Raw genomic sequence first — 115,343 nt, 5'->3', positions numbered from 1 at the left:
CAGATAGATGTGCTGAATATGCAGCCTCTGGTGCATGTCAGCTCTAAGATCAGCGCCCTTAATGGCTGTACCACGCTGATCGCCCCTGTGGCTCACCATAGCACCAATAAGAATGCCATCATCTGTGTCAACCTGGCCATGGATGTCACTCCGCTGATTGAACTGAGTAGCGATGAGATCCGCGAGCGCATGTATACCCCAAGGGCTGATCTCGCCAGTGATGAACTGCCTATCGGCCTAAAACAGCTCCACATCAACAAGTGTCCCTTCATTGCAACCGCCAAGACACTCACCGACGGCAATGCCCAGCGTTTAGACATAGACAAGGAGTTTGCCCGCGCCCAATACAAACGCCTGCGGCAACATCCGGAGATCAGAGAGAAGCTGGTCGCGGTATTCGATACCGAGCATGGCAATGAGATTAGCGATCCGGATCTGCAACTATACAGCGGCAGCTTCTTCAGCCACGCCGACAAGAGCAAGATGGAGATCATACGTCATACGGCGCCGCAGCACTTGGCCGCGCTGGAGCTAGACTTTGATGACGAGCGTCTGCCCGAAATGCTGTTTCGCTACCGCGCCCGTAACTATCCAGAGACACTGGATGACACAGAACAGCAACGTTGGCGCACTTTCTGCCAGGCACGTCTGAATGATCCAGACTATATGATCAAGCTCGAAACCTTGGTCAATGACACCGAGGCTGACGAAGAAAAACAGAAGTTATTGACGGCATTGTGTCATTATCTTAGCAACCTGTAGTCGAAAAGCGGTAATTTAGTCGAAACAGCCATCAAAATGGGCGTCAGATCCCGTTTTCATGGTAACTTAGTTACTAAAATGATTTTCCAATAGCTTAACAATTAAGGATCAAGCTCATGCAAGATAGATTTGTTCACTGCATAGCTCAACTGCCACAACCTTTGGCAGATCAATTAGTCCCTTTATTGAACCAGGACTTTGCCGGGCATATGGACGCCCAGCAGGTGGCCGACCTCGCCCAGGCCACCCAGATGAGCCAGGATGAGTTACTGCTCGCCATGCTGCCGATAGCTGCGGCACTCGCCAAGCCTCCCATTAGTGAGTTTTATGTAGGCGCTATCGCCAAGGGCGCCAGCGGCGACATCTACATGGGAGCCAACCTGGAGCTCGACGGCGAGGCGCTTTTCCATAGCGTGCACGCCGAGCAGAGCGCCATCAGCCACGCCTGGTTAAGCGGTGAGACGGGTATCGAAGATATCATAGTCAACGCCTCTCCCTGTGGTCACTGCCGTCAATTTATGAATGAATTGGTCGAGGGGCAAGCCATCCGCATTCACCTGCCTGAGCAGGCGACTCAGCCCTTGTCTCACTATCTGCCCTACGCCTTCGGCCCGGCCGATCTGAATATCAAGACGCCACTGCTGTCCAAACAGCAGCACGAGTTTGCCCTGGAAAGCGCCGATCCCATGATCATCGAGGCTCTGGACCATCTGAGCCTGAGCTACGCGCCATACAGTGAAGGCTATGCCGCCGTAGTGTTAGAGACACGCGATGGCGCGACCTTCTGCGGCCGCTATGCGGAAAATGCAGCGTTTAACCCATCCATGCTGCCGATGCAGATGGCCTTGTCGGCAATGGCCAGACATAACCGCGATTTTAGCGAGATCAACCGCGCCGTGTTGATCGAATCGAGCCAAGGTAAGATCTCACTAGTGGGAGCCACCATGGATGCGCTACACGCGGTAGCGGCAGTCGAACTTGAGCACATCATGGTCGATCCGGTGTAAAGACACTAGTCAAAATCATTGACGATCAAAAAAGGACTGCTTGGCAGTCCTTTTTTAATATTTGGCAACTGCGGTTTTAGCAGTAACCAGGGTACGTGATATTATACCAATCACGGTAAACATGTGATCAGAAATAGCGCAGGAAAAACGCTTGAGAACAAAGCAGGATTTTTAGATAAGTAGTTATTCTACAATTAAAAATACTAATACAGTTATCGAGCGTTTTAACAAGCTAGAATGATCAATTATTTATTACGATTGGTATTAGCCGCGGCTCTTCTCCAAGCGCGCTAACAGGCTTGAGGTATCCCAGCGCTGACCGCCCTGAGCCTGAACCTCGCTATAGAATTGGTCGACCAATGCCGTCAACGGCAGGTGCGAGCCATTACGGCGCGCTTCATCCAGGGCGATGCCTAGATCTTTACGCATCCAGTCGACGGCAAAACCAAAGTCATATTGTCCCTGCCACATGGTCTGATAACGGTTCTCCATCTGCCAAGATTGCGCGGCGCCTTTACTGATCACCTCGACCACTCTCTCACCATCGAGTCCGGCGCTACGGGCAAAGTGTAAGCCCTCGGCCAAGCCCTGTACCACGCCTGCGATACAGATCTGGTTTACCATCTTAGTAAGTTGACCACTGCCCACCTCACCTAGCAGCTCTGAACAGCGAGCATAAGCCTGCATCACAGGTTTGGCAGCCTCAAAGTCGGCGGCTTCGCCACCCACCATAACGGTCAGCACGCCATTCTCGGCGCCGGCTTGTCCACCGGAGACTGGCGCATCGATAAAGCCAATACCTTTCGCTTTTGCCGCACCGCCAAGCTCACGCGCCACATCCGCAGATGCCGTGGTGTGGTCGACCAGAATGCTGCCCTCTTCCATGGCCGCCAGGGCACCGGTATCTCCCAGCACCACAGAGCGCAAATCGTCATCGTTGCCGACGCAGACAAATACAAAGTCTTGTCCTTTAGCCGCCTCGAAAGGCGTCGGGCACCAGTTCCCGCCATAGGTATCACACCAGGCCTGTGCCTTGGCCTGCGTACGGTTATAGACAGTTACCTCATGACCATGCTTCACCAGATGCCCCGCCATTGGGTATCCCATCACGCCTAATCCTAAAAATGCTACCTTTGCCATCTTCTGTCCTATCTCTTTATTGATTAATACTGCTTATTCACCTTCTTAAAGAAAGGTTTTATTTGGGGGTACAAGGCCTCATAGGCTTTAAACACGCTGGCATATTGTGCCACATGCTCGGCCTGGGGTTCGAACTTTTCACCCAGACGGCGCATCTGGCGTCTGGCGCTGGCGAGATCAGGATAGATCCCCGCGCCTACGGCGCAGCACATGGCGGCGCCCAGCCCCGAGGCTTCATGCAATGATAAACGCTCCACCGGACGGTTAAAAATGTCGGCGCACATCTGCATCACCAGATCGCTTTGTGCGCCACCGCCTGTCACCCGAACCCGCCTAAAGGGTGATCCCTTGAGCCGCTCCAAACGAAGCAAACCCTGCTTGAGGGTCATCAAGATCCCCTCGATGGCGGCGCGGTAAAGGTGCAGCCGGCCATGCTCTGGCGTAAAACCGATAATGCTGCCTCTCGCCTCTGGCCCTGGGTAGATGACGCCTTGCGCCCACAGCGGGCTCAGCAGGAGGCCATCCGCGCCTATGGGCACCTTGGCGATGGCCTGGGTGATATATTGCTCTGGGCTAATGCCGAGCGCCGTGGAGTCTTTAACCTCCTGCGCGCCAAACTGCTCGATGAGCCAACTGAGCAGCCAAAAGCCTCTCTCTAGCTGGATCTCAGTGATATAATCTGTCGCCTCAATCGAGGGAAAGGCTGGAAGATAACGATAGGCCTCGCGGTATCTGTGACCGCCCCAGGCGAGTATGGCCGCGCTGCCCAGACTGATACAGGCAATATCCTGCTCGCCGCAGCCAGCCGCGTACACCTCACAGGCCTTATCGGCTCCGGCGCCATAAACGGCAAGGCCAGTTGCTAACCCGGTATCCTTGGCAAAATGCTCACTCACCTTCCCAATGGCCTGAGTCGGCGCGGCCAAAGGCACCATCTGTGATGGACTGCACGCCAGCGACTGCCAACGCCAGCTGCGGCGATTCGCCCAGGTTTTGCGGCGGTAATCGAAGGGCAGATAAGCCACCTGAGATGCCTCGCTGTCGATGAGACGTCCGGTGATCTTTCCGGTGAGATAGCCGCTGAGCAGCGCCACCTTGTCGGCGGCAACCAGCTTGTCTTTATGATGCTCAAACAGATAGTTCACCTTAGCAGCGCGTCGCAGGTATTGAATTCGCCGCCTAAGGCCTATGCAGAGAAAGCCCAGGCGGTAGTACCAGGCCATAGGTGGCAACTCGTTGCTCGCCAACCGTCTATCGGACCACATGTAGACAGGCGATATTGCCTCCCCTGCATCGTCGAGCAGCACAGTGCAGGCTCTTTGGGTCGTCAGCGCCATTCCCTTGATCTGACCAGGTAACACCTGGGTGTGCTCGAAGAGGCCGCGCACCACATCCACCAACTGGCGATAACAATAGTCGGCCGACTGCTCACTCACGCCGGGCGCACCATCACGATAGGGCTGCACTGCGTGCTGTCGTTTTGCGATGAGCTGCCCTTGGCGGTCGAACACTAAGGCTCTAACGCTCTGGGTACCATAGTCCAGAGCGAGGAAATAAGGATTATCGCCCGCGGTACTGGCTCGGGCGCTAGATTCAGCTGAAGGTAGAGTCATAGACGATAATGAGCAGCCAAGCCCTAAGATTTCCGAGTTAGGGTTTATGAGTTAAGGTTTAAGGTGTGCTTCCATCTCGGCACCAATCTTCTTACGCATCTCCATCAGACGAATGGCAGATTCGCGCATCAGCTTATCAGACTCGGTGACAGGCACCCACTCAGGCACGGATGACGGCTGACCGGAATCATCCACGGCCACCATGATCACGATACAGTGGGTGGTAAGGTGGCGCTCAGGATGTTTAGGATCGCCCGCTTTCACGTCTATTCCGATATGCATCGAGGTCCGGCCGGTGTAGATAACCTTTGCCCCGACCTCGACTATGTTGCCCACATGAATGGGTTTAACGAAACGTATGCCCCCTGCATAGGCGGTGATGCAGTACTTTCCGCTCCAGCCCGCCGCACAGGCGTAGGCGGCTAAATCGATCCACTTCATGACCGCACCACCATGCACCTTACCGCCAAAGTTAACATCGGCCGGTTCGGCCAAAAATCGCAGGGTGCTTTCTCTATCTTGTCCCGCCATCACAGCCACCTCATCAGAGCTAATAAAACTAAAGTGTACTGCAAATAAGTCCGAGATAGTAACTAAGAATCATGCTTTTAGCGCAGTTATCCCCAACGGACTACCGCAAGACAGGCCGCGAGGATCAATGGCAGACTCAGGCGAAACACCCAAAGCAGGGCGCGTTGGCCCAAGATAGCCGGGATCTTGATAAATCGAGAGAGGCCAATCCCCAGCAGGAAGAGCACGAGCACCTCGACGCCGGCGGCCAGATTGGTATCACCACCGCTATAGATGGCGGTGACCAATAAGGCGAACCAAACGGTGGCAAACGCGGCCGAGGCGAGAATGAAGGTCTTTAGCCCCACAGGCAGACGAAATGAATGCTCACCACGAATGAGTCCATTGAGGTTAGCGGTGAGCAGACCAACCATGGGCATTAACGGAACAACGACTGGATTTAACACGATGACACCATCAGAGTGAAGTTAACAGAGCCAGATTATCTGCCTGCTTTTTGTCGCTGCCAATAGAGATGAACTAAGCTTAATTCAGGCACCATTCCAACTTAACTCAAACATAAAAAAAGCACCATTAAGGTGCTTTTTCGCTTTAAAACTGATACTTATTCGCCACGTTTAAACAACAATGACCCGTTAGTACCGCCGAAACCGAAGGAGTTACACAGGGCGTAATCAAACGCGTGAGCACGCGCCGTGTGCGGTACGAAATCAAGATCGCAGCCTTCGTCTGGATTATCCAGATTAATGGTCGGTGGGATCATCTGGTCGCGCAGCGCCAGCAGGGTAATAATGGCTTCGACTGCACCGGCCGCGCCAAGCAGATGGCCCGTCATCGATTTGGTCGAGCTCACCAACAAGTTGTAGGCATGATCGCCAAACACATTCTTCACCGCAGAGGCCTCGGCCTTATCGCCTGCAGGTGTTGAGGTGCCGTGAGCATTGATGTAACCCACTAGCTGCTTGTCGATAGCTGCATCCTTGATGGCATTTTCCATCGCCAATGCAGCGCCTGCACCATCCGCCGGTGGCGAGGTCATATGGAAGGCGTCACCGCTCATACCAAAGCCAACCAGCTCACCATAGATGGTTGCACCGCGCGCCTTAGCGTGCTCATACTCTTCCATCACCATGATGCCGGCACCGTCACCGATGACGAAACCATCTCTGTCCTTATCCCAGGGACGGCTGGCCGCAACGGGATCGTCGTTGCGGGTCGAGAGCGCCTTAGCCGAACCGAAGCCGCCAACGGCTAGCGGACAGGTCACATCCTCTGCGCCGCCGGCAATCATCACATCGGCATCGCCATAGGCGATGGTACGTGCAGCAAAGCCGATGTTGTGCACGCCTGTGGTACAGGCGGTGGTGACCGCAAAGTTAGGGCCTGTCATGCCATACTTGATCGACAGATGACCGGCGATCATGTTGATGATGGTGCTGGGCACGAAAAATGGCGAGATCTTGCGTGGACCGCCCTTTAACAGGGCCGAATGTGCCGCTTCGATCAGTGGCATACCGCCCATACCGGCGCCGATGGCGGTACCGACACGAGTGGGATCTTCCACTTCCATATTCAAACCGGCGTCTTCAATCGCCTGGATACCCGCCGCCATACCGTATTGGATAAAGAGATCCATCTTACGGGCTTCTTTCTTAGGCAGGTACTGCTCTACGTCAAAATCTTTGACCGAGCCGCTGAAACGAGTTGAGAACTCGCTGGCATCAAATTTGGTTATCGGTGCAATACCGCTCTGTCCCGCAAGCAGGGCTTTCCAGGAGGTCTCTACGGTATTGCCGACTGGTGTGACAAGACCAATACCTGTGATGACTACACGACGTTTAGACACGTTTTCACCTTTCACTAGAATGAGATGGGAGGCCTCGAAGGAGGCCGGAAAAACAAGGCTTATTAGGTTATAGCACAGGAAACTCAGACGGGCATCCGCCCTCACCTGCGCCTAGCCCTCAAACAAAAACAGGCGGCAAAATTGCCGCCTGTTTTAGAGAATTCAGTATTACTGATTCTTAGAAACGTAATCGATCGCTGCCTGAACAGTAGTGATCTTTTCAGCTTCTTCATCAGGGATCTCAGTGTCAAACTCTTCTTCTAGAGCCATTACCAACTCAACGGTGTCCAGAGAATCTGCACCTAGGTCGTCAACGAAAGATGCTGCTGGTTTTACGTCTTCTTCTTTAACGCCCAGTTGCTCGATAATGATTTTCTTTACACGTTCTTCGATGTTGCTCATTAGTTTTCTTTCCTATTCAAATTACGCACTTGCGTAAGATTGCGAGTAGTTTATTCAATTTGGCACACAATGCAAGCTTAACTTTTGTGGTCTAACCACAAAACCTACGTAAGTCTACGCCAAAAATCAATCAAAATCAGTCAGTTGTTATAACCGACGTTTAAACCATGTACATGCCGCCGTTTACATGCAGAGTTTCCCCTGTGATGTAAGCCGCTGAATCCGATGCTAAAAACAGTACAGCATTTGCAATCTCTTGCGGCTGTCCCAGTCTTTCCATAGGAACTTGTGACATAATACCTTTTTGCTGCTCTTCCGTCAGCTCATCCGTCATATCGGTCTGGATAAACCCAGGAGCAATAGCATTCACTGTTATTTGACGAGATGCAACCTCTCTTGCAAGAGATTTTGTAAATCCAATCAAACCAGCTTTAGCTGCGCAATAGTTTGTCTGACCTGCATTGCCCATTGTGCCTACAACAGAGCCAATATTAATAATACGGCCACTGCGCTTCTTCATCATTGTACGTAACACCGGCTTAGAGGTGCGATAGAGAGAGGTCAGGTTGGTATCTATGATATCCGTCCACTCATCTTCCTTCATACGCATCAAGAGATTATCGCGCGTGATACCCGCATTGTTTACCAGAATATCAACTTCACCGACTTTTTCTTTGATCGAGGCAAATAATTGGTCAACTGATTCACTATCGGTAACATTTAATACTAATCCATGACCCTTATCACCCAAGTATTCCTGGATAGCGGCTGCGCCACGTTCGCTGGTCGCAGTGCCGATCACTAAGGCGCCGGCCTCAACCAATGTTTCGGCGACCGCGCGGCCAATACCGCGGCTAGCACCGGTTACCAAGGCAACCTTGCCTGTTAAATCGAGATTGAAACTCATCTATTACTCCTTATTCACCGAGCGCCGCAACAGAGGCGCTATCATTCGCCACTTTCGCGCTCAGTGATTTATTGATTCTTTTCGCTAAACCGGTTAGCACCTTGCCTGGGCCCACTTCAACCAGCTGACTGATGCCCTCTGCGGCCATCTTCTCAACGGTCTCAGACCATCTAACCGGGCAGTAAAGCTGACGTACTAGCGCATCTTTAATGGCATCAACCGCCTCAGGCATAGCCACATCGACGTTGTTGATCACAGGAATGCTAGGAGCATTAAAGCTCAATGCGTCCAACGCCTTTGCCAACTCATCCGCCGCAGGCTTCATCAACTGGCAGTGAGATGGCACACTCACAGGCAAGGCAACGGCCATCTTGGCACCGGCCGCCTTACAGGCATCCGCCGCACGCTCTACCGCCGCCTTCTCACCGGCGATAACCACTTGGCCAGGGCTGTTATAGTTAACCGGAGCAACGACTTGACCTTGCGCCGCCTCTTCACATGCCTTAGCGATACCGTCGTTATCCAGACCGATAATCGCAAACATGGCGCCAGTGCCGGCAGGCACAGCCTGCTGCATCAGTTGACCACGTAGCTCAACCAATTTCACCGCGTCTTTAAAATCGATCACGCCTGCGCATACCAATGCCGAGTATTCACCCAGGCTGTGGCCTGCAAGCAAGGCTGGCTGAGGCGCTGATGTGGCCTGAATAGCACGCCAAATGGCGACACTTGCAGTAAGCAAAGCTGGCTGGGTCTTGTCGGTCTGATTCAACGACTCCGCAGGTCCCTCTTGTACCAGTTGCCACAAGTCATAGCCTAATACCTCGCTGGCCTCAGCGAAGGTTTGTCCGACGACCTCATGTTCCGCCGCCAATTCGGCCAACATGCCTACGGCCTGAGAACCCTGCCCAGGGAAGACATAAGCAATCTTTTCCATTTTTATATACCTTTACTAAATCAATGTATTCTAGTACTAAAATCGACTAAAAACGAACCAGCGCGCTGCCCCAGGCAAATCCGGCACCAAAGGCCTCGAGGAGCAAGAGTTGGCCACGCTGAATACGTCCGTCACGCACCGCCTCATCCAAGGCGATCGGCACAGAGGCTGCCGAGGTATTACCATGTTTGGCCAGGGTCAAGACCACCTTATCCAGACTCATGTCGAGCTTCTTGGCGGTCGCCTTAATGATGCGGAAGTTGGCCTGATGAGGCACCAGCCAGTCGATCTCTGATTTATCGATCTGGTTGATGCGTAGCGTCTCAGTGACCACATGGGAAAGCTGAGTCACGGCGACCTTGAAGACATCGTTGCCCTTCATCGTCATATAGCCAACGGCTTGAGACGACTCACCGGCTCTTGGCGGGAAGGAACACTTAAGCAGATCGCCTTGACGGCCATCGGCGTAAATATGGGTCGAGATGATGCCTGGCTCTTCTGAAGCGCCTACAACCGCGGCGCCGGCGCCATCACCAAATAAGATGATGGTGGTGCGATCTTCTGGCTCACACAGACGCGACAAGACATCGGCGCCAATCACCAAGACTTTCTTGGCCGCGCCCGTCTTTACAAACTGATCGGCAACCGATAAGGCATAGACAAAGCCTGAGCAGGCAGCTGCGACATCGAAGGCCGGAATGGTGTGCACGCCCAGCATCGCCTGAATTTCACAGGCAGCAGCAGGAAAGGCGTTATTAGCACTGGTGGTGCCACATACGATCATATCCAGCTCGCTAGGGTCTACCCCTGCCATTTCCAGGGCGCGTACGGCGGCGGCATAACCCATGGTCGATACTGATTCGTCTTCGGCGGCTATTCTGCGCTCTGAAATACCGGTACGTTCAACAATCCACTGGTCACTGGTGTCCACCATCTTTTCCAGATCTTGATTGCTACGGACTTGCGCTGGCAAATAACTACCAGTTCCGAGAATTTTTGTATGCATAAGGAGATATCAGTTATTTATGTCTAAAAGGATCGACTCAAGACGCTCTTCGATCATCTTGGGGAGTCGACGTTGTGCTTCGGTCACTGCCAAACTAATTGCTTGTAAATAGGCAGATTCATCCGCACTTCCATGACTTTTTACTACAATTCCGCGCAATCCTATCAGACTTGCTCCGTTATAGTGGTCGGGGTTCATCTGATTTAAAACACTATTAATGCGCGGTGCGATTAACTTGGCCAGTAATCGTACAAAAAAGCCTTGAGTTAAGCCTTTCTTCAACTGATGGACGAGGAGCCTTGCGATCCCCTCAGAGGTTTTCAGGGTAATGTTACCGACGAAACCGTCACAGACGATGACATCGACGTTACCCGAATAGATAGCATCGCCTTCAATAAAGCCGGCGTAATTGAGTTGTGGGCTCTGTTGCAGTAACTGCCCCGCCTGTTGTACCTGATCGTTACCCTTGATCTCTTCGATGCCCACATTGAGCAGGGCTACCTTAGGGGCGGGATTCTTATCCACGGCCTCACATAACACCGAGCCCATCACCGCAAACTGAAACAGGGTTTCACTGCAGCAGGAGACGTTAGCACCGAGATCCAGCAGGTACACGGGTTTATGATTGACCGCCGGCAGGCAACTGACCAGGGCGGGTCTGTCTATGCCCGGCAGTGTCTTGAGTAACACCTTGGAGATGGCCATCAAGGCCCCGGTATTACCCGCGCTCAAACAGGCCTGCGCCTTCTTATCCCGTACCAGTTCGATTGCCAGACGCATTGAGCTTTGCTTGCAGTTACGCAGCGCATGCACGGGTCTGTCGCACATCTTCACCACTTCTGTGGTATGCACGAGTTCGATACGCGAAAGTATGTCTGACTCAAGGTGGCTTAGCAGAGGTTCGATTTGCGACCTATCACCCACCATGATGACGTGTAAGAAGGGATATAAGCGAAGTGCCTGCAGGGTTGCAGGCACTGTGATGCGGGGACCAAAATCGCCCCCCATCGCATCTAACGCAAGCGTCAGATTAGTCATCGGCAATCAACAGATTACTTGTTGATAACCTTTTGACCACGGTAGTAACCGTCTGCAGTCACGTTGTGACGACGGTGTAGTTCACCACTCGTTGCATCAACTGACAGTTGAGCAGTGCTCAACGCGTCGTGTGAACGGCGCATACCGCGCTTTGAACGAGATTTTTTATTCTGTTGTACAGCCATTTGACCTGTCTCCTAGATTACTTGCTCTTCAGTTTTTCTAACACTGCAAACGGATTTGGACGCTCCTCTTGAGCGGGTTCAATCTCGCCTACTACTACATCTTGATCGCCTTTGCTGCAGCTTTCTTCTGCATGCATCGGGATCAAAGGCATAGCTACTATCAATTCATCTTCAATCAATTGATGCAGACGAATCTCACCTATCTCATTGCACTCAATAGGGTCATACGCATCCGGGAGCTCATCGATTTCTGCCTCAGACCCGCAAGGGCTAAAACAAAAGTCGACCGTAACCTCAGTGGTAAAAAGCGTCATGCAACGTTGACATATCAGAGTGAGCTCCGTCACAGCCTTCCCTTTCAGGTAGACTATCCCCTGTATATCTACACCACATTCAAGCGACACTGCCACATCGGAACAGTCGCCGGCACATAATTCATTTAATCGCTTTAACTGCACACCGGGAACAACGCCTTCATAAGAAAGCTTGCTGGCCGCTGCGCGTATAGGATCAATTGAAACCGGTATCTTTACTGTTTGCATAAGGCGCGCATATTATAGTTTGAATTACCTTGAGTCAAAGGAAAATTTATCTCCTTTATCGATCCCGTTAACGAAAGCGATAAAACCCATCAATAATTCAAAAATTGTTGGAGCGAAAATTTTACCCAAGGGCCAATGGATACTCAAGCCCCGCACGCTTAAAATAAAAGCATTCGCACGGGGTTAGCCTGTTCTTTTCATTACCCTTGTCTAAATATAGCCCGCGGCACCTATATCGGTCTCTTTCTTGGGTCATTTGAGGGTTTATTTATAACCTCATTTTTGTCTAACCTCAGCCACTATTGACCCCAAAGCCATGACGCAAACACCTAGCTCACCACGACTGGCCCACTGCACTAAGAAAACAGCCCTAGGCAACGGTTCAGCCTCTTTCTCAACGCAAACGGCAAATGTTCACGCGCCGCTTTGGTTGTTCTCAGCTTAGCTCTGTCTTTTGAAGCCAGATGAATTATGATGGTCGCCACGCAGAGCTAGTTTACGGCGCGCCTCAATTTAGATGCCATAAATGTCATAGAGGCATATAAAGGCAGAAGAATCGGCTATTGCTTCAGGCGCAACAAATACCAGAGAAACAACAAGGTTAAACCATGACCCCAAGCATCATACTCGCATCCACCTCAGTCTTTCGTCAGTCATTACTGCAAAAGCTGGCCATCAAGTTTGACACCTGCGCCCCTGAGGTCGACGAGACGCCCATTGCCGGTGAACCGGCTCAGGAACTGGTCACACGTCTGGCACTCGCCAAAGCCAGGGCGGGCGCCCAAGGTCGCCAGAGCGGACTGATTATCGGCTCAGATCAAGTGGCGGTGGTCGATGGCGACATCATAGGTAAGCCGCTGACGCGAGCCAACGCGATCGCACAGCTTGAACGTGTCTCAGGCAAATCGATCACCTTCTATACCGGACTCGCACTCTTTAATGCGGCTAACGAATCCCATAAAGTAATCTGCGAGCCCTTCGTCGTGCACTTCAAGACGCTGACCAGCAAGCAGATCCAATACTATGTTGATACTGAGCAGCCGCTCTACTGCGCCGGTAGCTTTAAGTCAGAAGGCCTCGGCATCGCCCTGTTCGAGCGTCTGGAGGGACGGGATCCTAACACACTAGTAGGTTTACCCCTGATCGCGCTCACTGAAATGCTACTCAAGCAAGGCGTCGACATTCTTGCCCCGGCAGCTAGTTAATAACTGCCACCAAAGACACAGCAATTAATACCACCGCATGAATCCAATTCAGGACTAATCACTAGATAACCACTTCACAACCGATCAAAAACTCGCTATGTTGAAATGACTGGTTGTTACATGCCAATAACAATGTTAGCGACAAGGAAGTCAGTTTACTTGGGGTGGTTATACTATGACCGATCTTGAAGAAGCCCTTGCCTTGCTTGCCGCGCCCTGTATTGATGAGCGCTTTTTTCAGCGGGCACTGAAGGCGCTAGCACTTGTCACTCAGTGTCGCTGGGCGGCCTTCGCCCGGCCTTCGACTCTGCAAGGGAAAATTGAAGTGGTCGCATTTTGCGACCTTAAACAAACCATTCCCGGATTTGAGTTTGATCTCAAAGGCTCCCCCTGTGAAGCCATCTATCAGATGCGTTACCCCAATACTCATCTCTTGTACGCAAGCGATCTACAACAACGCTTCCCCGACTTTAAGCTGATTAAAGATCTGGGGGCGGTCAGTTATCAGGGCGAGTTGATCCTGGACGATGAGGGCTACCCAATTGGGCACATCTTAGTCATGGATCCCCTGCCCCAGAGGGAGAACACCAAGTCACGGGAGTTTTTCCGCCTATTGGCCCAGCGAATTGGCGTCGAATATAAGCGCCTGCTACTGTCGAGGGAGCTATCGGTGCACAAGCAGATGATCGCATCGACCCACCACATGATGTCCTTCGTCGATCTGGACTATCGCTACCACGTGGTATCTAAAGGCTACGAACACCTACTCAACTGCAACTCAAGTGAGATTGTTGGCAAGCATGCCAGTGAAATCCACGGAAAAGCGGTTTTCGATAACTATCTAAAGCCACTGCTAGACAGATCCTTTGCGGGAGAGTCGATCAACACCCAGACCCGCATCCATCCCCCTTCGGTGTCCGAGCCGCAATACCTCAACGTCCATCACAATCCGCACCAAGATGAGAATGGTCGAATCAATGGTGTCATCGTCTCGGCCCATAACATCACCGAGCTGCACAAGGCAAAAGAGGAGAGCGAATATCTGGCATTTCATGACTCTCTGACTCAGTTGCCTAACAGGCTCGCCCTATTTAATCACTTTGCCGACTTACTGCCAAACCTGTCCGACACCCAAGCTGAGCTGGCGGTACTATATTTGGATCTTGATGATTTCAAACAGATCAACGACAACTACAACCATCTGGTGGGCGACCAGGTTTTACAAAGAGTGGCGCAGATCTTACGGGAGGCATGCGCCGAGGCGGAGATGGTAGCGCGAATAGGCGGCGACGAATTTATCATTTTGCATAGATTCGACGCACAAGATGAGGATGACAAGCGACAGGCGCTCACCAGACTCTGCCTCAACCTAGATCAGATGCTCGATGAAGGCATTAGGCACGAAGGGGAGCATCTGCGACTCGCCGCCAGTATTGGTTACCATTGGGTCGAGCCTGCTCAAAAAGATGTCTCGGCGCTGATCTGCCTGGCAGACAAAGCCATGTACCGCAACAAGCGCCGTAAGCGGCTTAATGAGGCTCGCCAGTGATGAGTGGTAGCAGCGCCAGCGGATGCTCGGCGATGGCGACAGGGTTGGCTTCTTGCAGCTTCAACGCCGAATGGGCGCCATAACTCACGCCAATGCCATCTATGCCCGCATTGCTCGCCATGTTGAGATCGTGCACCGAGTCGCCGATCATCACCGCCTTCTCGGGAGCAACATCGAGCAGTGAGAGTAGCTCATGCAGCATCTGCGGGTGAGGCTTACTCATGGCCTCATCGGCGCAGCGACTGGCCACAAAATGCTGATGAAAACCTGTCTCATTGAGCACCCTGTCTAGCCCGGCGCGGGCCTTGCCGGTAGCTACCGCCAGTTGATGCCCAGATGCCTTAAGGGACAAGAGTAACTGCTCGGCGCCATCAAACAGAGGGCTCGGCGTTTGATTGAGCTGCAGATACTGCTTGCGATACACATTAACCATATTCTGGCGAGTCTGCTCACAGGCACTGGGGTGCAGGACATTTAGTGCCTCGTCCATTGACAGGCCTATGATGTCACGTATCGCCTGCTCACTCGGCACCATCATACTCAGCTCTCTGGCGGTCTGCTGCATGCAGGCCACTATCTTGCTGACCGAGTCCATCAGGGTACCATCCCAATCGAAGATCACTAAATCGTATCGTTTCATGCCTTATCCAATTTATTCAACAAGTCTTGTAGTGCCGCATCCAGTGGCGCCTTAACCTGCATCACCTCTTCGGTGACCGGATGGGTAAATTTCAGTTGGGCCGCATGGAGAAAGAGACGGTTAAGCCCCAACGCGCGCATGGAGTCATCGAACTTCTGCTCGCTGTATTTCTCATCGCAAGCTATGGGGTGACCGGCATACTGGCAATGCACACGGATCTGATGGGTGCGTCCGGTAACAGGACTGGCCTGCACCAGCGTGGCCCCTTGGTAGCGCTGCATAATCTTAAAACGGGTTTCTGAGGGCTTACCCTCTTGATTGACCCGCACGATGCGCTCGCCCGATTTAAGGGTGAGTTTCAATAGTGGCGCATTGACCACCTTGTCATGACGCTGCCATTCACCGCGTACCAGGGCAAGATAATCCTTCTGCATCTTCTTGTAACGCAGTTGATCGTGGAGATGTTTAAGGGCGCTACGCTTCTTGGCAATCAACAAGACCCCTGAGGTCTCCTTGTCCAGTCGGTGAACCAGTTCAAGAAACTTTTGCTGCGGCCTGAGTGAACGCATCGCCTCAATGACGCCAAAATCGACGCCACTGCCGCCGTGCACCGCGATGCCTGCCGGCTTGTTGAGCACTATGATGGCCTTGTCTTCAAACAGGATACGTCCCTCGAGTTGAGACACCTTAGTCAACTTGGCACTCGGCCCTGGCTTATCTTCATTGCTTGAGACACGAACAGGCGGAATACGCACCACGTCCCCGTCTTGCAGCTTATATTCGGGCTTGATCCGCTTCTTGTTGACCCGCACCTCGCCCTTGCGCACGATACGATAGATCATGCTCTTGGGAACGCCCTTCAATTTAGTCACCAGAAAGTTATCGATTCGCTGGCCGAGGTGATCTTCGTCGATCGTCACCAGTTCGACTTTATTTAATGCTTGTTGATTGTTCATGCTACGCCTTGTCTCTTTCAAGCTGCACATTGTACATCAGATAACAAGTTTTGTGCCTTTCCATTTGCTGATTTTCAGGATTGTTGCTATATTTGCCACGCCAATGGGGATAAATAGTGAATAAAGTGTTCACAAATCCCCCAACGCAGGCGCGAAGAGCGGAGACTAAAAGCCATTTTTACTGAGTAGTAAGTCATTGACTTACAAGTCGTTGGATAAAAATAAACCGAGAAAACGAGTTTAAACGACTAAACACAGTATCAATGCCACATTTCAACGTGGTTTCTCTAAGAATAGCGCCCCCAATTTCGAAGTTTACTATTAACTTGTCGTCAGACGAGCACTTATCGATTTTGGCATTACCGGAAAGTACATTAGAATTTATGGGGTTGGTTGACGTTTAACAACGAATTCCTTGTTTTTAGCGATTTTAAAAAATAAGCCATAAATAGGATGCGACACGCAGCGATTGCGTCTTACAGAGATTGCGCACCCTAGCCCAGACCCAAGCCGTGAGGCTCCACTTACCGATTCTGGGCCCGTAATGCATCGAAAAAGCGTCGTTTGATGACCTTATTTTAAGAAGAAATACGTCATCATGAAACGGATGTTAATTAATGCGACTCAGTCTGAAGAGTTGCGCGTTGCCCTCGTTGATGGGCAACAACTGTACGATCTCGATATCGAGAGTCCTGGTCACGAGCAGAAGAAAGCCAACATCTACAAGGGTAAAATCACTCGCGTAGAACCCTCACTCGAAGCGGCTTTCGTCGACTATGGCGCGGAGCGTCATGGTTTCCTTCCCCTCAAAGAAATTGCACGCGAATACTTCCCTAAAGGTTACTCTTTCCAAGGCCGTCCTAACATCAAAGAGGTGGTTAAAGAGGGTCAGGAAGTCATAGTACAGATTGACAAAGAAGAGCGTGGCAACAAGGGCGCGGCCCTGACCACCTTCATCAGTCTGGCGGGCTCTTACCTTGTGCTTATGCCAAACAACCCTCGTGCCGGCGGTATCTCTCGCCGAATCGAAGGCGATGAGCGTACCGAGCTAAAAGCGGCCATGTCTGAGCTGGAAGTACCGCAAGGCATGGGTCTTATCGTACGCACCGCAGGTGTTGGTAAAGATGCCACCGAGCTGAAATGGGACCTTAAGGTACTCCAGCATCACTGGGCAGCCATCGAAGAAGCGGCGCAAAACCGCCCTGCACCTTTCCTGATCCATCAGGAGAGTAACGTTATCGTACGCGCCATCCGTGACTACCTGCGCCGCGACGTGGGTGAAGTCCTGATCGACCATCAGCGTATCTATGAACAGGCCAAACAACACGTTGCTTTGGTGCGTCCTGACTTCGTCGATCGTATCAAGCGCTACGAGGCGGAAGTCCCGCTGTTTACCCATTTCCAGATTGAAACCCAGATCGAATCGGCCTTCCAGCGTGAAGTGCGCCTGCCTTCTGGTGGTTCTATCGTTATCGATCCAACCGAAGCTCTGACCTCAATCGATATCAACTCGGCCCGGGCGACTAAGGGCGGCGATATCGAAGAAACCGCACTCAATACGAACCTTGAAGCGGCCGACGAGATTGCCCGTCAGCTACGTCTGCGCGACTTGGGTGGTCTGGTTGTTATCGATTTCATCGACATGACACCGGTCAGACACCAACGCGAAGTCGAAAACAGAATGCGCGACGCCGTGCATCACGACAGAGCCCGTGTCCAACTGGGACGCATCTCTCGTTTCGGTCTGATGGAGATGTCACGTCAGCGTCTGCGTCCATCTTTGGAAGAGTCTGCCGCGCACCTGTGTCCACGCTGTCATGGTCAAGGCACTATTCGTGGTACTGAGTCGCTGGCCCTCTCGATTCTGCGTCTGATGGAAGAGGAAGCGATTAAAGAGAACACCTCTCAAATTGAGGCCGTCGTACCGGTCGATGTCGCCGCCTTCCTGCTGAACGAGAAGCGTAAAGCCATACGCATCACGGAGCAGCGTCATGGCGTAGAAGTCTATGTGATCCCAGATCCTAACATGACGACACCGGACTACCGCGTGACCCGCCATCGCAAGGACGATCAGATCAGCGAATCGAGCTACAAGCTACTCGAGCAGCCTGAATCTAAGCTCTATGAGCCACGCAAGCTAGAGCGTGCCGCCGCACCAGAGCCAGCCCTCAAAGGCTTCTCGACGCCGGTTAAGGATACCCCAACCCAGAAGGCACCCGCAGCGCCCAAGCAGGCCGAAAAGCCACAAGAGCCAGGCCTGATTGCTAAGCTATTTGCCGCTATCGGTAAGCTATTTGGCGGTGAGCCAGAGCAGCCGAAAGAAGAGGTTAAGAAAGAGCAGCCTCGTCGCAACGCACAAAATCGTAACAGCCGTCGCAACAATCGTCGCAACGATACACGTAAGAGTCGCGAAGAAGGTAAAGAGACTGACAACAAGCGCAGCCGTGGTGCCAAGTCTGACGACACGGACAACCGCAATGCTAAGAGCCGTAACGAGAAGCGCCAAAAGCGCGACCGTGACGACAAGCCTCAGAGCCAGAGTAAAGACACTGAGAGCAAGGCACAGCAGCCAAAGCAAGAGGCCGCTCGCGAGCGTCGTCAACGTCGTAACATGCGCCGCAAGGTGCGCGTACAGTCTGAGCAGCAGTTAGCCGATGAAGCTGCACTGGCCGTCGACGTTGCCGAAAAGGCCAACGACGAGCAGGTACAAGTGCCCGCCGCAGAAGCCAAAGCAGAAGACAAGCCGCAGCGCCAGAAGCGTCAGCCTCGTAAGAGCAAGCCTAAGCAGGAAAAAGTCGACAAGGTAGAGGAAGAGACTCAAGCCGAGCAAGTCGCGCAAAGCGCCGCCGAAGAAACGGCCGCCGAGCAACCAGCTACAGAGACTCAGGCCAAGAGCGAGCCTCAAGCCCCAGTTGATGCCGACAAGGCGACTCAAGACGAAGCGCAAGTCGACGATACTGCGGCTCAGGCCCAGGAAGCAGAGACAGAAGGCAAGCGCGAGCCAAGAGAAGGTCAGCGTCGCAGTCGTCGTAGCCCACGTCATCTACGCGCCGCCGGTCAGCGTCGTCGTCGCGATGAGGAAAACAATGGCGAAGCGAGCAATGGCGAACCCGCATTTATCCCAAATGAGGTGGAGACCGCTCCTCTGCTGGACGAGCAGCTGCAAACCGGCAGCGGTGCTGAAGTGGTTAGCGAAGCCCAGGCGGAAGTAACTCAACAAGCAGCTAGTCAACAAGAAGCTGGTGACCAAAGCAAAGCTGAAACGACCTCGGCAGAAGCTAATGAAGCGGCCAGTGCCGCTGCAGAAGAAGCACCTGCTAAAGAAGGGGCTGAAGAAACTGCTCAAGAAGAGAGCAAGCCTAAGCCAAAGCGTCGTGCGCCGAAGGCCAAAGTCGTAGCTCAAGAGGAAACCTCTGTAGAAGACGCTCAGCAAAGTCTGCCACTAGCGGGTGAAGCAGAGGCCAGTCTGAAAGAGGAAGTTCAGGCGGAACTGGATCTAACCAGCACACCTGAAGAGGTTAAGGCTAGCCAGGAAGCTGCGCCACAGGCGAATGACGATGCAGCGCAGACGCAAGAGTCAGTTGTCGCTGCCGAAGTGGTGGAGGCTGCACAGGTCGAAACCTCTGAAGTCGAAGCGCAAGAAGCCAAGGCTGAAACACAGGCGTCGGCGGCTCAGGAGCCTGCAGCGAAAGAGAGCAGCGCTGCCTCTGCGCCAATGGCAAAGCCAGCAGCCATACAGGCACCTAACACTCAGGTAAAACCTGCCGCTAAGGTACAGGAAAAGCCTGTAAAGACTGAGTCGTCAGAAGAGGCGGCTAGCATTAAGGCCGAGAAGCCTGCAGCTAAGGCTACCAGCCGCTTTGGTTCCATGGTGAGCTCGACCATGACCAAGCCAGAGGTAGAAGCCAGGGCGCTAGTCGATACCCCATCGGGACGTCAATATGAGCCTACGGCAAAAGAAGCCTCGGCCGAGCCGGCGAAACGCGCCAACAGCGCAAACTCGGAAATGGCCCGTCCCTAAGGTATACTAAGCCTTAAGTCAAAAAAGCCATGCAACAATGCATGGCTTTTTATTTTATTAGCGCCGCTATTTTGCTAGTATGCGCGGCCGAAAATCAATCAACCAACATATTAATAACAGAGGCTAAATGTTCGATCTTATTCGTCACAAAACCAGCAGCCATAGAGCCGACCTGTTGTCGGGACTCACGGTTGCACTGGCATTGGTGCCCGAAGCCGTTGCTTTTGCTTTCGTCGCCGGTGTCGAGCCCATGGTTGGCCTATACGCCGCCTTCATCATGGGACTGGTCACCGCCCTCATCGGGGGTCGTCCAGGCATGATCTCCGGCGCAACCGGCGCCATGGCCGTCGTCATGGTGGCACTGGTCAGCGAACATGGGGTGCAATACCTCTTTGCCGCCGTGGTACTCGCAGGCCTGATACAGGTGGCATGCGGCTTGTTCAAGCTGGGGAAATTTATTCGAATTGTGCCCTATCCTGTGATGATAGGTTTCGTCAACGGCCTCGCCATAGTGATCTTTCTGGCGCAACTGGGCCAATTTAAGGTGCCAGATGCCAACGGTGTATTAACCTGGCTGCCACAGGAACAATTGCTCCTCATGCTGGGGCTGGTAGCTCTCACCATGGCAATCATCCACTTCTTGCCTAAGCTCACCACGGCGTTTCCTTCTTCGTTAGCGGCGATCCTGACGGTCACCGCCATCGTAGTCTTCTTGGATCTCGATACCCGTAACGTACTGGACTTCTTGAAATCCATGTCAGGCGATGAGAGCGCGACCATAGCGGGTAACCTGCCGACCTTCGCCATTCCATCGGTGCCCTTTAACCTGGAGACACTGTCGATCATCCTGCCCTACTCCTTTATTCTGGCGGCGGTTGGCCTTATCGAATCGCTACTGACCCTGACGGTGATCGATGAGATGACCAGTACCCGAGGCAAAGGCAACAAAGAGTGTGTCGGCCAGGGCATTGGCAACATCACCAGTGGTTTCTTCGGTGCCATGGGTGGCTGCGCCATGATCGGCCAGTCGATGATTAACATTAATTCAGGCGGACGCGGTAGACTCTCAGGGATCACGGCAGCCATCGCCCTGCTCACCTTTATCCTGTTCGGCTCGGCGCTAATCGAGATGATCCCGCTGGCGGCGCTGGTCGGTGTGATGTTCATGGTAGTGCTGGGCACGTTTGAGTGGGCAAGCTTCAAGGTGATGCGCAAGGTGCCTAAGCACGATGCCTTCGTTATCGTCCTGGTGACTGTGGTGACCGTATTTACCGATCTCGCCTTTGCTGTGTTTGTCGGTGTTATCGTCTCTGCGCTGGTATTTGCCTGGGAGCACGCCAAGCACATCAACGTCGATGTCAGCGAAGATGCCAATGGCTGGAAGGTATATAAACTCAACGGCCCGCTGTTTTTCGGCTCGGTCGCCGAGTTCTTAGAGCTGTTTCATGCCAAGACAGATCCCCAAGACGTGATTGTGGATTTCCAAAACTCCCGCGTATGCGACCACTCTGCGCTCGAAGCCATAGATACATTGGCTGAACGCTATGTCAGCTCGGGTAAGCGACTGCACCTGCGTCACCTCAGCCACGACTGTAAGCAGCTGCTGCATAAGGCGGGCGATCTGGTGGAAGTTAACCTGATAGAAGATCCCCACTACAAGGTGGCCGACGACAAGCTCGACTCTTAACGCTCACCTCCTAGGAGCTAGCTTAAAGTTAGCAACAAAAAAGGCGCATGATGCGCCTTTTTTTATGCTCCCCCACCCGACTTGAGCCGTTCCTTAAACAGGGCCTTTATCTTATCCACCTTTGGTTTAACCACCATCTGGCAATAGGGCTGCTGACCATTATGCTCGAAGTAGGCATCATGATAGGGCTCCGCGGGATAGAAGTTTTCCAGTGCCACCAGCTCGGTGACGATGGGCTTGTCGAAAACCTTCGCCTCGGTCAATCTGGCGATCATCTGGCTGGCAGTCTTAATCTGCTCATCGTCATGGGCGAAAATCACCGAGCGATATTGGGTGCCGACATCGTTGCCCTGGCGATTGAGCGTAGTGGGATCATGGCTCCGCCAAAAGACCTCTAACAGCTCATCAAAGCTGATGATATGGCTATCGAACTCTATCTGTACCACCTCGGCATGACCCGTATCACCGGCGCACACCGCACGATAGTTAGCGCTCGATGCATCGCCCCCGGAATAGCCAGACTTCACGGCGATCACCCCTCTGAGCTGGCTAAATACCGCCTCTAGGCACCAGAAACAACCGCCACCCAGGGTGGCCCAGCGAATATGGCTGTCATCACTCATTTGCTTCGTCTCACCCTTAAATACCATGGAGACAGAATTGACACAGTGGCGCAAATTCTTATCTGTCAGATACTCGCCTTCAAACACATGACCTAGGTGAGCGCCACACTGGTGACACACTATCTCAACCCTGTGACCATCGGCATCGGGCAGGCGCTTGACCGCCCCCGGGATCTCGTCGTCGAAGGCGGGCCATCCACAATGGGCATTAAACTTATGTTCGGACAGATAGAGAGGCGCATCACAGCGCTTACAATGATAGACCCCTGGCGCATCGTGCTGGTTATACTCGCCACTAAAGGGCCGCTCCGTGCCCTTACTCTCAATCACAAACCGCTCAAATTCCGTTAGCTCACGCATAGTTAAAGGCTTTGCACTCCTGTACCGCTAAGACGACCCATCAGGCCAATAAGATCTCACTACTCTCACAATAGCAGATAAAAGACCCAGTAAAAAGGTAGGTTATTACGTGTTGACACTAATAATCTGTTGTTTGTTAGCTAGCCAATGATTTTAATAACGAAAACACCTGAGGCAAACCATCCCCTTCTTGTACTAAAACAATGAAAACGTGATTTTTGTCACACCTAATTGCTCAAAGCCTATCCCAGGGGTACACTGCCTGCGGGGTTCAATAACAAGAAAACAAAATATGAAATTAGAAACAATAGATTACCGTGCACAAGACAGCGCCAAGCGATTCGTTGAATCTTTGCGCGAAACAGGATTTGGCGTACTCTCAAATCACCCAATCGACAAGGCCTTAGTCGATACCATTTATGAAGAATGGCAGGCCTTCTTCAATAGCGACGAGAAACAGAACTATCTGTTTAAGCCGGAAACCCATGATGGTTTCTTCCCGGCTGAGGTGTCTGAAACAGCTAAGGGTCATACGGTTAAAGATATTAAAGAGTATTACCATGTTTACCCTTGGGGACGCATTCCCGATTCGCTCAGGGAAAACATACTGCGTTACTACCAAGAGGCCAACGCCCTGGCCGAGGAGCTGCTTGGCTGGGTGGAAGCCCATACGCCGGCGGAAGTGGCGGTTAACTACTCTATCGCCCTGCCGAAAATGATCGAAAACAGCCAAAAGACACTATTGCGTATTCTTCACTACCCGCCAATGTCGGGCGATGAGGAGCTAGGTGCCATTCGCGCCGCCGCCCACGAAGATATCAACCTGCTCACCGTACTGCCGGCCGCTAATGAACCAGGCCTTCAGGTGAAAGCCAAATCGGGCGAGTGGTTAGACGTACCAAGCGATTTCGGCAACCTGATCATCAACATAGGTGACATGCTGCAGGAAGCCTCAGGCGGCTACTTCCCATCGACTACCCATAGAGTGGTCAACCCAGAGGGCGCCGATAAGACGCGTTCGCGTATCTCCCTGCCCCTCTTCCTACATCCTAAGCCAGAGGTGGTCCTATCGGAGCGCTACACTGCCGACAGCTATCTGATGGAGCGTCTGAGAGAATTAGGGGTTATCTAACCGCTTCGACTAAGATAAAAAGCGCCCGTGGGCGCTTTTTATTTATGATTTTTAAGCCATATCAGGGTAAAATCCCTCCCCAAATTTGCACAGAGACAGAGTACAGAGATGGCAATTCAGTGGTTTCCAGGCCATATGCACAAGGCGCGCAAAGAGATAGCAGAGGTGATGCCTCAGGTCGATCTGGTGATCGAGGTGCTCGATGCCCGCATCCCCTACAGCAGCGAAAACCCTATGGTCACCAGTTTGCGCGGTGACAGGCCCTGTATCAAACTGCTCAACAAGTCAGATCTGGCCGATCCTGAAGTAACCCAGCGCTGGATTGAGTATCTGGAGCAGGAGCAAGGGGTAAAGGCGATGGCCATCACCACGCTGCAGGCCGCGCAGGTGCGTAAGGTCCCCGAACTCTGCCGTAAGCTGGTACCTGCCCGTGACAAGATAGAGAAAGATATCCGCACCATGATCATGGGCATTCCTAACGTAGGAAAATCAACCATTATCAACACCTTAGCTGGCAGAGTCATCGCCAAGACGGGTAATGAGCCCGCCGTCACCAAGACCCAGCAACGTATCAACCTCAAGAATGGCATAGTGCTGTCCGACACCCCAGGTATTCTCTGGCCAAAGGTGGACAACGAGGCCAGTGGCTATCGCCTGGCGGTTACGGGCGCCATTAAAGACACGGCGATGGAGTATGAAGATGTAGCCATGTTTGCCGCCGAATATTTCCTCAAGGCCTATCCCGATGCCATGCTAGAGCGTTATAAGCTGAAAGAGCTACCGAATGATGATATCGGCCTGCTAGAGGCGATTGGCCGTAAACGCGGCGCCCTACGACCAGGTGGCAGAATCGATCTGCACAAGGCCTCTGAACTACTGCTGCACGAGTTCCGCTCGGGTAAGATAGGCCAGTTATCACTGGAGACACCAGAGATGGCCGCAGCCGAGAAGGCGGAAGTGGCGCGTATCCTGGCCGAGAAAGAGGCTGAGAAACAAGCGAAGATCGAGGCAGAGCGCCTCAAACGTTCGGGCGTTCGTCATAACGACTAAGCCCGTCATAACTACTCAGCGCTTCATCATTAACCATAGCTATTTGGCGTAACTATCTGGCATAGCTATCTGACATGGCTAACGGATTAAGATAAGCGGTTAGCACTTCGCCGCTTGCAACATGACACTTAGATAACGGTCAGTTGCAAGCGGTTTAACCAAGCCCCCTATTTCGCAATCTGCGCCAATAGCTTGTCACAGTTCTGTTGCAGTAGATCCAACACCTGCTCGAAACCTTCATCGCCACCGTAATAAGGATCTGGCACCTCCCGCTCCCCCTCTCCTAGAAAAGAGAGCATCAAGGTCAGCTTAGACTGATGCTGAGCCGGACAACGCGCTCGCAACTCACGCAAGTTAGCCCTGTCGGCCGCCAGGATCAGATCGAAACGTTCAAAGTCTTCATCTCTAACCCCTCTGGCACGAATGCCGCTAAAGTCCAACCCGCGGCGCTCGCCCGCCAAGCGTGCACGCCTGTCAGGCTCCTCCCCCTCATGGTAGCCAGAGGTGCCCGCCGAATCGCAGTCCATCGACAAACCGCGCTCGCTGAGCAGCCCTCTAAACACCGCCTCGGCCGTCGGTGAGCGGCAGATATTTCCAAGGCAGACAAACAGGACTGAGTTGATCTTCGACGAGTTGATCTTCGACATAGTTATCCTTTTCGTACATGTTTTATTCGCTTTTTAAAGCGGCTCTCGTTGCCGTAAGAAGCTGGCAAATCTGGGCACGCCATTATGGGTCAGACCATAATACTTGTAGGTTACCATGCTGCCAATGGCCGGAGGATGGCGACGCTGCTCATCTGTAAAACCTGTCCCCAGCTTAAAACGTATGCCTTCTGGTGTCTCGACCTCCAACGCGCCCATCATCCCCTGATATTTTCCTTTGCCCGCAAGATAGGCGATCACCTTGGCTTCGGCATCTTGATAGCGCTTGAGCTTCACCAAATCACTATTACGCCCGGCGTAGTAATGGGCATCTTGGTGATGTAGCATCAAACCCTCGGCGCCCTGGGCCACCCACTCGCCCAACGCGGCATTCAACCTCTGCCTATCTTGAATGTGCCACTGGGGAATAATTTGCAAAAACGGCGACAGGTTAGCATAACGCTTGACGGCTAAGGCGTAACGCTCGCCAAAGGGGCTATCTATGGCAGGATAGTCGAAGACCATAAACTGAACGGCGCGCCAACGCGCCGGGTCGGCATCTTTATCACGCACCAAGGCTGAGATGGCTTCAAACTGCTGACGGCCGATCCACAGCTCACCATCTAAGGGGTCCGTAGGAAAGCCTTTGGTAAACCAAGCAGGCAAGTTAATAGGCTGACCGGAGCGGGTAAGCATACGTGTGCCGGTCCAGCGTCCCCTGACGCCATCGAACTTTTCGCTCACCAGATACTCAGATATAGGCCGGTCGGCCTCTAGGCTACCGGCCAATTGCAGGTCGGGCAGTTGCCGGCGCGTCAGCTTCGGACGTTTTGAGCTCAGCTGGTTGGCCTCGACAACTAAGGAGCCTACCGTGCCGGGGGACTTAGCCGGGTTAGTCGGGCTAGTTGGGCTCGCTGACTTATCGGGTTTATCGATATTAGGCAACTCGCTGATTTCGGCGGCCACCGCCATTGACGATAGCCAACTCAGGAACAAGACGATACTGCCGACCGCTATAGACCTGTTGTGACACAACATAGGCTCCTCCTTGAGCAACATGATGATAGCTAAGCGGTAAGTTTAGCTCAAAGCCCTTCATGCAGATGTTATGGTGGTAACTAGAGTGTTATACTGGCGCGCAATTTGTAGCTAGCCTGCCGGCGCCCGAGCAAGGCAAGCAGAGAGACTAAAACGATACTAATGCATTACAAATGCAATACTAATGCGATTCTATCGCGATACTAACGAAAGAAATGGACACCTATGAAACCGGAAAATAACCACGGTATTAAACGCATCTTCAGAGCGACAGGTTTCTCTATGCAGGGCCTTAAGCTCGCCTGGCAATCTGAGGCCGCCTTTCGCCAAGAGTTAATCTTGGTCCTCTTCATGCTACCAATAGCCCTGTTGGTAGACGTGCCTATGGTTGAACGCATCCTGCTCATCATGACGCTGATGATAGTGTTAATCGTCGAGCTACTTAACTCGGCCATCGAGGCTGTGGTCGATCGTATTGGCCACGAGATCCACCCCCTCAGCGGACAGGCAAAAGATATCGCCTCGGCGGCGGTCTTTATCGCGTTAGCCCTATGTGGCATCACCTGGCTACTTATCCTCTGGCCACTGTTTTTCTAACCAGCCAAAGACTGAATGATAAGGCTCTGGATAGACTATCGGGAGCCTTTTTATTTGTGTAATTCAGCTCTCAATATCAACAAAAATGCCGCAACCCTGACATTTTTTGATACAAATCATTCACAATTTTAAATATCCTGCTAGAATGGTAGCGTAGTAAAAACGTCTTACTAAATAAATCAATAACTTATAATAATTATTAATTGATAGAGGTTGTAGTTAGTGATTAAGTCGGTCGCCATATTTAGCTTGGGTCTCTTAAGTTCTTCGGTTTTTGCCGCAGGAGCTGCCAATTCCTATTCGGTATCAGCACCGGTAGAGCCCAGCGAGATCGTTCTAAAGCTCGGCGGTTTCTACTCAAACTCTAACTCCAGCATGGATGTCACCAATCCGGTTCTGGGTAATAATTTCAAGCTTGATTTCGAAGAAGACTTAGCATTGGAAGAGTCGCAGTTTCTGCCATTCTTCGAGGCTAGCTACCATTTCAACTCGCGCCACAGCATCTATTTCGACTGGAAACAGCTGCACCGTAATGCGGAAGTACAGAAACTTACCGTACCGTTTCAGGTCACCCTAGACGATCAGGTTTACGACATTCAGTCCGGTGCCCGTCTGGAGACCACGCTTAATATCGATATTGCACGCCTTGGCTATGGTTATAACTTCTATCAGGGGAATAACTTCAACCTAGGACTGTCTCTGGGCATCCATGCCATGTTTATCAAGACAGCATTTGACGGTGACATAGGTGTCTGTGCCAAGGGCGAAACGCTGCAACAGTGCGCTCAAACCGCCACGCCTAGAATTGTCGATGAAGAGGTTACTGCGCCTTTGCCGGATGTTGGCCTGTATGGCGACTATGAGTTCAGCCCTGGTTTCAAGTTCAACGCCCACGCACAGTATTTCTACATCAAACTCGATGATATCAGGGGCAGCCTGGTCGATATTCGCGCCGGTGTCGAAGCCGAGATCACCAAGAACTGGCACATGTCAGCGGCCTTTAACTACTACAAGGTCGACGTTGACTTTAAACACGGTATTGCCGATGAACTCAATGTGGCTGACTACAACCTGTACTACAGCTTTATCGGCCCTATGCTGTCGGTAAGCTATCGCTTCTGATTTTCTCAATATCGCCTTTATACGACGCTTAGTGCTTCTCGCCCTAAGCGAACGCTTACGTGACTTCTTAATCGCTCGAACTAACGTTTGGCTACCTGTATAGCAGCTTGCCTATCAATGGCTTTCCTACCCATGGCTTACCTCTCCATGCTCGCCTATCCATGCTTGTCTATGTACGAGTCCTTATCGGCACCAATCAACCATAAAACTGATAGCAGACCCAGATTGCGGCGCAGATCCCAGCAAGATCCGCAGTCAAACCACATACCAGGGCATGACGGCCGTTACGGATCCCCACGGCGCCGAAATAGACGGCCAGTACATAGAAGGTAGTCTCAGTACTTCCCTGCACCACCGCCGCCAAGCGGCCGGCAAATGAATCGACCCCGTAGTGTTGCATCGTCTCCAACATCATGGCGCGAGCGCCTGAGCCGCTAAAGGGTTTCATCAAGGCGGTTGGCAAAGCATCGACAAACCGAGTATCTCCGCCAAGCAGATTCACCAAGGCAGCGATGACGCCGAGTAGATAATCGAGCGCGCCCGAGGCTCGCAGCAAGGCGATGGCCAGCAACATGGCAAGTAAATAGGGGATCAGCTGCACCGCCTGGGTAAAGCCATCTTTGGCGCCGCCGACAAACTCATCATAGACAGCCACCTTACGCAGTCCAGCCACCAGGATAAAGCTGAAGATCAACAGCACCAAGATGCCGTTACCCAGGGCAGTGGAAAACTCGCCGATGGCTGTTACCGTCAAGGTCCCCAGATAAAATACTAGGGCCGATACCGCCGCCAGCATCAGGGCGCCATAACCGAGTAGGACGCTATTGAGTAAGGATATACGCTGGTAGATGGCCACGACCAATACCCCCACCAGCGTCGAGGCCGTGGTAGCCAACAAGATAGGCAGAAAGATATCCGCCGGTGATTCTGCGCCTTGTTGGGCGCGGTAGAGGAAGACGGTCACCGGTACTAAGGTGACCGAGGAGGTATTCAGCACCAAGAAGAGGATCTGGGCATTAGTGGCCACACTCTTCACCGGGTTCAGGCTCTGTAAATCTTGCATCGCCTTAAGCCCCAGCGGCGTCGCGGCGTTATCGAGCCCGAGCACATTGGCCGTCAGGTTCATGGTCACGCTGCCAAAGGCGGGATGGCCCCGGGGCACCTCGGGCATCAAACGGCTGAGCAGAGGCTCGAACAGACGAGCAAAGACGCCGACAACGCCAGCCTTCTCACCCACTCTCATCAGCCCCATCCATAGCGAAAGCACGCCGATCAGCCCCAAGGCTATTTCGGCGGCCAACTTAGCGCTGGTAAACAGGGCATCGACCACGGCAGATAAAATCTGCCACTGCCCCTGAAACAGACTAATGCTAATAGCGACTAAGGCGGCGACAAAAAAGGCAAACCAAACGCGATTTAACACCCGAGACTCCTTTCACCCCAAGCTTTGCTCAAGGCCCGATAATGGATGTGATATACTGGCGACTAACGATATCTCTATTCTGTTACCTATGGTTCAACTAAATCAAAATTTTATCAATAGCATAGCGAAAGATATGCCGGATCATCTCTCGATGGACGAATTTATAAGCTATTGTGCCAAGCCTTTACGCCCCTCCATTCGAGTCAATACCCTCAAGATAACGACCTCTGACTTTATCGCCATGATGAGCGCCAAAGGCTGGCAGTTTGAACCTATCCCCTGGTGTGAGGAAGGCTTCTGGGTCAAGGTGGATGACTCGATTCAGCTGGGTAACACGGTAGAGCATATTCAGGGGCTGTTTTATATTCAGGAGGCCAGCTCCATGCTGCCACCTAAAGCCTTATTTCCTGCCCCAATCGAGGATGCAGTCTCCCTGAGTCTGCTGGATATGGCCTCGGCGCCGGGGTCTAAGACCACCCAACTCGCCGCCATGATGAACAACCAAGGCTTGTTGGTTGCTAACGAGTACTCCTCCAGTCGGGTCAAGGTGCTACACGCCAATGTGCAGCGCATGGGTGCCAGTAATCTCGCCCTCACCCACTTCGATGCCAGGGTGTTTGGCGAGTATCTATTCGAGAGCTTCGATGCCATACTGCTCGACGCCCCCTGCGGCGGTGAAGGCACGGTGCGCAAAGACCCCGATGCCCTTAAACATTGGGATGCCGAGGAGATAGAGGCCATTGCCAGCGTGCAGCGCGACCTGATCGAGTCGGCCTTTCTCGCCCTCAAGCCGGGCGGCAGCCTGGTCTATTCCACCTGCACCCTCAATCGCCGCGAGAATCAGGATGTCTGCCTGCACCTCAAGGCCACCTATGGCGACGCGGTGCAGTTTGAATCCCTTGCCGACCTCTTCCCGGGTGCCGACAAAGCCTGTACCGACGAAGGCTTCCTCCATATCTGGCCACAGATCTTCGACAGCGAAGGCTTCTTCATCGCCAAGCTGACCAAGCTTGCAGAGGTTCCCAGAAATACAGAAGAGCCGCGCAAACAGAAAAACTTTCCCTTTACCCCGATCGATAGGAAGTCTCGCCAGGCCCTTTGCGACTATTTCGAGACGAGTTTCGGCATCAAACTCGACGGCCAGGGAATCTTGATGCAGAGGGACGATGAGTACTGGTTGTTCCCCAGTAATGTCGAGCCGCTCATCGGCAAGATTCGCTTTCAGCGCATCGGCGTCAAGCTAGCCGACGCTCTGAAGAAAGGCTTCAAACCTAGACACGAGGCGGTGATGGCACTGGCCGACAGGTCACGAGGGATCCGGCTTGATGAAGCTCAGGCGATTCAATACCTGATGGGACGGGACATAGGATTAACCACAAAAGAGAAGCCTCAGGGCGAGCAGCTGGTCAGCTACCAGGGGGCTCACTTAGGCCTAGTGAAACACCTGGGCAATAAACTCAAGAACAGCCTGCCTCGTGACTTGGTACGGGATAAAATCTGCTCATCCTCTACCATTGCAGTGGATTAAGCGGGCATTGATGAAGATCTAAGCAAAAGCCACCCATTTAGAGCGAGTGGCTTTTATTAACATTTTGTTACATTTTAATTTAAGATTTGCCTAGACGAACCCGGCAGTGAGGTGGAGTTTGACTACACTATAAGCCTGAGACAAATTCGAGGCAATCTCAAACAGTAGCGCACGGCTCTGCAAAGAGCCATTCCCCTAGACCCAGAACAATTGGAATAGTTTTGGGTCTTTTTTTGTCTGTTTCTCTTAGCTTTTTAACTCTTCTTTTAAATACTACCAAAGCGGCAAGGCATTAAGCTTAGGCCAGTTTGATCGCGTCTTTAAACAGCCTAAAGAAGTTGTCGCCTGTATATTGAGCTAGTTCTTCATACTTCTCGCCACGCAGCTCGGCAACAAATTCCGCCACATCCCTCACAAAGGCAGGTTGATTCTCTTCGCCGCGATGAGGCACAGGCGCAAGATAAGGCGCATCGGTTTCCACTAAGAGTCTGTCTCTTGGCACCTTGCGGATCACCGAGCGTAACTCTCCGGCATTCTTAAAAGTTACTATGCCTGATACTGAAATATAGAAACCCAAGTCTATGGCGGCCTTCGCCATCTCCCAGTTTTCGGTGAAGCAATGCAGCACGCCCCCCACCTTATCGGCTTGACCGGCCTTAAGCATGGCGATGGTATCTTCTCGGGCATCTCGGGTATGAACGATCAGTGGCTTATCCACCTCAACCGCCAGGGCGATCTGCTGCTCGAAGCATTGCTGTTGCAGCGCCTTAGTCTCGCCCGAATAGTAATAATCCAGGCCAGTCTCACCGATGGCGATCACCTTAGGGTCTCGCAGATAGCTGTGCAGCTGCTTTGTATCCAGCCCCTCCTGCACATCCAGCGGATGCACGCCCGCCGACAGAAATACCTGGTCGAACGCCGCCATTTTCGCCTGCATAGACGCAAAACCTTGCTGGCGCACGTTGACGCACAGGAAATACTCCACGCCGCGATCCTTGGCTTGGGCTAGCAATGTTTTCAACGAATCTTGATCGGGCGCCGCTTTAAGGCGATCGAGATGGCAATGGGAATCGATAAGCACGCAAAAATCCTAAGTCACTACAAAAGGAGGCAAAGGATAGCTATCTACATGGTGCAGGTCAAATCGCCTGAGGCGAGTTCACGGGAAAGTAGGTTTTCAATATGATGTTTATGGGTTGAGGCATCGGTAATGATCTTCACCCCGATACCTGCCGGTCGCCCACCCGATGCCCCCAGGGGGTTGATCCACACCACTAGGCCTTGAAACTCATGACGCACGGTCGAACCCGGCAGTTGATAGGCGATGGTAAGCTCTTGTCCTAGATAGTGGCTTTCGGTGGTCGCCACAAACAGGCCCGCGGGCTGAATAAATGGCATGTAGGCTCTATATAGCTGATGTAATGTATCAAAATTAACCACGAGATCGACCATATTATTTTAACTTGTTGTTAGCGACTGATACTCTAAGATAAACGACTGAAAAACAGCCATAAAATTCACATTAGGCATCATACTCAGGCTATGATACGTGTCCATGACCTTGGCTGCAAATTTTGTTATCTTGATGTTAATTAATGCATCAGCATTTTTCTGCTTCACCAGTTTTTGTCGCAAGACAACATACAAAACTTTAAGTGCATCAGAAACTTGCTTTTCATCTATATTAGTTAAGTTAGCACACAGGTGCCCAGACGACAAACTTTGCACCCAGGCTTTTCTCAGACCGATCAAGGCCTCGTATCGTCCATCATTTAAGGCAATAAGCAGATCCACAGGCCCACCGACAACCGGCAGACACCAGGTCACATCGCTGCTCAAAGTAAACTGTGCAGCCAGCCAGTCTTGCACCGCTTCGCGGCTCGGTAGCTGGCAATGCAGGCGCTGACAACGACTGCTGATGGTGGCCATCAAACGGCTTGGGGTATCACTCTGCAGCAACAGCAGCGTCCCCTTGCCCGGCTCCTCCAGGGTTTTGAGTAGCGCATTGGCCGCCGCGGTATTGAGTCGCTCACAGTTCTTAATCACGGCGACCCGCCTGCCCCCCTGCTGGGCGGTGGCTGTCAATTTCTGGCACAGTTCCCTGACTTGGTCCACCTTGATCTGATTGCCGTCGGCCTCGACGAAATAACAATCTGGATGGTTACCTGCGATAAACAGCTGACAGCTCTTACAGACACCGCAGCCACCACTTTGGGTCGGCGACATACACAGACTGGCCTGGGCCAAGGTTTCAGCCAGCTGCATGCCGCCATAGCCCTGGTGGATCCCCAAGAGGTAGGCATGTCCCTGCTGACCAGTCATCAACTGACCACAGAAAGATTCACGAACTGGCGTTAACCAAGGTAGCTCCATCATCAAATCCGCCGTTGTTATGACCAATCTTGTTGCTGCAACACGGCCAGAATCTCTTTATGCACCTCGGCCATGGTCTGACTGGCATCGATCACTTTGATAGTGTCGTCTTGCTCGGCCAGTTGCAGGTAAGTTGCCCTGGCGCGCTCGAAAAAGCTCAGTGCCTGCTGCTCGATTCTATCCAGTTCGCCTCTGTCTCGGGCGCGCTGCAAGCCAAGTTGAGGATCGATATCTAAGTACAGGGTCAGATCGGGTTTAAAGTCTTTTAGTGTCGCCTGACTCACCGCCTCGACCAGAGGCATGAGTTGACGTCCGCCACCTTGATAAGCCAGAGAAGAGAGGTTGTGACGATCGCCTAACACCCAGTTGCCCTGAGCCAATGCTGGTTTAATCACGTTAGCCACCAGCTGCGCCCTGGCCGCATAGATGAGCAAACACTCAGACTCATCACACAGGGGATCGCTAGGGTCGGCAATCTTTACCAGATCCCTAATTCGCTCGGCGAGAGGCGTGCCTCCGGGCTCACGGGTACACACGGGCGCCTGACCGGTATGCTTCTCGATAAAATCTCTTACCAGGGCAATGGCACTCGACTTGCCCGCCCCTTCCAATCCTTCGATAACGATAAATTTCGCGCTGTTTTGCTTCATCGATTTCTCTGATACTTGTCTACAGCACGATTGTGCTCGGTTAATGTTTTAGAAAAAATATGGCTGCCGTCATTCTTCGACACGAAATAGAGGTAGTCGACATCGGCCGGACGCGCCGCCGCCATCAAGGATGCTCCGCTCGGGGCCGCAATGGGGGTCGGCGTCAGGCCATGAATGCGATAGGTGTTATAGGGGGTCTGCTCGCGCAGATCTTTACGGGTAATGTTGCCCTGATAACGCTCTCCCATGCCATAGATCACAGTAGGATCTGTCTGCAGACGCATCCCCTTACGTAACCTATTGGTAAAGACCGCCGAGATCCAGGGGCGCTCGCTGGCCTTGCCTGTCTCTTTCTCGATGATCGAGGCCATGGTCAGCAACTCATAGGGGCTCTTGAGCGGGATGCTCTGATCGCGCTCTTGCCAGGCCCTATCTAGCTCCTGCTGCATTTTCTGATAGCTCTGCTGCAGGATCACCTTAACCGAATCACCATTGCCATAGTGGTAAGTGTCGGGATAAAACTTGCCCTCGGGCAGCTTAGACTCATCGCCATTATCCTCCAGCACCTGCATAAAGGCCTCATCCTGCCATTTCAGGCGCGGTAACTGTTTGAGCTGCTCGCGCCACTCTTTAATGCTCTGGCCTTCAACGAGCGTCACGGTAAAGACCATCTCCTTGCCCTGACGAAGCTTTTCGAGTAGCTCCACCACAGTGTCGTTGGGGGAGAGTTGATATAGTCCGCTGCGGATCTTGGCAAGCTCAGGGCGCAGCCTAACCAGCAACTTAAGTTTCCAAAGCTCATCCACAGCGCCGGTTTGCGCCAAGGCGGTGGCCATCTGTGAAAAGGAGGTGCCGCGTGCCAACTCAAACTCGACGGGCGCATCCAGCTTGAGTTGTGCCTGGCCGTAGCTCACCACGCTCTGATAGACCCAATAGAGGCCAATCGCACTCACGGTAAGTAAGGTAAAGAGTGTGGCAAGCACACCTATGATCATTTTTTTCATAAAGTTAGTTTTAGATCGTGCAGCAATTGGGCTAGCAGTGGGCTGTGGCTAAAGCTATGCTCTGCGATGCCCGTCACGGCGACCGCACCAAACAGGCTATTACTGGCCAAGAGGTGGTCAAAATGAGCTAGCTCGCGAGGTAAGACGCTGCGCACTTCAAGATTAAAGCCTGCCTCAACAAACCACAGCATCAACTGCTCGCGCATCACACCAGCCACCCCGGCCTGATCCAGACTCGGCGTAACTATGGTGCGGCCCTTTATAAAGAAGAGGTTGGCCATGGAGGCCTCTATGATGTTACCGGCCGTGTCGCAGACCAACCAGTCATCATAGCCCTCACTCAGTGATTGACGGCGAATCAACACCTGCTCGAGACGGTTAAGATGTTTGATGCCGGCAAGCAGCGGCTGCCGGGCCAGGCTTACCTGACTCATCTGTAGCCTGATCCCCTGAGTCTGCCAATCACTATAGTGACTTGGGAGCTCGTGAAGTGAGATCACCTCAGTCAGCGTTGGCGCAGCAGGCGGTAGGTATCCACGTCCACCACAGCCTCTACTAATGAGTAACTTGAGGCAATAATCCTGTGAAAAGGCACTGGCACCTTGCGCGCAAGCCTCGGCTAGCCGTTGGCGCAGCGAGTCGTCATCTAGCGTTGGCAAGCCTAACCTGGCGGCGCCTTGGGCTAAACGCGACAGCTGACTGTCAAGGAAGCGCACCTCATTGCCACTGCAACGCATGGTGGCAAACAGGCCGTCGCCATAGGCGAGTCCCCTATCGAACGCCGAAACACTGTCCTCTTGCTGACCGTTTACCCAGATAGCCTTCGACATCACTTGTCCTGGCTAATGCGGCTGGCAAGGGCTTCTTGCTGATCCCTATATTTAGCGCTCTCGCGCTGATTATAGGGGCGCGCCACGGGCGAACTTAGGCGCTCGAAGTTGAGGGCACCTATGGTCATCATGGGCTTCAAGGCCAGGGGGAGCTTGCCGCTGTTGTAGAACTCAAGCACTATCTTTCCCTGCCAGCCTGGGTCGATACGATGAGCCGTGACATGCACCATGAGCCCGAGCCTTGCCAGGGAGGAGCGACCATCCAACCAGCCAACGATGTCGGCAGGCAGGGTCAGGCTCTCATGGGTCACCGCCAACGCCAGCTCACCCGGGTGGAGGAAAAACGCCTCCCCTTCCGGGATCACTATCTTGTCGCTCATCACCCTGTCTAGCGCCGCCTGTACCTCGGCCTTAGGACCGCTGAGATCGATATAGGGCGCCGTATGGTCTTGAAAGACGCGGAACTGATCGCCGAGTTTAATATCGACGCTGACACCGTTGATGGCATCATTGCTCGGACGAGGCTCAAGGATAATAGACCCATCGTCCAGACATGCTTCAATCTCTAAATCAGTTAAACGCATCTCAGCCAAACTCCCCGTAAACAGCGATTATTTTGCTAAAAGGTGCTGAATTCTCGCCTTTAATATATCGGTTGCGATGCGGTTTTTACCACCCCGCGGCACGATAATATCGGCGTATTGCTTTGAAGGATCAATAAATTGCAGGAACATAGGACGCACCGTCTGAGTGTACTGCTGCATCACAGACTCCATGGTACGGCCACGTTCGGCCACATCGCGGGTCAGGCGGCGCATGAAACAGATATCCAGTGGCGTATCCATGAAGACGCTCGCATCCATCTGCTCGCGCAGATTAGGATCTGTCAGTAGCAAGATCCCCTCGAGAATGATCACCTTCTTTGGCGTCATGGTGACTGTCTCGGCCATACGGGTATGCTCGGTGTAACTGTATTGCGGGATCTCCACCGACTCACCATTCTTTAGGGCGCTAAGGTGTTCACACAGTAGCTGATGATCCAGTGCCTTAGGGTGATCGTAATTCGTCAGGACACGCTGGTCCATCGACAAGTGGCTCTGATCCTTATAGTAGGCATCCTCGGCGATAACCCCTATCTGATCTGTGCCTAGATCACGACATAGCTCCTCGAAAATCGTCTTCGCGATTAGGCTCTTACCCGATGCCGATGCCCCTGCGATACCAATTATGACACATTGCGAATTCATGCTTTGTAAACCTTACTCATCATCTGAAATTGAAATAGATACGACACTCTGTGTCTGGCTCAGGGCAAGTTGTGCCCCCACCTTTCTGGCGATCTCCTTATACAACAAGGCCACCTGGCTCTCACCATCCGCCACTACGCTCGGCGTGCCTCTATCCACATCCTCGCGGATATTAAGTTGCAGCGGTAACTGCCCCAATAGTGGTACATTATAACGCGCTGCCATCTTAAGGCCGCCATCCTCACCGAAGAGGTGCTCCTTATGACCACAGTCGCTACAAATATGGAAACTCATGTTCTCGACAATCCCTAATACGGGAATGTTGACCTTTTGGAACATGCTGATCCCCTTCTTGGCATCGGCCAGGGCGATATCTTGCGGGGTGGTCACTACCACGGCGCCGCTTACAGGCACCTTCTGTGACAGGGTCAGCTGAATGTCGCCAGTGCCCGGTGGCATGTCGATCACCAGGTAATCCAGCTCGGGCCACAAGGTCTCATTAAGCAGCTGCGCCAGTGCGCCCGCCGCCATTGGGCCGCGCCATACGGCGGCCTCATCACCACTGACGATAAAACCGATAGACTGGGCGGCGATACCATGGGCCTCAGCCGCGGTCATCATCTTGCCGTCTGGTGAAACAGGGTTAAAATTGGGGACACCCAGCATTAAAGGAATAGAGGGGCCATAGATATCGGCATCGAGAATGCCAACCTTGGCGCCTTCTGCCGCGAGCGCCAGCGCCAGGTTAACCGAGGTGGTCGATTTGCCCACACCGCCCTTGCCCGAGGCAACGGCAATCACTTGCTTCACATTGGGTAGCGGCTCGACGGCGCCGGCCGAGATCACCGCGGGTTGGAAATCGATTTCACACTCGACCTCATCGATGGCATCGAGTACCGCCAGCTTGTTGGTGATTGCCATTACCGTATCGCGATACTGGCTCTGACAGGGATAGGGGTAACACAGCCCGAGTTGCAATCGCTTGCCTTCAATATCCAGCTTGGTGACACAACCTGCGCTGACGAGACCTTGCATTAAATAGGGGTCTTGATGGGCATCTAAAATGGCCAAAACCGGACCGAGCAGATCATCATGAAGATGATAATTCTGAGACGCTGAAGACAAAACGACTACCTCCAAAAATAAATTTGGCTAAGTGTATCAGAAAAACTCCTCATATTCGGATAGATTTAGTTCACTTAAAGCAGGTTTTGATGAAACTTTAGCGATGATCGGTTAGTATCTATGCCATTCTTTTTGGGCACTTACTGATTTAGAGACAAGATGGCAACTTCACAACGTAAAATTCTCGTGACCAGCGCACTTCCGTACGCTAATGGCCCCATTCATTTAGGTCACATGCTTGAATATATTCAAACCGATATCTGGGCGCGTTTTCAAAAGCTACGCGGCCACGAGTGTCACTATATCTGTGCAGACGATGCCCACGGCACGCCCATCATGCTTAAGGCACAGCAACTCGGCATGGCGCCAGAGGAGATGATCGCTCAGGTACAGAAAGAGCATCAGCAGGATTTTGCCGACTTTAATATTCAGTTCGATAATTTCCACAGCACCCACAGCGACGAGAACCGTGAGCTGGCGAGCGAGATCTATCTCAAGCTTCGCGATGGCGGCTATATCAAGTCTAAGACCATCTCTCAGCTGTTCGACCCAGAAAAGTCTATGTTCCTGCCGGATCGCTTCGTTAAGGGCACCTGCCCTAAGTGTAAGTCTGTGGATCAATATGGCGACAACTGTGACAGCTGCGGCGCAACCTACAGCCCGACGGATCTGATCGATCCTAAGTCGGCGGTATCCGGTGCCACACCTGTGATGAAGGAGACAGAACACTTCTTCTTCGACCTGCCTGCCTTCGAAGAGATGTTGAAAGAGTGGACCCGTTCAGGTTCCCTGCAACAAGAGATGGCGAACAAGCTGGGCGAATGGTTCGAACAAGGCCTGCAGCAGTGGGACATCACCCGTGATGCACCTTACTTTGGTTTCGAGATCCCCGATGCACCGGGTAAGTTCTTCTACGTCTGGCTGGACGCCCCTATCGGTTACATGGGCTCGTTCAAGAACCTGTGTAACAAGCGCGGCGACCTTAACTTCGACGAGTTCTGGGCCAAAGACTCTACCGCCGAGGTATACCACTTCATCGGAAAAGATATCGTCTACTTCCACAGCCTCTTCTGGCCAGCCATGCTCGAAGGCGCGGGTTTCCGTAAGCCAAACAGCGTGTATGCCCACGGCTATGTGACGGTAAATGGCGCCAAGATGTCAAAGTCTAAGGGTACCTTCATCAAGGCCAGAACCTATCTGGATAACTTAAATCCTGAGTACCTGCGTTACTACTACGCCGCCAAGCTCAGCAGCCGCATCGACGATCTCGACCTGAACCTGGAAGACTTCGCCCAGCGCGTCAACTCAGATCTCGTCGGTAAACTGGTTAACCTCGCCTCTCGCACTGCTGGCTTTATCAGCAAGCGCTTCGATGGCAAGCTGGCCAAGGTAGCCGATAATAGCCTGAGCGAGACCTTCCTCGCCAAGGCTGATGCTATTGCCGAGTTTTACGAGACTCGCGAATTTGGCAAGGCGATGCGTGAGATCATGGCCCTAGCCGATATCGCCAACGCCTATGTGGCCGATGCCGCGCCATGGCAGCTGGTGAAGCAGGAAGATAAGCAAGAAGAAGCCCATCAGGTATGTAGCAATGCACTGAATCTGTTCCGTATTCTGGTGACCTACCTCAAGCCTGTGCTGCCAAAACTGGCCCAGGATGTTGAAGCCTTCCTACAACTTGAGCTGACCTGGAATGATCTGGCCAAGGATCTGAGCGGCCATGAAATCGCGCCGTTCAAGGCCTTGATGCAACGTGTCGAGATGAAAAACATCGAAGCCATCATCGAAGCGTCTACCGAAAACCTGCAGGTCGCCGAGGCGCCAAAGAGCCAGCTGGCTCTCGACCCGATCAGCGAAGAGATCGGCTTCGATGACTTTGCCAAGTTAGATCTGCGTATTGCCCGCATCGCCAAGGCGGAACATGTGCCAGAAGCCAACAAGCTACTCAAGCTTCAGCTGGATCTGGGCGGCGAGACTAAACAGGTGTTTGCCGGTATCAAGTCTGCCTACGCACCAGAAGATCTGGAAGGCAAGCTGACCGTGATGGTGGCCAACCTGGCGCCACGTAAGATGCGTTTCGGCATGTCTGAAGGCATGGTGCTGGCCGCGGGGCCGGGTAAGAAAGATCTATGGATCCTGGAGCCCCATGAAGGCGCGCAGCCTGGCATGCGCGTTAAATAAGTCGCTATCCAGGTAATCGGTTGTGTACCGATATGACAAAAAAGGCCGCTACTAGCGGCCTTTTCTTTTAGCGACTCAACTAAAAGATGCGTTACACAGGATTGTCGATATCCACAAAATGGTGAGTCAGGCCAAACTCGTTAGCCAGGTGTTCACCCAATGCCCTGATGCCGAACCTTTCCGTGGCGTGATGGCCTGCGGCATAATAGTGAATATCCTGTTCAACTGCACTGTGGAAGGTACGCTCAGACACCTCGCCACTGATAAAGGCATCAACGCCCAGTTCGACGGCGATATCGATATAATCTTGTGCTCCGCCGCTACACCAGGCCAGGCGATGAATCGGCTTGTTGCTCTCACCCAGGTGTAATGCCTGACGGCCCAGAACGCCCGCCAAGTGCTCGGCAAACGCACTCGGCGCCATAGGCTCATCGAGACGTCCCTGCCAGACCAGCCCCTGGGCGACCCCTTCAACCGATTCGGCATCTATGATCCCAAGCTCGCGAGCCAACTCCGCGTTGTTACCCAGCATAGGGTGACCATCTAACGGCAGATGGTAACCAAAGAGGTTAATATCATTGGTGATCAGCGACTTGATTCGGCGATACTTCATGCCGGTAATGGGTTCAGGCTCTCCCTTCCAGAAGAAACCATGGTGCACCAGCAAGGCATCGGCTTTTAGCTCAACCGCCCTATCGATCAATGCCTGACAGGCGGTCACCCCAGTGACAATCGTCTTGATCCGCTCTTTACCCTCGACCTGGAGCCCGTTGGGGGCATAGTCCTTATAGTTGCCTACCTGCAGAAATTCCGTGAGGTATCGAGTCAATGCTGTGCGATTCATCTAAGCTCCTCATATGAATCAGATAACTTTGGCCGATTCCCCGTTCAAAAACGAAAAAAATGGCCGTGGCGATAGCGCCTAGTTTAGCCATATCTGGGCCTCAGTTCATAGAAATACGTTGAATTTCTGTGAAAATTGGACAATTCAGGCCTTTGGACTATAAAATTAGGCCAAACCTTCAATTACACATTAAAAGAAATAGGTTAATACTATGTCAAAGTTGACCAAAGAAGAGGTGATCAGCGCACTCGAGTCTGCATTGAGCAAGGCGCAGGGTAAGAGTGTTACTATCGAGCAGAAAGGAAGCTGGTATAAGATCGATGGTGGTAAGTCTCTTCGCTTTAGTGATTTAGAAGCTATGTTGGCTGAACAAGGTGAGCAAGCTCCAGTAGCTAAGGCACCGGCAAAAGCGGAAAAAGCAAAGGCTGCACCTAAGAAGGCCGCGCCTGCGAAAGCAGCCAAGTCTAAGGCGGAAGCAAAAGCCAGCAAGTCTACCTCTGGTGGCATGACACCGAAAGAACTATGGCGTGCTAAGCTGGCGGGTAAAGGACAGCTTCCTCGCGGCTTCTAACCAAGCAAGATGTTGTTATAAAAAAGGAGCCTCAGGGCTCCTTTTTTATTGAATATAACTCTGCAATAGCTACACGCCTGCTACATCGCCAGATCGACTCGCACGCCTCCCTGAAGATAAACCACGCGCACCTCGTCATCGACGTTAAAGATCATGCCGGGATCTAAGTCTTGGATCACCATCACCTCCTGGCCATCTTCATAACGTATCATCAGCTCGACCAACTTTAGTTGCTGATAATAGTCGCCGCCGGCACTGTGCCCTATACCGCCCCCTATCAGGGCGCCCAACACCGTAGCCACATCCTGACCGCTGCCGCCACCAAACTGATGGCCTATGACGCCACCGATCAGGGCACCACCAAAAGTACGCCAACCTTGGTTACGGTCTTCCACCAACTGAGTCTGAGTAATGTTACGTACCGAGGTGATATAACCATACTCTACCTTCTCGACAGGGACTGCTTGATTGCGCTCATAGGCCGCACTGGCACTAGTACTCAGTCCCAGGCTGGCAACCAAGATAAAAACTGACCAAATGAAGCGAAAGAGGCTGGGTGTAGGTTTCAACATAAGAGGTTTTCCGCTAACTTATAAAGAGGCCGATAACTAATTTTACGCAATTGTGAACTCACTGTCCTATTTAAATCATGAGCTGGCAAAGTTCCCTTCTCCGGAGTTTGCCCTGACCGATCCAAACGGACTCTTGGCCATCGGTGGCGATCTACACCCCAAACGCCTACTCAATGCCTACTATGAGGGGATTTTCCCCTGGTTTAACGAAAACGACCCTATCCTCTGGTGGTCGCCCGACCCTAGAGCCGTGTTCGTGCCCGGCGCGCTCAAGGTGAGTCGCAGCTTGAAACGTGATATTAAACGCCGTCAATGGCGCTTTAGCGTCAACCGTGCCTTTAATCAGGTGATAGAGCACTGTGCCCTCACCCGCCAAGGCAAGGAAGGCACCTGGATCACCTTAGAGATACAGCAGGCCTATAAGGCATTGCACCAATATAACAAGGCCCATTCGGTCGAGGTGTGGGACGGCGATAAACTCATTGGTGGCCTCTATGGGGTAGCGGTTGGCCAGGTATTTTGTGGCGAATCCATGTTTCACCTGCAAAGCAATGCCTCCAAGGCGGCTATGGCCATGTTGCATCAGCACCTGTTGTCACACAGGTACCGATTAATCGACGCCCAGGTCATGAATCCTCATCTGGCCTCACTGGGCGCCAAGGCGTTAAAACGAGCGGATTTCATCAATCTATTGAAGCGCTTTCGCGATACCGAGGTCGCCAGCGACGCCTGGCACCCACAAGAGGTGCAGATTGAACTCTAGATCCGACACCATACAGGTGGGTATGACACATACCTTCGACTGCAGTTACCTGCCCAATAAGCAGGAACAGCTATTGGTGCTGCAGGAGGAGTCGCTCGACTTGACCTTGTTTGAGAAACTGCTCGCTCTGGGATTTCGTCGTAGTGGTGAGACCATCTATAAGCCACATTGCCCACACTGTCAGGCCTGTCTGCCCATTCGCATTCCGGTCGATACCTTTATCCCGTCACGCCGCCAGAAACGCACCCTGAAACAGAACAGAGACGTAAGTTGGCACTTAGTCGACAACTGCACCGATGAGCACTATGCGCTCTATGACAGGTACATCAAGGCGCGCCACCATGACGGTCCCATGTATCCGCCTTCGAGAGAGCAGTACGATCATTTCGTGCAGTGTAGCTGGCACCCCCCAAAACTGTTGGAGCTTCGCCTGAACGACGAGCTGATTGGCGTGGCGATCACCGACCTCTTACCCAACAGCCTGTCGGCCATCTATAGCTTTTTTGCACCAGAGCTGGACAAACGCTCTCTGGGCTCTTTGATGATCCTGCTGCAGTGCGAACTTGCCAAGCAGATGCACAAGGAGTACCTCTACCTGGGTTATCAAATCCATGAGTCACGAAAAATGAATTATAAGACGGCCTACCATCCCTATGAGATATTGACCGCAAACGGTTGGCAACGCAGTGAATAAGCGCGCTTAATTAGAAAAAATAAAGCAAACAGATATTTGCCCAGATAACGAACACCTCTTTACAGAAGCGCTAATTTGCGGCATGATACGCCCGTTTTTAATATTTGAAGGCTAACAGGATAACTGATTAATGGCGAAAGAAGACAACATTGAGATGCAAGGCACTATTCTTGAAACCTTGCCAAATACAATGTTTCGAGTAGAGCTAGAGAATGGTCACGTAGTAATCGCCCATATCTCAGGCAAAATGCGTAAAAACTACATCCGTATTCTAACGGGTGACAAGGTCACTGTTCAGCTGACCCCTTATGATTTGAGCAAAGGGCGCATCGTCTTCCGTTCACGCTAATCGTTAGCTTGCGAATAATAAAAACCGGCAGTGCCGGTTTTTTTGTTCCTAATCGATAGCGACAATGGCAGAGACTGGCACCTACGCAGGATCTGACATATAGTCCAAATCATGAAAAAAGGCTGCAGATGCAGCCTTTTTATTACGTCTGTATATTATGCCTGTGTCAGCCGCTCCGACTGTTCGACCTTGATGGTCAACTTGTCGCCGTCGACATCCACATGGGCAATACCACCCTTCTCCAGCTTACCAAAGAGGATCTCATCGGCAAGTGGCCGCTTGATCATCTCGGTAACCACTCGAGCCATCGGCCGTGCCCCCATCGCCTTATCATAGCCCTTCTCGGCCAATAAGGTTCTGGCATCGTCGCTGACATCCAGCACCACAGATTTCTCATCCAGTTGCGCCTGTAGCTCGACCAGGAACTTGTCGACCACCTTGGCGATGACCGTCATATCCAGATGATTGAACCAGATGATCTCATCTAAGCGGTTTCTAAACTCAGGAGAGAAGACGCGATTGATCTCCGACAGCGCATCCTGGCTATGATCCTGCTGCTTAAAGCCGATAGATTTACGCACCGTCTCCTGAACACCCGCGTTGGTGGTCATCACCAGGGTTACGTGCCTAAAGTCCGCCTTGCGGCCATTGTTGTCGGTCAAGGTACCGTGGTCCATCACCTGAAGCAGTAGGTTATAGACATCGGGGTGAGCCTTTTCGATCTCATCGAGCAGCACCACGCAATGTGGGTTCTTGATCACCGCATCGGTTAACAAGCCGCCCTGATCGTAACCAACATAGCCTGGCGGTGCACCGATAAGGCGAGACACAGTGTGACTCTCCATATACTCGGACATGTCGAAGCGCACCAGCTTGAGGCTGAGACATGATGCCAGCTGGCTGGTCACCTCTGTCTTACCCACACCTGTCGGGCCTGCAAACAGGAAGCTCCCCACGGGCTTGTGGGCGCCGCTGAGGCCAGAGCGTGACAGGCGAATCGCCGAGCTTAAGGCTTCTATCGCCTTATCCTGACCAAACACCACCATCTTGAGATTGCGCTCGAGATTCTTCAGCATATCCTTGTCGGTTGCCGATACAGTCTTCTCAGGAATGCGCGCCATCTTGGCAATAATCGACTCGATCTCCGCCTGACCTATGGTTTTCTTGCGTTTACTGACCGGCTGCATCGCCATGCGCGCACCCGCCTCGTCGATCACATCGATCGCCTTATCCGGCAGATGCCTGTCATTAATATGTTTATCCGCCAAACGCGCCGCTACCGACAGGGCCGCTAGGGTATAACGCACCCCGTGATGCTCTTCGTACTTGCTCTTGAGGCCCTGCAGAATCTTGGTGGTTTCTGCCACCGAAGGCTCGTTAATATCGACCTTCTGGAAACGCCTTGCCAGGGCACGATCTTTCTCGAAGATGCTCTGATACTCCTGGAAAGTGGTCGAACCCATACAGCGAAGATGACCGCTAGATAGCAAGGGTTTTAGCAAGTTCGAGGCGTCCATCACGCCACCGGACGCAGCCCCTGCGCCGATAATGGTGTGGATCTCATCGATAAACAAGATAGCGTGTTTGTCTTGCGAGAGCTCTTTAAGCAGGCTCTTAAAGCGTTTCTCGAAGTCGCCACGGTATTTAGTACCCGCCAACAGGGCGCCGAGATCCAGCGAGTAAACGGTGGCGTCGGCCATCACCTCGGGCACCTCGTCGTTGACGATACGATAGGCGAGCCCCTCGGCGATCGCCGTCTTACCGACACCGGCCTCCCCCACCAGCAGCGGGTTATTCTTGCGACGACGACAGAGGATCTGAATCGAACGCTCGATTTCATCGCTGCGGCCGATCAGGGGATCTATGTTGCCCTTACGTGCCTCTTCATTCAGGTTTGCGGTAAATTGCGACAGCTTGCTACGCTCTTCCGATTCGCTGTGATCTTCAATCTGTTCGGGTTCCTGAGCATTATCCAGCTCATCACGCGCCACGCCATGGGAGATGTAATTCACCACATCCAGGCGGGTGATCTCGCCATTACGCAGCAGATAAACCGCCTGAGACTCCTGTTCACTGAATATGGCCACCAATACGTTGGCACCAGTGACTTCGTTACGCCCAGAGGATTGCACATGAAAGACGGCGCGCTGCAATACACGCTGAAAACCTAAAGTGGGCTGGGTTTCTCTGTCGTCGTTAGGATCGCTGATGATAGGTGTGGTCTGTTCGATGAAACTCGACACCTCTTCTCTTAACTTGTCGAGGTTTGCACCGCAGGCGAGCAGCGCCTCTTGCGCCGCTGGATTATCGATTAACGCCAATAGCAGATGCTCTACGGTCATGTATTCGTGTCGCGCGTCTCTGGCTTGTTGAAATGCCAGATTCAAGGTGACCTCTAAATCTTTATTTAACATAAGCACCCCCTAAAATAATCACAAAACTTCGATATTCAGGCTTTCTCTAATGAACACAGTAACGGATGTTGGTTTTGTCTTGCAAACTGATTTACCTGTGCGACCTTGGTTTCTGCAATGCCGAAAGGGAAAACGCCGCAAATTCCCTTACCCTGATGATGAATTGCCAACATGATATCTGTGGCTTCTTGTTCATTTTTATTAAAAAAGAGTTGTAACACCTCGATGACAAAGTCCATCGGGGTATAGTCATCGTTGTTTAAGATCACTTTGTACATCGAAGGCGGCATGAGTTCTGTTTCCGCACGCTCTTCAATATGCTCAATATTACCTACTTTACCCATATTTCAATATTAGCCTCTAGTTTTGGCTTCTTCCAAAAGTTGCTGACCAGCCGGGATAAACCTGTTACTCATCCGACCATTAGAACCAATTGCTGACGAATACAACGCAAATGTTGCCTTTTTGTTAAATTGGTCTTGACATCCGCTTTTACTGGTTTCATTCTGTTCAACGAGCGGTGAATTTACCCCGTCTCATAAGTTTTACTATCTTACTGGTCAGTAAACAACAGAAGGAAGTGGAAGTATGGCAAACGGAACTGTGAAATGGTTCAACAACGCCAAAGGATTCGGGTTTATCTGCCCTGAAGCTGGTGGTGAAGACGTTTTCGCACACTATTCTACCATTGAAATGGAAGGCTATCGAACTCTAAAAGCAGGCCAATCAGTCCAATTCGAGGTGGAACAGGGGCCTAAAGGGATGCACGCGTCAGCGATATCGCCCACTAAATAGTTAGTGGGACCAAAACAAAAAAGGCAGGGTTATCCCTGCCTTTTTTATTGCCTTTTTAAACGCTCACCAATATCTAATACCAATCACAGTAAATATGTGATCAGAAATAGCGCAGGAAAAACGCTTGAGAACCAAGCAGGATTTTTAGATAAGTAGTTATTCTACAATTAAAAATTCTAATACAGTTATCGAGCATTTTAACAAGCTAGAATTATCAATTGTTTATTACGATTGGTATAAAACAAGCAATAAAAAAGGGCGCCATGGCGCCCTTTTTATTTACTTAGCTTTTATTAGCTCAGCAACTGATTCAGCGTTGCGCTCGGGCGCATCGCCGCTTCGGCCTTAGTGATATCTAGGCGATAGTAACCACCTAAATCAACCGCAGGGCCCTGAGCACCATTTAACTCGGCAACTATCTTAGCTTCGTTACTGGTCAAGGCTTCGGCTAGCGGTGCAAACTGCGCCTTTAACTCGCCATCAGTCTCCTGAGCGGCCAGCGCCTGTGCCCAGTACATCGCCAGGTAGAAGTGACTACCACGGTTATCCAGCTCACCCACGCGACGTGATGGTGAGCGGTTTTCATCGAGGAACTTACCGATTGCGTTATCCAGCGCATCGGCCAATACCTGTGCCTTAGGGTTGCCATAGTTCTGGCTTAGGTGTTCGAGTGACGCACCCAGAGCCAGGAATTCACCCAGAGAGTCCCAACGCAGGTGACCCTCTTTCTCGACCTGCTGAACGTGCTTAGGCGCGCTGCCGCCTGCACCGGTTTCAAACAGTCCACCACCACTCATTAGCGGCACGATAGAGAGCATCTTGGCACTGGTGCCCAGCTCAAGAATTGGGAACAGATCCGTCAGGTAGTCACGCAGTACGTTACCCGTTACCGAGATGGTATCCAGACCCTGCTTGATGCGCTCTAGCGAGAAGCGTGTTGCGGCCACAGGCGCCATGATGTGGATCTCTAACCCATCGGTATCATGCTCTGGCAGATATTTGTTTACCTTGGCAATCAGCTGCGCGTCGTGGGCGCGGTTCTCGTCTAACCAGAATACGGCTGGTGTCGATGAGAGACGCGCACGGTTAACGGCAAGCTTAACCCAGTCGCGGATAGGCGCGTCTTTAACCTGGCACATTCTCCAGATATCACCGGCTTCGACATCGTGAGACATCAACAGATTACCGGCGGCATCGACAACCTTGACCACACCGTCTGCGGCGATTTCGAAGGTCTTATCATGGCTACCGTATTCTTCGGCCTTCTGCGCCATCAGGCCCACGTTTGGCACGCTGCCCATGGTGGTAGGGTCGAAGGCACCATTCTCTTTACAGAATTGGATAGTTTCCTGGTACACGCCAGCGTAGCAACGATCTGGAATAAGCGCCTTAGTATCCTTCAGCTTACCATCTGGGCCCCACATCTGACCGGAAGAGCGAATCGCCGCCGGCATAGAGGCATCGATGATCACATCGCTTGGTACATGCAGGTTGGTGATACCACGGTCTGAATCGACCATAGCCAGGGCTGGACGCTCGGCGTAGATAGCCGCAATATCGGCTTCAATTTCGGCCTTCTTGTCTGCAGGCAGGCTAGCAATCTTGGCATATACGTCACCAAAACCGTTGTTAACATCGACGCCCAGCTCTTCAAACAGCTCACCATGCTTGTCAAACAGCGACTTGTAGAACACCTTAACGGCGTGACCGAACATGATAGGATCTGACACCTTCATCATGGTGGCTTTTAGGTGCAGCGACAGCAGCACATCTTCGGCCTTAGCCGCCTCGATTTCGCGCTCCATGTAGGCAACCAGGGCTTTCTTGCTCATGGTCGATGCGTCAATCACCTCACCTGCCAGTAACTTAAGGCCAGACTTCAGAGTCTTAGCGCTACCATCTTTACCTTCAAACAGGATATCTATGCTAGTCGGCTCGTTGATGGTAACCGATTGCTCGCTACCATAGAAATCGCCCGCTTCCATGTGCGCAACATGAGACTTAGAGTCACGGCTCCAGGCGCCCATTGAGTGCGGGTTCTTCTTGGCGTAGTTTTTCACCGACGTTGGCGCGCGGCGGTCTGAGTTACCTTCACGCAAAACTGGGTTAACGGCACTGCCTTTGATCTTGTCGTAACGGGCCTTGATATCGGCCTCTGCGTCATTTTGCGGCTCATCAGGATAGTTAGGCAGTGCATAACCTTTGTCTTGCAGCTCCTTGATACAGGCCTTCAGCTGTGGGATCGAGGCGCTGATGTTAGGCAGCTTAATGATGTTGGCTTCTGGCTTAGTGGCCAGTTCACCCAGCTCGGCAAGGGCATCAGAGATCTGCTGTTCTGGGGTTAAGAATTCGGGGAAATTGGCAATAACGCGGCCAGATAATGAGATGTCGCGTGTCTCGACGCCGACACCCGCAGCTGCGGTGAAATGCTTGATAATAGGTAACAGAGAGAGGGTCGCGAGAGCCGGAGCTTCATCTGTCTCCGTATAGATGATCGTTGGATTATCGTTCATTATTACTTCCTACGTTTTTGTAAAATAAATCGTTTATGAATCAAACAACTATGATGTCATTATTATAATTTTACGATGGCGAATGCGAGGCATGAAAAGGAGAAACTGTAAGGGTGAACGCCCTGGGGCCATGCCCTGACACTTAAACCGATTTAATGCAAAACAAAGCGCGTTTAACATCTCAAAAGCTGTTCACGTTTTGCTATCGATCACATTTAGTTGGCCGACATCATAAATCATTCACGCCAATATTCAAATTCCACTAATGGCCAATGCACAGTACAATGTCAGCATTAGCATACACTCAGCCAAAAGTTTGTCTCGTGACCCAAAAAACACCCGGAGCCAATCAGCCAGTAAATAAACGCAGGGGCGCAAGAAAAGACGCCACATCGTCCAAATCCCCATCCTCCCTGACGCCTGTCTCCCAATCTCCTGACTTCAATGCCAAGGGGAATCATCGCCAGCACAAGCAGGGCTCGGCAGCACCATCGGCAAAAGGCGTTAAGGCTAAAGGTCACTACAAGCCCCGTCCCAAAAGCAAGCCAGGGACTAAGCCGAAGCCAAGGCCGCAAAACCCCGTCATCGTTTTGTTCAATAAGCCCTTTGATGTCTTGTGCCAATTTACCGATGAACAGGGACGTCAGACATTGAAGGATTTTATCCCAATTCAAGATGTCTACGCCGCCGGCAGACTCGACAGAGACAGCGAAGGGCTGTTACTGCTCACCAACGATGGTCAGCTGCAGTCGCGTATCACAGAGCCTAAGAAGAAAACCGACAAGATCTACTGGGTGCAAGTCGAAGGCATTCCCAGCGACGAGGCGCTCAAAGCACTCAGAGAGGGGGTTACCCTAAAAGATGGTCCGACCCTGCCCGCCAGGGTGGAGCGGATCGACGAGCCGAATATCTGGCCCCGTAACCCACCGGTGCGAGAGCGTAAACAGATCCCCACCAGCTGGCTGGCGATCACCATCTGCGAGGGACGTAATCGTCAAGTCAGGCGCATGACAGCCCACGTGGGCTACCCGACCCTAAGATTGATTCGTTATAAAATAGGTCAATGGAGCCTGGATGACATCACAAACGGTGAATATAAGGTGTTGCCCCAATCCTAATGAGGTAATAGATGGAACGTTATAAACCCAATGTCACCGTCGCCTGCGTGATCGCCAGTGAAGACAAATACCTGATGGTCGAGGAGTTGATCGACGGCAAGCTCACCTACAACCAACCCGCCGGTCACCTGGAAGCCTTTGAGAGCCTAAATCAGGCCTGCGAGCGCGAGGTATGGGAAGAGACAGGCCTTAGCATTAAGGCGCAGTCGCTGATCAACATCTATCAGTTTCAGGCAAGAGACGATCTGGCCTTCCTGCGCTTCACCTATGCCTGCACCTTAGATGAGCCACTCACACCCAAGCCCCAAGACAGCGCGATTCGCCGCGCCCTGTGGATGACGCTCGATGAGATAACCCAGCTCAAGAGCCAGCTCAGAAGCCCCCTGGTACTGCAATGTATTGAAGACTTTCGTCAGGGAAAACTCTTTTCGACTGAGGTGGTCAATAGCCGCTTTCTCTAGTTAGCCCAAAGTCACAATGCGTGATAGAATATGCCCCCGCATATTATGGTGATGATTTTCCCGGCAAGTGATGCGCGATCGACGCGCAATTAGACACAGGGCTAAGCAGGCAAACCGGCTTACTCAACCCCAGAAAACAGCCACCATAGCTACACGAATTTAATGGTTTTTAGGATTTATGGCAGCAATCGAACCCAATCCAAACGGTAAAAAAGTGATCGTCGGTATGTCCGGCGGTGTCGATTCATCTGTTTCGGCGTATCTCCTCATGCAACAGGGCTATCAGGTCGAAGGCCTGTTCATGAAAAACTGGGAAGAGGACGATACCGACGAGTATTGTGCCGCCGCCGAAGATCTTAAAGATGCCCAAGCCGTTTGCGACAAACTGGGGATCAAGCTGCACACGGTTAACTTTGCCGCCGAATACTGGGACAATGTGTTCGAGTACTTCCTTGCCGAATATAAGGCGGGGCGCACCCCTAACCCAGATATCATGTGCAACAAAGAGATCAAGTTTAAGGCATTTCTCGAATTTGCAGACGACATCCTGGACGCCGACTACATCGCCATGGGGCACTATGTACGCCGCAGCGACGCCTCGGGTCAAAGCCAGATGCTACGTGGCGTCGATGGCAACAAAGACCAGAGCTACTTCCTCTATACCTTAAGCCATGAGCAGATCGCCCGCTCCCTGTTCCCCGTGGGTGAACTGGAGAAGAGCGAAGTGCGTGAAATTGCCAAGGAGATGGGGCTGGTTACCCATGACAAGAAGGACAGCACAGGCATCTGCTTTATCGGCGAGCGTAAGTTCACCGATTTTCTGCGCACCTTTCTGCCCGCACAGCCCGGCAAGATAGAGACTGCCGAAGGCGAAGTCATAGGTGAGCACCAAGGCTTGATGTACCACACCCTGGGCCAGCGTAAAGGGCTGGGGATCGGCGGCATGAAGAACAGCAACGACGATCCTTGGTATGTGGTCGATAAAGATCTCGAACGTAACGTGTTGGTTGTCGGTCAAGGTGGCAAGCACCCTCGCCTCATGTCGGTGGGTTTCTACGCCGATCAGCTACACTGGGTCGATAGAAAAGGGCCCGTTGATGGCGCCAAGATAACAGTCAAGACACGTTACCGTCAGCAGGACGTGGCCTGTACCCTCACCTATGAAGGAGATGATCGCATCAAGGTGATCTTCGACGAGCCCGTTGCCGCCGTAACCCCTGGTCAGTCTGCCGTGTTTTATGACGGCGAAGTCTGCCTTGGCGGTGGCATCATAGACAGTCTGATTAGAGAGTAAGCCGTGAGCGAGCCGATTTTCGACAGAACCATGGCCTTTGCCGGTATATTGCAGGCAATAGGTCAGGTACAAAAGGTTGCCAGACACGGTCAGGCAGACGATGAGATGCTTGGCGCCTGTTTGGGAACCATCATGGTAACCAATCCAGACAGCACTGCCGATGTATATCAAGACAAGGTCGCGCTGAATCGCGGCTACCAACTGGTGTTGAACCAGCTGGGCGATGACAAACAGAAAGATGTCGAAGTGACCCGCTATCTCATCGGTATCCTGGCGCTGGAGCGTAAGCTATCACGCAACTCAAATGCCATGGGCATGTTGGCCGAGCGCATCAATCAAGTACATCGCCAGCTGCACCACTTTGCAATTACCGACGAGCAGGTGGTTGCCAACTTCGCCGGCATCTACAGCGATATAATCAGCACCTTAGGCCCCAAGATACAGATCTCGGGCAATCCCGAGTACCTGAAACAACCTATGGTGCAACATAAGATACGCGCCCTGCTGCTAGCTGCCATGCGCAGCGCAGTATTGTGGCGCCAACTTGGAGGCAAGCGCAGGCACCTTGTCTTCTCGCGAAAAACAATAGTTGATACAGCTAAGAAAAGCCTCACCCTATAAATAATAAGTTAAGTTCATTAAAGGAGCTTCTAATGGAACTTTCCGCACTAACTGCTATCTCTCCGGTAGACGGTCGTTATGGTAGTAAAACCGCCTCATTGCGAGGGATTTTCAGCGAGTACGGCCTGACCAAATACCGTGTTCAAGTCGAAATCAACTGGCTAAAGCTGCTGTCTAGCTGCCCAGAAATTGAAGAAGTTCCTCCTTTTAGCGAAGCCGCACTGGCCTTGCTCGACCAGATCAAAGACAACTTCAGCGAAGAAGACGCACTGCGCGTCAAGACCATCGAAGCAACCACTAACCACGATGTGAAGGCAGTTGAGTACTTCATCAAAGAGAAGATCGCCGATAACAGCGAACTTACCGCCATCGGCGAGTTTGTTCACTTCGCCTGTACCTCGGAAGATATCAACAACCTGTCTCACGGCCTGATGCTCAGCGAAGCACGCGAGCAGGTGCTGGTGCCATACTGCCAGCAGATCGTCGACGGCGTGAAGAAGTTGGCCCATGAATATCGTTCGGTCCCCTTGATGTCACGTACCCATGGCCAGCCAGCCTCGCCTTCTACCCTAGGTAAAGAGATGGCCAACGTTGCCGTGCGTCTTGAGCGTCAACTTAAGCAGATCCAGGCCGTCGAAATCATGGGTAAGATCAATGGCGCCGTGGGTAACTACAATGCTCACCTGTCGGCCTACCCAGAAGTTGACTGGCACACGCTGTCAGAGCGCTTCGTGACCAGCCTGGGCCTTAACTGGAACCCGTACACCACACAGATTGAGCCACACGACTACATCGCCGAACTGTTCGATGCCGTTGCTCGCTTCAACACAGTGCTGATCGACTTCGACCGCGACATCTGGGGTTATATCGCCCTGGGTCACTTCAAGCAGAAGACGATTGCCGGCGAGATCGGTTCATCGACCATGCCACACAAGGTTAACCCAATCGATTTCGAAAACTCAGAGGGTAACCTGGGTATCGCTAACGCCCTGATGCAGCATCTGGCGGCTAAACTGCCTGTGTCTCGCTGGCAGCGTGACCTGACCGACTCGACTGTGCTGCGTAACCTGGGTGTGGGCATGGCACACTCGCTCATCGCTTATCAGGCAACCCTGAAAGGGATCAGCAAGCTCGAAGTGAACGAGACTCACCTGCGTGAAGAGCTGGATCAGAACTGGGAAGTCTTGGCCGAGCCAGTACAAACCGTTATGCGTCGCTATGGCATCGAGAAGCCATACGAGAAACTCAAAGAGCTGACACGCGGTAAGCGTATTGACGGCGAGCAACTGGCGCAGTTCATCGACAATCTTGAGCTACCAAGCGACGTGAAGCTTGAGCTGAAGAAGATGACGCCTGCCAACTACATTGGCCGCGCCGAAGCGTTTGTGGATGACTTAAAGTAATCATCCATTGACACCCAACAAGAGGCGGTAGGCAGCAGCTTACCGCCTCTATTATTTTGACAAAAAATAGTTTTAAAAATAGCTAGTTTTTAAAGCAAGTAGCTTTCAGAATAAGCTTATTTTTTGGCATATACTGCCCCCTATTACTCTGGCCAGACGACCTACCCCATGTATACTCCCAACTTCGATACGCAAGCATTTTTAGCCAACCACTGGCAGAAACAACCTCTGGTGATCAAGGGCGCCTTCGCGCATTTTCAAGACCCTATCGCCCCCGATGAACTAGCGGGACTCGCCTGCGAAGAAGAGGTCGCCTCGCGCATCGTGCTGACGAAGAAAGACAACTGGGAGATCATCCAGGGTCCAATAGAAGATTACGCCCCCTTCGGCGATGCCAACTGGCAGCTGCTGGTACAGGCCGTCAACCATTGGTACCCGGATGTGGAACCACTCGTTAACGCCTTTCGTTTCATCCCCGACTGGCGCTTCGACGATCTCATGGTCTCCTACGCCACGCCAGGTGGCGGAGTCGGCCCCCATATCGACAACTATGATGTCTTCTTACTCCAGGGCGAAGGCAGACGCCGCTGGAAAGTCGGTGCCAATGGGCAATACTCGCCCCGCGGCGGCGATACTCACACGGCGCTGATCGACGATTTTGAGCCCATCTTGGATGTGGTACTCGAGACCGGCGACATGCTCTATATCCCGCCGGGCTTCCCCCACCGCGGTGAGACATTGGAGACGGCGCTGAGTTACTCCATAGGGTTTCGCGCCCCCAGCCAGCAGGAGCTCTTTAGCAGCATAGCCGATCATCTCATCGACACCAACGGCGGCAATAAGCGCTTTATCTCGAATCAGGAACCCACCAGCCCAGGCCTACTGAGCGTCGAGCAGCAAGCAGGCATGCTAGCCCTGGTCTCAGAGATCTTATCGCAGCCTGACCACTATCAAACCGTGTTGGGTCAGACCCTGAGTCAGAACCGCTTCGAACTGGATCTGGCTGAGCAAGGGGAAAGTTACAGCCAGGATGAGCTGATGGAAGCCCTGGAAGATGGCGCCTGCCTGCAACGCATCGGCGGGCTGAAGGTGATTCGTCTCGAAGGCGATAAACACGCTAGGCTCTTTATCAATGGTGAGATCTACGACTTTGTTGATATTGATGATGACGATGCCGATGAGCTGAATGAGCAGCTTATGTTGCTGGCTAATGCATTTAGCTTCGAGGGCGAGCAGGCGCTGGACCTGTGTCAGCATGAGGCCATAGGCCAATACTTTATCTGGCTACTCAACTCTGGCTACGCCTACCTGGCATAAGCTGGCAGATGCGAGTCTCCAGTCGCTGATGCCCTGTAGCCGATGCCAAATAGCTGATGACCTGTATCTGATAACAAGAAAGCGTCGAAGCTGAGAACACTAAAAAGCCGCCTCAGATGGGCGGCTTTTTTATTAGGCTTTAGGCTCTCGTTTCAAGCGCTTTTTAAAGACACTCCTAACAGCGATGGCTGTTTAAAACGCTTAGCCTTCTTTCCACAATTTTTCGTCGTTGTGGATCTGATACAGGCTCTCGGCACGTGACACCAACAGCTGCGCAAACTGCGCCTGGGTCTTGTCCTTTACGGCGCCAGATTTCACCAGGTTTTCCGCCTTAAGCTGCCACATCATAGAGAAATGGCGAATCGCGTCGCGCGCGGTGGCGGCGACCTTAACATCCACATAATCTGAAGGCAGATCGCCAGACATCACCCAGAAGGTCTGTGGCTTTGGCTGCTTAGACTCCATCTTCCATACCGCGAGGAAAGGCGCAAGGTAACGGCTCTCTTCGGCAATCACTTTACTTGGGATCACCCCTTTTTCAGCCAGGAAGCGATTTGCCTTCTGAAAATGCTCTTTAACCCATTGTTGTGTTAGGGCTTCTTGTTCTTCTGCTGTGAGTGCTTTGGTGTTCTCGACTGCTTGTTCCGTCATACTGCTTCCTATTGTTATAGTTATGCTGTGAAGGGCGAAATGGAGCTGACAAACTGCATATTGCGTGAAAATTCACACACAACTTTACGTTAACGTAAAGTGGAAAGCAAAATTGCCACACCGATCACAATTAATCCCAATCTTTGCTTTGTTGAGAGTATCGCTAAATGCTATCGTTCTGCAATAAATATAACAAGCCGTCGAAGGCGCCTCTTTGGCATTCGGCGTTTTAATTCCCAAGCGGAGAACTCATAAAGTGGCAGTATTTAATCATATCTCATTTGATGACCACGAACAGGTCGTATTTTGTCATGATAAAGAAAGTGGCTTACGTGCAATCATAGCCATTCACAACACCAACCTGGGCCCAGCGGTCGGCGGTTGCAGAATGTGGAACTATGAGTCTGATGACGAAGCACTGACCGACGTATTACGTCTGTCTCGTGGCATGACCTACAAGAACGCCCTCGCCGGTCTGGCAATGGGTGGCGGTAAGTCGGTGATCATCGCCGATCCTAAAGTAGAAAACCGTGAAGCCCTGTTCCGCGCCTTCGGTCGTTGTATTCATACTCTGGGTGGTAAGTACTACTCTGCAGAAGATGTGGGCGTGTCTACCAGCGACATCATGATTGCTCACCAAGAAACCCCATACATGGCGGGTCTTGAAGGTCAGAGCGGTGACCCATCACCATTTACTGCGCTTGGCACCTACCTGGGTATCAAGGCTGCCGTTAAGCATCAGCGTGGCCTGGACAGCCTCAAGGACCTTAAGATTGCCGTTCAGGGCGTTGGCCACGTAGGTTACTACCTGTGTCGTCACCTGCATGAAGAAGGCGCCGAGCTGATCGTAACCGACATTCACCAGTCATCACTGGATAAGGTCGCTACCGAGTTTGGTGCTACCGTGGTTGCGCCTCAAGATATCTATCATCAAGATGTCGATATCTATGCACCATGTGCCCTGGGTGCCACCATCAACGACACCACGATTCCACTGCTGAAAGCTAAGATTGTGGCAGGTTGTGCCAACAACCAGCTTGCCGAACTGCGCCATGGCGAGAAGCTTAAAGAACTGGGCATCCTATATGCGCCAGACTATGTGATCAACGCCGGCGGTATCATCAATGTATCGTTCGAAAAAGATTACGACGCACAAAAATCTACCGCCAAGGTAGAAGAGATCTACAACACACTGCTGAAGATCTTCGAACAGTCTGACGCGCAAAACCGCACCACAGCGGATGTTGCCGACGAACTGGCACGCGCCATCATCAACGGCGAAAAATAATTTCTGGCGCTAATTTCTGATGCTAGCCGGATTGAAAAACCACCGACAAGTTCGGTGGTTTTTTATTGCCTACAACCCGAGTTTTGCACCAGGCCATAGCCTACTCAACCTATAAAAAACAGCTCAAAAATTTTCTGATTCAATTTTTCTTTTAGCGCCAAAGAGATAATTTTCAGACACAGATTTTTCACAAAGGCGTACTGGAAAATGTCATATTCCTCTGCTTGACTTAGAGGCTCATCATCTTCGCTAGGATTGCATTATGATAAGTTTCAAGTACCACTTTAATCAGGATTTGGTGGAGTTACAGGCCAGTAACTGGATAGGTCTGGAGCAGGTATTTGTTAACGGCAAGCGGGTGTCGCGTAAGCTTAATTTCGGCCCCAAGAGCGAACATGAGGTGAAACTGAACAGTGGCGCGCCCTGTAAGTTTCAACTGTTAATCGATCCCAACAGTGAGCAGATGATCTGCCGCATCTACAAGCAAAATCGCCTGATCACCAGCATCAAACAGGGAAAGGAAAACCTGATGCAAAGTCGTATGCTGTTGCAATCTGTCATCATAGTCATGGCCGTATCGAGCCTGGGCATGTTGCTGGTGGTGTAACTCAAAGTTACGACATCCCGAGCTTAATCGCCTATTCAAATAAAAGAACAGATCTAACCAGACAGACACAATAGCGCAGACAAGTATTCAAGCTTCTGTGACCATTCGCGCCGAGACACCAAAATAAAGCTCTGCTTATTGGCAAAGCGTCAGGCTTTCCCCAGCGACACAGACGGCTTGAGTGCTCTGATAGTTACCGCTGCCCGCCGTCACTATGGTAACCACTAGCTTCTGTTGCTTCTGAGAATTATCCACCAGCTCGGCCTTTAAGATGGTACCGTCCCGAACGAAGGCCAGACTAGCGGCAAAATCCCCCACATCCAGGTTGCGATACAGACTCACCTGCACACTGCCAATAGATCTTGGTTCCAGCGCCCCCTCGACAACCACCAGACTGTAGCCATTTGCCAGCGTAAAGGCTTTAGCGTAGCTGTCACTGCTCACACTCGATGCGCCAGCCGATTCTGGCTCAGAGGCAGCAGCTTGAGATGTGGAAGAGTGAGTGGAAGAGTGAGTTGAAGACTTGGGCGATTTCTCGATATTAACCATACAGGCAGACAGGCTCATTACAAGCGCCGCAGTAAGCAGAGGTTTCAGCATTTTGATCATCCGTTGATTTAGGTGAGGTTTGATAATAGGTCAGATTGCCTAGGATAGGCCATTGATCTTATTGAGTAGATAGATAAATTGTTGCGATTCAAATTCAGACAGATTACCGAGAAACTGCTCGTTGACCCGCTCGGCCTCGCAGATAAGGTCTTGTTCCAACGCCTTGGCACTGTCGGTAAGGAAAATTTTGAAGGCGCGGCGATTGTCCGCCTCTTGATGACGGGTGATATAGCCCTGTACCTGCAGCTGATCTAACAGGCGAGTCATGGTGTAGTTAGCCACGTCACAGCGCTTAGACAGCTCTGTTTGGGTGATCCCCTCCTCCTGCCACAGGGCAAACAGGACAGGCCAGAGTTTAATGTCTAGCTCATAGCGCTTTAGCCTCTCATCCAAGGCCTTCTGAAGCTCGATATTAAGATGAGACACTAAGTATCCCAAGCTTTCATAATGTTTCAATCAGCACCTCCAGATACAGCGGCCATGCATTAATACTAACATCTGGTCCTAAAGAAACTAGGGCTCGACTAACGCTAATTCGTAACGAAAAACCAATTGTCTTATCTTAGAAAGGCTTAAGCATTACTTAACGTCGCCCTCTGGATTTAGCATGTATTGCTCGATAAAACGATAATAACAGGCTCTTCCAAGTTTAGCCGATAATCCCCTCCCTAAGGAGACAGATATTGCCGCCTCGTCCACCACAAAGGCATCACGCCCGGCCAGCTGGAACTGGGTGCCGATAGAGCTGGTCAGGGTAAAATGCCCGTCTTGTGTCTCTTCATAATCATTGATAATAAAGGGAAACTCGGCAACTTCTACCCTCACCGTCTCCACCGGCGTCATCAGAAAATATCCCTCAGATTTAAGATGCAAAATGGTGGCAAAAAGCCGGCAAAATTTATCGGGCAAGGGCTCGCCGCGATAAAACCAGCGCCCCTGGCTATCGATATGAAACAGAGCCTCCTCATCACACAGGGGAACGCCTTGCGTGAATTGTTGCAACGCCGAATCCGGCTGGTTATCAGCCATGGTCTATAAGACCCAGTAACGCCTGCACCGGATGCTTAGGCTTAAAGCCACCGAAGCGTTTTACCTGACTACGACAAGAATAACCCGAGATCAATATCTGCTCATGTGGCAGCGAATCAATGGCCTTCTCCCAAGACATCTCATACAGGGCCTTGGAGCGCTTAAGGTTATCGCTCTCGTGACCATAGGTGCCTGCCATGCCGCAGCAGCCAAGGCTGACTGTGCTTAACTCGGCGCCAAATGCGCTAAAGATCGCCTGCCACTCTTTGGCCGTATTGGGCTTAGCCGTCGATTCGGTGCAGTGGCTGAACCAGGTAAACTGCTTAGTCGACTCTTTCGCCTCACCCAAAGAGGCCTTGGCGTCAATCACCTTAAGTAGCCACTCATTGGCCAGCAGCACGTTAAAATCGCCACGACGTTCACCGAGGATCTCATTATATTCATCGCGATAGCAAAGCACCATGGCAGGATCTACCCCCACCATAGGCATGCCAAGGGCGTGCACCTGATTTAAGAAGTCGGCGCTGGACTGAGCCGTCTTGGCAAACTTATCCAAGAAGCCCTTAATATGAATCGGCTTACCGTTAGGCTTAAAGGGCAGCAGCACTGGCTTGAAGCCCAGCTTCTCGATCAGCTTAATAAAGTGATAAACCGTCTCAGCCTCGTAGAAGCTGTTGAACGGGTCTTGCACCACGAGCACATATTGGTCACGCTCACTTTGTGGGATCTGCTGTAAGGCATTCAGGTCATAGCCACGGCAGGCATGATTCTCCAGACGCTGCTTGAGTGTCGGCACCGACAGCGCCGGCGCATCCACGTAGCCGATAGACTGCTTTATCACCCACTGACTCAGCTTATTCTGTGAGGCAAAGTTAGTCACCTGGGGCATCTTGGCCATCAGGGGCAAACTCTGCTCGATACCCGCGACCAAGTAATCTTTCACCGGACGCAGATAACGCTGGTAATAGATGTTAAAGAACTGCGCCCTGAACTTGGGCACGTCCACCTTCACCGGGCACTGCGACGAGCAGGCCTTACAGGCCAGGCAGCCCTTTAATGACTCCATCACCTCGTGGGAGTAATCATATTCGCGCTCTTTCTTCAGGGTGTTCTGGGTGCGCTGCAACCAGCCAAGGGGCTTGGCCTTCGCCAAAGCCTCGACATCGACCCCTTCGGCCTCCAAGAGACGCAGCCATTCGCGCATCAAACCCGCGCGCCCCTTCGGCGATTGTACCCTGTCTCCGGTCACCTTGAAGGAGGGACACATAGGCGAATAGGCACTGTAGTTAAAACAGAGGCCATTGCCGTTACAATTCATCACATCGGGGAAAGCCTCGCGGGTGTTGACCGGGATCTGACGATCGAAGGCTCCGCGTTTGGTGCTGTCGACATTATAGAGCAGCGGTCCGCTGCCCTTAGGTGCCACCAGCTTGCCGGGGTTAAGCTTGTTATTGGGGTCGAAATAGCCTTTGACCTCTTCGAGCAGACCAAACAGGGTTTCGCCGAAGACCGACGGACCATACTCGCCACGTACCCCTTTACCATGCTCGCCCCACATCAGGCCGCCATACTTGAGGGTCAGTGCCGCCACCTGATCCGATACCGTCTTGAGCAGTCGCTCATCCTGCGGGTCGCACATATCCAGCGCCGGGCGCACATGCAGCACGCCCGCATCCACGTGACCGAACATGCCATATTGCAGCTCATGGCTGTCGAGCAGTGCCCTGAACTCCATGATAAAGTCGGCCAGCTTCTCAGGCGGCACCGCGGTATCTTCGGCGAAGGCGATAGGCTTGCGGCTTCCCTTGGTCGCGCCCAGCAGTCCCACCGCCTTCTTACGCATGGCATAGATGGTGTTGATGCTCTCCTTATCGGCGGTAACTTGATAACCCAGCAGGCCAGCCTGTTTAGCGCCAAGCTGAGTATCTAGCATCGCCTCTAATTGTTTAACTTTGGCTTCCACCTCTTCTGGCTCACCGGCGAACTCCACCATGTTGAGGCCATCGATGGAGGCGCCTGGCACCTCTTCAATCAGAGATGACACCGAATGCCAAATGATATCCTGCTTGGCCAGATTTAGAACCTTAGAGTCCACGGTTTCCACCACGGTCGCCTCGGCCTTAACCAAATCCGGCGCATGGCGCAGCGCAGACTGGAAAGAGTCATACTTGATGTTGACCATCATGCGGGTGTTAGGCAGCGGCGTAATATCCAGCTTGGCCTCGGTGATCACCGCCAAAGTACCTTCAGAGCCGGTGAGGATGCGCGACAGGTTGAACTCATCGAATGACGCGTTCCAGACGTTTTTCAGATCATAACCAGTCAAGAAACGATTGAGTTTGGGAAAACGCTTCTCCACCTCGTCGCGGTGGGTCCGGGTCATGGCCGCGATATCACGCTGCAGCGCCTCCCCTAAACTGGGCGATTCGAGCGCATCGAGCGCCTCAAGCGATTGCAGATCCAGTGGCTTGGTTTCCAATACACTGCCATCATGCAGCACGCTGGTCAGCTCGAGCACGTGATCCGACGTCTTACCATACACCAGCGAGCCGGCCCCCGAGGCGTCGGTGTTGATCATGCCGCCCATGGTTGCGCGATTAGAGGTTGAGAGATCTGGACTAAAGAAGAAGCCATGTGGGCGCAGCGCATCGTTTAGCGCATCCTTGACCACCCCGGCCTGCACCCTCACCCAGCGCTCCTTCTCGTTAATCTCGATGACCTGATTAAAATAACGCGACAAATCTAAGACCAAACCATGGGTCAGAGACTGACCGTTAGTGCCGGTACCACCACCACGCGCACTAAAGACCACCTTATCAAACTCTGGCTTAGTCGCCAGGGTCATGATCAGCCTGACATCGGCCTGAGTCTTAGGATATAAGACCGCCTGTGGCAAAAATTGGTAGACAGAGTTATCCGTTGCCTGGGCGAGACGCGCACTGTAACGCTTATCTATGTCGCCACAATAATTGCTCTGAGCAAGGGCGTCGAGATACGCCAAGTAAACAGGCTCTAGGGTCTGTTGATGGGATAACTTTGGGAGCATGATGACTTCTTTTCAATTGATGTTTATTAAAATAATGTTGCCATTATAAACAAAAAAAAGCCGCTAAAAAGCGGCTTTCGTCAATTAGCTTATTCTATCTAAAGAATAATTAGGCGTGAGCTTCACCCAAGTATAACCAGGTATCGATCACTGTATCTGGGTTAAGCGATACGGTGTCGATGCCCTGCTCTACCAACCAAGCCGCAAAGTCGGCGTGGTCAGAAGGACCTTGACCACAGATACCCACGTAAGCGCCTTTCGCCTTAGCGGCCTTGATAGCCATTGCCAGCAGGGCTTTAACGGCTTCGTTACGCTCGTCGAACAGGTGGCTGATGATGCCTGAGTCACGGTCAAGACCTAGGGTTAGCTGGGTCAAGTCGTTCGAACCGATTGAGAAACCGTCGAAGATCTCGAGGAACTGGTCGGCTAGCAGGGCGTTAGACGGCAGCTCACACATCATGATGACACGTAGACCATCTTTACCACGCTCCAGGCCTTGCTCTTTCAGCAGTTCGATAACCTGACGGCCTTCTTCCAGCGTACGTACGAATGGGATCATGATCTCTACATTCGTCAGACCCATCTCGTTGCGTACACGCTTGATGGCTTCACACTCAAGGGCGAAACAGTCGCGGAACGACTCAGAGATGTAACGGCTCGCACCGCGGAAGCCCAGCATTGGGTTCTCTTCCTCAGGCTCGTAACGGTCACCACCAACCAGGTTAGCGTACTCGTTAGACTTGAAGTCTGACATACGTACGATAACTTTCTTAGGATGGAAGGCCGATGCGATAGTCGCGATACCTTCTACCAGACGCGCCACGTAGTATTCTACTGGTGACTCGTAGCCGGCGATCATCTCGTGGATCTCTTGCTGCAGCTCTGCACTTTGGTCGTTGAACTCAAGCAGCGCCTTAGGGTGAATACCGATCATACGGTTGATGATGAACTCAAGACGCGCAAGGCCCACACCTTCGTTGGGCAGACGAGCGAAGTCGAACGCTCGGTCTGGGTTACCCACGTTCATCATGATCTTCATCGGCAGTTCAGGCATGGCATCGACGCGAGATGACATGACGTCAAACTCTTGAATACCTTCGTAGATGTAACCTGTGTCGCCTTCTGCGCAAGAAACAGTCACTTCCTGACCATGCTTGATCTTGTCGGTGATGTCACCACAACCAACAACTGCCGGTACGCCAAGTTCACGGGCGATGATCGCCGCGTGACAAGTACGCCCACCACGGTTGGTGACGATAGCGCTGGCGCGCTTCATGATTGGCTCCCAATCTGGGTCAGTCATGTCGGTAACCAGTACGTCACCTTCTTGGATCTGGTCCATATCTTCGATAGAAGCCAGTACCTTAGCGGTACCATTACCGATCTTATGACCGATGGCACGACCTTCGCCAATCACTTCGCTCTTAGTCTTGAGGTGGAAACGTTCGATCAGCTGTACATCTTCACGTGAACGTACGGTTTCTGGACGCGCCTGTACGATATACAGTTTGCCGTCATTACCATCTTTAGCCCACTCGATGTCCATTGGACGACCGTAGTGCTTCTCGATGATCATGGCTTGCTTAGCCAGCTCCATCACCTCTTCATCGCTGATAGAGAATTGACGACGCATATCGGCAGGTACATCTTCAATCTTCACCTGCTTACCGTGGCTCAGGTCATCAGAGTAAACCATCTGAATCAACTTGCTACCGATGTTGCGGCGAACAACGGCTTTGTGACCTGCTGTCAGGCTTGGCTTGTGAACATAGAACTCATCAGGGTTCACCGCGCCTTGTACTACCATCTCACCCAGGCCAAATGAAGAGGTCACGAAGACTACATCGTTGTTACCTGACTCGGTGTCCATGGTGAACATTACACCTGAAGCGGCGGCGTCTGAACGAACCATACGCTGTACGCCAGCTGAAAGCGCAACGCCTTTGTGGTCATAACCTTGGTGTACACGGTATGAGATAGCTCGGTCGTTAAAGAGAGAGGCGAATACATGCTTGATGGCAACCAGTACCGCGTCGAAGCCTTTAACGTTCAGGAAGGTTTCCTGTTGGCCGGCAAATGATGCATCTGGCATATCTTCGGCAGTCGCTGAAGAGCGTACCGCGAACGATGCATCGTTAGTTTCTGAGGAAAGCTTGTCGTACGACTCACGTACAACCTGCTCAAATTCACTATGGAATGGGGTATCGATAACCCACTGTCGGATCTGTGCACCTGCGGTCGCGAGTGCATTCACGTCGTCGACGTCTAGAGCTTCTAGCGTCTCGTATATCTTCTGGTTAAGTCCGCTTTGTTCAAGAAATTCATTGAACGCAAAAGAAGTGGTCGCAAAGCCACCAGGCACTTGAACACCTGCATTAGCTAGATTGCTGATCATCTCCCCAAGAGAGGCATTTTTACCGCCTACCTTGTTGACGTCACCCATGCCTAATTCTTGATACCAGAGTACATATTGCTGCACAGTTCTATCTCCGCAAGTTTATTTCAGTGTGGCCCCTTCACACGAGGGCAGCGGCATTTTACACTCCACAGCAAGACGCGTAAATCTATAATTTTATTTGTAATTTTATTACTACAAGAGGTCAAAATGTCACGTAAAGTCTTTTATATCTCAGATGGGACAGCGATCACGGCCGAGGTTTTTGGCCATGCGGTACTGTCTCAATTTCCAGTTGAGTTTGAAGCACTTACTATTCCATTTGTCGAGACAACCCAGAAAGCCGAGGCGGTAAAAGCACAAATTAATGATTGTTTTATTACAACAGGCGAACGACCACTTGTGTTCCATTCCATCGTAAAAGCCGAGATTCGAGACATCATCTATAGCAGTGAGTGCATCGACTACGACTTCTTGAATACCTTCGTCGCCCCGCTGGAAGATCAATTGGGCGTCAAGGCGGTCCCGGTTACCCACAGAACTCACGGCAAGGCCAATCACAGTTATGAGGCGCGTATCGACGCCATCAATTACGCCATGGAAAACGACGACGGCCAGACCCTAAAACATATCGACAAGGCCGACATAGTACTGCTGGGCGTATCCCGCTGCGGCAAGACCCCCAGTAGCCTCTATCTATCGATGCAGTTTGGTATTAAGGCAGCCAACTATCCCTTCATCGAAGATGACATGGATAACCTAAAGCTGCCCGAAGTACTCAAGAGAAATAAGCACAAGCTGTTTGGCCTGACTATCGATCCGGTGCGCCTGCATGAGATCCGCCAGAGCCGCATGGAAAACAGTCGCTACTCTTCCCTGAGACAGTGCCGTATCGAGGTGAAAGAGGTAGAGATGATGTATAAGCGCGAGCGCATTCCTTTTGTTAACACCACCAATCATTCGGTGGAAGAGATTGCCACCAAGATTCTGGATGTTACCGGCCTAGAACGTCATATGTTCTAAACAGACGGTCATAAAGGGCAAGCTAAAGGCTCCAAATGGCAAGCTAACTGCACAGATGTAGACAAATACCGGAAATTTTCATCTGTTTACCCCTGTGCAGCTAGCAACTATTCGTTATAATCCGAGGCAATCAGGCGAAAGCCAAGACAAACGCTCGGTATATTGAATGACCATTAAAACAGACGAACTACGCACCACATTATTATGTAAGGCCATTTCACCTGCTAAACTCGCATCTGAATACCCGCTTACTCAAGACGCCGCCGACTACCTGGTTCAACAGAGACGTGAAGTTGAAGCCATTCTCACCGGTGAAGACAAACGTCTTCTGGTGATCATCGGCCCCTGCTCTATCCACGACACCCAGGCTGCCATCGACTACGCTAAGCGTCTGGCCGTGCTGCACAAAGAACTCAAAGACTCACTCTGCATCCTGATGCGCGTCTATTTCGAGAAACCTCGTACCACGGTTGGCTGGAAGGGACTGATCTCAGATCCGGATCTCGACGGTAGCTTTAATGCCAACAAGGGCCTGCGCCTGGCGCGTCACCTGCTGCAAGAGATAACCGAGCTAAACCTGCCTATCGCCACCGAATTTTTGGATATGGTTAACGGTCAGTATATTGCCGACCTCATCACCTGGGGCGCGGTTGGCGCCCGTACCACAGAGAGTCAGATCCACCGCGAGATGGCCTCGGCGCTCTCCTGTCCGGTCGGCTTCAAAAACGGTACCGACGGCAACATCAATATCGCCATCGATGCGGTGCGCGCCGCCAAAGAGCCACACATCTTCTACTCGCCCGATAAAGATGGCGCCATGGCCGTTTACCGTACCAGTGGTAACCCTTATGGCCACATCATTTTGCGCGGCGGTAAGCAGCCTAACTACCATGAGGCCGATATTCAGGCTGCGGCGCAGAAGCTTAAAGATGTGGGTCTATCTCACCGCATGGTGGTGGACTTTAGCCACGGCAACAGCCAGAAGCAGCATAAGCGTCAACTCGAAGTCGCCAAAGATATCATGACGCAGGTCGCCTCAGGCTCGACCGCGATTGCCGGCATCATGGCCGAGAGCTTTATCGAAGAGGGCAACCAGAAGGTAGTAGCCGGTGAACCACTGGTTTACGGCAAGAGCATCACAGATGCCTGCCTCGACTGGGCCGACTCAGAAAAGCTACTGCGAGACCTTGCTGCAGCCTCCAAGGCGCGCATGGCAAAGCTTAGCTAATACCTAATGTGATTATTTTAAAAAGGCTTCCTCGTGAAGCCTTTTTTAATGTCATGAAACCCACCACATTACCGGGCTACAGCGCTGTCATTAAGCCGCGATTATCAGTATAATCCGCCGGTTTTTTTCAATGCATAACCTTAAGGTTGCCGTATGCCCCTAACCGATACAGAAACTCAGTATTCTGACGCCATTCGCGCGCGCATCGCGCAGTCAGAAGCCCGGGTGATCAAAGCGATTTTTCCCTCTATCACCAACCATCACAACACCCTCTTTGGTGGCGAGGCGCTGGCCTGGATGGATGAGACCGCTTTTATCGCCGCTACCCGCTTCTGCCGCAAGACACTTGTTACTGTCAGCTCAGATCGTATCGACTTCAATAAGTCGATTCCTGCCGGCACCCTGGCAGAGATCATTGCCAACGTGATCTATGTGGGTAACACCTCCCTCAAGGTTGAGGTCAACATCTTTGTCGAAGATATGTACCAAGATCATCGCGAGCACGCCATTCGCGGCGTCTTTACCTTTGTGGCGCTGGATGAAGATCGTAAACCCACTAAGGTGTGGAGCGGCGACTGATTTTAAGAAGGTCTCCTGTCGGCGGGCGCACACCTGCCGACCTCTCACCTCTAACTTCTCACCTCTAACCTTCCCTAACCTCGCACCTCGTATCTCCCGCTCTCAGCCAAAGACTCATTAGACTTAAGTCTAATAATTGTTTGTAAAAACGAAAAAATCCCGTCACCCAGACACAAAAGCAATAGAATACTGAGTCATTTATCTGTTACATTGACTTTACCTTCAAGTGCAACAAAGATAATCAAAAAGCAATGAAGCTCGAAAACTTGCACATCATCATCGCAGATGATCATCCATTATTTAGGAATGCGCTGCGACAGGCATTAAGCGGCGCCTTTGCCGACACCCAATGGTTTGAGGCCGACAGCGCCGAAGCCCTACAAGGCCTATTGGAACAGGGCAACACCGCCTATGACTTAGTGTTGCTGGATCTACAGATGCCCGGCTCCCATGGTTATTCCACCTTAATTCACCTAAGAACCCATTTCCCCGAACTGCCTGTAGTGGTGATCTCCGCTCACGAAGATGCCATGACCATCAGCCGCGCCGTCCATTATGGTAGCGCCGGATTTATTCCCAAGTCCGCCTCCATGGAGACCCTCTCGGAGGCCCTCACGGCTGTACTCTATGGCGATATCTGGCTACCGGACAACATAGAGCTGCAAGAGATCAACGAAGATGCCACGGATCAGATGGCGGCCAAGCTTGCCGATCTCACGCCGCAGCAATATAAGGTGCTGCAGATGTTTGCCGAAGGTCTGCTCAACAAGCAGATCGCCTATGACCTGGGCGTATCCGAGGCCACCATCAAAGCCCACGCCACCGCCATCTTTAGAAAACTCGGGGTGAGAAATCGCACCCAGGCGGTGATCGCCCTGCAGCAGCTGGAGATGGAAAAGGTCGAGCTATAACCTAGGTGGAAGATCCTAAGATCTTCCCTTAGTTCCCAGCCAATTTGTAAGCGCAAAAAGATCTCAGCCAAAAGACACTCGCATTTCGCAAGATGACTTAAGCGCCTAAGGCGAATAACCGAATCTGTCGCCAGCTTGCGACAGCACCTGTCGACGGCATTCCATTCGAGGTTGAAAGCATTCGAGATTGATAGCATTCAAGATTAATAGCAGCGAATAAAGTTATCTACGGCATGCTCTGCGTACATTTTCATTTCATCAGATGTAAGAATTTTTCCACCGTATAAGGCTTCGAAATGACGATTTCCCTTTAATGCACCAAGAAATTGTTCACTCGCTATGGCCAAGTCTGTAATGACGAGTTTGTCTATCGCTTGTCGATGCATCAAATAATCCTGTAATGCCTGTTGAGAGTGGCCTGAACTTCGCTCAAGAAAAAATGCCACTAGTTCCGGTGCGCTTTTTGTCTGTGTCATCAGTAAGCGCGCCAACTTCAAGAGCTCAGGGTGATAGATAAACTCCAAATATTTCAACGCGAAATACATTAACTCTTCCCTAAATGCTCTATCGGCATCTACGTCGATGCTTAACCCCAGTTGCAGGCGTTCGGTCAGTTCAACAACCACGGCTTTTAACAGGCCCTGCTTATCATTAAAGTAGTTATACAAGGTAAGCTTTGAGCCACCACAATGCACTATCAACTGATCTAGGCTGGTGCCTTCATAGCCCTGCTCTAAAAAGAGTTCTGCGGCTACCTGCAAATACTTCTGCCGCTTTCTCAAACTCGATGGTCGCATAAATGCCTCCTCTAACTTTTGATACCCCATAGTACACTTTTTTATAGGATAAGGTTGCATCCTTTTCGAACGATAGATATGATACTGAACGGTACAGTATTATATCTATGGTCATCATCATGAAACAACTTCTCTGCAAAACACAGGGCAACAAAATTAAAAAAGCGATAATTATCAGCAGCATGATGTTATTCGCTTCTCTGTTTTATTATTACCAGTTCCCCAAAGCAGGCTTGATCAGCACAGATAACGCCTATGTTCAGGGGGAAATTTCGCAAGTGAGTGCCGAGGTATCGGGCATTATTAATCACGTCTACGTAACCGATAACCAATATGTAGAAGCAGGTGAACTGCTGGCACAAATTGACGACAGAGATTATCTGGCGCAATACAATCAAGCCAAGGCAGGACTGACCATGGCGCAGGCGGCAATTGCCAATATAGATGAGCGTATAAAGCTACAACAGATATCGATAAAACAGGTATCGACTCAGATAGACTCGACTATGGCCGATGCGGTATTTCATCGGGCAGAATGGCATCGACTGCAAAACCTGTTAGATAAGGAACTCATTTCTCAATCACAGTTTGAAGCGCAAACCAATAAGAACAATCAGGCGAAAGCCAAACTGGCCGCAAGTCAGTTGCAGTTGAGTTCAGCCAAGCAGCAACTCAATACCCTCAGGAGTGACAAGGCTCGTTTGGTTGCCCAAGCCGAGCAGGCCAGCGCTTTACTGGCACTGGCCAAACTAAGGTTAGAAAATACACAGGTCAGAGCCCCAATTGCCGGCATCATAGGTAATCGTGCCCTGCACGCCGGGCGCTTCGCCAGTAAGGGGGCTCCCCTGCTGGCTATCGTTCCTGTCGAAGCTATCTGGATAGAGGCTAACTATAAGGAAACCCAGATCACCGACATACTCCCGGGGCAGCTTGTGGAGGTGACGCTCGACAGCTTTCCCGAGCAACACCTTGAGGGACGCGTAGTGAGCATTGCGCCGGCGACAGGAGCACAATTTGGTTTACTGCCACCGGACAATGCCACGGGCAACTTCGTCAAGATAGTACAACGCGTTCCCATCAAGATTGCCTTCGAGATCCCCAGGGCACTCCAAGGCAGAGTTGTACCCGGCTTATCGGCTGAGGTAACAATCGATACCAATCATTGAGATAGTAGATTCTTATGAATAAACAGGTTCTCAATATTCTACTCTTAGCTCTACTTGCAGTGATTCCCCAGAGCATTACCGGTCAAATCTATAATAGTAGCGCCTCACAGATAGCGGCGAGTGTCGGCCTGTCGCTGGATGAGGCCAGCTGGTTTAACACACTTAATACTTTTGGTTTACTGATTGCGCTTCCGCTCGGCGCCTGGCTGGCTCGTCGTTTCGGCTATCGGCAGCTATTCCGCATCGGCGCAGTCGTCGGCCTATTCAGTACACTGGCCAGCAGCCTATGCATGCAAGCTGCACCTCAGATGTTGAGTTGGTTTGGCCACGGCGTCTCGGCGAGCCTTCTAGTACTGTTCGCCCACGCCATCATCTTAAAGAACCTAAGCTTCAGGGCTATTGCTTATGCCGAGAGCCTGGTGCTGCTAGTGGCGGTTTTAGTTCCGCTGGGCATCTACCCCTACCTGCTGTCTATCCTGGCAGAGAACAATCTGTGGCGGTGGGCTTTTTCACTACAGCTAGTGCCCTTCTTACTCATGGTCGGCTGGGCTCGATTCGGTCACTGGCCCCATCAGGAAGAGACACAGGAAATAGGCTTTAACTGGTTACAAGCCCTGTTGCTGACGATCGCTAGCTGTGGCATAGCCTACATACTGCTACGGGGCGAACGCTTTGACTGGTTTGAGGCGCCAAGCATGGTCTGGATCGCGCTGCTCACCGCCTCGGCAATAGCGCTATTCGGCTTAGCAATAAGAAACCGCTGGGGGCGTGGCCAATATCTAGACGCAAGTGTCTTGGCCAGCCGTATTGGTAAACTGAGCATGTTACAAGCCGCCATCGCCGGCTTTGTCGTATTAGCCATCTCCATGCTCACATCTGTCTATATGACGAAGATAATGCAATACAGCGCCGCTAACGCAGGCTATATCAACCTTATCGGCTTTGTCGGCATGCTTGCTGGCCTAGGTATTGCATTCTTTGCCACCAGCCACCCCGACCGAGATCCCTTCAAAGTCGTCCCCATAGGGATCGTCATGATGATAGGTACCTGTATATGGCTAACAGGAAGCAATGCCGTTATAGGTCAGGCATATCTTTGGCCTGCAATATTACTTAAAGGCTTCGCCATTGGACTACTAAACATCACGCTGACCATACATATTCTGCGTAGTTTACCTAGGCAGCACCTGCTCGAAACGATCGCCTGGTTCTATCTATTTCGTAATCTAGGGTCACTGTCTGCCATAGGCGAGTTTTCTCGTTTCATGACGATAGAAACCAGCAACGCCATGCAAAAGTTAGCCGAAAACTATGACCCTCTAAACGAGACTTTCATCCACCACCAACAGCTGATCACTGCCAGCCTAGAGCAGTCGACGCTGGCGCCGACGCCCGAGCGCTCAGCCCTGCTGTTGATGAGCCAGCTTAAGACGCAGGCACTTTCTGTGGCCGGAGTGAACAACTATCAATGGTTAATCGCTACCACGCTGGTCATCATACCCAGCATGGTACTCACCATGAAATGGGCTAACCGCGCCACGACTTAACCTTGGAAATACTTGGCATGAAATCTGAGGTGGTCTTCGATAAAGCTGGCGATAAAGTAATAGCTATGATCATAGCCCTCCTGCATGCGCAGGATCAGGGGATACGCCTTCTCCTTAGCCACCGCAACCAAGGCTTCGGGCCTTAACTGCTCCTCGAGGAAATTGTCACTGCTACCTTGATCGATAAAGATCGGCAGATCGCAACTGGCTTGCTTCATCAACTCACAGGCGTCATAGGCCGACCATTCGTCACGGTTCTTACCTAAGTACTGACTAAAGGCCTTCTGCCCCCATGGACAGTTAATGGGGTTAACGATGGGGCTAAAGGCCGAGATAGACGTGTAACGTTCTGGATGCTTAAGGCCTATGGTCAGGGCACCATGGCCACCCATGGAGTGGCCCGCTAGCGCTCGCGCCTGAGTCACAGGAAAATGTGCTTCGATAAGCTCGGGCAACTCCTTCACCACATAATCGTACATCTGATAATGAGCCTGCCAGGGTACTTGCGTCGCATTGAGATAAAATCCGGCGCCTTGGCCCAGATCATAGCTGGCATCATCGGCCACTTCCATCCCTCTCGGGCTGGTATCGGGTGCGACAATCGCCATACCAAGCTCCGCCGCAATACGCATGGCGCCGGCTTTTTGCATGAAATTTTCATCCGTGCAGGTCAGTCCCGACAGCCAGTAAAGCACAGGCACCTTCTGTTCGCTGGCCTGCGGCGGCAGATAGATAGCAAAGCGCATGGCGCAATTTAGTACGCCAGACTGGTGCTGATACTGTTTATGCCAACCACCGAAACACTTGTTGCTGCTGATATTTTCTATGGTCATACTCTCATCCCTAAAGGGCACAGACGCTAGCGTCTGTGCCCTGTCTAAACCAACTAATGTTATCGATTGAAATGTACAACAGAGCGGATACTCTTACCCTCATGCATGAGGTCGAAGGCGGTGTTGATCTCCTCCAGCGCCATGGTGTGGGTAATAAAGTCGCTGAGCTTAAACTCTCCGCGCAGATACCTCTCCACAATTTCAGGCAGTTCTGAGCGTCCTTTTACGCCGCCAAAGGCACTGCCACGCCAGACTCGGCCGGTGACCAGCTGGAAGGGACGGGTCGAGATCTCCTGACCGGCACCGGCAACGCCTATGATCACAGACTCACCCCAGCCTTTGTGGCAACACTCGAGCGCCGAGCGCATCACGTCCACATTACCGATACACTCGAAAGAGTAATCCACGCCACCGTCGGTCAACTCGACTATCACTTCCTGGATAGGCTTGTCATAGTTTTTAGGATTAATGCAATCTGTTGCACCTAGCTGACGGGCCAGTTCAAACTTGCTGTCGTTGATATCGACGGCGATGATACGACTCGCACCCGCCATGGTCGCGCCTATGATGGCTGACAGGCCTATGCCACCTATGCCGAAGATGGCGACACTCGCGCCCGGCTCAACCTTGGCCGTATTGAGCACAGCGCCCATACCTGTGGTCACGCCGCAGCCCAGCAGACACACCTCTTCCAGTGGCGCCTCTGGGTTTACCTTGGCCAGCGAGATCTCCGGCAGCACAGTATATTCAGAGAAGGTCGAGCAGCCCATGTAGTGGAAGATCGGCTGACCGTCCTTAAAGAAACGTGTGGTGCCATCTGGCATCAAGCCTTTGCCTTGGGTCTCACGGATCTTCTGACACAGATTAGTCTTACCCGACTTACAGAACTTACACTCGCCACACTCTGGGGTGTACAGCGGGATCACGTGATCCCCTACCGCCACACTGGTCACCCCCTCACCGACGGCCTCGACAATACCGCCGCCTTCATGGCCCAAAATCGCTGGGAAGACACCTTCAGGATCGTCACCAGAGAGGGTAAAGGCATCGGTATGGCAGACGCCGGTGGCCACTATCTTCACCAAGACCTCACCGGCCTTGGGATACATCACATCCACCTCTTCTACCGATAGCGGCTGGCCCGGTCCCCAGGCGATGGCGGCCTTAGATTTAATAAACTTGTCTGTCATCTCGCTTACTCCAATTAGTGTCTGTGTTTGTATGTATGTCTGCCCACTTCAATGTAGACGCTGTGCACAGGCTTGTCTTGCCCGCATCGGCGTCAGTGGATTTGATTACTTGAGTCCATTTTATTTATTTCACACAAGATGATAATCTCCATTTTTTACAAATGATTTTTACCATATCGTAATAATGGGTTTTAAGCATGCATGAGTGGGAAGGGGTAAGCGAGTTTGTCGCGGTGGCGGAGACCGAGAGTTTTACTCAGGCTAGCAAGCGCTTAGGGATCTCCACCGCCCAGGTGAGTCGCCAGGTAGGCGCGCTGGAACAAAGGCTAGATACCAAGCTGCTGTATCGCACCACACGTAAGGTCTCTCTGACAGAAGAGGGTCACCTCTACTACCGACACTGTCGTCAAGTACTCGATGGCTTGGAAGAGGCAGAGCGCGCCTTGAGTAGCCTAAGGGGCTTACCTCAGGGGGTACTGAGGATGACGGCGCCCGTGGCCTATGGCGAGAAGTACATTATGCCTATCGTTAACGACTTCCTGCTCGCCTACCCCAACGTCGAGGTCGATATCACCCTCACCAACCGTCAGGTGAGGCTGGTGGATGCGGGTATAGATCTGGCCATTCGCATCGGCAAGTTGGCCGATTCCAGCCTGATCGCCAAACGCGTCAGCCAGCGCATCAATTATGTCTGCGCATCACCCGATTATCTCAAGCGCTTCGGTGAGCCCCATAGCCTGTCCGAACTCAGCCAGCATAATTGCCTTATCGGCAACCATGACTACTGGCGTTTCATCGAGCAGGGCCGCGAGCGTCAGCTAAAGATAAAGGGCAATCTCAGGTGCAATACCGGCCACGGTCTGAGAGACGCGGCGCTTAAGGGGCTGGGGCTGGTGCAGCTGCCCAACTATTATATCGGTCAGGATCTTAAAACCGGGCACCTGGTGTCTGTGCTCAACGCTTATCAGGAACCTAATGAAGGTGTCTGGGCACTCTATCCACAAAACCGTCACCTCTCGCCCAAGGTAAAATTGATGGTGGAGTTTCTCGGCCGCACCCTGCCCTGAACCTGCACTTTCTTGAGACCATAAAAAACGCCCCTCCATCTGATATGAAGGTGCGTTTAGCTTGTTACAGCACTTAATTGAACTAACTTAGCGTAGTTAACGTCTTAAGTTAACATCTAAAGCTAACGTCTAGGCGGCGATCAGGTGCTGGCGTCGAGCAGGCGTTGATAGAGGGCATCTTTCAACTCGGCTCTATCGTGCTTAAGCTGATGCATGGCGCTATCATCGATAGGCGCATCGTTAAGCTCTAAGGTTCGGATCTCTTTGTCTAACGCACTGTACTTCTTGTTGTCTTGCGCGAATCCATCGTCGGATTCGGTGAGTTTGAGAATCAGGTCTTGATAATCTGGAAAATCGTTAATGAGCGAGTGGTTTTCACCTAGCATAAGGCCCCCTTTACTTGAGCAGATAAATGGATCAAATTTATGCCTTGTTCATAAATGTAGCACGCCATCATGGCACCGGTCAGCATCCACCTCACAAAATACTGCAAAGAGTTGATAATTTACGTTTTACCACCCGTTTGGTGAGCTTTACACCTGATGTTAACTAGCGAAAATGCTCCATCATACGGTAGTAAAGCATCCCCAGCGCCATGCCCTGATTACCGAGCCAATCGCCCACCGGCAGTCTTACCTGTTTCATCTGGGCAAAGAGGTCGAACTCCTCTAGTTGTCCCTGCACCGCCTGACTCATGATCTCGCCCATGATGTGCGAGGTGGCGACCCCGTGACCTGAGTAGCCCTGACAATAGAATAGGTGCTCAGACACCTTGCCAAGCTGGGGGATACGGTTAACCACTATGCCGGCCATGCCTGTCCAGTCGAACTCGATTTCGACTCCCTTGAGACGGGGAAAGGTGCGCTCTATGGCCGGGCGCAGCTCGGCGGCCACATCTTTAGAATCCCGTCCCGAATAGTTGGTGCCGCCGCCAAACATCAGGCGGTTATCGGCAGTCATGCGGTAATAGTCGAGCACGAAACGACTATCGTAAACGGCCAGGTCATGGGGGTTCAGCTGTTTAGCGACTTGTGGGTCGAGCCTTACGGTGGCGCAGTTACCCAGCGATGCAGGAAACAGCATGCCTTTTAACTTATTGCGCGCCAATCTATGGTAGGCATTACCCGCCAGCACGGCGCAGCTAGCGGTGATTCGCCCCTTGTCTGTGGTGACAGTGACTCGCTTATCGTCGCGAATATCCAGCACCTTCGAGCCCTCGAAGATCAAGGCACCGTTGGCCTCGGCCGCCCTCGCCTCACCGATACACAGATTCACCGAATGCAGGTGCATGTTGCGCCGATTGAGTAATCCACCGTGATAGAGCGGCGTGTCGAGATAATCGGGAAGATCGGCCTTCCCCAGCAGGGTCAGCTCATCACCCATACCCCGTCTCAGCCCCTCTTCGTAGGTGGCCTGCATCTCCCCCATATGGGCGGGCTTATAGGCTGTGTGCAGATGGCCAAATTTAAGGTCGCAATCTATCTCATATTTAGCGACCCGTTTCTTGATGATCTCATGACCGCGCCAGCGTAGGTTCCAGACAAACTCCTCCGCCTCATGGCCGATACGGTTGCGTAGCTGTTTTACCATGGCGTTATCGCCCGAGAGGCTGCCGGTCACCTGACCGCCGTTACGACCGGTTGCCCCCCAGCCCACCTTATTTGCCTCCACAACGGCCACCTTGACACCACGCTCGGCGAGCTCGAGGGCTGTCGCAACCCCGGTAAAACCGGCGCCGATGATCACCACATCGACATCCAGCTCCCCCTCGAGAGCTGGGTAATGGGTCTCTTGCTTGATAGTGGCATTGTAATAAGAGTGACAGCGAGCGAGTGACATCCGACTTTCCTTAATAATCGTTAGGTTGCGCCGCCATAATGCGGCTTTGTTTTATATTTTTTACAACACGTTTGATATTTGAGTATACCTGGGTGCAGATTCAGGTCAACTAGTTCACAAGCCGCGCAGTCGAAACAAAAACGAATAAACGAGGAAGGACAAAAAGAAAACGAGAAACCGATACTAAAAACCGGCGTTTATGAAATGGTTCTCAATGTAATAGCTATCTATGTAATCGCTATTGATGTAACAGCTATTTATGTAACTGCTATGTATGTAAATAGGAAAGCAGACAAGCGCCGCAGTTCGCGGCGCCAGAAAGAGTTTTACACGCCTGTAGAGGGCTTTACATGAGCTTGAGTGCCCTTAGCGTGAGCCCCTAGCGTAATTTTGAGAGGGCCCTTAGCGTATTCACTTTGCGTAAATGGGCGAGCTTTATTCTGCAATCCAGCTCCGACTGACGAGCAGTTGTCCCTTTTGATAAAGCGAGAGGGTGAACTGCTCACCCGCTGCGATCTGGCCCACCCCCTTAGGCGTGCCCGTCATCACAATATCACCCTCTTCAAGGGTCATGAAACTCGCGATCTCGACTAACATGGCCTCTGGACGATTGAGCATCAATGCCACATCCCCCTGCTGACGCACCTCGGCGTCGACGATCAAATTAAAAGACAGCGAATCCAGATCCCCGTCAAAAGGCACAAACTCACTAAAGAGAGCGGCACCATCGAAGGACTTGGCCCGCTCCCAGGGCAGCCCCTTACCCTTGAGCCGACTCTGTAACTGGCGCTTGGTGAGATCCAGCCCGACACCAACCGCCTCAAACCGCCCCGCCTTTACCATGAAACAGAGCTCAGCCTCATAGTGCAGCGGCTCCTGATGGCTACTGAGTAGCGTCTCCGAGATGGCCGAATTAGGCTTAAAAAACAGCACCATCTCTTCGGGCGCCTCATTATTAAGCTCCTGAATATGCTCGGCATAGTTTCGTCCGACACAGACTATCTTACTCGGCGTCACCTGTTGTTCTAAATATTTAACCGACCCCAATCTTCACTCCTTGTTTACGCTTTAAAGCACTATTACTTTATAAATTCACTATTTTACCAAACTGGATATCAACGCCCTTAGCGCCGCGGGTTTGACCATCTTGGCCATGTAGTGATAACCGCGCTGCTGCACATCTTCCACCAGATCTTTACGGGTATTGGCGGTGATCAGGATCCCCGGCAGGTGGGCGCCATACAGGGCGCGGATCCCATCCATGGCATCGACACCGTTCTGGCCATGATCCAGATGGTAATCCGCCAATACGATATCTGGCGCAACCCCTTTTAACCCTAGCTTGATGCGCGCATCGGCCAGGTCGCTGGCGCAGATCACCTCGCACTGCCAGCGACTGAGCAGGCTCTCGAGCCCCGCCAGAATCGCCTCTTCATTATCGATACAGAGCACCTTCACACCGGCAAGTGGTTGCATGACAGGGTTGGCCTTCTTAGGCAGTGCCACCTTGGCCTTTTCGCCTAATGGCACGGTAATGGAAAACATGGAGCCCATGCCTAGCTTGGAGACCACTCTAATCTCATGAGCCAGCACCCTTGCGATACGATCGGCGATGGCAAGCCCCAGCCCTAATCCGCTAACGCTCTTACTCTCTGGATTCTCCAGACGCTTAAACTCCTTAAAAATTTCCCCTAGCTCCTGCTCATCGATACCACAACCTGTGTCGATCACCTGGATCTCCAGTGCCCCAGCGTGATGACGGCAGCCCAGCAACACACGATTGCCCTTGGCATAACGATAGGCATTGGTCAGGAAGTTTTGCAGTACCCGCCTGAGCAGGCTGAGATCTGAGCTGATGATGCTGGAGCTGGCCACCATGGAAAACTTGATGCCATAGTCCTTGGCCATGGCATCGAATTCCACCGCCAGGCCATCCAGTAGCTCGGCCACCGGAAAGTCGCGTCGGTTAACCTCGACCATGCCAGAATCCAGCTTAGAGATATCCAGGAGATCCGTTAATAGCTCGCCGGCGATCTTGAGTGAGCTGTTAACATGAGACAGCGTGGTACGCCCCTCCTGATCCAAGTTTGGATATTGCGCCAGTGACGCGGTAAACAGACGGGCGGCATTTAGCGGCTGCATCAAGTCATGACCGACGGCCGCCAGGAAACGGCTCTTAGAGGCATTGGCATTCTCCTCCTGGGCCTTGGCCTCCAGCAGTTGGCTGTTGAGCAGCGCCAGCTCATAGGTACGCTCCTTCACCCTGGCCTCCAGGGTTTCGTTGACCTCCTGCAGCGCCTTAGCCTGCTCGCGATACTGAGTAATGTCGGTAAAGGTCATCACGAAACCGCCACTGGGCATGGGGTTCCCCTGTATCTTGATCACCTTGCCATCCTGGCGCTCACGCTCAGAAACATGAGGCGTGCCATTACGCATATGCTGCACCCGCTTGGCCACCTGCTCCTCCACATCCCCAGGACCGCAATAGCCACGCTCTGCGTTAAAGCGCACCACATCGGCGATGGGCATGCCCGCCTGCAGAAAATCTTCAGGGTAATCATAGAGCTCCACATACTTGTAGTTCCAAGCCACCAGGTTCAGCTCTTTATCCACCACGCTCATCCCTTCATAGGCGTGCTCGATCGCCCCCCTGAGCATGTCCTGGCTCAAGATGATCTTAGAGGAGGCCTCATCCACCAGGCTAAACACCTCATCGAGTGCCAAGTCGCGCCCCTGCAACACAGAGTCCATCACCAGTGAGGCGCTTGAGCCCCCCAGCACCCCGGCAAGCATATGCTCGGTATGGGCGATCAGCTCGGGCGAGGCCACCTTATGCCAGCTGTCGCTGCGCACCGCCTCATCGGAGAAACGGGAGAAACTCTCATAGGCTCGTGTGGGGCTCACGAAGCGACTGGCCAGGATCAAGAGATCCTGCTGAGAGATAGGCGACGCCTTACGGTTACTGGTGTTTTTCAGTTCGCCCGGCGTCACGAAGGCACTGGCCTGGATCCGCTCGGCGACCCCGGCGCGAAACCAGATAGAGCCCAGTACGTAACACGCCAGGTTGGCGACGAGCGCGGTGAGTATGTCGCGAATATTGGGGTTGATACTATCGAGTAGCGCCAGCTCCCCACCAAATACCCCCTGGCTGTCGCTCATCCCCTGAAGCAATATGTAACACCAGAGACCGAAGCCGACGATAAGCCCCAAATAGACCCCACCGCGATTGCCGTGCTTCCAGTACATGCCCCCCACCAAGGCAGGAGCAAGCTGGGCGAAGGCGCCGAAGGAGAGCATACCTAGCGCGGAGAGCGAGTCGCTGTTCATGAAAGAGAGGTAACTGAAGTACCCAAGCCCTAGGATCAACACGATGGCGATGCGGCGGGCATTGAGCAGAAACTGCGAAAACTGACTGAAGTTCTTCTGACGGATCTTGCCCGAGTGCAACATCAAAGGCACCAGCCACTCGTTACTCACCATGACGCTGATGGTGACCACGGCCACAATCACCATGCCGGTGGCCGCCGACAGTGTGCCTAACAGGGCGATCACCGCCAGCATGGGCTGCTCCAGCGCCAGCGGCAGATTAATCACATAGGTATCGGCGGCCACGCTATCCCCCAGCATCAGCTTGCCCGCCAGGGCCAAGGGCGCCACAAACATGCCAAAGAGCAGCAGGTAAATCGGAAACAGGTACTTGGCCTTAACTAAGGTGCGCTCGTCCTTACATTCCACCATCATCACGTGGAACTGGCGCGGCATACAGAGAAATGCGGCCATACCCACCAAGAGCTGGGGCATCAGGTTCTCCAGCCGCAGCTCGGGATTATTGATCAATTGACGCTCACTGGCCTGAGCCCAGATATCGCCAAAACCGTCGAAGAAGCCAAAACTGATCACGCAGCCCACCAAGAGGAAGGCCGCCAGTTTCACCAATGACTCGAAGGCGATCGCCAGCATCATGCCTGGGTTGTGCTCAGTAGCGTCGAGCTTACGGGTACCGAATAAGATAGCAAACATCGCCAAAATGGCGGTGACGATCAGGGAAACCCAGGCGCCATCATATTGGGCGTCTTCGGGCTGAAACAGGTTAAGGCTAAACACCATGGCCTTAAGCTGCAAGGCGATATAGGGCATGATGCCAAACAGGGCGATAAGGGTGACGATGGCGGCGATGGTCTGCGACTTACCATAACGCGCGGCGATAAAGTCGGCGACCGAGGTGATGTTTTGCGCCTTGGAGACGATCACCATCTTACGCAGCAGGCCGAAGCCAAAGGTAAAGATGAGTATGGGGCCGACGAAGATGGGCAGGAAAGACCAGAGATCCTGCGCCGACTGGCCGACAGTGCCGAGAAAGCTCCAGGAGGAGCAGTAAACCGCTAAACTTAAACCATAAATCCAGGTCTGAATCTTCTTGGTGATCCGCCCAAACCAGCGCTCTGCTCCCCAGGCCAACAGGAAGAGTAGCGACACGTACAACAGGGCGATCACGCCAACAACCAGAGTCAGATTCATAGCAATTCCAATTCTTTTAATTATTCTGCGCTAAATACTAGCTTAAATCTCGTGCAAATATAATCACAACAGACTAAAAATAAAGGATATTTTTTTACTAGACCAAGGTCTAATAGAGGTAAATAGCCTAAGCATTCCATACTTTATCTACGCACAATTAGAAATAAAAGGAAGTCAGATGAGCACCCAGTCTCTCTACAAAGTTCCAAGCGAAATCGCGGCGAATGCCCACATTAATGACGAAAAATATAAGAAGATGTATCAGGAATCTGTGGTTAATCCCGAAGGTTTCTGGAGAGAGCATGGCCAGCGCATCGATTGGATGAAGCCTTTTACTAAGGTGAAGAAAACCTCCTTCGACGATCACAACCTGTCGATCAACTGGTTCTATGACGGCACCCTGAACGCCTCGGTTAACTGTCTCGATCGTCATCTCGAACAAAATGCCGATAAGCTGGCCATCATCTGGGAAGGTGACGATGCCGCCGAGCAACGCACCCTCACCTATGGTGAACTCCACAAAGAGGTGTGTAAGTTTGCCAATGCCCTGCGTAGCCAAGGCGTGCGTCGTGGTGATGTGGTCACGGTTTACATGCCTATGGTACCCGAGGCCGCCGTGGTCATGCTGGCCTGTGCCCGCATCGGCGCCATTCACTCGGTGGTCTTCGGTGGCTTCTCCCCTGACTCAATCGCCTCACGGGTGATCGACGGTAAGTCCAAGGTCGTGATCACCGCCGATGAAGGCGTACGCGGTGGCCGCACCATTCCATTAAAAGCTAACATAGATGCCGCCCTGTCTCACCCAGACGTAAACTGTGTCGAGAAGGTTATCGTGCTTGAGCGTACCGGCAATCCCGTAAACTGGGTAGAGGGACGCGACATCAAGTGGGATTCACTGATGGAAACCGCCTCTGAACACTGTGTAGCCGAAGAGATGGGCGCCGAAGATCCCCTCTTCTTGCTCTATACCTCAGGTTCTACCGGTAATCCAAAGGGTGTGCTACACACCACAGGTGGCTACCTGGTCTATGCCTCGATGACGCACGAATATGTGTTTGATTACAAAGAGGGTGAGATCTACTGGTGTACCGCCGACGTGGGTTGGATCACGGGTCACTCCTACATGGTCTATGGCCCGCTTGCCAACGGCGCGACCATATTGATCCACGAAGGTATCCCTAACTACCCAAGCCCGGCCCGTCTGGGTGAGATGATCGACCGTCATAAGGTCAACATCCTCTACACGGCGCCGACGCTGATCCGCGCCCTAATGGCCGAAGGCAAGGAACAGTTTGATGGTTTCGATGGCAGCTCGCTGCGCATCATGGGCTCTGTGGGTGAGCCCATTAACCCTGAGGCCTGGCGCTGGTATCACGAGGTGATTGGCCATGAGAACTGCCCAATTGTCGATACCTGGTGGCAAACCGAAACCGGTGGCATCCTGATCTCGCCACTTCCAGGCGCGACAGATACTAAGCCTGGCTCGGCAACTCGTCCATTCTTTGGCGTGCAACCTGCGCTGGTAGACAACATGGGTAACATCATAGATGGCGCGACCGAGGGTAACCTGGTCATCCTCGACTCCTGGCCTGGACAGATGCGCACCGTGTATGGCGACCATGACAGATTTGCGCTGACCTACTTTAAGACCTTCCGCGGCATGTATTTCACCGGTGACGGTGCCCGCCGCGATGAAGATGGCTACTACTGGATCACCGGCCGTGTCGATGACGTGATTAACGTCTCGGGCCACCGTCTGGGTACCGCCGAAGTCGAGAGTGCCCTGGTGGCTCACGAACATGTCGCCGAGGCTGCCGTAGTTGGCTACCCTCACGACATCAAGGGCCAGGGCATCTATGCCTATGTCACCCTGACCAAGGGCACCCAGGAGAGCGAAGAACTGCGTCAGGAGCTGCGTCAATGGGTGAGAAAAGAGATTGGCGCCCTGGCGACGCCGGACCTGATCCAATGGGCCGGCGGCCTGCCTAAGACACGTTCGGGTAAGATCATGCGCCGCTTCCTGCGCAAGATCGCCGCCAATGAAGTGACCAACTTAGGCGATGCGTCAACACTCGCCGATCCAGCGGTGATCGATACCCTGATTGAGACACGTCTCAATCGCAGCGAATAACAGCTCGCTGCACTGCATTCTCTCTTCTAGCCCCTCATCGAGGGGCTTTTTTTATGGTCCCCCTAGGGCCTGTTTATCTTTCGCGTTCATTTTTACAGCATTCTGTATCGCTTTTATACAAGGCAGAGCGATTGTAATGTGGTGTGCTACATCAATGAGCGATAACGCAGTAGAAAAATGATACAGACGCTGCCCGCAGGGTTCGTCTTGAGTACGTTCAACTCTTTGTTACTCGGCTTTTATATAGAATAACTATACTTCAAGCCTCATGCCGCGATTTGAACCTACTCAATTAGAACAAAAATTGTTCTCAAAAGGTCAACAGGCCCTAGCGAGCCATGTTAGGCACTGATATCCTGATAGCCCCAATCACAGACCAGCATTTGCTTTGCAACTCAGAGATTATCAACGCCAGGCCGTAGATGCGGCCATTAGCCACTTTAAAGGCTGCGACGACTCAGCCGTCCTTGTGCTTCCGACCGGGGCGGGAAAGAGTATTATCATCGCCGAACTAGCCCGCATCGCCAAGGGACGCACCCTAGTACTCACCCATGTGAAAGAACTTGTCGCCCAAAACGCCCAGAAGGTCGGGTTACTCACCGAAGAGGCCAGTATTTTTTCGGCCGGCCTGAAACAGAAATCGACCCGCAACAAGACGGTAGTCGCCAGCATTCAGTCAGCGGTACGTAATCCCAAGCAGTTTGATGAGCCCTATTCTCTGGTGATCATCGATGAATGCCACCGGGTTTCCAACGAGAAAGAGAGCCAATATCAGCAGCTACTGAGTCATCTGAGAACCAAGAACCCAAAGCTTAGGTTGTTAGGCCTGACGGCCACCCCCTATCGCCTGGGAAGCGGCTGGATCTACCGCTACCACTACCACGGCAAGATAGGCAATACCGAGCAGCCGGTATTCGAGCACTGTATCTTCGAGCTGCCAATGCGCCCCCTGATTAAACAGGGCTTCTTGACGCCCCCCAAGGTACTGGACGGCCTGTCGGCCCAGTATGATTTTAGCGAGCTCTCACCCAGTGCTAGTGGCGAATACAACGAGGCCGAAGTCGATTCCCTCTTACATCATGCCGGTCGTGCCACCAAGGCGATCGTGGAACAGATAAAACAGCTCACCAACACCCGAGCCGGTACCATCATATTCGCCGCGACAGTGCGTCACGCCGAGGAGATCATGACGCTACTCGCCACAGATAAGGCAGGCCTTATCACGGCCAACACGCCAAGCCAGGAGCGCGATGCCATTATCGATGCATTCAAACGCCGCGAGCTCGATTATCTGGTCAACGTTGCCGTACTGACTACCGGTTTCGACGCGCCCCATGTGGATCTTATTGCGATTCTAAGGCCCACGGCCTCGGTGAGTCTGTTTCAGCAAATGGTCGGTCGGGGCTTAAGGATCTGTGAGGGCAAACAGGACTGTTTGGTGATCGATTACGCCGCCAACGGTTTCGACCTCTTTTTTCCCGAGGTGGGCCGTCCTAAACCCGACAGCAAGAGTGTGCCGGTGCAGGTGCCCTGCCCGGTCTGTGGCTTTGCCAACGTCTTCTGGGGGCTGGTGGACAGTGATGGCGATATTATCGAGCACTTCGGACGACGCTGTCAGGCCGTGATAGGTGATGACAGTGGCAAAAAGCAGTGCGACTTTCGGTTCCGCTCCAAGGCTTGCCCCAATTGCGGCGAAGAGAACGATATTGCCGCCAAAGTTTGCCAGCATTGTCAGTCGACACTGATCGACCCAGACAAGCGTCTTAAAGAGGTGCTGCAACAGAAGCATCATCACCTGTTTCGGTGCCAAGAGATGCTTTTCGAGGCGGAAGGAACTCGGCTCAGGGTGCGTTACTTAGATATCCAGGGAAATGACTTCTCTAGCAGCTTTAACTTTGCCACTAAGGCGCAGATCCGCGCCTTCTATGGCGTGTTTGTCCATCAACACACACGTACACCGGGTCAGAAACAGCCAAGCTTCGATACGCCCGAACAGGTAATTGCCGCACGGGATCATTTTCGTATGCCGGATCTTCTGCTCCTCAAGAAGGGCAAACGCGGCTGGGAATTAGTCGAGCGTTTCTTCGACTATCGAGGCCGATTCGACAGCCAGCATAAGTTTGTATGATCTGAAATATGCAAACCCCGTTGGCCTATGGTATAAAGTCACCAACATTTACTTCTGGAGCGAATATGTTTGTTGTAATCTTCGGCCGTCCAGGCTGCCCATACTGCGTTAGAGCCGTTCAACTATCAGAGCAACTGGTTGAGACTCGCGACGATTTCAAATTTAAGTATGTCGATATTCATGCAGAGGGCATCACCAAGGCCGATCTGGAAAAGACGGTAGGCAAGCCAGTTGAAACCGTGCCGCAGATCTTCATCGATCAAGAGCATATCGGTGGCTGCACCGAGTTTGAACAATATGTTCGCGACAACAATCTGCTGTAACGACAGCAAAGAAAAAGGAGGCTAAGCCTCCTTTTTTATCTTAACACCAGTGACTACAACACATACTTCACCGAGAAGATAACGCGATTTAACTCGCCCTTATCACCATTTTGTTTGGTGTTTTCCGCGTACATATACTCCACACCAACCGTTAAAGGTTTCACCGGAGAATAGAGCAAGTTAACGTAACCAGAATAGGACTCTTCATTCACAACTCCGCCAGTTAAGGCGACATCGTTATCGGCCTTGAAGCCCGATAAGGTAAAGCTTGAGCGCCACTTATCGTTCCACCAATGGCGGTAGGAGGCGAAACCGCCGTATGAGCTAATGGTCTCTATGTCGCCATCGGCATCCAATACTCCCGCATTGGCATAGTTAAGCGCCATGTAGCGCCCCAAGCCATCACCCGCGGTTGCCGAGAATTTAAGATCATCGCTACCAACAGGAATCACTCCGGTAAAGTTCAAGCCATAACCCATGGTCTGAGAATCTATCCCACCCTTCTCAAGGTTAAGCTGGCGTGCAATACCGGCCAGGGTAAACTTTGCACCACCTTGGGTCTTAAAGTTATAACGCGCCACGAAATCAGGCACTATGCCACTACCGCTGGTGATACGTGAACCACCGCCATTAGGCGTTACCGTAGTTTCTGGGTTTTCCAGAGCAAACTGGAAGCCGCCATTGGTGTATCTAACCTGCGTCTGGCGCACAAAAGGCGTACCTTCTGCCGCCCCCACGAAATCGAGGTTTTCAGGCAGAGAGCCTGGATTCATGAAGGTAGTCCAGGTCTGACCCACGGTCCAGTTGTCAAAGCTGACAAACGCATGACGAATTCGGGGAGAGTAACTGTTAGATACCCTTTCGTTGCCGTCGCTGTGAGTCATAAAGTCCAGCTCGATAAAACCGGTTAGCTTGTGGCCGTCGAGATCTGTCACCGTCTTAAAATTAAAGCGAGATTCTCTCGCTTGGAAATCGACAACTTGTTCGCCATTGCCCGGTGTACCATAGATGGTACCTGGAACATAAAACTGGCGAGAAAGATTACCTGAGTCTGGTGCGCCATTGCTATAGTCACTAAACATGACATCGGCCTTCACATAGCCACCAAACTTAAACTCTGTCTCGGCCATAGCAGCACTGGAACCTAGCGCCAGTAAGGTCGCCGCAGCCAGCAAAGACACTTTTGCGTTTTTCATCTGTCCTCTCCCTTTTTCATTATTATCGCAATGAATATGACGGAGTTAACAAACAAGTAACATTAGCAAAACGTCTATAAGACAAAGGTCGAACAGGCAGGGTTAATGTACGATAAAAAGCTAGTGAATTAGTCTAGGTCGAGGCAATCCCTATTGCATCAGCAAATAATTCGAACAACAAAACGATATAAAGGATCTGATGATTAACGGCTTTAAACCTGGCTCACTGGTATTAGGTCACAGGCATTAAGTCACTGCGATTTGAACTTTGGCTAGCTAACCGAAATCGACAACAAATAATAAGGAATTCAACAAAAGCAGAGATAATTGGAGAAGTGGTGGGGCGTGAAGGATTCGAACCTTTGACCAATGTGGCGTTAAGAAGCAAAGCCAACTGCCTCTTTACTTAAAGCGCATCCAATGAGCTATTAGATCACTAATATTGGGTCACTGCTATTTGAACTGTGGCTAGTTAACCGAAACCGACAACAAATAATAAGGAATTCAACAAAAGCAGAAATGATTGGAGAAGTGGTGGGTCGTGAAGGATTCGAACCTTCGACCAATTGGTTAAAAGCCAACTGCTCTACCGACTGAGCTAACGACCCATATTGTTGATACCGATGTAGCTTAACCTTGTATCAGAGGTTAAAAGCCAACTGCCCTTTCCCTAAAAATAGCGACTGAGCTAACGACCCATCTTAGATGCCTGAATGTTTAACCACTGTCAGAAAAGTGGTGGGTCGTGAAGGATTCTAACCTTCGACCAATGTGGAGTTAAAAAGTAAAGCCAACTGCCTCTTTGCTTTAAAAGCATCGACTGAGCTAATAACCTTCTAAATCCTTCTCTTGATTTAACCACCTAGAGAAAGTGGTGGGTCGTGAAGGATTCGAACCTTCGACCAATTGGTTAAAAGCCAACTGCTCTACCGACTGAGCTAACGACCCGTATTGTTGATACCGATGTAACTTAACCTTGTATCAGAGGTTAAAAGCCAACTGCCCTTTCCCTAAAAATAGCGACTGAGCTAACGACCCATCTAGGATGCCTGATTGTTTAACCACTGTCAGAAAAGTGGTGGGTCGTGAAGGATTCGAACCTTCGACCAATTGGTTAAAAGCCAACTGCTCTACCGACTGAGCTAACGACCCATATTGTTGATACCGATGTAGCTTAACCTTGTATCAGAGGTTAAAAGCCAACTGCCCTTTCTCTAAAAATAGCGACTGAGCTAACGACCCATCTTAGGTGCCTGAATGTTTAACCACTGCCAGAAAAGTGGTGGGTCGTGAAGGATTCGAACCTTCGACCAATTGGTTAAAAGCCAACTGCTCTACCGACTGAGCTAACGACCCATATTGTTGATACCGATGAAGCTTAACCTTGTATCAGAGGTTAAAAGCCAACTGCCCTTTCCCTAAAAATAGCGACTGAGCTAACGACCCATCTTGGATGCCTGAATGTTTAACCACTGCCAGAAAAGTGGTGGGTCGTGAAGGATTCGAACCTTCGACCAATTGGTTAAAAGCCAACTGCTCTACCGACTGAGCTAACGACCCATCTTGGATGCCTAACTGTTTAACCACTGTCAGAAAAGTGGTGGGTCGTGAAGGATTCGAACCTTCGACCAATTGGTTAAAAGCCAACTGCTCTACCGACTGAGCTAACGACCCATCTTGGATGCCTGATTGTTTAACCACTGTCAGAAAAGTGGTGGGTCGTGAAGGATTCGAACCTTCGACCAATTGGTTAAAAGCCAACTGCTCTACCGACTGAGCTAACGACCCATTTTCAACTAAATCTCTTTGATTTAGCGCCCAAACGACTACGTCGCTTCGAGGGCGCCTATAATACCTTTTTCATCTTCTCATGCAAGTGCAAATTCCCCATTTTTTTTTGTTTGCATGAAAAACAGACTAAGAGTATGTTTTTTGGTTAAATAGAGATTAAAGCCCCACCATCTGCTGTTTGGCGATGCGAGCAGCGGCACTATTAGCGTATTCGCTAACGACTTGCTGATAGTAACGTTTAGCGGTCGCATTATCGTTACGCTTCTGCGCAATCATGCCAAGCTTAACCAGGCTATCGCCACGCTTATTCGACTCTTTAAACTTATTGACAACAGTATTAAAGGCCTTAGCGGCATCGCCAAGCTCACCCTTGTTATAGAGTAGCTGACCTAACCAATAGTTAGCATTCGCCGCATAGGTCGAATTGGGGTATTGCGCGATAAACTCACGAAACGCCGGGATCGCCTCGTCGTACTGACGCTCTTTCAGCACCAGATTAACCGCGCGTTCATAGCTGGCGGTTTCTCCCAGAGAGGAGGTCTCTGAACTGGTCGCCGCAGGGGTTGCGGCCACAGGTGTCGACTTAGCCTTACTCAGGTTAGCGATATCGTCATAGAGCTGGCGCTGACGCTGCAGCATCTGATTGATCTGATAGCTTTGCTGCTCAGTCAGGCCGCGCAGGTCAAGTACCTCCTGCTGGAGGGTGTCAAGGCGCTGCTGCATCTCAAACTCGGCCGCTTGTTTGGCCTTTATGATACGCTCAAGGCGCGCAACTCTATCTTCGGAGGAACCACCGGCAACATCCTCAACGGGCGCAGGTGCCGCTACCGCGACACCCGCACTCATCAGAATTGCCGCGGTAACAACGGCAGTCTTCATAGTTAACCCTATCTAACGCTTAGTAAACCAATACCGCACGACGGTTCTTAGCAAAGCCATCATCGGTGCGAGAGAAATCTTGTGGCTTCTCTTCACCATAGCTCACTATGCTCATCTGGCTCGGCAGTACACCCATGCTTTGCAGGTACTTGGCAACGGCCTTGGCACGACGCTCACCTAGGGCGATGTTGTACTCTGGCGTACCACGCTCATCGGCATGACCTTCGATCATCACACGTACATTAGGATGCTCAAGCAGATACTCACCATGAGCATTAAGCACTTCTGAGAAGTCAGATGATACCGAGCTGCGGTCGAAATCGAAGTAGATGATATGTTCCTTGCGCAGTTCCTGGTACTTAATACGTTGCTGCTCTTCTGGTGTCAGGATAGGTGCTACACCACCCGTCTCAACGCCACCACCGGCATTCATTTCGCTGCTTTCGCTGCCGCTCATAGAGCTAGTCGCATCGGTTTGTGACTCAGAGGTTGAGCTACACGCACTGATCGCCATAATCGGCAGGGCAACAACCATAGCTTTAAACAGCTTATTCAGATCCATTTTGTAATCCTTAATCTTGTTCTCAGTAGTAAATTTATAAGAAAGGTGACCAAGCAGGAGACTTCACCTCCCCTTGACCCACTGGCAATCTTGCCTTAAATCGTCCATCCATAGAGACAGCAGCCAACACCTGTTGACCCTGATAAGTGGTGCCATAAATCACCATAGTACCGTTAGGCGCTATGCTTGGCGACTCATCCAAACGTGTCGTGGTCAGCACCTGCATAAATCGTGTCTCGAGATCCATACGGGCAATATTGAACTTACCATTTGTACGATTCACAAACACCATGCTGCGACCATCGGGCGAGATAGAGCCACCCAGGTTCCACTCACCTTCGAAGGTCAGGCGCGTGACCTTGCCTGAAGCTAAAGTCACCTGATAAATCTGCGGACGACCACCACGCTCAGAGGTAAAGATCAACGCCTTACCATCTGGTGTCCAAGAGGCCTCGGTGTCGATGGCGTAATGGTTAGTCACACGCTTAATCGCCTTGGTGGCGATATCCACCACATAGACCTCAGGCTGACCATCCTTCGACAGGGTAATCGCTAACTTCTTGCCATCGGGCGAGAATGACGGCGCGCCGTTGATCCCTGGGAAGCTGGTGACCTTAGTGCGTTGCTGAGTATAGATATCCTGAACAAAAACCTCGGCCTTCTTATTTTCAAAACTTACATAGGCCAAGCAGCGACCGTCGGGTGACCAGGCTGGCGACATCAGCGGCTCGGGCGAGCGCAGCAGCATCTGCTCGTTATAGCCATCATAATCGGCAATCATCAACTTGTAAGGCGATTTCGCCTTGTGATCCACCACCACGTAGGCGATACGCGTCAGGAAGGCGCCGCGAATACCGGTGAGCTTCTCATAGACGATATCACTGATCCTGTGACCATACTGCCTAAACTGGGCGCCGCTGATCACAGTCTCGCGACTATCGAGCAGGTAATCGCTAGCCGACTGAGGACCACCAGACTGCATCTGTGCTTTGACCAGATCGATAAGCTCAAAATTTACCAGATACTGATCGGGGCCGTATGGTTTAACCGTCCCCATGACCACGGCTTCGGCGGCGACATTCGACCAGGCCTTAAGATCCATCTGCGCCAATGACCCTAGGTTGCGCTGTGGCAGCCCGAGTTCATCCATCGGCTTAAAGGTCCCGCTGCGGGTCAGATCCGACATCACCACGTCTGAGATCTGTTGCGGCATAGGCGTACTGCCCTGCCACACAAAAGGCACCACGGCAATAGGACGCGCCGCATCGACCCCTTCGGTGATCACTATATCCAATGCCGCCTTGGCCGGTATGGTTAAAAACGCCAGACCCAAGATGAGCCATCTTCCCAAATTTTTCATGGAACTCCTTTAATTAAACTCAGGTTGTACAGTGAGATTAATCTCTTTTAGCTTGTTATAAACATCGGCTTCTGGCGAGACAGGCAGGCGCCCGGCCTTATTGATCGCAGCCTTAGTGGCACGGCACACCACAGGATCGCCAGACACTATCTCGTTACCAGTTACAAAGCCATCTTTGGCCAGACGAATAAAGACACGGCAGCTCTTGCCTCGCATCGACTCATCGACCACCAGATGACGCTGAATCGTGGCGCGGATCATCGAGGTATAACGCTGCACCTCGCTCATCACCTGCTTGTTGCGGGTCTGTGACAGCGCGGCCTGCTCGGCGGCTAACGCCTCTTGCATCATACGCTCCTGCTCGCGGCGCGCGGCCTCTTCGGCCTTACGTTTCGCCTCGGCCTCTGCCTTGCGCTTACGTTCTTCGGCGGCCTTCTTAGCGGCGGCCTCTTCAGCCTTACGCTTAGCTTCGGCTTTGGCTGCGGCCTCTTCGGCGGCCTTGCGCTCGGCCTCTTTCTGTTTACGCTGAGCCTCGGCCTTGGCGGCCTTCTCCTTCTCCTGCTGCTCTTTGAGCTTGGCGGCCTTGGCAGCCTTGGCCGCATTTTGCGTCTCTAACTCTTTCTGCTTGCGCTCCTGCTCAAGCTTCTTGATGCGCGCCTGCTCACGTTCACGGGCCTGACGCGCCTCTCTCGCCTTACGATCCAGCTCCTCCTGACGCGCCTTCTCCTTGCGCTCAGCGGCCAATTTCTCGGCTTTAAGTTTCTCGACCCGTTCGTTGACCCGCTTCTGATCCACCACCACGGCCTGCACCGCAGGCGCACTGACCTGGGGCATCACCTTAGGCTTCTCACTAAAATCGACACCCATGGCCAAAACAACTATCACGCCAACATGAATGCTGGCTGAAATAATGAGTGGAACGGTAAAATCTGATTTCCCTGCCACCTGTTACTCCTCAGGCGAATCTGTCATCAGGCCTACCGAAGGTACACCTGCTTTTTGTAACGTCACCATCAACTGGATCACCCTTTCATAGGGAATGCTCCTATCGGCCTTAACCACCACGGGGCGCTCTGGCTCTAGCTGAATGATGGCGCTGACTCTGACGGCAATCTCCTCGAGATCCAACACCTCTTTACTGCTGGCACTGCCAATATCCAGGTAATAATCGCCATCGGCATCGATAGAAGCCACCACTGGCGGCTTACTGTCGGCAGGCAGGCTCTCGGCCTCCCCCTGTGGCAAGTCCACCTTCACGCCCTGCGTCACGATAGGCGCAGTCACCATGAAGATAATGAGCAGTACCAACATCACGTCGATATAAGGTACAACGTTGATCTCGGCAACCGGACGACGCCTCTTACGTTGATAACCCTGCTGCATTAACCGGCTTCCTTCTCGCTATAGGCCTGACGATGCAGGATGCTGGAGAACTCTTCCATAAAGTTGGCGTAAGACATCTCGATCTTCTCCACCTGAGTCGAGAAACGGTTGTAGGCGATAACGGCAGGAATCGCCGCAAACAGACCCATGGCCGTGGCGATAAGTGCCTCGGCGATACCCGGGGCCACCATGGCAAGTGTCGCGTTTTCAACGGCGCCCAGGGCGATAAAGGAGTTCATGATCCCCCAAACGGTACCAAACAGACCGATATAGGGGCTGGTCGAGCCAATCGTTGCCAGCAGTGGCAAGTGGGTTTCCAACTTCTCAAGCTCTCTGGAGAGAGAGACCCGCATGGCACGATAACAGCCATCCATCACGGCGGCTGGCACCTTGCCGTTAAGGTTACTCAGGCGGGCATACTCTTTAAAGCCGGCGTAGAACATGGCCTCTAGACCTGTATTGCTCTCCTGTCTGGCAGAGAGTTCCTTGTACAGCTTATTGAGGTCAACTCCGGACCAAAATTTGTCTTCAAACTTGAGCGAACGCTGACGAGCCGAGGTCAGCAGGCGTCTACGCTGAATAATCACCGCCCAGGACACCACGGACAATGTCAGCAGCGTCAACATGACGAATTTAACTAATAGACTGGCCTGTAAAAACAGCCCGATAAAAGAGATATCAGCTTCCACCCTTTAACTCCTGAACAATATGATGGGGAATGGCTTTCGGCCGCATGCGCGATAACGCCACACAGGCCACCTGAATGTGCCCTTCACAATAGAGGGTTCCGTCCTGGTCGAGCAGACGCTGACGAAACACCATAGAGGCCTTCTTCATCTCTATGACCTCAGACTCGACGAAAAGGTCCTGCTCGAAGCGTGCGGCCACCTTAAAATCGATATCGGCATGCTTAACCACGAAGGCAATATCGTCGGCCAGTAGCTGCGTCTGTTTCACCCCTATCTGTTTTAACCACTCGGTGCGGGCACGCTCGAAGAAATTAAGGTAGTTAGAGTGATACACCACTCCACCGGCATCGGTATCTTCGTAGTAAACGGATATAGGCCAACGAAACATAGCTACAAACGGCTCAACATTCAGATTAAATAGAGGCCTACTATACCGAGTGCCTAGGCAATTGTGAATGCTTGACGCCCCTGTAGCCGGGACTAACTGCATAAAATTTTGTTAATAAAAAAGGGAAGTTATTCACTTCCCTTTTTAGGTTTGTTTACTTAGCCGCCTATCTTGCTCGGCACCGCAAGGCCGAAGCTATGCATTAAGAAACTGTAAATGTCGGCAAATTCATCTATCTTCATCGCCGTCGGCTTACCAGCGCCATGACCGGCCTTAGACTCGATACGCATGATGATAGGTGCATCTCCCGTCTGTCTGTCCTGCAGCAGCGCGCCGAACTTGAAGCTGTGCAGAGGTACCACGCGATCGTCATGATCCGCCGTCATCACCATAGTCGCCGGGTAATCTCGCTCTGCTATGTTGTGATAAGGCGAATAGGCCAATAGCGCAGGGAACTGCTCGGCATTATCTGCGCTACCGTATTCACTGGTCCAAGCCCAGCCGATGGTGAACTTATGAAAACGCAACATATCCAGCACGCCTACCGCAGGCAGAATGGCGGCGAAAAGGTCCGGACGCTGAGTCACGGCCGCGCCCATCAGCAGACCACCGTTACTGCGGCCATAGGCACCGAGCTTGCTGCGATTAGTGTACTTGTTGTCAATCAAATACTCGGCCGCAGCAAAATAGTCATCGAACACGTTTTGCTTCTTATCGAACATACCCGCCTGGTGCCAGCTCTCACCGTATTCGGCGCCGCCACGTAGGTTAGGCACGGCGTACACGCCGCCCATGTCCATCCAGGCGATATTGGCCGGGCTGAATCTTGGCGTCAGAGAGATAGAGAATCCACCGTAGGCATACAAGAGGGTTGGGTTTTCACCGTTAAGGGTCAATCCCTTCTTGTAGGAGATCATCATAGGTACGCGCGTGCCATCCTTGCTGGTGTAGAACACCTGCTCAGAAACATAGTTGTCCGGATTAAAGGCGACCTTAGGCTTAGCGTACAGGCTAGACTCACCCGTCTTAAAGTCAAACTTGTAGGTGGTCTGCGGCTGCACATAGCTGTTGAAGGTGTAATAGAAGTAATCCTTGCTACGCTTGCCATATGGGCCAGCAATCTTGCCCTTACCCGGTAGCTCTACATCCTGGCGCTTCACGCCGTTCATGCTGAAGATAGTGAGCTTGCCCAGCACGTCGTGCAGGTAGCTGACCACCAGGTGATCGTTGATGATGGCCACGCTAGCGATAGGATCGCTCGACTCAGGAACCACCGTCTTCCAGTTTGCCTTGGCTGGACGATTCACATCCACCGCCACTATCTTGCCATTTGGCGCATCGAGATCTGTCTTGAAGTAGAAGACAGACTTGTCGTTACCCAGGAAGCTGTACTCGGCCTCAAGCTCGCTGATTAGCTCAACCACGGGTGCGTTGGCGTCGGTCAGTGACTTATAGAAGAAACGGTTACGGCTATCTGTGCCCTGAGAGATGGAGATCAACAGATAATCCCCCGCCTCCGATACCTCGGCGCCGAAGCCCCAATCTTTATTCTGTGGACGCTCGTAAATCAGCTTGTCTTGAGACTGATCTGTGCCCAGCTGGTGATAGTAAACCTTCTGGTTAAAGTTAACGTCGGCCAGCAGGTTACCGCCTTCGGGCGCGTCATAACGAGAATAGTAGACACCTTTATTGTCTTTGCTCCACTCGGCACTGGAGAACTTAATCCAGTTGAGCTCGTCGCCTAGCTTGGCACCGCTTGCCACATCGACAAACTGCCACTGCTGCCAGTCTGAGCCCGACTTAGAGACGCCATAGGCGATGATCTTACCGTCGCCGCTGACAGAGACGCCGCTCAGGGCAACGGTACCGTCGGTCGAGAAGCTATTTGGGTCAAGGGCGACCTTCTCTTCGCCGGCCTTATTCTTCACATAGAGTACAGATTGTGCCTGCAGACCATCGTTACGATAGTAAAAGGTGTTATCGCCACGCTCTGTGGGTGCCGTGACCTTCTCGAAGTTCCACAGCTCTGTGATGCGATCGACTATCGCCTGCTTATTTTCCAGCTGCGCCAGAAAGTCGTGTCCCGCCTGTTGCTGCTGCTTCACCCAGGCATGGGTCGCGTCACTCTCTTCCTCCAGATAACGGTAGGGGTCGGCAACCTGTACGCCGTGAATCGTTTCGACCACGCCCTGGGGCTGAACTGCTGCCTGCGCCGCTGCCGTTTCACTGGCATGGTACTGACAACCCATGAGTGTTAAACCTAATCCGGCAAGCAAAAGGGTTTGCTTAGATAAAATCGTCTTAAGAGCCATCTGTAGCCATCCTGGATATCTCGTTATTATTAATGGTAAACCTGTGAGCTAGCGCCCAATAACCTCGTACTATACAAGTAAAAAAAAACCGTGCAATGGCTACAAATAAACGAATCCGGCATTTGCGAAATTGACTTGTTAATAAAAAAACAACATGGATGAATTATATAAATCGTGAAATTATGCAGCAATTTTGCGTAATCAAGCGCAAATACCCAAAATGTGTGAATTCGACCCTTTAAACACCCTTTTTTGACATTAGAAATACTAATCTAAGGCGGGAATTTTTCTAGTTTGTAGGACAAATGGTCTGACCCTATAATTCACCTCGTTTTCCGGAAGTGTCTACCCCGCTGGTAGATGGGAAACAAGAACTCCGAGTTCCCGTGCCAGTCACGTGAATTCATCCCTGGTTCTTATGCTTGACTTCCTTCCTTCAATTTGTTGATTGCAATGATTTATTTGCGGCCCACTTAAGATTAAGTGGGCTTTTTTTTACCTGTTTTTTACCAAGCGTTTGCCAGCACTCTCTTTTTATCCCGGGCCGATAACAAAAACCGGCCTTGTTGGCCGGTTTCCATAAATATTATTAACTCACTGTGGCTTTTTTAATCCAGCGGCTTGCTGAGGCGAATCACCACGCGTCTGTTGCGCGCCCGCTCATCTTTGGTTTCATTGGACGCCACATGACGACGCTCACCATGACCTAAGGTATGGATACGTTCGTCGGGAATACCGGCGGCCAGGAAGAGCTGCTTAACCGACTTGGCGCGTTTCTCTGACACCTTCTTATTCACCGAGCGGCCACCGAAGCTGTCGGTATAGGCGTCGATCAAGACCAGCTCGACCTCAGGGTCGTAAGAGAGATACTCCTGCACCTTAGCGATCTGCGCCTTGGAGTATCGAGTCAACTCGGAACCACCAAACTCATAGGTCAGCACGGTAAAGGCGATATCATCGAAACTATAGGGCAAGAGATTGGCCAGACACGATTTAAACTCGGCGTAACGACGACCAAAATTGGCGGCCGAAAGCCCAACGGCGACTTTGCTGGAGCGGTTGTACCAGTCGGCATAATAGAAAGTCGGCTGCATGCCGCGTTCGAGTTCGTTCAGCATGGACCAGGCCGCCTTCTTAGGCACCTCGCCGCTAAAATACTTCTGATAGGTGAGATCTGTGATGGGACGGGACACCACACCAGGACGCCAGGCGGGCGCCATGCTCATCAACTTGGCATTGGTCACCTCGTCGGGCTTCACCCACATATCCAGGCTAAAGTTCAAATCATGATCTTTACCGGCGCGGCTGGTAAACACCGCCTTGCCGTAGGATGGGATCTCATGCTCAAGACGACAGATGATGGGGGTGTTGTCGCTTAGACTCCAGGAGGACTGTTCCAGCGAGGCCACATAGTGACGCAACTCGGCCTGCGCCGTCGTCGCCAGACTCAAGCCGATACCGAATGTCATCGCACATAGCACCCTAACCCACATAGACAGTCACTCTTATTAATTACGTTACTTATCCCTATCGGCCTAATTTAGCATTCCTTTAGCCCATATTATGACCAATCAAACATGACAAGATCCCATCGGATACTTCATAATAGCCCCCCACTCTTCACTTTGGATATTTTAATGAGCGATATTTGCGACGCACACAAACTTAAGCATAGATTCCGTGGCTACTTTCCCGTCGTCATAGATGTTGAAACCGCGGGGTTTAATGCTCAGACCGATGCGTTGCTGGAGATCGCCGTCACCCTGCTGAAGATGGATGATAATGGCGACTTGATGCTGGATAAGACGCTGCACTATCATATCGAGCCCTTCGAAGGCGCAAACCTCGAACCAGATGCCCTGGCGTTTAATGGCATAGACCCCAGCAACCCGCTGCGCGGCGCCGTGAGCGAGAAAGAAGCCTTCTTAGAGATCTTTAAAGAGGTCAAGAAGCATCAGAAGGCATCGGATTGTCACCGCAGTATCATAGTGGCCCACAACGCCGCCTTCGATCATGGTTTCGTTACTCAGGCGATCGAACGCAACGCCCTGAAACGTACGCCGTTTCACCCGTTTGCCACCTTCGACACCGCCGCCCTCTCGGGCCTGGCACTTGGACACACGGTACTGGCGAAGGCCTGTGAGATCGCCGGTATCCCCTTCGACAACAAAGAGGCTCACTCCGCCCTCTATGATACCGAACGCACCGCCGAGCTGTTTTGTCATATCGTCAACAAGTGGAAGGCATTAGGCGGCTGGCCGGTAGTAGCGCCAAGCGAAGAACCCAGCCCAGCGCCTGAACAAGAAACTAGCGATAACGCTTGAGCTATGTGACAGCCAAACTATGACAGCCAAGCTATAACATCTGAGGTAAGACCCAAAGGTGTTAGACAGCCTAGGCTAAACACCTGCTAGTGTCTATACAGATACTGGCCGCTCAACAGAGATAAGGTGAACGGCCAAATAGACGATTTTAAAGCCCGGTACGACTGTCGAGATTCAGGGCCTTGATCAAATCAAATACCTCATGGATCTCCTTAAACACCTGCTCTATATCATCGCTAAAATCCAGCGGCTTTAGCAGATCCAACTGCGGCTCGAAATAGTTATGTTTACAGGCGATCATAATCAGCAGTCTTCCCGCTTTAAAGCTGGCTTCGAGCTCTCCACCGTAAAAGCGTGACAGGGAGAGAAAACGCTCCATGGTCGCCGTGGTTAGCATGTATCTCGCCTCGACCTGATCGTCGCTATACACCTCAAACTGACGCTCAAAGGTAGGATCTTCCAGCTTTACCCGTGACAGCTGCTGTTTAAACAGCATAAAACCGTTACCCATGAGACCTCTATCTTGACGAACCTGGATATTGGCAGAAAACCGCTTTGGCAGCGCAAACTCTATGACCAAACCATCAAACAGCGTCTTGTATTGAGGGCGATTGTCTTTAGTCCCCTTGTGCTCGAATAGCGTCAGCTCCCGCAGCAAGAAAGGCACATTGAGGTACTGGCCTCGTACCGAGTCTTCAAAATATCCCTTGTCGAACTTAGGAAAGAGACCATAGTCCATATAGGTATCCAGGCCGGGTAAGTCAGGAGGATTTAACGCAAACCGCTTACCGAAATATCCCAGCAGCAGCGGATAGACCTCCTCGATAATCTCAGCGCGTAGTTGGCCTATCTCGTTTCCCGCCCAGATGTTTACCGTCGCCACCAAGGCGCCTGAGCCAAACGCACCGGCAAAGCCGATAAAGAACACGCCATCTTCAAAATCGAGAATCGCTGCGCCGTAGAAAGTTAGGGCAAAAAAGGCCAGAAAGGCGAGTAGACCGATATAAGTGACGGGAGCACTGACTTTTCTACGCGACAGATACTTAGCGGCAGCCGCCTGGCGAACCGACTCATAACGTCGGCACTTAGGGGCTATCTTCTTCGCGTAATATTGACTAAAGGCCTGCTTGTCCTCGGCCGGAATCGCAAACTCCATTGGATTCATACATCTATCCTTGCTTATTTCCATTGGCGACAATTAGCGGCTATCTCGAAGCGCACGTCAAGAGATTATGTACCGTTTGATTGAAAAACAATCGGTTAGAGGAAGATACGCCTAATTGTTCAATCTTGAGTCAACCGATGGACCCGAAGTATATTTGGCCAGTAAGGCATCGATTGTTCCCTGGTCTCCGAGCTGACTTATCGCGTCATTGATCTGCTCGAGCAAGGTTTGGTGTTCTCTTCGCAGGCGGATCACCAGCACGCCATCCGAATGCACCGCCGCCAGCGCGATAGGCACCTCCAGCTCCTTGGCCCAGTAAAGCGCGGTAAGATCCCCTGCAATGGCGGCCTGGATGCGCCCCTTCTGCAAGGCGATGATAAGCTCACGCTCCGACTTAAAATCGACACGGGTGAACTGGCTGTCGTCGTGATAGAGATAACCGCGCACAGTACCTATTTCCTGCCCGCGGATCTTACTAATATCCATCCAGTCGTCCTGTGCCGTCGCCAAGACCACTACATGCTCCTTAATCGCGAAAATGGGTTGTGACTGCACAAAATTTTCACCCAGGTCGCCCCCCTCAAACCAGCTAGGACTCACAACATCGAAATCCAGTGCCCCGCTAGCCAACGCCTGATTAGTTCGCTTCGGTGGATAATGTTTCGCCTCCAATCGAATCGGGGTCAGTGCAAAGATATCTGGCACCAACTCGGCCAAGATCCCTGGGTCCTTGGCGTTAGCATCGATAAAGTAGGGATACCAACTACTGGAGCCATTCACATCATAAGAAAGCACGGTTTCGGCGCGAACAGCCACCACGAAAAACAAACAACAGAGAAACGCTATAGAAAGTCGCATCGAGTACCTTACATCTCACATTCGCGGCTAAGCCGATAAATAAGAAGGGTTTCTCTAGGTATATCAAGGGCGAACAAAATGATCAATTTATTAACATAAAATGGCACCAACAAAGACTAATAACCTCACACTCCGCCCCGCCCAAAAGTGCTATAGTCCGGCTAACAACCACAGCAAGCTACACAGACGGTAGAACGATGAGCCAAGCCCATTTTGAAGGCAAGTATGAAGTCGAACTCAAATATCGACTACAAGATAGAGAGGCTTTTTTAAACCAGCTTCGACGCCTCCCTCACCAGATAATGCTCGAGGACAATGTCGAGTTCGACCGATATTACGATACTGAAAAAGGATGCCTGGCCAAAGAGGAGAAATATTTGATTCTCAGGGAGATGCGCCCCTCAGGGATCAAACTCTGGATAGTCAAAGGACCTGGTGACAAGCAGTGTCAGGCCACGCGTATCGACAATATCGACAGCGCCGCCGCCATGCTGGAAAACCTGGGCTATGGCGTCGTGCTGCGTCTTACCAAGACCCGCAGCATCTATTTTATCGACCATTACCATGTGACGGTCGATACGCTCAACGGCCTGGGCGACTTTGCCGAGCTGGCGATCATGACAGACGATGAGGCTCAACTGGCAGATTTTGAACGAGGACTCATCTCCCTGGCCGAGCAGCTCGGTCTCAGCGAGGATGACAGAGAGACCGCCTCCTACCGTGAGCTGGTGCTCACGAGCTAATCCCCTCTAACCAGTGAGCCTCAGCTAGGCTGATATAAAGACTAATCATAAAATCTTGTCATAAAATCTAGCCATAAAAAAAGCTGCCCTAGGGCAGCTTTTTTGACTTTAACATGAATCGCTTATAGTGAATCAGCGTTATCAGTCAGGTAAGAAGCAACGCCTGCTGGGCTCGCGTCCATACCCTTGTCACCTTTTTCCCAGCCTGCTGGGCAAACGTCACCGTGCTCTTCGTGGAATTGAAGTGCATCGATCATACGAATCATCTCGTCAACGTTACGACCTAGTGGCAGATCGTTAACGACTTGGTGACGAACCTGACCTTCTTTGTCGATCAGGAAAGAACCACGGAAAGCCACGCCGGCTTCTGGATGCTCAACATCGTAAGCTTTACAGATATCGTGCTTCACGTCAGCAACTAGGGTGTACTGAACCTGGCCGATACCGCCCTTGTCTACTGGAGTGTTACGCCATGCGTTGTGAGTGAACTGAGAATCGATAGAAACACCGATAACTTCAACGCCACGCTTCTTGAACTCTTCCATGCGGTGATCGAAGGCAATCAACTCAGATGGGCATACGAAAGTGAAGTCAAGTGGGTAGAAGAATACTACAGCTGGCTTTCCTTTAATCGCTTCGCTCAGGGTAAAGCTATCAACGATTTCGCCATTACCAAGAACTGCTGCAGCTGTAAAATCAGGAGCCGGACGGCCTACTAATACGCTCATTTTTTATCTCCATCTATGGATTGAAAAAGCTTTTAATTATGAACTCAGAAGCATTATAGGCAGTCACCAGCGGGACACAAGTAATTTGGGATCATTGTCACTTTTTTTAATAAATATTCATCGAGTTGCCCAAGTTATCACCTTCTTCCGTCCACTCGGTTAGGCTTATTTACACTTACGCAGTAAACTTGAATACAGTTCGGTTACATCTCTTGTCTATTTTTCAGATAAAACGCCTAGACGCTGGACAACACGGGCTATTGCTGGCAAAAATAGCTTCCCATTAAAGATTAAAAAATCAGATTGAATCAATATGAATGCAGTTGTTATTGCCGTTTGCTTGATGTTGGGCCTTAGCCTAGCACGCGTGAACGTCGTTATCGCACTCACTGTGAGTGCATTGGTCGCCGGACTCGTCGGCGGCATGAACCTAGACCAAACGGTCGATGCCTTTAATACCGGCCTTGGCGGCGGCGCGCAGATCGCCCTGAGTTATGCCCTGCTGGGCGCCTTTGCCGTGGCCCTGTCGCACTCGGGCCTTACCACGCTCATCTCTCGCAAGGTGATTGCACAGTTAGGTCGAGAGGAAAACCCTGGCAACATTAACAAGGTCCGCTGGCTGCTCTTGCTGGCTATCCTGGCCATGGCGGTGTCGTCGCAAAACATTCTGCCGATTCATATTGCATTCATTCCAATCCTGATCCCACCGCTCTTGCATGTGATGTCTAAGCTCAAGCTAGACAGACGTCTGGTGGCCTGTGTACTCACCTTCGGCCTAGTGACCACCTATATGATCCTGCCAGTGGGTTTTGGCGGCATCTTCCTCAACGACATCTTGCTTTCTAATCTCACCAGCAATAACTTAGATGCGGTGCGCGAGCAGATCCCACCGGCCATGTTGATCCCTGCCCTGGGTATGGTCGCGGGACTATTTATCGCCGTGTTTGTCAGCTATCGCAAGCCAAGAGAATATAAAGAGGAGTTGATCTTGGCCGCGGAGCCGGAAGAAACCCTCAATCGCCGCAATATTGTCATCGCCTTAATAGCGATAGCATCGACCCTGGTGGTACAGCTCTATACCGGCTCGATGATCTTCGGCGCCCTCATCGGCTTTATCATCTTCAGCTTCTCCGGCGCCCTTAAGCATGTGGCCGATCAGGATATCTTCAACCAAGGGGTACGTATGATGGCCAACATCGGCTTCATCATGATCTCCGCCGCCGGTTTCGCTGCCGTGGTCAAGGCCACAGGCGATGTGGGCACTCTGGTTGATTCCCTCAGCCACCTCATCGGTGACAATCGCGCATTGGCGGCCTTCTTGATGTTGGTGGTCGGTCTGCTCATCACTATGGGAATCGGCTCTTCGTTTTCGACCATCCCGATTATCGCCACTATCTATGTGCCGCTGGCCATCAGCTTCGGCTTCTCGGTACCGGCGACTATCGCCCTGGTCGGCACGGCGGCGGCGCTGGGGGATGCGGGCTCACCGGCATCGGATTCGACCCTGGGCCCAACGGCCGGTCTTAACGCCGACGGTCAGCATGATCATATTCGTGACAGCGTGATCCCAACCTTTATCCACTACAACATCCCGCTATTGATCTCGGGTTGGATTGCGGCAATGGTGCTCTAACAAGGACATCGCACTTTAATCGAGTCCAGACACAAAAGTCAGCCAACAAAAAAGGAGCCTTAGGCTCCTTTTTTACGGCTCACCATATTTAATATGGCTTGCTACTAGATACTAGGTCTAACTTAACGTATTACTTAGTACCAAAGATCTTATCGCCAGCATCACCCAGACCAGGCAGGATGTAACCGTTCTCGTTAAGGCACTTATCGATAGAGGCGGTGTAAAGCTCGATATCAGGATGGGCCTTCTCAAGCGCCGCGATGCCTTCAGGCGCCGCTACTAATACCAACGCCTTGATTGAGGTGCAGCCACGCTCTTTAAGCAGATCGATAGTTGAGATCATAGAGCCGCCGGTTGCCAACATAGGGTCGACCACCAATGCGATACGCTCATGCATATTGCTAGCAAGCTTCTCAAAATATGGCACAGGCTCCAGCGTCTCCTCGTCGCGGTAGATACCCACAACTGAGATACGTGCACTCGGTACGTGCTCAAGCACACCATCCATCATGCCAAGACCAGCACGCAGGATAGGCACTACAGTTACCTTCTTACCCTTGATCTGCTCAACTTCAACTGGACCGTTCCATCCTTCGATAGTGACCTTCTCGGTTTCAAAGTCAGCGGTCGCTTCATAGGTCAACAGGCTACCCACTTCAGCCGCTAACTCACGGAAACGCTTAGTACTGATATCTCCTTCACGCATCAAGCCAATCTTATGACGTACTAGAGGATGCTTAACTTCGACCACTTTCATCGTTTTCTCCTGATCTATTCCAGTTTTTCCAGCAAATTGTACCGATTCTAGTAGATTTGTTCACAATCGAAAACATAAAGTTTTACAAACACGGTAAATCGTGACCTAAGTCCGTTTGAATATTCAAAATCATCCCTTTCGAGTGCCTACACAAGCTGATAGAATAGCGCCGCATAAAAATCCAATAACGATGTACCCGAGAGGATCCTCCGTGAGCACTCCTACCCAGCTAAGCTATAAAGATGCAGGTGTTGATATCGACGCAGGCAATGCCCTTGTAGACAATATCAAATCTGCCGTTAAACGTACCCACCGCCCCGAAGTCATGGGCAACCTAGGTGGTTTTGGCGCACTTTGCGAGCTGCCAACTAAGTACAAACATCCAGTTCTTGTGTCTGGCACCGATGGTGTTGGTACCAAGCTTAGACTGGCTATCGATTATCAGAAACATGACAGCGTAGGTATCGACCTGGTTGCCATGTGTGTCAACGATCTGATTGTTGCCGGTGCAGAGCCCCTGTTTTTCCTCGACTATTACGCCACTGGCAAGCTAGATGTTGCGACCGCGACCTCTGTGGTTAACGGCATTGCCGAAGGTTGTGCTCAATCAGGTTGCGCCCTTATCGGTGGTGAAACCGCCGAGATGCCTGGCATGTACGAAGGCGAAGACTACGACTTAGCTGGCTTCTGCGTCGGCGTTGTCGAGAAAGAAGATGTACTCGACGGTTCTAAAGTGGTTGCCGGTGACGCGCTGATCGCCTTGGGCTCAAGCGGCCCACACTCAAACGGTTACTCACTGATCCGTAAGGTACTGGAAGTGAGCAAGGCCGATCCTCAGCAAGACCTTGAAGGCAAGCCGCTGATCGACCACCTACTGGAACCGACCAAGATTTATGTTAAGCCGCTGCTTAAGCTGCTTGAGAAGCATGACATCCATGCTATGGCCCATATCACTGGCGGCGGCTTCTGGGAAAACATCCCACGCGTGCTACCCGATGATGCTAAAGCCGTGGTAAAGGGCGACTCATGGCAATGGCCTACCGTTTTCAACTGGCTGATGGAAAACGGTAATATCGCCGAGTTTGAAATGTACCGTACCTTCAACTGTGGTGTCGGCATGATCATCGCCCTGCCACAGGATCAAGTGGATGCGGCGCTAACCCTACTTAAGGCCGAAGGCGAAAACGCTTGGCTCATCGGTGACATTGCCAGCCGCAATGGCGACGAAGAGCAAGTGGAGATCTGCTAATGCCCAACTGCTGTCGCGTTCTCGTCCTGGTCTCTGGTAATGGCAGCAATCTGCAAGCCATCATCGACGGTTGTGACGATAACCTGGACGCCGAAGTCGTTGGGGTGATCAGCAATAAGCCCGATGCCTATGGCCTGATGCGCGCGCATCAGAGTGAGATCGATACCAGCTGCGTGATCCCCCACGAGGGCGAGTCTCGCAGCGACTATGATCTGCGTCTCAAGGCGGCCATCGACAAGTACCAGCCAGATCTTATCGTGCTGGCAGGCTTCATGCGGATCCTGAGCGATGATTTCGTCAAGCAGTTCGAAAGACGAATGATCAACATTCATCCTTCGTTGCTGCCGAAATACACGGGCCTACATACTCATCAGAGGGCGATCGACGCCGGTGACAGCGAACATGGCGCCAGTGTACACTTTGTGACCCCAGAGCTGGATGCAGGACCTGTGATCCTGCAGGCCAAGGTGCCCGTCTATCCCGAAGACGATGCCAGCACACTGGCACAAAGGGTACATGAGCAGGAACATGCCATCTATCCCTTAGTGGTGAAGTGGTTCAGCCAGCAGCGCCTGCGCATGTCTGACGGCAAGGCCTACCTTGACGAGCAACCGCTTGGCCCTATGGGCTACGCCGCTGACTAACCCTTTAACGCATTAGCTTAAAGCAGACAAAAAAGAGACCCTAGGGTCTCTTTTTTATTGGCATAAGCGCATTCTTTGATCAGCCGGTTTGTTATGCCTTACCTCTTTGGCTGCATACCTTGAGCCACAGCAGAAACGCCCACCCAATTTAACCACTAAGCCCAAAGCATCCCTTTATTGCTGGCCAGACTAAATAAATCACCAAATTCCATTGTTTTTAAAACACAATTGGTTTTAGATGAAGGCAGTTGACTTTCTGCTAGCAAGATGAGACCTAAGATGAAAAACGTAATTTGTGATATTGATGGTGTACTGCTACATGACAATAAGTTGATCCCTGGCAGCGATAAATTTATCCATCGCATTCTCGAGCAGGGAAACCCACTGGTCATTCTGACCAACTATCCGGTTCAAACGGGTAAAGATCTCCAAAATCGCCTCGGCGCCGCCGGGATCCAGGTACCAGAAGAGTGTTTCTATACCTCGGCCATGGCAACGGCTGATTTTCTCAAGCATCAGACGGGTGACAAGGCCTTTGTTATTGGCGAAGGCGCCCTCACCCACGAGCTCTACAAAGCGGGCTTTACCATAACCGACATCAACCCTGATTTCGTCATCGTCGGTGAGACCCGCTCCTACAACTGGGACATGATCCACAAGGCTGCCCAGTTCGTCGCCGCCGGTGCCCGCTTTATCGCCACCAACCCAGACACCCACGGCCCGGCCCACAGTCCGGCCTGTGGTGCATTGTGTGCCCCCATCGAGCGCATCTGTGGTCGCAAACCCTTCTACGTGGGCAAGCCCAGCTCCTGGATCATTCGCAGTGCACTCAACCATATCGGCGGCCACTCGGAAAATACCGTGATCATCGGCGACAACATGCGCACCGACATCCTAGCGGGGTTTCAGGCGGGCCTGGAAACCATTCTGGTCACCAGCGGCGTCAGCCAGATAAAAGATATCGACAAGGAGCCATTCAGGCCCAACCATGTGTTTGACTGCGCCGGTGATATCGACGTTATCTAGCCCGATTAGCCAGAGAAATCACTAGCCAAGACGCGCGGCCCAGGCCGCGTGTTTTTTATCCCTAATCAACACAAGATTTATCCCTCCAAACCCTGATGCTATCTGCCTTCCAGCAAACATAAAGCGTAACATTTAATCGTCCCACCTCCCTTGATAATGAGCGGCATCTTATTCATCATGTGGGCGCAATCAATAAATAGATAACAAAAACAAATAGGAAGTCCCATGCGTTTTGCCCTACCCACCTGTGCTCTGGTGCTCCTCAGCGCCTGTAGCCAGCATGCTCCCCAGCTCAGTAGCGAGGAGCAAGTTCCTGCATTTAACGAAGCCAGATTCAGGCTGGATATTCAGACCCTCTCCTCGGATAAATTTGAGGGCCGTGCCCCGACGACTCAAGGTGAGAAGCTGACGCTGGATTACCTTAGCAAGGCCTTTGCCGCCGCCGGGCTGGTCGGCGCCAACGATGGCAGCTTCCTGCAACCCGTACCTATGGTGAGCTACACCGCCAGCGAGTCGCAAAACATCACCCTGGGTGACCTGCCGATGCACTACCGTCAGGATATCGTGCTTGGCAGTCGCCACGACAATAAGGGCGTCGAGATCAAAGATGCGCCCCTGGTCTTTGTCGGCTATGGCATCAAGGCACCCGAATATAATTGGGACGACTACCAAGGACTGGACATGAAGGGCAAGATTGCCCTGATCCTGGTTAACGATCCCGGCTTCGCCCTGCCAGAATCGGGCAAGTTTAACGGCAAGGCGATGACCTATTACGGCCGCTGGAGCTATAAGTTTGAGGAAGCCAGCCGTCAGGGGGCCCTCGGCGCCATCATCATTCATGACACCAAGCCGGCTTCATATCCTTGGTCTGTCGTCGAAAACAGTTGGACCGGCGCGCAGCAAGATCTGGTGCTGGATAAGGCCACACAGGACAGCCGCGTACAGGTCGAAGGCTGGATCACCAAGGAAAAAGCCAGCGAACTGTTCGACAGTGCGGGCTTGTCCCTTGCAACCTTAAGCGATCGCGCCGCCAGCAGCCCGGTGAATGTCGCCCTGCAGAAAAGTGCCAGCATCGCCTTCACCAACAAGGCGGAATATGCCGATAGCTACAACGTCGTCGCGACTCTGCCCGGCCAGGACGCCAGTGATGAGCAGATCCTCTTTACTGCTCACTGGGACCACATCGGCCTGGACAGCAGCAAACAGGGCGATCAGATCTATAACGGCGCCCTGGACAACGCCTCTGGCACAGCAGGGATCCTGGAGATTGCCCGCCAGTTTGCCACCCAGGCCAAGCAAGGTAAGCCGCTTAAGCGTTCGCTCACCTTCGTCGCCACCACAGGCGAAGAGCAAGGATTGTTAGGTTCGCGCTACTACGCCGCCAACCCTGTCTATCCTTTGGACAAGACAGTGGCCGTCTTCAACCTGGACAGCACCAATATCTATGGCCGTACATCGGATTACACTATCGTAGGCAAAGGTAAGTCACAACTGGAAACCTATCTGGTCGAGGCGGCCAGCGGCCAGCAGCGCACCGCGGTGAGTGAGACACGTCCTGAATCTGGCGGCTTCTTCCGCTCAGACCACTTCAGCTTCGCCAAGTATGGTGTGCCTGCGGTATTTGCCGGTGGCGGCAACAACCCCGTCGATGACGCCACGGCCAAATACAAGGCCGAGATGAAAGCGCAGATGAAGGGCTGTTACCACAATGTCTGCGACGAATATCGCGCCGACTGGGATCTCTCCGGCGCCCTGGAAGATCTTGGAGTCTACTATCAGGCCGCTCAACGCCTGGGTAACAACGGTGACTGGCCCGGCTATTATGCCGGCACCGAGTTCCACCAACTGCGCCCGGCAACCACAAAAGAGACCACTACCGCCGAGTAACTAAGGTTTTCGGCAACTCATGAATAAAAGGCTTCCATCGGAAGCCTTTTTGTTTATTTATCCGCCAGTCACGCCACTTTTTACCAACTCGACTAAAATCCAGACTGAGATTAAGAATGCACAAATCCCACCTCAGATATGGGAACAAAAATAGAGATTTCACAATTTAAACCACAAACAGCAAAACAAAACTCAAAATCGTCGCCATAAAAACCACGAAAACATCATCTAAAACGCAAATTTTATGACGTTTTGATAATTTTCAGGCTTGGCAGATGAAGAAAATGCTGTCAAAGTGATTGGCAACTGAGATTTATACCGTTTTCTGGAGCTTTCATTATGTGTTCAATATTTGCGATTCTCGACATCCAAACCGATGCCACGCCGCTACGCCAGGTTGCCTTGGAGATGTCCAAGTTGCTGCGCCATCGCGGCCCCGACTGGTCAGGGATCTATGCCAGCGACAAGGCGATCCTCGCCCATGAGCGTCTGGCCATCGTCGATATCGAGCATGGCGCCCAGCCACTGCTGTCAGAAGATGAAAGCCTGATCCTGGCGGTCAACGGTGAGATCTACAACCACAAGGAACTCAAGGCCGAACTGGGTGACAAGTACAGTTACCAGACCAACTCAGACTGTGAGGTGATCCTCGCCCTCTATCAAGAGTACGGCACCGAGTTTCTGGACAAGCTCAACGGTATCTTCGCCTTCGTGCTCTACGACAAGCGCAGCGACAGCTACCTGATTGGCCGGGATCACATGGGGATCATCCCCCTCTACACAGGCCATGATGCCGAAGGCAACTTCTATGTCGCCTCGGAGATGAAGGCGCTGATGCCCGTCTGTAAGACGGTCGAGACCTTTAAGCCTGGCCACTACCTGACCAAGAGCGGTGAGACCCACTACTACCAGCGCGACTGGCAATCTTTCGAGGCCGTGCAGGACAACGAGGCCAGCGTGGAAGAACTACGCGAGGCACTAGAAGCCGCGGTCAAGCGTCAGCTGATGTCAGATGTGCCCTACGGCGTGCTGCTCTCAGGTGGACTGGACAGCTCTGTGGTCTCAGCCATCACCCAGACCTACGCCAAACGTCGTATCGAAGACGATGGTGCCAGCGATGCTTGGTGGCCGCAGCTGCACTCTTTCGCGGTAGGCCTGACCGGCGCACCTGACCTGGCGGCGGCGCAGAAGGTGGCCGATGCCATAGGCACCATACACCATGAGATCACCTTCAGCTTCCAGGAAGGGCTCGACGCGATAAAGGATGTGATCTATCACCTGGAGACGTACGATGTCACCACCATACGTGCGGCAACCCCCATGTATCTGATGGCGCGCAAGATCAAGGCGATGGGGATCAAGATGGTGCTGTCTGGCGAAGGCGCCGACGAGCTGTTTGGCGGCTACCTCTATTTCCACAAGGCACCAAACGCCCAAGCCTTCCATGAAGAGTTGGTGCGTAAGTTAGACAAGCTACATCTGTTCGACTGTCTGCGCGCCAACAAGGCGATGGCGGCCTGGGGCCTGGAGGCACGTGTACCCTTCCTGGATAAAGAGTTTATCGACACGGCGATGCGACTCAACCCTGAGGCCAAGATGTCGAAAGAGGGCCGTATCGAGAAGCATATCCTGCGTCAGGCCTTCGAACACAAGCTGCCACAAGAGGTGGCCTGGCGTCAGAAGGAGCAGTTTAGCGATGGTGTCGGCTATTCCTGGATCGATGGCCTAAAAGACCATGCCGCGGCTCAGGTAGACGATCTGCAGCTGGCCAACGCCAAGTTCAGGTTCCCTTACAACACGCCTGAAACCAAGGAAGCCTACTTCTATCGCTGCTTCTTCGAGGAACACTTCCCGCTGCCATCGGCCGCCGAAACCGTACCGGGTGGCAAGTCGGTCGCCTGCTCAACCCCTGAGGCTTTGGCCTGGGATGAGAGCCTGCAAGGGATCATCGACCCATCGGGTCGTGCAGTGCAGTCGGTGCATGAGAGTGCTTACTAGGCGCTTGCCGATAGAAAATGCAATAGAAAGTCCAATAAAAAAGAGACCTTAAAGTCTCTTTTTTATTGGCACACTCTCGTTCACTCGTGTTATTCATGCTGGTGAATCAATAGTGTTCTAGGTGCTGCGTGGCAAACTGCTCGACCGCCTGCATGAAGCGCCCCTCTTCATAGGCCTGAGTGATGATTTCCTGCATCTTATCCATAGGGATCCCCATTTGGTGCCTTTTGCTCACGCCAAAATAGACCTGGCGATGCTCCTCATGGCTATAGGGATGTACCCTAAGCTTGTCGTCGAAATCGCGAAAACGCGCCCTCAGGCTCGGCAATACTACCTCGGAGACGATCAGCAGCTCGAAACGTCCCTTGAGTAGCATGTTGGTCGCCGAGATCACATCGTTGGTCTCCACCTTATTCAGGCTGTCATCATTGTCGAAACGGTCAAAATATTCTGTCTCCCGTGATACGCCGATGGAGAGCGGCCTCAGATCCTCATAGTCGTTCACACTCGCCAGTTCACGCTGACTGATGAAGACGAATCGGCCGTCATCGCGATAGGGCAGAAAGTGGCTATAGACCGCCCGCTCTGGCTTGGCATATATCCCGGCCACCACATCGGCGCTGCCCTGCTCTAGCATATGCAGGCAACGGGCGAAATTGGGGCTGGAGATAAAGGTCAAATGACGCTGCAACAGATGCGCAAACAGCTCGAGCGCGGCAATATTCTCACCGATAGGCTCATGCTCACCCTCGAGAATTTGAAACGGCGGATAGTGATCGACGCAGACCCGCATCGTCTGCTCGTCTTCGGCGTAAACCGGCGGCGCGGCGAGCAAGCCCGCCACCAACATCAAGGCCTTGGTAAGCTGCATTCAAGAATGACTCCTGGGACTCCATCTCCCATTGACCATACTACTCCTGATAAAGACTTGGCTCTTCAGCCATTTAATCGTTTAATCATTTAGCCGTTTAAAATAGTGTTCACGTTCGATATCCAACACCTCCATGGTGATGCTGGATACAGAGGCGCACAACGACGCGATCTGGCGATCGACACACCGCATCAGATGCTGCTTCTGTTCACCGGTGCGACCGGGCATGATCTTAAGCGTGATATGAATAAAATCGGCTCCTTCTGCCTCACCGACACGGTAATGCTCGGCGCTATAGGCGCGAGACTTGATACTGGCAGGCTCAAACAGCTCGCTCTCGATGGCGCCGCGATGCACCAGCTCAACCAGGTTGTCGATGGCAATCTGCTGCGCCAGCGGCGCGCTATATTCGACGATACAATGAGGCATTCTTACTCAGACCATACCGCAAACTCGTTACCGTTTGGGTCCTTAAAATGAAAACGACGACCGCCAGGAAATGAGAAGATCTCCTGGGTGATCACGGCGCCCGCATCGGCAACCGAAGTTAAACATACCTCTAGCGCCTTGGCATAGAGTACGATTAACGGCGAACCAGAAGCGATATCGAAACTTTTATCCGACAGGAAAAATCCACCAGCAATCCCCGCGTTGGTAAAACAGCTATACTCGGGGCCATAATCTTCAAACTGCCAGCCAAACACCTTGCCAAAGAAGGCCTTGGTCGCGGCAATATCCTTAACCGGGATCTCGATATAGTTAATGGTCTGGTCTTGATTCATTGCATTTCCTTGCAGTGACTATCGTTGTTAGGTTTAGCCCATCAATGTGAGCCAAGTCTCGCTTTTTAAATCTACCCCCTAACTAAAGGTAAAGCGAGTGTTAAATCTAGAGGGGCAGTGCCATAGCTCAGATTATAGGCAATAAAAAAGGGAGCCAGGCTCCCTTTCTATTCGTCTTCAACCTAGCCCAGCAAGGCCGCCAGCAGGCCAATGAGGCCACCGAAGACACCGCCCCAGACCACCAGCCAGCCTAAGTGCTGTTTGATCATTTGCTGCACTATCTCTTTCACCAGCTGAGGGGTCAGTTCGGCAAGGCGCTGATCCACAATACTCTTCACCTTGGCCCTGAGATCCGCCAGCACATCGGGCTGCTCTATCTCATTCTTTAGCAGTTCATAGAAATCATCGCTCTGGGTCAGCTCGACCAAGGAGGTCTTCATCTTGTTGATGAAAGGCTCTTTAAGTGGCGCTATCGCCTCCGTGCCGCCAAACATGGTCAGCATGCCACCGAATGAGGACTGCTCTACCGTGGTCACCAAGGCGTCGAAGGCAGGCGACATATCCACCTTCTCGATGACAGGCT

At 52.1% G+C, this 115,343-nt stretch carries 106 protein-coding genes and 7 tRNA genes (2 of these 113 only partly in view); 43 read left to right on the top strand and 70 right to left on the bottom strand.

Annotation, left to right across the window (positions count from 1 at the left end):
- Together sbcB and cdd are read left to right on the top strand one after the other, a co-directional pair.
- Positions 1-762, top strand: partial view of an exodeoxyribonuclease I gene (sbcB, locus tag L2731_RS09485; RefSeq protein WP_249252865.1) — the 3' portion only. It extends 651 nt beyond the left edge of the window; the window shows 762 of its 1,413 coding nt (coding positions 652-1,413); its start codon lies beyond the left edge, outside the window; it ends in the stop codon at positions 760-762.
- A 116-nt stretch (positions 763-878) separates the two neighbouring features.
- Entirely contained in the window at positions 879-1,769 is an 891-nt protein-coding gene (gene cdd / locus L2731_RS09480; protein ID WP_239886372.1) for a cytidine deaminase, read from the top strand.
- A 264-nt stretch (positions 1,770-2,033) separates the two neighbouring features.
- Here the strand turns inward: cdd and L2731_RS09475 are convergent, their stop codons facing one another.
- The 12 genes from L2731_RS09475 to yceD all read right to left on the bottom strand — a co-directional run bounded on the left by L2731_RS09475 (position 2,034) and on the right by yceD (position 11,916).
- Positions 2,034-2,909: an NAD(P)-dependent oxidoreductase gene (locus L2731_RS09475; RefSeq protein WP_249252864.1), complete on the bottom strand. Its 876-nt coding sequence runs from the start codon at positions 2,907-2,909 to the stop codon at positions 2,034-2,036.
- Positions 2,910-2,932: 23 nt separating this feature from the next.
- A complete protein-coding gene (locus L2731_RS09470) occupies positions 2,933-4,522 on the bottom strand; it encodes an FGGY-family carbohydrate kinase (RefSeq protein ID WP_249252862.1) in 1,590 nt (529 codons plus the stop codon).
- Between the two features lie 51 nt (positions 4,523-4,573).
- Positions 4,574-5,053: an acyl-CoA thioesterase gene (locus L2731_RS09465; RefSeq protein WP_249252860.1), complete on the bottom strand. Its 480-nt coding sequence runs from the start codon at positions 5,051-5,053 to the stop codon at positions 4,574-4,576.
- An 86-nt stretch (positions 5,054-5,139) separates the two neighbouring features.
- On the bottom strand, positions 5,140-5,499 hold the full coding sequence (locus L2731_RS09460; protein ID WP_249252858.1) for a hypothetical protein: 360 nt from the start codon (positions 5,497-5,499) through the stop codon (positions 5,140-5,142).
- Positions 5,500-5,657: 158 nt separating this feature from the next.
- Positions 5,658-6,899: a beta-ketoacyl-ACP synthase II gene (gene fabF, locus L2731_RS09455; RefSeq protein ID WP_041511590.1), complete on the bottom strand. Its 1,242-nt coding sequence runs from the start codon at positions 6,897-6,899 to the stop codon at positions 5,658-5,660.
- A 168-nt stretch (positions 6,900-7,067) separates the two neighbouring features.
- Positions 7,068-7,301, bottom strand: coding sequence for an acyl carrier protein (gene acpP, locus L2731_RS09450; RefSeq protein ID WP_011865403.1), 234 nt, complete (start codon positions 7,299-7,301; stop codon positions 7,068-7,070).
- Positions 7,302-7,461: 160 nt separating this feature from the next.
- The gene (gene fabG, locus L2731_RS09445; RefSeq protein ID WP_239850255.1) at positions 7,462-8,208 is read right to left on the bottom strand and encodes a 3-oxoacyl-ACP reductase FabG; all 747 of its coding nucleotides are present in this window, start codon (positions 8,206-8,208) and stop codon (positions 7,462-7,464) included.
- 10 nt (positions 8,209-8,218) lie between these two features.
- A complete protein-coding gene (gene fabD, locus L2731_RS09440) occupies positions 8,219-9,145 on the bottom strand; it encodes an ACP S-malonyltransferase (RefSeq protein ID WP_249252856.1) in 927 nt (308 codons plus the stop codon).
- Between the two features lie 46 nt (positions 9,146-9,191).
- Positions 9,192-10,151 carry a beta-ketoacyl-ACP synthase III gene (locus tag L2731_RS09435; RefSeq protein WP_041511593.1) on the bottom strand — a complete coding sequence of 320 codons (960 nt, stop codon included), beginning with the start codon at positions 10,149-10,151 and terminating at the stop codon, positions 9,192-9,194.
- Between the two features lie 9 nt (positions 10,152-10,160).
- Positions 10,161-11,189, bottom strand: coding sequence for a phosphate acyltransferase PlsX (plsX, locus tag L2731_RS09430; RefSeq protein ID WP_160794952.1), 1,029 nt, complete (start codon positions 11,187-11,189; stop codon positions 10,161-10,163).
- 14 nt (positions 11,190-11,203) lie between these two features.
- Positions 11,204-11,374, bottom strand: a complete 171-nt coding sequence (gene rpmF, locus L2731_RS09425) for a 50S ribosomal protein L32 (protein WP_011865398.1) — start codon at positions 11,372-11,374, stop codon at positions 11,204-11,206.
- 17 nt (positions 11,375-11,391) lie between these two features.
- Complete coding sequence (gene yceD / locus L2731_RS09420) at positions 11,392-11,916, bottom strand: 23S rRNA accumulation protein YceD (RefSeq protein ID WP_239850253.1); 525 nt, start codon at positions 11,914-11,916, stop codon at positions 11,392-11,394.
- A 608-nt stretch (positions 11,917-12,524) separates the two neighbouring features.
- On the opposite strand from yceD, the gene L2731_RS09415 reads away from it, so the two are divergent.
- A complete protein-coding gene (locus L2731_RS09415; RefSeq protein ID WP_249252854.1) occupies positions 12,525-13,121 on the top strand; it encodes a Maf family protein in 597 nt (198 codons plus the stop codon).
- Positions 13,122-13,296: 175 nt separating this feature from the next.
- Positions 13,297-14,670 carry a sensor domain-containing diguanylate cyclase gene (locus tag L2731_RS09410; RefSeq protein WP_249252852.1) on the top strand — a complete coding sequence of 458 codons (1,374 nt, stop codon included), beginning with the start codon at positions 13,297-13,299 and terminating at the stop codon, positions 14,668-14,670.
- On the opposite strand, the gene L2731_RS09405 is transcribed toward L2731_RS09410, so the two are convergent.
- Positions 14,651-15,310, bottom strand: a complete 660-nt coding sequence (locus L2731_RS09405) for an HAD-IA family hydrolase (protein WP_249252850.1) — start codon at positions 15,308-15,310, stop codon at positions 14,651-14,653. The two genes, L2731_RS09410 and L2731_RS09405, sit on opposite strands and share 20 nt — an antisense overlap.
- The gene (rluC, locus tag L2731_RS09400; protein ID WP_249252848.1) at positions 15,307-16,266 is read right to left on the bottom strand and encodes a 23S rRNA pseudouridine(955/2504/2580) synthase RluC; all 960 of its coding nucleotides are present in this window, start codon (positions 16,264-16,266) and stop codon (positions 15,307-15,309) included. Before rluC ends, L2731_RS09405 begins: the two co-directional genes overlap by 4 nt.
- Positions 16,267-16,864: 598 nt before the next feature.
- Between rluC and rne the strand changes: the two genes are divergently transcribed.
- Together rne and L2731_RS09390 are read left to right on the top strand one after the other, a co-directional pair.
- A complete protein-coding gene (rne, locus tag L2731_RS09395) occupies positions 16,865-20,287 on the top strand; it encodes a ribonuclease E (RefSeq protein WP_249252846.1) in 3,423 nt (1,140 codons plus the stop codon).
- 127 nt (positions 20,288-20,414) lie between these two features.
- Positions 20,415-21,974 carry a SulP family inorganic anion transporter gene (locus tag L2731_RS09390; protein WP_249252844.1) on the top strand — a complete coding sequence of 520 codons (1,560 nt, stop codon included), beginning with the start codon at positions 20,415-20,417 and terminating at the stop codon, positions 21,972-21,974.
- A 62-nt stretch (positions 21,975-22,036) separates the two neighbouring features.
- Here the strand turns inward: L2731_RS09390 and L2731_RS09385 are convergent, their stop codons facing one another.
- A complete protein-coding gene (locus L2731_RS09385; protein WP_249252842.1) occupies positions 22,037-22,957 on the bottom strand; it encodes a bifunctional methionine sulfoxide reductase B/A protein in 921 nt (306 codons plus the stop codon).
- 292 nt (positions 22,958-23,249) lie between these two features.
- Between L2731_RS09385 and L2731_RS09380 the strand changes: the two genes are divergently transcribed.
- Positions 23,250-24,089: an isopenicillin N synthase family dioxygenase gene (locus L2731_RS09380; protein WP_249252841.1), complete on the top strand. Its 840-nt coding sequence runs from the start codon at positions 23,250-23,252 to the stop codon at positions 24,087-24,089.
- Positions 24,090-24,197: 108 nt separating this feature from the next.
- Complete coding sequence (ylqF, locus tag L2731_RS09375; RefSeq protein ID WP_041511624.1) at positions 24,198-25,139, top strand: ribosome biogenesis GTPase YlqF; 942 nt, start codon at positions 24,198-24,200, stop codon at positions 25,137-25,139.
- A 167-nt stretch (positions 25,140-25,306) separates the two neighbouring features.
- Here the strand turns inward: ylqF and L2731_RS09370 are convergent, their stop codons facing one another.
- Both L2731_RS09370 and L2731_RS09365 read right to left on the bottom strand, forming a co-directional pair.
- Positions 25,307-25,786: a low molecular weight protein-tyrosine-phosphatase gene (locus L2731_RS09370; protein WP_249252840.1), complete on the bottom strand. Its 480-nt coding sequence runs from the start codon at positions 25,784-25,786 to the stop codon at positions 25,307-25,309.
- Between the two features lie 33 nt (positions 25,787-25,819).
- Entirely contained in the window at positions 25,820-26,821 is a 1,002-nt protein-coding gene (locus L2731_RS09365; protein ID WP_249252839.1) for a DNA ligase, read from the bottom strand.
- A 225-nt stretch (positions 26,822-27,046) separates the two neighbouring features.
- Between L2731_RS09365 and L2731_RS09360 the strand changes: the two genes are divergently transcribed.
- Entirely contained in the window at positions 27,047-27,418 is a 372-nt protein-coding gene (locus L2731_RS09360) for a diacylglycerol kinase (protein WP_041511626.1), read from the top strand.
- Positions 27,419-27,667: 249 nt separating this feature from the next.
- Positions 27,668-28,540 carry a DUF481 domain-containing protein gene (locus L2731_RS09355; RefSeq protein ID WP_283165051.1) on the top strand — a complete coding sequence of 291 codons (873 nt, stop codon included), beginning with the start codon at positions 27,668-27,670 and terminating at the stop codon, positions 28,538-28,540.
- A 196-nt stretch (positions 28,541-28,736) separates the two neighbouring features.
- Here L2731_RS09355 and L2731_RS09350 read toward each other — a convergent pair whose 3' ends face one another.
- Positions 28,737-29,963, bottom strand: a complete 1,227-nt coding sequence (locus L2731_RS09350) for a nucleoside recognition domain-containing protein (RefSeq protein ID WP_249252837.1) — start codon at positions 29,961-29,963, stop codon at positions 28,737-28,739.
- An 88-nt stretch (positions 29,964-30,051) separates the two neighbouring features.
- Here L2731_RS09350 and rsmF point away from each other — a divergent pair, with 88 nt between their 5' ends.
- Positions 30,052-31,491, top strand: a complete 1,440-nt coding sequence (gene rsmF, locus L2731_RS09345) for a 16S rRNA (cytosine(1407)-C(5))-methyltransferase RsmF (RefSeq protein ID WP_249252836.1) — start codon at positions 30,052-30,054, stop codon at positions 31,489-31,491.
- A 298-nt stretch (positions 31,492-31,789) separates the two neighbouring features.
- Here rsmF and L2731_RS09340 read toward each other — a convergent pair whose 3' ends face one another.
- From L2731_RS09340 to apbC, 9 genes are read right to left on the bottom strand one after another with little or no spacing between them, the layout of a single operon-like run.
- On the bottom strand, positions 31,790-32,572 hold the full coding sequence (locus L2731_RS09340; RefSeq protein WP_249252835.1) for a TatD family hydrolase: 783 nt from the start codon (positions 32,570-32,572) through the stop codon (positions 31,790-31,792).
- 44 nt (positions 32,573-32,616) lie between these two features.
- A complete protein-coding gene (locus L2731_RS09335) occupies positions 32,617-32,943 on the bottom strand; it encodes a PilZ domain-containing protein (RefSeq protein WP_041511631.1) in 327 nt (108 codons plus the stop codon).
- A 6-nt stretch (positions 32,944-32,949) separates the two neighbouring features.
- The gene (gene holB, locus L2731_RS09330) at positions 32,950-33,867 is read right to left on the bottom strand and encodes a DNA polymerase III subunit delta' (RefSeq protein ID WP_041511632.1); all 918 of its coding nucleotides are present in this window, start codon (positions 33,865-33,867) and stop codon (positions 32,950-32,952) included.
- Positions 33,868-33,881: 14 nt separating this feature from the next.
- A complete protein-coding gene (tmk, locus tag L2731_RS09325; protein WP_249252834.1) occupies positions 33,882-34,514 on the bottom strand; it encodes a dTMP kinase in 633 nt (210 codons plus the stop codon).
- On the bottom strand, positions 34,511-35,518 hold the full coding sequence (gene mltG, locus L2731_RS09320) for an endolytic transglycosylase MltG (RefSeq protein WP_249252832.1): 1,008 nt from the start codon (positions 35,516-35,518) through the stop codon (positions 34,511-34,513). Before mltG ends, tmk begins: the two co-directional genes overlap by 4 nt.
- Entirely contained in the window at positions 35,515-36,348 is an 834-nt protein-coding gene (gene pabC, locus L2731_RS09315) for an aminodeoxychorismate lyase (protein WP_249252831.1), read from the bottom strand. The genes mltG and pabC overlap by 4 nt, the downstream gene beginning before the upstream one ends.
- A complete protein-coding gene (gene dcd, locus L2731_RS09310; protein WP_249252830.1) occupies positions 36,348-36,932 on the bottom strand; it encodes a dCTP deaminase in 585 nt (194 codons plus the stop codon). Before dcd ends, pabC begins: the two co-directional genes overlap by 1 nt.
- 27 nt (positions 36,933-36,959) lie before the next feature.
- Positions 36,960-37,595, bottom strand: coding sequence for a uridine kinase (udk, locus tag L2731_RS09305; protein WP_239850233.1), 636 nt, complete (start codon positions 37,593-37,595; stop codon positions 36,960-36,962).
- A 12-nt stretch (positions 37,596-37,607) separates the two neighbouring features.
- Positions 37,608-38,720 carry an iron-sulfur cluster carrier protein ApbC gene (apbC, locus tag L2731_RS09300; protein WP_239850232.1) on the bottom strand — a complete coding sequence of 371 codons (1,113 nt, stop codon included), beginning with the start codon at positions 38,718-38,720 and terminating at the stop codon, positions 37,608-37,610.
- A 159-nt stretch (positions 38,721-38,879) separates the two neighbouring features.
- On the opposite strand from apbC, the gene metG reads away from it, so the two are divergent.
- Positions 38,880-40,901 carry a methionine--tRNA ligase gene (gene metG / locus L2731_RS09295; RefSeq protein WP_249252829.1) on the top strand — a complete coding sequence of 674 codons (2,022 nt, stop codon included), beginning with the start codon at positions 38,880-38,882 and terminating at the stop codon, positions 40,899-40,901.
- Between the two features lie 91 nt (positions 40,902-40,992).
- Here the strand turns inward: metG and L2731_RS09290 are convergent, their stop codons facing one another.
- Positions 40,993-41,745, bottom strand: a complete 753-nt coding sequence (locus L2731_RS09290; protein ID WP_249252828.1) for a Nif3-like dinuclear metal center hexameric protein — start codon at positions 41,743-41,745, stop codon at positions 40,993-40,995.
- Positions 41,746-41,956: 211 nt separating this feature from the next.
- On the opposite strand from L2731_RS09290, the gene L2731_RS09285 reads away from it, so the two are divergent.
- Positions 41,957-42,316, top strand: a complete 360-nt coding sequence (locus tag L2731_RS09285) for a hypothetical protein (RefSeq protein ID WP_239850229.1) — start codon at positions 41,957-41,959, stop codon at positions 42,314-42,316.
- An 80-nt stretch (positions 42,317-42,396) separates the two neighbouring features.
- On the opposite strand, the gene L2731_RS09280 is transcribed toward L2731_RS09285, so the two are convergent.
- Positions 42,397-42,888, bottom strand: coding sequence for an outer membrane lipoprotein (locus L2731_RS09280; protein WP_249252827.1), 492 nt, complete (start codon positions 42,886-42,888; stop codon positions 42,397-42,399).
- A gap of 52 nt (positions 42,889-42,940) precedes the next feature.
- On the opposite strand from L2731_RS09280, the gene aat reads away from it, so the two are divergent.
- The 3 genes from aat to infA all read left to right on the top strand — a co-directional run bounded on the left by aat (position 42,941) and on the right by infA (position 44,694).
- Positions 42,941-43,651: a leucyl/phenylalanyl-tRNA--protein transferase gene (gene aat / locus L2731_RS09275; RefSeq protein WP_249252826.1), complete on the top strand. Its 711-nt coding sequence runs from the start codon at positions 42,941-42,943 to the stop codon at positions 43,649-43,651.
- Positions 43,641-44,345 carry an arginyltransferase gene (locus L2731_RS09270; protein ID WP_249252825.1) on the top strand — a complete coding sequence of 235 codons (705 nt, stop codon included), beginning with the start codon at positions 43,641-43,643 and terminating at the stop codon, positions 44,343-44,345. The genes aat and L2731_RS09270 overlap by 11 nt, the downstream gene beginning before the upstream one ends.
- A gap of 130 nt (positions 44,346-44,475) precedes the next feature.
- Complete coding sequence (gene infA / locus L2731_RS09265; RefSeq protein ID WP_011865366.1) at positions 44,476-44,694, top strand: translation initiation factor IF-1; 219 nt, start codon at positions 44,476-44,478, stop codon at positions 44,692-44,694.
- Between the two features lie 155 nt (positions 44,695-44,849).
- Here the strand turns inward: infA and clpA are convergent, their stop codons facing one another.
- A complete protein-coding gene (gene clpA / locus L2731_RS09260) occupies positions 44,850-47,108 on the bottom strand; it encodes an ATP-dependent Clp protease ATP-binding subunit ClpA (protein ID WP_249252824.1) in 2,259 nt (752 codons plus the stop codon).
- Between the two features lie 35 nt (positions 47,109-47,143).
- The gene (gene clpS, locus L2731_RS09255; protein WP_011865364.1) at positions 47,144-47,452 is read right to left on the bottom strand and encodes an ATP-dependent Clp protease adapter ClpS; all 309 of its coding nucleotides are present in this window, start codon (positions 47,450-47,452) and stop codon (positions 47,144-47,146) included.
- Between the two features lie 244 nt (positions 47,453-47,696).
- On the opposite strand from clpS, the gene cspD reads away from it, so the two are divergent.
- Positions 47,697-47,903, top strand: coding sequence for a cold shock domain-containing protein CspD (gene cspD / locus L2731_RS09250; protein WP_011865363.1), 207 nt, complete (start codon positions 47,697-47,699; stop codon positions 47,901-47,903).
- 293 nt (positions 47,904-48,196) lie between these two features.
- On the opposite strand, the gene L2731_RS09245 is transcribed toward cspD, so the two are convergent.
- On the bottom strand, positions 48,197-50,416 hold the full coding sequence (locus tag L2731_RS09245) for an NADP-dependent isocitrate dehydrogenase (protein ID WP_249252823.1): 2,220 nt from the start codon (positions 50,414-50,416) through the stop codon (positions 48,197-48,199).
- Between the two features lie 272 nt (positions 50,417-50,688).
- On the opposite strand from L2731_RS09245, the gene rluE reads away from it, so the two are divergent.
- The 6 genes from rluE to L2731_RS09215 all read left to right on the top strand — a co-directional run bounded on the left by rluE (position 50,689) and on the right by L2731_RS09215 (position 56,630).
- Positions 50,689-51,534 (top strand): 23S rRNA pseudouridine(2457) synthase RluE, encoded by an 846-nt coding sequence (gene rluE / locus L2731_RS09240; protein ID WP_249252822.1) that lies wholly within the window; start codon positions 50,689-50,691, stop codon positions 51,532-51,534.
- Positions 51,535-51,545: 11 nt separating this feature from the next.
- On the top strand, positions 51,546-51,995 hold the full coding sequence (locus L2731_RS09235; protein WP_249252819.1) for an NUDIX hydrolase: 450 nt from the start codon (positions 51,546-51,548) through the stop codon (positions 51,993-51,995).
- Between the two features lie 178 nt (positions 51,996-52,173).
- Positions 52,174-53,289 carry a tRNA 2-thiouridine(34) synthase MnmA gene (mnmA, locus tag L2731_RS09230; protein WP_144198656.1) on the top strand — a complete coding sequence of 372 codons (1,116 nt, stop codon included), beginning with the start codon at positions 52,174-52,176 and terminating at the stop codon, positions 53,287-53,289.
- 3 nt (positions 53,290-53,292) lie between these two features.
- On the top strand, positions 53,293-53,910 hold the full coding sequence (hflD, locus tag L2731_RS09225) for a high frequency lysogenization protein HflD (RefSeq protein ID WP_249252817.1): 618 nt from the start codon (positions 53,293-53,295) through the stop codon (positions 53,908-53,910).
- A gap of 32 nt (positions 53,911-53,942) precedes the next feature.
- A complete protein-coding gene (gene purB, locus L2731_RS09220) occupies positions 53,943-55,313 on the top strand; it encodes an adenylosuccinate lyase (RefSeq protein ID WP_239850220.1) in 1,371 nt (456 codons plus the stop codon).
- Positions 55,314-55,481: 168 nt separating this feature from the next.
- Entirely contained in the window at positions 55,482-56,630 is a 1,149-nt protein-coding gene (locus L2731_RS09215; RefSeq protein WP_249252815.1) for a ribosomal protein uL16 3-hydroxylase, read from the top strand.
- Between the two features lie 201 nt (positions 56,631-56,831).
- Here the strand turns inward: L2731_RS09215 and L2731_RS09210 are convergent, their stop codons facing one another.
- Positions 56,832-57,281 carry a DUF4826 family protein gene (locus tag L2731_RS09210; RefSeq protein ID WP_239850218.1) on the bottom strand — a complete coding sequence of 150 codons (450 nt, stop codon included), beginning with the start codon at positions 57,279-57,281 and terminating at the stop codon, positions 56,832-56,834.
- Between the two features lie 256 nt (positions 57,282-57,537).
- Between L2731_RS09210 and L2731_RS09205 the strand changes: the two genes are divergently transcribed.
- Both L2731_RS09205 and L2731_RS09200 read left to right on the top strand, forming a co-directional pair.
- On the top strand, positions 57,538-58,569 hold the full coding sequence (locus L2731_RS09205; RefSeq protein ID WP_249252813.1) for a Glu/Leu/Phe/Val dehydrogenase dimerization domain-containing protein: 1,032 nt from the start codon (positions 57,538-57,540) through the stop codon (positions 58,567-58,569).
- Positions 58,570-58,831: 262 nt separating this feature from the next.
- Entirely contained in the window at positions 58,832-59,176 is a 345-nt protein-coding gene (locus tag L2731_RS09200) for a hypothetical protein (protein WP_239850217.1), read from the top strand.
- A gap of 135 nt (positions 59,177-59,311) precedes the next feature.
- Here the strand turns inward: L2731_RS09200 and L2731_RS09195 are convergent, their stop codons facing one another.
- The 5 genes from L2731_RS09195 to ppsA all read right to left on the bottom strand — a co-directional run bounded on the left by L2731_RS09195 (position 59,312) and on the right by ppsA (position 66,339).
- On the bottom strand, positions 59,312-59,776 hold the full coding sequence (locus L2731_RS09195) for a PliI family lysozyme inhibitor of I-type lysozyme (RefSeq protein ID WP_249252811.1): 465 nt from the start codon (positions 59,774-59,776) through the stop codon (positions 59,312-59,314).
- Between the two features lie 48 nt (positions 59,777-59,824).
- Positions 59,825-60,241, bottom strand: a complete 417-nt coding sequence (locus tag L2731_RS09190; RefSeq protein WP_033540720.1) for a MarR family winged helix-turn-helix transcriptional regulator — start codon at positions 60,239-60,241, stop codon at positions 59,825-59,827.
- A gap of 123 nt (positions 60,242-60,364) precedes the next feature.
- Positions 60,365-60,814, bottom strand: a complete 450-nt coding sequence (locus L2731_RS09185; protein ID WP_239850215.1) for a DUF1285 domain-containing protein — start codon at positions 60,812-60,814, stop codon at positions 60,365-60,367.
- A complete protein-coding gene (gene ydiJ, locus L2731_RS09180; RefSeq protein WP_249252809.1) occupies positions 60,807-63,860 on the bottom strand; it encodes a D-2-hydroxyglutarate dehydrogenase YdiJ in 3,054 nt (1,017 codons plus the stop codon). Before ydiJ ends, L2731_RS09185 begins: the two co-directional genes overlap by 8 nt.
- A gap of 109 nt (positions 63,861-63,969) precedes the next feature.
- On the bottom strand, positions 63,970-66,339 hold the full coding sequence (gene ppsA / locus L2731_RS09175; RefSeq protein WP_249252807.1) for a phosphoenolpyruvate synthase: 2,370 nt from the start codon (positions 66,337-66,339) through the stop codon (positions 63,970-63,972).
- A gap of 126 nt (positions 66,340-66,465) precedes the next feature.
- Here ppsA and ppsR point away from each other — a divergent pair, with 126 nt between their 5' ends.
- The 4 genes from ppsR (at position 66,466) to L2731_RS09155 (ending at position 69,996) form a co-directional block, all read left to right on the top strand.
- A complete protein-coding gene (ppsR, locus tag L2731_RS09170) occupies positions 66,466-67,278 on the top strand; it encodes a posphoenolpyruvate synthetase regulatory kinase/phosphorylase PpsR (protein ID WP_239885440.1) in 813 nt (270 codons plus the stop codon).
- Between the two features lie 166 nt (positions 67,279-67,444).
- Positions 67,445-68,506 carry a 3-deoxy-7-phosphoheptulonate synthase gene (locus tag L2731_RS09165; protein WP_249252805.1) on the top strand — a complete coding sequence of 354 codons (1,062 nt, stop codon included), beginning with the start codon at positions 67,445-67,447 and terminating at the stop codon, positions 68,504-68,506.
- A gap of 153 nt (positions 68,507-68,659) precedes the next feature.
- The gene (locus tag L2731_RS09160) at positions 68,660-69,085 is read left to right on the top strand and encodes an acyl-CoA thioesterase (RefSeq protein ID WP_144198630.1); all 426 of its coding nucleotides are present in this window, start codon (positions 68,660-68,662) and stop codon (positions 69,083-69,085) included.
- A gap of 251 nt (positions 69,086-69,336) precedes the next feature.
- The gene (locus tag L2731_RS09155; protein ID WP_011865344.1) at positions 69,337-69,996 is read left to right on the top strand and encodes a response regulator transcription factor; all 660 of its coding nucleotides are present in this window, start codon (positions 69,337-69,339) and stop codon (positions 69,994-69,996) included.
- A gap of 203 nt (positions 69,997-70,199) precedes the next feature.
- On the opposite strand, the gene L2731_RS09150 is transcribed toward L2731_RS09155, so the two are convergent.
- On the bottom strand, positions 70,200-70,793 hold the full coding sequence (locus L2731_RS09150) for a TetR/AcrR family transcriptional regulator (protein WP_249252803.1): 594 nt from the start codon (positions 70,791-70,793) through the stop codon (positions 70,200-70,202).
- Positions 70,794-70,975: 182 nt separating this feature from the next.
- On the opposite strand from L2731_RS09150, the gene L2731_RS09145 reads away from it, so the two are divergent.
- Both L2731_RS09145 and L2731_RS09140 read left to right on the top strand, forming a co-directional pair.
- Positions 70,976-71,959: an HlyD family secretion protein gene (locus L2731_RS09145; RefSeq protein ID WP_249252802.1), complete on the top strand. Its 984-nt coding sequence runs from the start codon at positions 70,976-70,978 to the stop codon at positions 71,957-71,959.
- A 14-nt stretch (positions 71,960-71,973) separates the two neighbouring features.
- Positions 71,974-73,506: an MFS transporter gene (locus L2731_RS09140; RefSeq protein ID WP_239850209.1), complete on the top strand. Its 1,533-nt coding sequence runs from the start codon at positions 71,974-71,976 to the stop codon at positions 73,504-73,506.
- Here the strand turns inward: L2731_RS09140 and fghA are convergent.
- Together fghA and L2731_RS09130 are read right to left on the bottom strand one after the other, a co-directional pair.
- Positions 73,503-74,339, bottom strand: coding sequence for an S-formylglutathione hydrolase (gene fghA, locus L2731_RS09135; protein ID WP_239850208.1), 837 nt, complete (start codon positions 74,337-74,339; stop codon positions 73,503-73,505). The two genes, L2731_RS09140 and fghA, sit on opposite strands and share 4 nt — an antisense overlap.
- Before the next feature lie 59 nt (positions 74,340-74,398).
- Positions 74,399-75,529, bottom strand: a complete 1,131-nt coding sequence (locus tag L2731_RS09130; RefSeq protein ID WP_275659049.1) for an S-(hydroxymethyl)glutathione dehydrogenase/class III alcohol dehydrogenase — start codon at positions 75,527-75,529, stop codon at positions 74,399-74,401.
- A gap of 197 nt (positions 75,530-75,726) precedes the next feature.
- On the opposite strand from L2731_RS09130, the gene L2731_RS09125 reads away from it, so the two are divergent.
- A complete protein-coding gene (locus L2731_RS09125; protein ID WP_249252801.1) occupies positions 75,727-76,596 on the top strand; it encodes a LysR substrate-binding domain-containing protein in 870 nt (289 codons plus the stop codon).
- Positions 76,597-76,736: 140 nt separating this feature from the next.
- On the opposite strand, the gene L2731_RS09120 is transcribed toward L2731_RS09125, so the two are convergent.
- From L2731_RS09120 to L2731_RS09105, 4 genes are all read right to left on the bottom strand, one after another.
- Entirely contained in the window at positions 76,737-76,982 is a 246-nt protein-coding gene (locus L2731_RS09120) for an HP1242/YdcH family protein (RefSeq protein ID WP_041511666.1), read from the bottom strand.
- A gap of 163 nt (positions 76,983-77,145) precedes the next feature.
- Positions 77,146-78,435: an NAD(P)/FAD-dependent oxidoreductase gene (locus L2731_RS09115; protein WP_249252800.1), complete on the bottom strand. Its 1,290-nt coding sequence runs from the start codon at positions 78,433-78,435 to the stop codon at positions 77,146-77,148.
- Positions 78,436-78,870: 435 nt separating this feature from the next.
- The gene (locus tag L2731_RS09110) at positions 78,871-79,482 is read right to left on the bottom strand and encodes a fumarylacetoacetate hydrolase family protein (protein WP_249252799.1); all 612 of its coding nucleotides are present in this window, start codon (positions 79,480-79,482) and stop codon (positions 78,871-78,873) included.
- Positions 79,483-79,530: 48 nt separating this feature from the next.
- Positions 79,531-82,953, bottom strand: coding sequence for a hybrid sensor histidine kinase/response regulator (locus L2731_RS09105; protein ID WP_249252798.1), 3,423 nt, complete (start codon positions 82,951-82,953; stop codon positions 79,531-79,533).
- 178 nt (positions 82,954-83,131) lie between these two features.
- On the opposite strand from L2731_RS09105, the gene acs reads away from it, so the two are divergent.
- The 3 genes from acs (at position 83,132) to L2731_RS09090 (ending at position 87,535) form a co-directional block, all read left to right on the top strand.
- A complete protein-coding gene (gene acs, locus L2731_RS09100) occupies positions 83,132-85,084 on the top strand; it encodes an acetate--CoA ligase (protein WP_239850203.1) in 1,953 nt (650 codons plus the stop codon).
- Between the two features lie 388 nt (positions 85,085-85,472).
- Positions 85,473-87,212, top strand: a complete 1,740-nt coding sequence (radD, locus tag L2731_RS09095; RefSeq protein ID WP_249252797.1) for a DNA repair helicase RadD — start codon at positions 85,473-85,475, stop codon at positions 87,210-87,212.
- 65 nt (positions 87,213-87,277) lie between these two features.
- Positions 87,278-87,535, top strand: coding sequence for a GrxA family glutaredoxin (locus L2731_RS09090; RefSeq protein ID WP_041511673.1), 258 nt, complete (start codon positions 87,278-87,280; stop codon positions 87,533-87,535).
- 53 nt (positions 87,536-87,588) lie between these two features.
- Here the strand turns inward: L2731_RS09090 and L2731_RS09085 are convergent, their stop codons facing one another.
- The 17 genes from L2731_RS09085 to L2731_RS09005 all read right to left on the bottom strand — a co-directional run bounded on the left by L2731_RS09085 (position 87,589) and on the right by L2731_RS09005 (position 99,564).
- Positions 87,589-88,731 carry a DcaP family trimeric outer membrane transporter gene (locus tag L2731_RS09085; RefSeq protein ID WP_239850201.1) on the bottom strand — a complete coding sequence of 381 codons (1,143 nt, stop codon included), beginning with the start codon at positions 88,729-88,731 and terminating at the stop codon, positions 87,589-87,591.
- 532 nt (positions 88,732-89,263) lie between these two features.
- Positions 89,264-89,339: transfer RNA gene (locus L2731_RS09080), tRNA-Lys, on the bottom strand.
- A gap of 264 nt (positions 89,340-89,603) precedes the next feature.
- A tRNA-Lys gene (locus tag L2731_RS09075) sits at positions 89,604-89,679 on the bottom strand.
- Positions 89,680-89,807: 128 nt separating this feature from the next.
- A tRNA-Lys gene (locus L2731_RS09070) sits at positions 89,808-89,883 on the bottom strand.
- 128 nt (positions 89,884-90,011) lie between these two features.
- Positions 90,012-90,087 (bottom strand) — tRNA-Lys (locus L2731_RS09065).
- 128 nt (positions 90,088-90,215) lie between these two features.
- A tRNA-Lys gene (locus tag L2731_RS09060) sits at positions 90,216-90,291 on the bottom strand.
- A gap of 38 nt (positions 90,292-90,329) precedes the next feature.
- Positions 90,330-90,405: transfer RNA gene (locus tag L2731_RS09055), tRNA-Lys, on the bottom strand.
- Positions 90,406-90,443: 38 nt separating this feature from the next.
- Positions 90,444-90,519, bottom strand: a tRNA-Lys gene (locus L2731_RS09050).
- Positions 90,520-90,678: 159 nt separating this feature from the next.
- Positions 90,679-91,401, bottom strand: coding sequence for a tol-pal system protein YbgF (gene ybgF, locus L2731_RS09045; RefSeq protein WP_249252796.1), 723 nt, complete (start codon positions 91,399-91,401; stop codon positions 90,679-90,681).
- A gap of 19 nt (positions 91,402-91,420) precedes the next feature.
- Positions 91,421-91,963: a peptidoglycan-associated lipoprotein Pal gene (gene pal / locus L2731_RS09040; protein WP_011865327.1), complete on the bottom strand. Its 543-nt coding sequence runs from the start codon at positions 91,961-91,963 to the stop codon at positions 91,421-91,423.
- A 34-nt stretch (positions 91,964-91,997) separates the two neighbouring features.
- Complete coding sequence (gene tolB / locus L2731_RS09035) at positions 91,998-93,323, bottom strand: Tol-Pal system beta propeller repeat protein TolB (protein WP_249252795.1); 1,326 nt, start codon at positions 93,321-93,323, stop codon at positions 91,998-92,000.
- Between the two features lie 9 nt (positions 93,324-93,332).
- Complete coding sequence (gene tolA, locus L2731_RS09030) at positions 93,333-94,268, bottom strand: cell envelope integrity protein TolA (RefSeq protein ID WP_249252793.1); 936 nt, start codon at positions 94,266-94,268, stop codon at positions 93,333-93,335.
- 3 nt (positions 94,269-94,271) lie between these two features.
- Positions 94,272-94,706 carry a protein TolR gene (gene tolR / locus L2731_RS09025; RefSeq protein WP_041511682.1) on the bottom strand — a complete coding sequence of 145 codons (435 nt, stop codon included), beginning with the start codon at positions 94,704-94,706 and terminating at the stop codon, positions 94,272-94,274.
- Positions 94,706-95,395: a protein TolQ gene (tolQ, locus tag L2731_RS09020; RefSeq protein ID WP_041511683.1), complete on the bottom strand. Its 690-nt coding sequence runs from the start codon at positions 95,393-95,395 to the stop codon at positions 94,706-94,708. Before tolQ ends, tolR begins: the two co-directional genes overlap by 1 nt.
- Entirely contained in the window at positions 95,385-95,783 is a 399-nt protein-coding gene (gene ybgC, locus L2731_RS09015) for a tol-pal system-associated acyl-CoA thioesterase (protein WP_041511684.1), read from the bottom strand. Before ybgC ends, tolQ begins: the two co-directional genes overlap by 11 nt.
- Positions 95,784-95,941: 158 nt before the next feature.
- Positions 95,942-98,095 carry a prolyl oligopeptidase family serine peptidase gene (locus L2731_RS09010; RefSeq protein ID WP_249252790.1) on the bottom strand — a complete coding sequence of 718 codons (2,154 nt, stop codon included), beginning with the start codon at positions 98,093-98,095 and terminating at the stop codon, positions 95,942-95,944.
- 608 nt (positions 98,096-98,703) lie between these two features.
- Positions 98,704-99,564 (bottom strand): flagellar protein MotY, encoded by an 861-nt coding sequence (locus tag L2731_RS09005; RefSeq protein ID WP_239850193.1) that lies wholly within the window; start codon positions 99,562-99,564, stop codon positions 98,704-98,706.
- Positions 99,565-99,732: 168 nt separating this feature from the next.
- Here L2731_RS09005 and rnt point away from each other — a divergent pair, with 168 nt between their 5' ends.
- Positions 99,733-100,419, top strand: coding sequence for a ribonuclease T (gene rnt, locus L2731_RS09000; RefSeq protein WP_239850192.1), 687 nt, complete (start codon positions 99,733-99,735; stop codon positions 100,417-100,419).
- A 148-nt stretch (positions 100,420-100,567) separates the two neighbouring features.
- Here rnt and L2731_RS08995 read toward each other — a convergent pair whose 3' ends face one another.
- Both L2731_RS08995 and L2731_RS08990 read right to left on the bottom strand, forming a co-directional pair.
- Positions 100,568-101,584 (bottom strand): DUF3137 domain-containing protein, encoded by a 1,017-nt coding sequence (locus tag L2731_RS08995; protein ID WP_249252788.1) that lies wholly within the window; start codon positions 101,582-101,584, stop codon positions 100,568-100,570.
- 111 nt (positions 101,585-101,695) lie between these two features.
- Positions 101,696-102,442 carry a substrate-binding periplasmic protein gene (locus L2731_RS08990; RefSeq protein WP_249252786.1) on the bottom strand — a complete coding sequence of 249 codons (747 nt, stop codon included), beginning with the start codon at positions 102,440-102,442 and terminating at the stop codon, positions 101,696-101,698.
- A gap of 197 nt (positions 102,443-102,639) precedes the next feature.
- Here L2731_RS08990 and cyaB point away from each other — a divergent pair, with 197 nt between their 5' ends.
- Entirely contained in the window at positions 102,640-103,185 is a 546-nt protein-coding gene (gene cyaB, locus L2731_RS08985) for a class IV adenylate cyclase (protein WP_249252783.1), read from the top strand.
- 122 nt (positions 103,186-103,307) lie between these two features.
- Here cyaB and L2731_RS08980 read toward each other — a convergent pair whose 3' ends face one another.
- Complete coding sequence (locus tag L2731_RS08980) at positions 103,308-103,913, bottom strand: peroxiredoxin (protein ID WP_041511691.1); 606 nt, start codon at positions 103,911-103,913, stop codon at positions 103,308-103,310.
- A 313-nt stretch (positions 103,914-104,226) separates the two neighbouring features.
- Here L2731_RS08980 and L2731_RS08975 point away from each other — a divergent pair, with 313 nt between their 5' ends.
- Entirely contained in the window at positions 104,227-105,546 is a 1,320-nt protein-coding gene (locus L2731_RS08975) for a Na+/H+ antiporter family protein (protein ID WP_249252781.1), read from the top strand.
- A gap of 130 nt (positions 105,547-105,676) precedes the next feature.
- Here L2731_RS08975 and upp read toward each other — a convergent pair whose 3' ends face one another.
- Positions 105,677-106,303 carry a uracil phosphoribosyltransferase gene (upp, locus tag L2731_RS08970; RefSeq protein ID WP_011865313.1) on the bottom strand — a complete coding sequence of 209 codons (627 nt, stop codon included), beginning with the start codon at positions 106,301-106,303 and terminating at the stop codon, positions 105,677-105,679.
- 211 nt (positions 106,304-106,514) lie between these two features.
- On the opposite strand from upp, the gene purM reads away from it, so the two are divergent.
- The 5 genes from purM to asnB all read left to right on the top strand — a co-directional run bounded on the left by purM (position 106,515) and on the right by asnB (position 113,107).
- Positions 106,515-107,552: a phosphoribosylformylglycinamidine cyclo-ligase gene (purM, locus tag L2731_RS08965; protein ID WP_144198564.1), complete on the top strand. Its 1,038-nt coding sequence runs from the start codon at positions 106,515-106,517 to the stop codon at positions 107,550-107,552.
- Positions 107,552-108,196, top strand: a complete 645-nt coding sequence (purN, locus tag L2731_RS08960; protein WP_249252779.1) for a phosphoribosylglycinamide formyltransferase — start codon at positions 107,552-107,554, stop codon at positions 108,194-108,196. Before purM ends, purN begins: the two co-directional genes overlap by 1 nt.
- Before the next feature lie 279 nt (positions 108,197-108,475).
- On the top strand, positions 108,476-109,222 hold the full coding sequence (locus L2731_RS08955) for an HAD-IIA family hydrolase (protein ID WP_249252777.1): 747 nt from the start codon (positions 108,476-108,478) through the stop codon (positions 109,220-109,222).
- Between the two features lie 225 nt (positions 109,223-109,447).
- Positions 109,448-111,109 carry a M28 family metallopeptidase gene (locus L2731_RS08950; RefSeq protein ID WP_249252775.1) on the top strand — a complete coding sequence of 554 codons (1,662 nt, stop codon included), beginning with the start codon at positions 109,448-109,450 and terminating at the stop codon, positions 111,107-111,109.
- Positions 111,110-111,448: 339 nt separating this feature from the next.
- Entirely contained in the window at positions 111,449-113,107 is a 1,659-nt protein-coding gene (gene asnB, locus L2731_RS08945; RefSeq protein WP_249252773.1) for an asparagine synthase B, read from the top strand.
- 106 nt (positions 113,108-113,213) lie between these two features.
- On the opposite strand, the gene L2731_RS08940 is transcribed toward asnB, so the two are convergent.
- The 4 genes from L2731_RS08940 to L2731_RS08925 form a co-directional block, all read right to left on the bottom strand.
- A complete protein-coding gene (locus L2731_RS08940) occupies positions 113,214-113,978 on the bottom strand; it encodes a substrate-binding periplasmic protein (protein ID WP_249252770.1) in 765 nt (254 codons plus the stop codon).
- Between the two features lie 81 nt (positions 113,979-114,059).
- On the bottom strand, positions 114,060-114,407 hold the full coding sequence (locus tag L2731_RS08935; protein ID WP_249252768.1) for a 5-carboxymethyl-2-hydroxymuconate Delta-isomerase: 348 nt from the start codon (positions 114,405-114,407) through the stop codon (positions 114,060-114,062).
- 2 nt (positions 114,408-114,409) lie between these two features.
- Positions 114,410-114,760, bottom strand: a complete 351-nt coding sequence (locus L2731_RS08930; protein ID WP_249252766.1) for a VOC family protein — start codon at positions 114,758-114,760, stop codon at positions 114,410-114,412.
- 182 nt (positions 114,761-114,942) lie between these two features.
- A protein-coding gene (locus L2731_RS08925) for a DUF445 domain-containing protein (protein WP_249252764.1) crosses the window boundary here: on the bottom strand, positions 114,943-115,343 show its 3' portion. The gene runs 304 nt beyond the window's last position; only the last 401 of its 705 coding nucleotides appear in the window; its start codon lies off the right edge, out of view — the gene reads right to left on this strand; the stop codon is at positions 114,943-114,945.

This window comes from Shewanella aquimarina (assembly GCF_023349185.1).
GTDB classification, from domain to species: Bacteria; Pseudomonadota; Gammaproteobacteria; order Enterobacterales; family Shewanellaceae; genus Shewanella; species Shewanella aquimarina.
The sequence above is the reverse complement of the archived record's forward strand: the minus strand, read 5'-3'. Positions and strand labels throughout refer to the sequence as shown.

What these genes read in the sequence shown, in the direction of transcription:
- cdd (WP_239886372.1), top strand. Translation starts at nt 879, where the DNA reads ATGCAAGATAGATTTGTTCACTGCATAGCTCAACTGCCACAACCTTTG.
- L2731_RS09475 (WP_249252864.1), bottom strand. Translation starts at nt 2,909, where the DNA reads ATGGCAAAGGTAGCATTTTTAGGATTAGGCGTGATGGGATACCCAATG.
- L2731_RS09470 (WP_249252862.1), bottom strand. Translation starts at nt 4,522, where the DNA reads ATGACTCTACCTTCAGCTGAATCTAGCGCCCGAGCCAGTACCGCGGGC.
- L2731_RS09465 (WP_249252860.1), bottom strand. Translation starts at nt 5,053, where the DNA reads ATGGCGGGACAAGATAGAGAAAGCACCCTGCGATTTTTGGCCGAACCG.
- acpP (WP_011865403.1), bottom strand. Translation starts at nt 7,301, where the DNA reads ATGAGCAACATCGAAGAACGTGTAAAGAAAATCATTATCGAGCAACTG.
- fabG (WP_239850255.1), bottom strand. Translation starts at nt 8,208, where the DNA reads ATGAGTTTCAATCTCGATTTAACAGGCAAGGTTGCCTTGGTAACCGGT.
- fabD (WP_249252856.1), bottom strand. Translation starts at nt 9,145, where the DNA reads ATGGAAAAGATTGCTTATGTCTTCCCTGGGCAGGGTTCTCAGGCCGTA.
- L2731_RS09435 (WP_041511593.1), bottom strand. Translation starts at nt 10,151, where the DNA reads ATGCATACAAAAATTCTCGGAACTGGTAGTTATTTGCCAGCGCAAGTC.
- plsX (WP_160794952.1), bottom strand. Translation starts at nt 11,189, where the DNA reads ATGACTAATCTGACGCTTGCGTTAGATGCGATGGGGGGCGATTTTGGT.
- rpmF (WP_011865398.1), bottom strand. Translation starts at nt 11,374, where the DNA reads ATGGCTGTACAACAGAATAAAAAATCTCGTTCAAAGCGCGGTATGCGC.
- yceD (WP_239850253.1), bottom strand. Translation starts at nt 11,916, where the DNA reads ATGCAAACAGTAAAGATACCGGTTTCAATTGATCCTATACGCGCAGCG.
- L2731_RS09415 (WP_249252854.1), top strand. Translation starts at nt 12,525, where the DNA reads ATGACCCCAAGCATCATACTCGCATCCACCTCAGTCTTTCGTCAGTCA.
- L2731_RS09410 (WP_249252852.1), top strand. Translation starts at nt 13,297, where the DNA reads ATGACCGATCTTGAAGAAGCCCTTGCCTTGCTTGCCGCGCCCTGTATT.
- L2731_RS09405 (WP_249252850.1), bottom strand. Translation starts at nt 15,310, where the DNA reads ATGAAACGATACGATTTAGTGATCTTCGATTGGGATGGTACCCTGATG.
- rluC (WP_249252848.1), bottom strand. Translation starts at nt 16,266, where the DNA reads ATGAACAATCAACAAGCATTAAATAAAGTCGAACTGGTGACGATCGAC.
- rne (WP_249252846.1), top strand. Translation starts at nt 16,865, where the DNA reads ATGAAACGGATGTTAATTAATGCGACTCAGTCTGAAGAGTTGCGCGTT.
- L2731_RS09390 (WP_249252844.1), top strand. Translation starts at nt 20,415, where the DNA reads ATGTTCGATCTTATTCGTCACAAAACCAGCAGCCATAGAGCCGACCTG.
- L2731_RS09385 (WP_249252842.1), bottom strand. Translation starts at nt 22,957, where the DNA reads ATGCGTGAGCTAACGGAATTTGAGCGGTTTGTGATTGAGAGTAAGGGC.
- L2731_RS09380 (WP_249252841.1), top strand. Translation starts at nt 23,250, where the DNA reads ATGAAATTAGAAACAATAGATTACCGTGCACAAGACAGCGCCAAGCGA.
- ylqF (WP_041511624.1), top strand. Translation starts at nt 24,198, where the DNA reads ATGGCAATTCAGTGGTTTCCAGGCCATATGCACAAGGCGCGCAAAGAG.
- L2731_RS09370 (WP_249252840.1), bottom strand. Translation starts at nt 25,786, where the DNA reads ATGTCGAAGATCAACTCGTCGAAGATCAACTCAGTCCTGTTTGTCTGC.
- L2731_RS09365 (WP_249252839.1), bottom strand. Translation starts at nt 26,821, where the DNA reads ATGTTGTGTCACAACAGGTCTATAGCGGTCGGCAGTATCGTCTTGTTC.
- L2731_RS09360 (WP_041511626.1), top strand. Translation starts at nt 27,047, where the DNA reads ATGAAACCGGAAAATAACCACGGTATTAAACGCATCTTCAGAGCGACA.
- rsmF (WP_249252836.1), top strand. Translation starts at nt 30,052, where the DNA reads ATGGTTCAACTAAATCAAAATTTTATCAATAGCATAGCGAAAGATATG.
- L2731_RS09335 (WP_041511631.1), bottom strand. Translation starts at nt 32,943, where the DNA reads ATGGTCGATCTCGTGGTTAATTTTGATACATTACATCAGCTATATAGA.
- holB (WP_041511632.1), bottom strand. Translation starts at nt 33,867, where the DNA reads ATGATGGAGCTACCTTGGTTAACGCCAGTTCGTGAATCTTTCTGTGGT.
- tmk (WP_249252834.1), bottom strand. Translation starts at nt 34,514, where the DNA reads ATGAAGCAAAACAGCGCGAAATTTATCGTTATCGAAGGATTGGAAGGG.
- mltG (WP_249252832.1), bottom strand. Translation starts at nt 35,518, where the DNA reads ATGAAAAAAATGATCATAGGTGTGCTTGCCACACTCTTTACCTTACTT.
- pabC (WP_249252831.1), bottom strand. Translation starts at nt 36,348, where the DNA reads ATGTCGAAGGCTATCTGGGTAAACGGTCAGCAAGAGGACAGTGTTTCG.
- dcd (WP_249252830.1), bottom strand. Translation starts at nt 36,932, where the DNA reads ATGCGTTTAACTGATTTAGAGATTGAAGCATGTCTGGACGATGGGTCT.
- udk (WP_239850233.1), bottom strand. Translation starts at nt 37,595, where the DNA reads ATGAATTCGCAATGTGTCATAATTGGTATCGCAGGGGCATCGGCATCG.
- metG (WP_249252829.1), top strand. Translation starts at nt 38,880, where the DNA reads ATGGCAACTTCACAACGTAAAATTCTCGTGACCAGCGCACTTCCGTAC.
- L2731_RS09290 (WP_249252828.1), bottom strand. Translation starts at nt 41,745, where the DNA reads ATGAATCGCACAGCATTGACTCGATACCTCACGGAATTTCTGCAGGTA.
- L2731_RS09285 (WP_239850229.1), top strand. Translation starts at nt 41,957, where the DNA reads ATGTCAAAGTTGACCAAAGAAGAGGTGATCAGCGCACTCGAGTCTGCA.
- L2731_RS09280 (WP_249252827.1), bottom strand. Translation starts at nt 42,888, where the DNA reads ATGTTGAAACCTACACCCAGCCTCTTTCGCTTCATTTGGTCAGTTTTT.
- infA (WP_011865366.1), top strand. Translation starts at nt 44,476, where the DNA reads ATGGCGAAAGAAGACAACATTGAGATGCAAGGCACTATTCTTGAAACC.
- clpA (WP_249252824.1), bottom strand. Translation starts at nt 47,108, where the DNA reads ATGTTAAATAAAGATTTAGAGGTCACCTTGAATCTGGCATTTCAACAA.
- clpS (WP_011865364.1), bottom strand. Translation starts at nt 47,452, where the DNA reads ATGGGTAAAGTAGGTAATATTGAGCATATTGAAGAGCGTGCGGAAACA.
- cspD (WP_011865363.1), top strand. Translation starts at nt 47,697, where the DNA reads ATGGCAAACGGAACTGTGAAATGGTTCAACAACGCCAAAGGATTCGGG.
- L2731_RS09245 (WP_249252823.1), bottom strand. Translation starts at nt 50,416, where the DNA reads ATGAACGATAATCCAACGATCATCTATACGGAGACAGATGAAGCTCCG.
- rluE (WP_249252822.1), top strand. Translation starts at nt 50,689, where the DNA reads ATGCACAGTACAATGTCAGCATTAGCATACACTCAGCCAAAAGTTTGT.
- L2731_RS09235 (WP_249252819.1), top strand. Translation starts at nt 51,546, where the DNA reads ATGGAACGTTATAAACCCAATGTCACCGTCGCCTGCGTGATCGCCAGT.
- mnmA (WP_144198656.1), top strand. Translation starts at nt 52,174, where the DNA reads ATGGCAGCAATCGAACCCAATCCAAACGGTAAAAAAGTGATCGTCGGT.
- purB (WP_239850220.1), top strand. Translation starts at nt 53,943, where the DNA reads ATGGAACTTTCCGCACTAACTGCTATCTCTCCGGTAGACGGTCGTTAT.
- L2731_RS09215 (WP_249252815.1), top strand. Translation starts at nt 55,482, where the DNA reads ATGTATACTCCCAACTTCGATACGCAAGCATTTTTAGCCAACCACTGG.
- L2731_RS09210 (WP_239850218.1), bottom strand. Translation starts at nt 57,281, where the DNA reads ATGACGGAACAAGCAGTCGAGAACACCAAAGCACTCACAGCAGAAGAA.
- L2731_RS09200 (WP_239850217.1), top strand. Translation starts at nt 58,832, where the DNA reads ATGATAAGTTTCAAGTACCACTTTAATCAGGATTTGGTGGAGTTACAG.
- L2731_RS09195 (WP_249252811.1), bottom strand. Translation starts at nt 59,776, where the DNA reads ATGCTGAAACCTCTGCTTACTGCGGCGCTTGTAATGAGCCTGTCTGCC.
- L2731_RS09185 (WP_239850215.1), bottom strand. Translation starts at nt 60,814, where the DNA reads ATGGCTGATAACCAGCCGGATTCGGCGTTGCAACAATTCACGCAAGGC.
- ydiJ (WP_249252809.1), bottom strand. Translation starts at nt 63,860, where the DNA reads ATGCTCCCAAAGTTATCCCATCAACAGACCCTAGAGCCTGTTTACTTG.
- ppsR (WP_239885440.1), top strand. Translation starts at nt 66,466, where the DNA reads ATGTCACGTAAAGTCTTTTATATCTCAGATGGGACAGCGATCACGGCC.
- L2731_RS09165 (WP_249252805.1), top strand. Translation starts at nt 67,445, where the DNA reads ATGACCATTAAAACAGACGAACTACGCACCACATTATTATGTAAGGCC.
- L2731_RS09160 (WP_144198630.1), top strand. Translation starts at nt 68,660, where the DNA reads ATGCCCCTAACCGATACAGAAACTCAGTATTCTGACGCCATTCGCGCG.
- L2731_RS09155 (WP_011865344.1), top strand. Translation starts at nt 69,337, where the DNA reads ATGAAGCTCGAAAACTTGCACATCATCATCGCAGATGATCATCCATTA.
- L2731_RS09150 (WP_249252803.1), bottom strand. Translation starts at nt 70,793, where the DNA reads ATGCGACCATCGAGTTTGAGAAAGCGGCAGAAGTATTTGCAGGTAGCC.
- L2731_RS09145 (WP_249252802.1), top strand. Translation starts at nt 70,976, where the DNA reads ATGATGTTATTCGCTTCTCTGTTTTATTATTACCAGTTCCCCAAAGCA.
- L2731_RS09140 (WP_239850209.1), top strand. Translation starts at nt 71,974, where the DNA reads ATGAATAAACAGGTTCTCAATATTCTACTCTTAGCTCTACTTGCAGTG.
- fghA (WP_239850208.1), bottom strand. Translation starts at nt 74,339, where the DNA reads ATGACCATAGAAAATATCAGCAGCAACAAGTGTTTCGGTGGTTGGCAT.
- L2731_RS09130 (WP_275659049.1), bottom strand. Translation starts at nt 75,529, where the DNA reads ATGACAGACAAGTTTATTAAATCTAAGGCCGCCATCGCCTGGGGACCG.
- L2731_RS09125 (WP_249252801.1), top strand. Translation starts at nt 75,727, where the DNA reads ATGCATGAGTGGGAAGGGGTAAGCGAGTTTGTCGCGGTGGCGGAGACC.
- L2731_RS09120 (WP_041511666.1), bottom strand. Translation starts at nt 76,982, where the DNA reads ATGCTAGGTGAAAACCACTCGCTCATTAACGATTTTCCAGATTATCAA.
- L2731_RS09115 (WP_249252800.1), bottom strand. Translation starts at nt 78,435, where the DNA reads ATGTCACTCGCTCGCTGTCACTCTTATTACAATGCCACTATCAAGCAA.
- L2731_RS09105 (WP_249252798.1), bottom strand. Translation starts at nt 82,953, where the DNA reads ATGAATCTGACTCTGGTTGTTGGCGTGATCGCCCTGTTGTACGTGTCG.
- acs (WP_239850203.1), top strand. Translation starts at nt 83,132, where the DNA reads ATGAGCACCCAGTCTCTCTACAAAGTTCCAAGCGAAATCGCGGCGAAT.
- L2731_RS09090 (WP_041511673.1), top strand. Translation starts at nt 87,278, where the DNA reads ATGTTTGTTGTAATCTTCGGCCGTCCAGGCTGCCCATACTGCGTTAGA.
- L2731_RS09085 (WP_239850201.1), bottom strand. Translation starts at nt 88,731, where the DNA reads ATGAAAAACGCAAAAGTGTCTTTGCTGGCTGCGGCGACCTTACTGGCG.
- ybgF (WP_249252796.1), bottom strand. Translation starts at nt 91,401, where the DNA reads ATGAAGACTGCCGTTGTTACCGCGGCAATTCTGATGAGTGCGGGTGTC.
- pal (WP_011865327.1), bottom strand. Translation starts at nt 91,963, where the DNA reads ATGGATCTGAATAAGCTGTTTAAAGCTATGGTTGTTGCCCTGCCGATT.
- tolB (WP_249252795.1), bottom strand. Translation starts at nt 93,323, where the DNA reads ATGAAAAATTTGGGAAGATGGCTCATCTTGGGTCTGGCGTTTTTAACC.
- tolR (WP_041511682.1), bottom strand. Translation starts at nt 94,706, where the DNA reads ATGCAGCAGGGTTATCAACGTAAGAGGCGTCGTCCGGTTGCCGAGATC.
- ybgC (WP_041511684.1), bottom strand. Translation starts at nt 95,783, where the DNA reads ATGTTTCGTTGGCCTATATCCGTTTACTACGAAGATACCGATGCCGGT.
- L2731_RS09010 (WP_249252790.1), bottom strand. Translation starts at nt 98,095, where the DNA reads ATGGCTCTTAAGACGATTTTATCTAAGCAAACCCTTTTGCTTGCCGGA.
- L2731_RS09005 (WP_239850193.1), bottom strand. Translation starts at nt 99,564, where the DNA reads ATGACATTCGGTATCGGCTTGAGTCTGGCGACGACGGCGCAGGCCGAG.
- rnt (WP_239850192.1), top strand. Translation starts at nt 99,733, where the DNA reads ATGAGCGATATTTGCGACGCACACAAACTTAAGCATAGATTCCGTGGC.
- L2731_RS08995 (WP_249252788.1), bottom strand. Translation starts at nt 101,584, where the DNA reads ATGAATCCAATGGAGTTTGCGATTCCGGCCGAGGACAAGCAGGCCTTT.
- L2731_RS08990 (WP_249252786.1), bottom strand. Translation starts at nt 102,442, where the DNA reads ATGCGACTTTCTATAGCGTTTCTCTGTTGTTTGTTTTTCGTGGTGGCT.
- cyaB (WP_249252783.1), top strand. Translation starts at nt 102,640, where the DNA reads ATGAGCCAAGCCCATTTTGAAGGCAAGTATGAAGTCGAACTCAAATAT.
- L2731_RS08980 (WP_041511691.1), bottom strand. Translation starts at nt 103,913, where the DNA reads ATGAGCGTATTAGTAGGCCGTCCGGCTCCTGATTTTACAGCTGCAGCA.
- L2731_RS08975 (WP_249252781.1), top strand. Translation starts at nt 104,227, where the DNA reads ATGAATGCAGTTGTTATTGCCGTTTGCTTGATGTTGGGCCTTAGCCTA.
- upp (WP_011865313.1), bottom strand. Translation starts at nt 106,303, where the DNA reads ATGAAAGTGGTCGAAGTTAAGCATCCTCTAGTACGTCATAAGATTGGC.
- purN (WP_249252779.1), top strand. Translation starts at nt 107,552, where the DNA reads ATGCCCAACTGCTGTCGCGTTCTCGTCCTGGTCTCTGGTAATGGCAGC.
- L2731_RS08955 (WP_249252777.1), top strand. Translation starts at nt 108,476, where the DNA reads ATGAAAAACGTAATTTGTGATATTGATGGTGTACTGCTACATGACAAT.
- L2731_RS08950 (WP_249252775.1), top strand. Translation starts at nt 109,448, where the DNA reads ATGCGTTTTGCCCTACCCACCTGTGCTCTGGTGCTCCTCAGCGCCTGT.
- asnB (WP_249252773.1), top strand. Translation starts at nt 111,449, where the DNA reads ATGTGTTCAATATTTGCGATTCTCGACATCCAAACCGATGCCACGCCG.
- L2731_RS08940 (WP_249252770.1), bottom strand. Translation starts at nt 113,978, where the DNA reads ATGCAGCTTACCAAGGCCTTGATGTTGGTGGCGGGCTTGCTCGCCGCG.
- L2731_RS08935 (WP_249252768.1), bottom strand. Translation starts at nt 114,407, where the DNA reads ATGCCTCATTGTATCGTCGAATATAGCGCGCCGCTGGCGCAGCAGATT.
- L2731_RS08930 (WP_249252766.1), bottom strand. Translation starts at nt 114,760, where the DNA reads ATGAATCAAGACCAGACCATTAACTATATCGAGATCCCGGTTAAGGAT.